General features: G+C 68.2%; 84 protein-coding genes and 1 pseudogene. 65 read left to right on the top strand and 20 right to left on the bottom strand.

Annotated features, from left to right (window positions below; genetic code table 11):
* The 9 genes and pseudogenes from AC1DHX_RS07550 to AC1DHX_RS07510 form a co-directional block, all read left to right on the top strand.
* Window positions 1-610 (top strand): annotated as a pseudogene (locus AC1DHX_RS07550) (HNH endonuclease); the annotation flags it as partial.
* Between the two features lie 134 nt (window positions 611-744).
* On the top strand, window positions 745-1,128 hold the full coding sequence (locus tag AC1DHX_RS07545; RefSeq protein WP_476849435.1) for a hypothetical protein: 384 nt from the start codon (window positions 745-747) through the stop codon (window positions 1,126-1,128).
* Window positions 1,129-1,318: 190 nt separating this feature from the next.
* A complete protein-coding gene (locus tag AC1DHX_RS07540; RefSeq protein WP_476856440.1) occupies window positions 1,319-2,302 on the top strand; it encodes a bifunctional riboflavin kinase/FAD synthetase in 984 nt (327 codons plus the stop codon).
* Window positions 2,303-2,398: 96 nt separating this feature from the next.
* The gene (gene kynA, locus AC1DHX_RS07535; RefSeq protein ID WP_223914012.1) at window positions 2,399-3,253 is read left to right on the top strand and encodes a tryptophan 2,3-dioxygenase; all 855 of its coding nucleotides are present in this window, start codon (window positions 2,399-2,401) and stop codon (window positions 3,251-3,253) included.
* On the top strand, window positions 3,250-4,599 hold the full coding sequence (kynU, locus tag AC1DHX_RS07530; protein WP_476859047.1) for a kynureninase: 1,350 nt from the start codon (window positions 3,250-3,252) through the stop codon (window positions 4,597-4,599). The genes kynA and kynU overlap by 4 nt, the downstream gene beginning before the upstream one ends.
* Window positions 4,600-4,737: 138 nt before the next feature.
* Window positions 4,738-5,007, top strand: a complete 270-nt coding sequence (gene rpsO / locus AC1DHX_RS07525) for a 30S ribosomal protein S15 (RefSeq protein WP_018774485.1) — start codon at window positions 4,738-4,740, stop codon at window positions 5,005-5,007.
* Between the two features lie 247 nt (window positions 5,008-5,254).
* Window positions 5,255-7,522 carry a polyribonucleotide nucleotidyltransferase gene (locus AC1DHX_RS07520; RefSeq protein WP_476859046.1) on the top strand — a complete coding sequence of 756 codons (2,268 nt, stop codon included), beginning with the start codon at window positions 5,255-5,257 and terminating at the stop codon, window positions 7,520-7,522.
* Window positions 7,523-7,627: 105 nt separating this feature from the next.
* Window positions 7,628-8,977: a M16 family metallopeptidase gene (locus tag AC1DHX_RS07515; protein WP_243181750.1), complete on the top strand. Its 1,350-nt coding sequence runs from the start codon at window positions 7,628-7,630 to the stop codon at window positions 8,975-8,977.
* A gap of 57 nt (window positions 8,978-9,034) precedes the next feature.
* A complete protein-coding gene (locus AC1DHX_RS07510) occupies window positions 9,035-9,532 on the top strand; it encodes a DUF1579 domain-containing protein (protein WP_476849438.1) in 498 nt (165 codons plus the stop codon).
* Window positions 9,533-9,536: 4 nt separating this feature from the next.
* On the opposite strand, the gene AC1DHX_RS07505 is transcribed toward AC1DHX_RS07510, so the two are convergent.
* The 3 genes from AC1DHX_RS07505 to moaA all read right to left on the bottom strand — a co-directional run bounded on the left by AC1DHX_RS07505 (window position 9,537) and on the right by moaA (window position 11,363).
* Window positions 9,537-9,818: a hypothetical protein gene (locus AC1DHX_RS07505; protein WP_476849439.1), complete on the bottom strand. Its 282-nt coding sequence runs from the start codon at window positions 9,816-9,818 to the stop codon at window positions 9,537-9,539.
* A gap of 131 nt (window positions 9,819-9,949) precedes the next feature.
* On the bottom strand, window positions 9,950-10,216 hold the full coding sequence (locus AC1DHX_RS07500; protein WP_229992995.1) for a MoaD/ThiS family protein: 267 nt from the start codon (window positions 10,214-10,216) through the stop codon (window positions 9,950-9,952).
* Between the two features lie 7 nt (window positions 10,217-10,223).
* Window positions 10,224-11,363, bottom strand: a complete 1,140-nt coding sequence (gene moaA, locus AC1DHX_RS07495; protein WP_223914007.1) for a GTP 3',8-cyclase MoaA — start codon at window positions 11,361-11,363, stop codon at window positions 10,224-10,226.
* A gap of 132 nt (window positions 11,364-11,495) precedes the next feature.
* Here moaA and AC1DHX_RS07490 point away from each other — a divergent pair, with 132 nt between their 5' ends.
* From AC1DHX_RS07490 to AC1DHX_RS07460, 7 genes are read left to right on the top strand one after another with little or no spacing between them, the layout of a single operon-like run.
* On the top strand, window positions 11,496-12,239 hold the full coding sequence (locus tag AC1DHX_RS07490; RefSeq protein WP_079551342.1) for a response regulator transcription factor: 744 nt from the start codon (window positions 11,496-11,498) through the stop codon (window positions 12,237-12,239).
* Window positions 12,226-13,608 (top strand): sensor histidine kinase, encoded by a 1,383-nt coding sequence (locus tag AC1DHX_RS07485; protein ID WP_476859045.1) that lies wholly within the window; start codon window positions 12,226-12,228, stop codon window positions 13,606-13,608. The genes AC1DHX_RS07490 and AC1DHX_RS07485 overlap by 14 nt, the downstream gene beginning before the upstream one ends.
* On the top strand, window positions 13,596-15,326 hold the full coding sequence (locus AC1DHX_RS07480; RefSeq protein ID WP_476859044.1) for a molybdopterin-dependent oxidoreductase: 1,731 nt from the start codon (window positions 13,596-13,598) through the stop codon (window positions 15,324-15,326). Before AC1DHX_RS07485 ends, AC1DHX_RS07480 begins: the two co-directional genes overlap by 13 nt.
* A 26-nt stretch (window positions 15,327-15,352) precedes the next feature.
* Window positions 15,353-16,576 carry a molybdopterin molybdotransferase MoeA gene (locus AC1DHX_RS07475; RefSeq protein WP_476859043.1) on the top strand — a complete coding sequence of 408 codons (1,224 nt, stop codon included), beginning with the start codon at window positions 15,353-15,355 and terminating at the stop codon, window positions 16,574-16,576.
* On the top strand, window positions 16,573-17,130 hold the full coding sequence (gene moaC / locus AC1DHX_RS07470) for a cyclic pyranopterin monophosphate synthase MoaC (RefSeq protein ID WP_476849443.1): 558 nt from the start codon (window positions 16,573-16,575) through the stop codon (window positions 17,128-17,130). Before AC1DHX_RS07475 ends, moaC begins: the two co-directional genes overlap by 4 nt.
* Window positions 17,127-17,639, top strand: a complete 513-nt coding sequence (locus tag AC1DHX_RS07465; RefSeq protein ID WP_476849444.1) for a MogA/MoaB family molybdenum cofactor biosynthesis protein — start codon at window positions 17,127-17,129, stop codon at window positions 17,637-17,639. The genes moaC and AC1DHX_RS07465 overlap by 4 nt, the downstream gene beginning before the upstream one ends.
* A complete protein-coding gene (locus AC1DHX_RS07460) occupies window positions 17,629-18,150 on the top strand; it encodes a molybdenum cofactor biosynthesis protein MoaE (RefSeq protein ID WP_476859042.1) in 522 nt (173 codons plus the stop codon). Before AC1DHX_RS07465 ends, AC1DHX_RS07460 begins: the two co-directional genes overlap by 11 nt.
* A 34-nt stretch (window positions 18,151-18,184) precedes the next feature.
* On the opposite strand, the gene AC1DHX_RS07455 is transcribed toward AC1DHX_RS07460, so the two are convergent.
* Both AC1DHX_RS07455 and AC1DHX_RS07450 read right to left on the bottom strand, forming a co-directional pair.
* Window positions 18,185-18,643, bottom strand: a complete 459-nt coding sequence (locus AC1DHX_RS07455) for a Clp protease N-terminal domain-containing protein (protein WP_476859041.1) — start codon at window positions 18,641-18,643, stop codon at window positions 18,185-18,187.
* A gap of 9 nt (window positions 18,644-18,652) precedes the next feature.
* Complete coding sequence (locus tag AC1DHX_RS07450; RefSeq protein WP_223914000.1) at window positions 18,653-18,856, bottom strand: helix-turn-helix domain-containing protein; 204 nt, start codon at window positions 18,854-18,856, stop codon at window positions 18,653-18,655.
* Between the two features lie 206 nt (window positions 18,857-19,062).
* On the opposite strand from AC1DHX_RS07450, the gene dapB reads away from it, so the two are divergent.
* Window positions 19,063-19,821, top strand: a complete 759-nt coding sequence (gene dapB, locus AC1DHX_RS07445) for a 4-hydroxy-tetrahydrodipicolinate reductase (RefSeq protein ID WP_476849447.1) — start codon at window positions 19,063-19,065, stop codon at window positions 19,819-19,821.
* Window positions 19,822-19,826: 5 nt separating this feature from the next.
* Window positions 19,827-20,309: a hypothetical protein gene (locus AC1DHX_RS07440; protein WP_223913998.1), complete on the top strand. Its 483-nt coding sequence runs from the start codon at window positions 19,827-19,829 to the stop codon at window positions 20,307-20,309.
* 68 nt (window positions 20,310-20,377) lie between these two features.
* Here the strand turns inward: AC1DHX_RS07440 and AC1DHX_RS07435 are convergent, their stop codons facing one another.
* Complete coding sequence (locus AC1DHX_RS07435; protein ID WP_476859040.1) at window positions 20,378-21,631, bottom strand: heparan-alpha-glucosaminide N-acetyltransferase domain-containing protein; 1,254 nt, start codon at window positions 21,629-21,631, stop codon at window positions 20,378-20,380.
* Between the two features lie 115 nt (window positions 21,632-21,746).
* Between AC1DHX_RS07435 and AC1DHX_RS07430 the strand changes: the two genes are divergently transcribed.
* From AC1DHX_RS07430 to AC1DHX_RS07395, 8 genes are all read left to right on the top strand, one after another.
* Complete coding sequence (locus tag AC1DHX_RS07430) at window positions 21,747-22,202, top strand: hypothetical protein (RefSeq protein WP_476859039.1); 456 nt, start codon at window positions 21,747-21,749, stop codon at window positions 22,200-22,202.
* 9 nt (window positions 22,203-22,211) lie between these two features.
* Window positions 22,212-22,976 carry a carbon-nitrogen hydrolase family protein gene (locus AC1DHX_RS07425; protein WP_476859038.1) on the top strand — a complete coding sequence of 255 codons (765 nt, stop codon included), beginning with the start codon at window positions 22,212-22,214 and terminating at the stop codon, window positions 22,974-22,976.
* Between the two features lie 103 nt (window positions 22,977-23,079).
* A complete protein-coding gene (dapA, locus tag AC1DHX_RS07420; protein WP_223913994.1) occupies window positions 23,080-23,988 on the top strand; it encodes a 4-hydroxy-tetrahydrodipicolinate synthase in 909 nt (302 codons plus the stop codon).
* 60 nt (window positions 23,989-24,048) lie between these two features.
* Entirely contained in the window at window positions 24,049-25,740 is a 1,692-nt protein-coding gene (locus AC1DHX_RS07415) for a ribonuclease J (protein ID WP_079551325.1), read from the top strand.
* A gap of 270 nt (window positions 25,741-26,010) precedes the next feature.
* On the top strand, window positions 26,011-28,998 hold the full coding sequence (locus AC1DHX_RS07410) for an FtsK/SpoIIIE family DNA translocase (RefSeq protein WP_476859037.1): 2,988 nt from the start codon (window positions 26,011-26,013) through the stop codon (window positions 28,996-28,998).
* A gap of 21 nt (window positions 28,999-29,019) precedes the next feature.
* The gene (pgsA, locus tag AC1DHX_RS07405; RefSeq protein ID WP_079551323.1) at window positions 29,020-29,658 is read left to right on the top strand and encodes a CDP-diacylglycerol--glycerol-3-phosphate 3-phosphatidyltransferase; all 639 of its coding nucleotides are present in this window, start codon (window positions 29,020-29,022) and stop codon (window positions 29,656-29,658) included.
* A complete protein-coding gene (locus tag AC1DHX_RS07400) occupies window positions 29,655-30,197 on the top strand; it encodes a CinA family protein (RefSeq protein WP_476856427.1) in 543 nt (180 codons plus the stop codon). Before pgsA ends, AC1DHX_RS07400 begins: the two co-directional genes overlap by 4 nt.
* 139 nt (window positions 30,198-30,336) lie before the next feature.
* A complete protein-coding gene (locus AC1DHX_RS07395) occupies window positions 30,337-30,789 on the top strand; it encodes a helix-turn-helix domain-containing protein (protein ID WP_018774460.1) in 453 nt (150 codons plus the stop codon).
* Window positions 30,790-30,887: 98 nt separating this feature from the next.
* Here AC1DHX_RS07395 and AC1DHX_RS07390 read toward each other — a convergent pair whose 3' ends face one another.
* Complete coding sequence (locus tag AC1DHX_RS07390; RefSeq protein WP_223913991.1) at window positions 30,888-31,397, bottom strand: MarR family winged helix-turn-helix transcriptional regulator; 510 nt, start codon at window positions 31,395-31,397, stop codon at window positions 30,888-30,890.
* Window positions 31,398-31,438: 41 nt separating this feature from the next.
* Here AC1DHX_RS07390 and AC1DHX_RS07385 point away from each other — a divergent pair, with 41 nt between their 5' ends.
* The 6 genes from AC1DHX_RS07385 to dapF all read left to right on the top strand — a co-directional run bounded on the left by AC1DHX_RS07385 (window position 31,439) and on the right by dapF (window position 37,337).
* The gene (locus tag AC1DHX_RS07385; RefSeq protein ID WP_476856426.1) at window positions 31,439-31,675 is read left to right on the top strand and encodes a DUF3046 domain-containing protein; all 237 of its coding nucleotides are present in this window, start codon (window positions 31,439-31,441) and stop codon (window positions 31,673-31,675) included.
* Window positions 31,676-31,877: 202 nt separating this feature from the next.
* The gene (gene recA / locus AC1DHX_RS07380) at window positions 31,878-32,930 is read left to right on the top strand and encodes a recombinase RecA (RefSeq protein ID WP_018774457.1); all 1,053 of its coding nucleotides are present in this window, start codon (window positions 31,878-31,880) and stop codon (window positions 32,928-32,930) included.
* Window positions 32,917-33,552: a regulatory protein RecX gene (locus AC1DHX_RS07375; RefSeq protein WP_476856425.1), complete on the top strand. Its 636-nt coding sequence runs from the start codon at window positions 32,917-32,919 to the stop codon at window positions 33,550-33,552. The genes recA and AC1DHX_RS07375 overlap by 14 nt, the downstream gene beginning before the upstream one ends.
* 214 nt (window positions 33,553-33,766) lie before the next feature.
* The gene (gene miaB, locus AC1DHX_RS07370) at window positions 33,767-35,242 is read left to right on the top strand and encodes a tRNA (N6-isopentenyl adenosine(37)-C2)-methylthiotransferase MiaB (protein ID WP_476859209.1); all 1,476 of its coding nucleotides are present in this window, start codon (window positions 33,767-33,769) and stop codon (window positions 35,240-35,242) included.
* A 184-nt stretch (window positions 35,243-35,426) separates the two neighbouring features.
* The gene (miaA, locus tag AC1DHX_RS07365) at window positions 35,427-36,332 is read left to right on the top strand and encodes a tRNA (adenosine(37)-N6)-dimethylallyltransferase MiaA (protein WP_476859208.1); all 906 of its coding nucleotides are present in this window, start codon (window positions 35,427-35,429) and stop codon (window positions 36,330-36,332) included.
* Between the two features lie 51 nt (window positions 36,333-36,383).
* Window positions 36,384-37,337, top strand: coding sequence for a diaminopimelate epimerase (dapF, locus tag AC1DHX_RS07360; RefSeq protein WP_028277231.1), 954 nt, complete (start codon window positions 36,384-36,386; stop codon window positions 37,335-37,337).
* On the opposite strand, the gene AC1DHX_RS07355 is transcribed toward dapF, so the two are convergent.
* Complete coding sequence (locus AC1DHX_RS07355) at window positions 37,318-37,932, bottom strand: class I SAM-dependent methyltransferase (protein ID WP_230008613.1); 615 nt, start codon at window positions 37,930-37,932, stop codon at window positions 37,318-37,320. The two genes, dapF and AC1DHX_RS07355, sit on opposite strands and share 20 nt — an antisense overlap.
* Before the next feature lie 573 nt (window positions 37,933-38,505).
* On the opposite strand from AC1DHX_RS07355, the gene hflX reads away from it, so the two are divergent.
* Window positions 38,506-40,104, top strand: a complete 1,599-nt coding sequence (hflX, locus tag AC1DHX_RS07350; RefSeq protein ID WP_223913986.1) for a GTPase HflX — start codon at window positions 38,506-38,508, stop codon at window positions 40,102-40,104.
* Window positions 40,097-42,247 carry an ATP-dependent DNA helicase gene (locus AC1DHX_RS07345; RefSeq protein WP_476859036.1) on the top strand — a complete coding sequence of 717 codons (2,151 nt, stop codon included), beginning with the start codon at window positions 40,097-40,099 and terminating at the stop codon, window positions 42,245-42,247. Before hflX ends, AC1DHX_RS07345 begins: the two co-directional genes overlap by 8 nt.
* Before the next feature lie 111 nt (window positions 42,248-42,358).
* Here the strand turns inward: AC1DHX_RS07345 and lexA are convergent, their stop codons facing one another.
* Window positions 42,359-43,108: a transcriptional repressor LexA gene (gene lexA, locus AC1DHX_RS07340; RefSeq protein ID WP_230008558.1), complete on the bottom strand. Its 750-nt coding sequence runs from the start codon at window positions 43,106-43,108 to the stop codon at window positions 42,359-42,361.
* Window positions 43,109-43,640: 532 nt separating this feature from the next.
* On the opposite strand from lexA, the gene AC1DHX_RS07335 reads away from it, so the two are divergent.
* From AC1DHX_RS07335 to AC1DHX_RS07300, 8 genes are all read left to right on the top strand, one after another.
* A complete protein-coding gene (locus AC1DHX_RS07335; RefSeq protein WP_476859207.1) occupies window positions 43,641-44,075 on the top strand; it encodes a LysM peptidoglycan-binding domain-containing protein in 435 nt (144 codons plus the stop codon).
* A 68-nt stretch (window positions 44,076-44,143) separates the two neighbouring features.
* Window positions 44,144-45,262, top strand: coding sequence for a histidinol-phosphate transaminase (locus tag AC1DHX_RS07330; RefSeq protein WP_476859035.1), 1,119 nt, complete (start codon window positions 44,144-44,146; stop codon window positions 45,260-45,262).
* 71 nt (window positions 45,263-45,333) lie between these two features.
* Entirely contained in the window at window positions 45,334-45,960 is a 627-nt protein-coding gene (gene hisB / locus AC1DHX_RS07325) for an imidazoleglycerol-phosphate dehydratase HisB (RefSeq protein ID WP_476849457.1), read from the top strand.
* Window positions 45,957-46,706 carry an imidazole glycerol phosphate synthase subunit HisH gene (gene hisH, locus AC1DHX_RS07320; protein WP_476859034.1) on the top strand — a complete coding sequence of 250 codons (750 nt, stop codon included), beginning with the start codon at window positions 45,957-45,959 and terminating at the stop codon, window positions 46,704-46,706. The genes hisB and hisH overlap by 4 nt, the downstream gene beginning before the upstream one ends.
* Window positions 46,707-46,865 (top strand): hypothetical protein, encoded by a 159-nt coding sequence (locus AC1DHX_RS07315; RefSeq protein ID WP_164468561.1) that lies wholly within the window; start codon window positions 46,707-46,709, stop codon window positions 46,863-46,865.
* Window positions 46,866-46,906: 41 nt separating this feature from the next.
* Window positions 46,907-47,653 carry a bifunctional 1-(5-phosphoribosyl)-5-((5-phosphoribosylamino)methylideneamino)imidazole-4-carboxamide isomerase/phosphoribosylanthranilate isomerase PriA gene (priA, locus tag AC1DHX_RS07310; protein ID WP_079551296.1) on the top strand — a complete coding sequence of 249 codons (747 nt, stop codon included), beginning with the start codon at window positions 46,907-46,909 and terminating at the stop codon, window positions 47,651-47,653.
* A gap of 14 nt (window positions 47,654-47,667) precedes the next feature.
* Window positions 47,668-48,609 carry an SseB family protein gene (locus AC1DHX_RS07305; protein ID WP_476859033.1) on the top strand — a complete coding sequence of 314 codons (942 nt, stop codon included), beginning with the start codon at window positions 47,668-47,670 and terminating at the stop codon, window positions 48,607-48,609.
* 62 nt (window positions 48,610-48,671) lie between these two features.
* Window positions 48,672-49,985, top strand: coding sequence for an MFS transporter (locus AC1DHX_RS07300; RefSeq protein ID WP_028277241.1), 1,314 nt, complete (start codon window positions 48,672-48,674; stop codon window positions 49,983-49,985).
* 187 nt (window positions 49,986-50,172) lie between these two features.
* Here the strand turns inward: AC1DHX_RS07300 and AC1DHX_RS07295 are convergent, their stop codons facing one another.
* A complete protein-coding gene (locus AC1DHX_RS07295) occupies window positions 50,173-50,559 on the bottom strand; it encodes a DUF1844 domain-containing protein (protein WP_230010214.1) in 387 nt (128 codons plus the stop codon).
* Window positions 50,560-50,996: 437 nt separating this feature from the next.
* Here AC1DHX_RS07295 and infC point away from each other — a divergent pair, with 437 nt between their 5' ends.
* From infC to AC1DHX_RS07275, 4 genes are all read left to right on the top strand, one after another.
* On the top strand, window positions 50,997-52,112 hold the full coding sequence (gene infC, locus AC1DHX_RS07290; RefSeq protein WP_476859032.1) for a translation initiation factor IF-3: 1,116 nt from the start codon (window positions 50,997-50,999) through the stop codon (window positions 52,110-52,112).
* A gap of 115 nt (window positions 52,113-52,227) precedes the next feature.
* A complete protein-coding gene (gene rpmI / locus AC1DHX_RS07285) occupies window positions 52,228-52,422 on the top strand; it encodes a 50S ribosomal protein L35 (RefSeq protein ID WP_003798720.1) in 195 nt (64 codons plus the stop codon).
* 122 nt (window positions 52,423-52,544) lie between these two features.
* A complete protein-coding gene (rplT, locus tag AC1DHX_RS07280; protein WP_028277244.1) occupies window positions 52,545-53,015 on the top strand; it encodes a 50S ribosomal protein L20 in 471 nt (156 codons plus the stop codon).
* 65 nt (window positions 53,016-53,080) lie between these two features.
* On the top strand, window positions 53,081-53,977 hold the full coding sequence (locus tag AC1DHX_RS07275; RefSeq protein WP_223917207.1) for a TrmH family RNA methyltransferase: 897 nt from the start codon (window positions 53,081-53,083) through the stop codon (window positions 53,975-53,977).
* A gap of 149 nt (window positions 53,978-54,126) precedes the next feature.
* On the opposite strand, the gene AC1DHX_RS07270 is transcribed toward AC1DHX_RS07275, so the two are convergent.
* Window positions 54,127-54,396, bottom strand: a complete 270-nt coding sequence (locus AC1DHX_RS07270) for a GlsB/YeaQ/YmgE family stress response membrane protein (RefSeq protein WP_230010760.1) — start codon at window positions 54,394-54,396, stop codon at window positions 54,127-54,129.
* Window positions 54,397-54,626: 230 nt separating this feature from the next.
* Between AC1DHX_RS07270 and AC1DHX_RS07265 the strand changes: the two genes are divergently transcribed.
* The gene (locus AC1DHX_RS07265; protein ID WP_079551287.1) at window positions 54,627-55,547 is read left to right on the top strand and encodes a cation diffusion facilitator family transporter; all 921 of its coding nucleotides are present in this window, start codon (window positions 54,627-54,629) and stop codon (window positions 55,545-55,547) included.
* Between the two features lie 235 nt (window positions 55,548-55,782).
* On the opposite strand, the gene AC1DHX_RS07260 is transcribed toward AC1DHX_RS07265, so the two are convergent.
* The gene (locus tag AC1DHX_RS07260; protein WP_223917209.1) at window positions 55,783-56,991 is read right to left on the bottom strand and encodes an MFS transporter; all 1,209 of its coding nucleotides are present in this window, start codon (window positions 56,989-56,991) and stop codon (window positions 55,783-55,785) included.
* A 188-nt stretch (window positions 56,992-57,179) separates the two neighbouring features.
* Here AC1DHX_RS07260 and AC1DHX_RS07255 point away from each other — a divergent pair, with 188 nt between their 5' ends.
* The 4 genes from AC1DHX_RS07255 to AC1DHX_RS07240 all read left to right on the top strand — a co-directional run bounded on the left by AC1DHX_RS07255 (window position 57,180) and on the right by AC1DHX_RS07240 (window position 60,628).
* Window positions 57,180-57,644: a (deoxy)nucleoside triphosphate pyrophosphohydrolase gene (locus AC1DHX_RS07255; RefSeq protein WP_290370340.1), complete on the top strand. Its 465-nt coding sequence runs from the start codon at window positions 57,180-57,182 to the stop codon at window positions 57,642-57,644.
* Window positions 57,645-57,732: 88 nt separating this feature from the next.
* Complete coding sequence (locus AC1DHX_RS07250) at window positions 57,733-58,875, top strand: Re/Si-specific NAD(P)(+) transhydrogenase subunit alpha (protein WP_476859031.1); 1,143 nt, start codon at window positions 57,733-57,735, stop codon at window positions 58,873-58,875.
* Window positions 58,875-59,258 (top strand): NAD(P) transhydrogenase subunit alpha part 2, encoded by a 384-nt coding sequence (locus AC1DHX_RS07245; RefSeq protein WP_230008096.1) that lies wholly within the window; start codon window positions 58,875-58,877, stop codon window positions 59,256-59,258. Before AC1DHX_RS07250 ends, AC1DHX_RS07245 begins: the two co-directional genes overlap by 1 nt.
* Window positions 59,255-60,628 (top strand): NAD(P)(+) transhydrogenase (Re/Si-specific) subunit beta, encoded by a 1,374-nt coding sequence (locus AC1DHX_RS07240; RefSeq protein WP_223917215.1) that lies wholly within the window; start codon window positions 59,255-59,257, stop codon window positions 60,626-60,628. The genes AC1DHX_RS07245 and AC1DHX_RS07240 overlap by 4 nt, the downstream gene beginning before the upstream one ends.
* Before the next feature lie 91 nt (window positions 60,629-60,719).
* On the opposite strand, the gene AC1DHX_RS07235 is transcribed toward AC1DHX_RS07240, so the two are convergent.
* Both AC1DHX_RS07235 and AC1DHX_RS07230 read right to left on the bottom strand, forming a co-directional pair.
* The gene (locus AC1DHX_RS07235) at window positions 60,720-61,892 is read right to left on the bottom strand and encodes an Rv2578c family radical SAM protein (RefSeq protein WP_476859030.1); all 1,173 of its coding nucleotides are present in this window, start codon (window positions 61,890-61,892) and stop codon (window positions 60,720-60,722) included.
* A 104-nt stretch (window positions 61,893-61,996) separates the two neighbouring features.
* Window positions 61,997-62,299 (bottom strand): helix-turn-helix domain-containing protein, encoded by a 303-nt coding sequence (locus AC1DHX_RS07230; protein ID WP_476859029.1) that lies wholly within the window; start codon window positions 62,297-62,299, stop codon window positions 61,997-61,999.
* Window positions 62,300-62,362: 63 nt separating this feature from the next.
* Between AC1DHX_RS07230 and map the strand changes: the two genes are divergently transcribed.
* Both map and pcp read left to right on the top strand, forming a co-directional pair.
* The gene (map, locus tag AC1DHX_RS07225; protein ID WP_476859028.1) at window positions 62,363-63,145 is read left to right on the top strand and encodes a type I methionyl aminopeptidase; all 783 of its coding nucleotides are present in this window, start codon (window positions 62,363-62,365) and stop codon (window positions 63,143-63,145) included.
* A 109-nt stretch (window positions 63,146-63,254) separates the two neighbouring features.
* The gene (gene pcp, locus AC1DHX_RS07220) at window positions 63,255-63,896 is read left to right on the top strand and encodes a pyroglutamyl-peptidase I (RefSeq protein WP_476859027.1); all 642 of its coding nucleotides are present in this window, start codon (window positions 63,255-63,257) and stop codon (window positions 63,894-63,896) included.
* A gap of 82 nt (window positions 63,897-63,978) precedes the next feature.
* Here pcp and AC1DHX_RS07215 read toward each other — a convergent pair whose 3' ends face one another.
* Both AC1DHX_RS07215 and AC1DHX_RS07210 read right to left on the bottom strand, forming a co-directional pair.
* Window positions 63,979-64,617 (bottom strand): SIMPL domain-containing protein, encoded by a 639-nt coding sequence (locus AC1DHX_RS07215; RefSeq protein WP_476859026.1) that lies wholly within the window; start codon window positions 64,615-64,617, stop codon window positions 63,979-63,981.
* A gap of 1 nt (window position 64,618) precedes the next feature.
* Window positions 64,619-65,086 (bottom strand): hypothetical protein, encoded by a 468-nt coding sequence (locus AC1DHX_RS07210; protein ID WP_476859025.1) that lies wholly within the window; start codon window positions 65,084-65,086, stop codon window positions 64,619-64,621.
* 253 nt (window positions 65,087-65,339) lie between these two features.
* On the opposite strand from AC1DHX_RS07210, the gene pheS reads away from it, so the two are divergent.
* The 3 genes from pheS to AC1DHX_RS07195 are packed head-to-tail and all read left to right on the top strand — an operon-like array spanning window position 65,340 to window position 69,739.
* Window positions 65,340-66,401 (top strand): phenylalanine--tRNA ligase subunit alpha, encoded by a 1,062-nt coding sequence (gene pheS, locus AC1DHX_RS07205; protein WP_476859024.1) that lies wholly within the window; start codon window positions 65,340-65,342, stop codon window positions 66,399-66,401.
* A gap of 2 nt (window positions 66,402-66,403) precedes the next feature.
* Entirely contained in the window at window positions 66,404-68,947 is a 2,544-nt protein-coding gene (gene pheT / locus AC1DHX_RS07200) for a phenylalanine--tRNA ligase subunit beta (protein ID WP_476859023.1), read from the top strand.
* A 45-nt stretch (window positions 68,948-68,992) separates the two neighbouring features.
* Window positions 68,993-69,739 (top strand): 4'-phosphopantetheinyl transferase family protein, encoded by a 747-nt coding sequence (locus AC1DHX_RS07195; RefSeq protein ID WP_476859022.1) that lies wholly within the window; start codon window positions 68,993-68,995, stop codon window positions 69,737-69,739.
* A gap of 19 nt (window positions 69,740-69,758) precedes the next feature.
* Here AC1DHX_RS07195 and AC1DHX_RS07190 read toward each other — a convergent pair whose 3' ends face one another.
* The 4 genes from AC1DHX_RS07190 to AC1DHX_RS07175 all read right to left on the bottom strand — a co-directional run bounded on the left by AC1DHX_RS07190 (window position 69,759) and on the right by AC1DHX_RS07175 (window position 77,512).
* Entirely contained in the window at window positions 69,759-71,183 is a 1,425-nt protein-coding gene (locus AC1DHX_RS07190; protein WP_476859021.1) for a M1 family metallopeptidase, read from the bottom strand.
* Window positions 71,184-71,232: 49 nt separating this feature from the next.
* Window positions 71,233-75,165 (bottom strand): Pls/PosA family non-ribosomal peptide synthetase, encoded by a 3,933-nt coding sequence (locus AC1DHX_RS07185; protein WP_476859206.1) that lies wholly within the window; start codon window positions 75,163-75,165, stop codon window positions 71,233-71,235.
* A 113-nt stretch (window positions 75,166-75,278) separates the two neighbouring features.
* Window positions 75,279-76,244 (bottom strand): quinone oxidoreductase family protein, encoded by a 966-nt coding sequence (locus AC1DHX_RS07180; RefSeq protein WP_476859020.1) that lies wholly within the window; start codon window positions 76,242-76,244, stop codon window positions 75,279-75,281.
* Between the two features lie 164 nt (window positions 76,245-76,408).
* The gene (locus AC1DHX_RS07175; RefSeq protein WP_028277262.1) at window positions 76,409-77,512 is read right to left on the bottom strand and encodes a fatty acid desaturase family protein; all 1,104 of its coding nucleotides are present in this window, start codon (window positions 77,510-77,512) and stop codon (window positions 76,409-76,411) included.
* 187 nt (window positions 77,513-77,699) lie between these two features.
* Here AC1DHX_RS07175 and argC point away from each other — a divergent pair, with 187 nt between their 5' ends.
* The 9 genes from argC to AC1DHX_RS07130 all read left to right on the top strand — a co-directional run.
* Entirely contained in the window at window positions 77,700-78,743 is a 1,044-nt protein-coding gene (argC, locus tag AC1DHX_RS07170) for an N-acetyl-gamma-glutamyl-phosphate reductase (RefSeq protein ID WP_476856409.1), read from the top strand.
* Entirely contained in the window at window positions 78,740-79,906 is a 1,167-nt protein-coding gene (gene argJ / locus AC1DHX_RS07165) for a bifunctional glutamate N-acetyltransferase/amino-acid acetyltransferase ArgJ (protein WP_476859019.1), read from the top strand. The genes argC and argJ overlap by 4 nt, the downstream gene beginning before the upstream one ends.
* Before the next feature lie 57 nt (window positions 79,907-79,963).
* Complete coding sequence (gene argB / locus AC1DHX_RS07160; protein ID WP_223917243.1) at window positions 79,964-80,896, top strand: acetylglutamate kinase; 933 nt, start codon at window positions 79,964-79,966, stop codon at window positions 80,894-80,896.
* Window positions 80,897-81,018: 122 nt separating this feature from the next.
* Entirely contained in the window at window positions 81,019-82,341 is a 1,323-nt protein-coding gene (locus AC1DHX_RS07155) for an acetylornithine transaminase (protein ID WP_476859018.1), read from the top strand.
* Window positions 82,338-83,381, top strand: a complete 1,044-nt coding sequence (gene argF, locus AC1DHX_RS07150) for an ornithine carbamoyltransferase (RefSeq protein WP_476859017.1) — start codon at window positions 82,338-82,340, stop codon at window positions 83,379-83,381. Before AC1DHX_RS07155 ends, argF begins: the two co-directional genes overlap by 4 nt.
* Window positions 83,381-83,911, top strand: coding sequence for an arginine repressor (locus tag AC1DHX_RS07145; RefSeq protein WP_476859016.1), 531 nt, complete (start codon window positions 83,381-83,383; stop codon window positions 83,909-83,911). Before argF ends, AC1DHX_RS07145 begins: the two co-directional genes overlap by 1 nt.
* A gap of 107 nt (window positions 83,912-84,018) precedes the next feature.
* The gene (locus tag AC1DHX_RS07140) at window positions 84,019-85,224 is read left to right on the top strand and encodes an argininosuccinate synthase (RefSeq protein ID WP_028277269.1); all 1,206 of its coding nucleotides are present in this window, start codon (window positions 84,019-84,021) and stop codon (window positions 85,222-85,224) included.
* A gap of 5 nt (window positions 85,225-85,229) precedes the next feature.
* On the top strand, window positions 85,230-86,657 hold the full coding sequence (gene argH, locus AC1DHX_RS07135) for an argininosuccinate lyase (RefSeq protein ID WP_476849479.1): 1,428 nt from the start codon (window positions 85,230-85,232) through the stop codon (window positions 86,655-86,657).
* Window positions 86,658-86,850: 193 nt separating this feature from the next.
* A partial coding sequence (locus AC1DHX_RS07130; RefSeq protein WP_476899937.1) for a pyridoxine/pyridoxamine 5'-phosphate oxidase occupies window positions 86,851-87,308 on the top strand: 458 nt, incomplete at its 3' end.

Raw genomic sequence — 87,308 nt, 5'->3', positions numbered from 1 at the left:
GCTCGACGGGCTGGTCGGCGCGTGCAAGGCGGCCCTCGCCACCGGAGGGCTGCCCGCCGCGGGCGGGCTCCGGCCCCAGGTCATGGCCACCATCGACTACCGGGACCTGCTCACCCGGCTCGGGGCGACTCCCGCCGAAGCAGGCGCCCCTGCCAACACCGCACAGCACGGCACCGGAACCAGGCACGGCACCGGGACGCTGCTGTTCACCGGCCCCGTCACCGCAGGCACCATCCGCAAAATCGCCTGCGACGCCGACATCATCCCCGTCGTCCTCGGTGGCGAGGGCCAGGTCCTGGACATCGGCCGGGCCTCCCGCATCTTCCCGCCCCACATCCGCAAGGCCATCACGGCCCGGGACCAGGGCTGCGCCTTCCCGCAATGCACCATCCCCGCCCCCTGGTGCGAAGCCCACCACATCACCTACTGATCCCGCGGCGGAACCACCGGAGCCGGCAACGGCACCCTGCTCTGCTCCCATCACCACCATCTGATCCACAAGGAACACTGGAGCATCCAGATGCGCACCGGCATGCCCTGGTTCATCCCGCCACCCCACCTCGACCCCGCCCGGACACCCCGCCGGAACACCTACTTCCGCCTGGAGTGACCCCGTGCCTGGACGGACGCTCGCCTCGACTGACTCGGTGGGAACCCCGAAATCGGCGCCCCTCCGTCGCCGGGCTCCCTGCACCGGGCCGAAAGTCCCAAGCCTCCGCGCCACGGCGGGCCTAGGGTGGAGGCATGGACCAGCGCAGTCTGATGCTGCGGGCAGTGAAGACGCTCCACACCCTTGCCTGGCTCGTGATCGAGGCCTGCATGGCCTACGTCCTGTACGCCGGCATCACGGGCCGCAATGACCGGAAGACGAGGGCTGCCGCCGTCGTGGTCGCCAGCGAATCGCTGATTTTTGCGGGCACCGGCTTCCAATGCCCGTTGACCGTCGTCGCGAAAAGTCTTGGCGACGGCTCGGGCTCCGTCACGGACATCTACCTGCCGCGGTGGTTAGCGAATATCCTGCCCGGGCTCCACGTCCCCCTCATCCTCGTCGCAGTGCTGCTGCATTGGCGGAATTGGCGGAAACAGACGGTGCGCGACAGCGAGCGGCGGCTTTTGCTGGGGCGATAGTGCGCGCCCGCCTCACACCTTCGCCCTGCCGCCGATTAACCGTGGTCCCTCCGGCGGGGCCTTTACGCGGATGCCCCGGAGCCCGGCGGACCGTCCGGGAGTTGCCCGGATTGCGGGTAATCTAAGAGAGTTCCGGAGCCGGCACGGTCGCTCCGGAGCAGTTCATGGCAGGCAGCAAAAGGCGAGGTTGATGGTCCACATCTGGAACGATCTGTCCGAGGTCCCGGCGGACTTTGGTCCTTCGGTTGTCACGTTCGGCAATTTCGACGGCGTGCACCGCGGCCACCAGCAGGTGCTGTCGCAGCTCATCCGTACCGCCCGGTTGAAGCACGCACGCGCCGTCGCCATCACCTTCGACCCGCACCCCGCGCAGGTACACCGTCCGGAATCGGCTCCCGAACTGATCATGGGGCTGGAGGACAAGCTCGTGGCCCTCGGAGAGCTCGGCCTCGACGCCGTGCTGGTGATGAAGTACTCGATGGAGCTCGCCAGCCTCACCCCCGAGGAATTCGTCGCGACAGTGCTGGTCGACAGCCTCAAGGCCAGCCACGTGGTGATCGGCCACGACGCCCGGTTTGGCCGCGGCAATTCCGGCGACCTCGCCACCATGCAGGAGCTGGGCAAGAAGCTCGGGTTCGAGGTGCAGGTCATCAGCGAATTCGGCTCAGAGGGCTTTCCCATCCACGACGACGACGGCACGGACCGCCGCTGTTCGTCCACGTGGGTGCGCGAGGCCCTGCGCGCGGGCGACGTCGCCACCGCCGCTGCCGTCCTCGGCAGGCCGCACCGGATGCGCGGCGAGGTGGTGCACGGGGCCGCACGCGGCCGCGACCTCGGGTTCCCCACCGCGAACCTCTCCTCGACGGCCACCGGGTACATCCCCGCGGACGGCATCTACGCCGGCTGGCTCGTGGACCAGGCAGGCACGCGCTGGCCCGCCGCCATCTCCGTAGGCTCGAACCCGACGTTCGACGGCGTGAGCCGTCAGGTCGAGGCCCACGTGATCGACCGCCCGGAAGAGTCTCCCGACGACTTCGATCTGTACGACCAGACAGTTGTGGTGGAATTTGTCGCCAGGCTCCGCGGCATGGTGGCGTACCGTGGGGCTGAAGCTTTGGTGGAGCAGATGCGCCTGGACGTCGTCCAGGCCCACGACCTCCTGTTCGCCCGCTAAGAACCGGGCCGGATCGGCGTCGGCCCCGCGCTGACAATGTTCTGGTTCACTGGAGCCGCGCTGATTCACAGCCACTTGGCAAGGAAGGCAAGACACGTGACCATCGAGAAAAACACGAGGGAACTGGACCAGGACATTGTCCGGGATTTCAGTGCGCGGATGAGCTACGCGTCCTACCTGCAGTTGCCCACCCTGCTCAGCGCCCAGCAGCCGGTCAGCACCCCGGAACACCACGACGAGATGCTGTTCATCATCCAGCACCAGACCACGGAGCTGTGGCTGAAGCTGGTATTGCACGAGCTTCGCAGCGCCGCCGCGTGGCTGCGGTCGGACGACCTCGGGTCCGCCCTGAAGGCGATCGCCCGCGTCAAGCACATTCAGAAGACGCTCACCGAGCAATGGTCCGTGCTGGCCACCCTGACGCCCACCGAGTACTCCCAGTTCCGCGGCTTCCTCGGCAACTCTTCCGGATTCCAGTCCAGCCAGTACCGTGCGGTGGAGTTCCTCCTCGGCAACAAGAACGCCAAGATGCTTCCGGTGTTCGAATCGGACCCCGAGGCCCACGAGATGCTGCGCGAACTGCTCGAAGCCCCCAGCATCTACGACGATTTCCTCGCCTATCTCAAGCGCCAGGGCTTCGACGTCCCTGCCTCCCTGCTGGAGCGCGACGTCACCAAGGCCCACGAGTTCTGCCCCGAACTGGTCCCGGTGTTCAAGTACATCTACGAGAACGCCGCCGACAACTGGGGCGCATACGAGGCCTGCGAGGAACTTGTGGACCTTGAGGACAACTTCCAGCTGTGGCGTTTCCGCCACCTGCGCACCGTCCAGCGGACCATCGGCATGAAGGCCGGCACCGGCGGATCCAGCGGCGCCGCGTTCCTGCAGAAGGCCCTCGAACTGACCTTCTTCCCCGAACTCTTCGCTGTGCGGACGGAGATCGGCCAGTGAGCATCTCCGCCAACACCGACGCGACGGACAGCCTGTGGCAGCGCGCCCTCGACCTCGACGCCGCGGACCCGCTGGCCGGCTACCGCGACCACTTCGTCGGCACGGACACGGCCCTGTCCTACCTTGACGGCAACTCCCTGGGCCGTCCGCTCAAGCGGACCGTCACCGACATCAGCAGCTTCATCCAGGACAGCTGGGGCGGCCGCCTGATCCGGGGCTGGGACGAGGAATGGCTCGAACTGCCCCAGAAGATCGGCGACCAACTCGGCCGCGCCGTGCTCGGCGCGGCGCCGGGGCAGACGATCATTGCCGATTCCACCACCGTGGTGCTGTACAAGCTCATCCGCGCCGCGCTGGCAGCCGTCACCGATCCGGCCCGGACCGAGATCGTCCTGGACACGGATAATTTCCCCACCGACCGTTACCTGGTGGAGGGAATCGCCCGTGAAGAAGGCCTGACCCTGCGCTGGATCGACGCCGATCCGGCCTCCGGCGTCACCGTCGAGCAGGTGCGCGACGCCACCGGCCCGGCCACCGCCATCGTGGTCCTGAGCCAGATCGCCTACCGCTCCGGCTTCCTCGCGGACCTGCCGGGCATCACCGCGGCAATCCACGACGCCGGCGCCCTGGTGGTGTGGGACCTGTGCCACTCCGCCGGGTCTGTGGAGATCGCTTTGGACGACGCCGACGTCGACTTCGCGGCAGGCTGCACCTACAAATATCTGAACGGGGGACCAGGCTCGCCCGCGTTCGCCTACATCAACGCACGGCACCTGGCCGGGCTGCAGCAGCCCATCTGGGGCTGGATGGGGCGCAAGGACGCGTTCGAAATGGGTCCCGGCTACGAGGCCGCCCCCGGCATCCGCGGCTTCCTTAGCGGCACTCCGGCGATATTCGGGATGCTCGCCATGCGCGGCACCCTGGACCTGATCGAGGAAGCGGGGATGGCGTCACTGCGGGAGAAGTCACGGGTGCTGACCGCTTATGCCCTCGAACTTTACGACGCCTGGCTGGCGCCGGCCGGCGTGCAGCTGTCCACCCCGCGGGCGGCGGAACTGCGCGGCAGCCACGTGACGATCGACCACCCGGCCTTCCGGGAAATGACGGCCACATTGTGGGACCAGGACGTGATTCCCGATTTCCGCGCCCCGCAGGGCATCAGGATCGGACTGTCGCCGCTCAGCACATCCTTCGCGGAGCTTTACCGGGGCGTCGCCGCTATTCGCGAACTGCTCGCAGCCCAGGAAAGTGGAAAACCGCAACCGCCGCAGGCAGCTGGCGCGCCGGCAGAGTCGGCGGCCGCGCCCGGCGGTTTCGACAAGACCGCGGACGTGCCACTAAACTGAACGTTGGATCCGGCTGCAGTCCGTGGCGGCTGGCTCCTGTTGTGTACGGAATGCCCGGCTTCGGCGGGGGATTCCGGGACGGCACCCCCGGCAGTGAATTACTGATTCGGGCCTCACGGCACATCTCTAGGAGTTATTGTGGCACTTGAAGCCGCTGTAAAGCAGTCCATCATCAAGGATTTCGCAACGTCCGAGGGCGACACCGGTTCGCCGGAGGTCCAGGTTGCAGTCCTGACTCAGCGGATCAAGGATCTCACTGAGCACATGAAGGAGCACAAGCACGATTACCACACCCAGCGCGGTCTGCTGGCCATGGTTGGTCGTCGCAAGCGCATGCTCACCTACCTCAAGAACACTGACATCACCCGCTACCGTAAGCTCATCGAGCGCCTCGGCCTGCGTCGCTAGTCAGTTTTAAGGGGCGGCCCCTTCCGGACCGGAAAGGGCCGCCTTCTTCAGGAAAAAACTAAACAGGAGGATCAACCGCATCACGCATTCGCGGTCCTCGGTAGTGATCCCCGGGAACGGCCTCAAGGAATGAGGCCCGGCCCGTGGGTCTCGATCGATGACCGGGTGCAGTGCAGGCCAGTAGACAGATGCTGGGCTGGGTTGATGCGGCTGGGCTCCGTGAACCAAGAAACGGAGGTGACTCTCTATGGAGGGTCCCGAAATCCAGTTCTCAGAAGCAATCATTGACAATGGCCGCTTCGGCAAGCGTGTAATCCGCTTTGAAACCGGCCGCCTTGCCAAGCAGGCAGCCGGCGCAGCGATGGTCTACATCGATGAAGAGACCGCGCTGCTGTCCGCAACCACCGCCGGCAAGCACCCGCGTGAAGGTTTCGACTTCTTCCCGCTGACCGTCGACGTCGAAGAGCGTATGTACGCCGCCGGCCGCATCCCGGGCTCGTTCTTCCGCCGCGAAGGCCGTCCCTCCACGGAAGCCATCCTGGCCTGCCGCCTCATGGACCGCCCGCTGCGCCCCGCGTTCGTCAAGGGCCTGCGCAACGAGGTCCAGATCGTCGTCACCGTGCTGTCCATCAACCCGGACGAGCTCTACGACGTCGTCGCGATCAACGCGTCCTCGATGTCCACCCAGCTTTCCGGCCTGCCCTTCTCCGGCCCGATCGGCGGCGTCCGCGTTGCCCTCGTTGCCGACGAGAACGGCTCGCAGTGGGTTGCGTTCCCGAAGCACTCCCAGCTCGAGAACGCCGTCTTCAACATGGTCGTCGCCGGCCGCATCGCCGGTGACGACGTCGCCATCATGATGGTTGAAGCCGAAGCCACCGACAACTCCTGGAACCTCATCAAGGAACAGGGCGCCACCGCCCCGACCGAAGAGGTTGTCTCCGAAGGCCTCGAGGCTGCCAAGCCGTTCATCAAGGCCCTTTGTGAAGCACAGTCCGACCTGGCAGCCCGCGCCGCCAAGCCGACCGTCGAGTTCCCGGTCTTCCTGGACTACCAGGACGACGTCTACGCCGCTGTGGAGTCCGCTGCCGCCGAGAAGCTGGCCGCTGTCTTCCAGATCGCCGACAAGCAGGAACGCGACACCGCGTCCGACGAGCTCAAGGACGAGGTCACCTCTTCCCTGGCCGGCCAGTTCGAAGGCCGCGAGAAGGAACTGTCCGCAGCCTTCCGCTCCGTCACCAAGCAGGTTGTGCGCCAGCGTATCCTCAAGGACCAGATCCGCATCGACGGCCGCGGCCTGACGGACATCCGCCAGCTCACCGCCGAGGTTGAGGTTCTGCCCCGCGTCCACGGCTCGGCCATCTTCGAACGCGGCGAGACCCAGATCATGGGTGTCACCACGCTGAACATGCTCAAGATGGAACAGCAGATCGACTCGCTGTCTCCCGTGACGCGCAAGCGCTACATGCACAACTACAACTTCCCGCCGTACTCCACCGGCGAGACCGGCCGCGTCGGCTCCCCGAAGCGCCGCGAAATCGGCCACGGTGCCCTCGCAGAGCGCGCCATCATGCCGGTGCTGCCGTCCCGCGAGGAATTCCCCTACGCCATCCGCCAGGTGTCTGAGGCTCTCAGCTCCAACGGTTCGACGTCGATGGGTTCCGTCTGCGCCTCCACGCTGTCCCTGCTGAACGCAGGCGTGCCGCTGAAGGCTGCTGTTGCCGGTATCGCCATGGGCCTGGTTTCCGACCAGGTCGACGGCCAGACCCGTTACGCCGCCCTGACCGATATCCTCGGCGCCGAAGATGCCTTCGGTGACATGGACTTCAAGGTTGCCGGTACCTCCGAGTTCGTCACGGCCATCCAGCTGGACACGAAGCTCGACGGCATCCCGGCCTCGGTCCTGGCCGCCGCCCTGAAGCAGGCCCGCGAAGCCCGTCTGCACATCCTGGACGTCCTGAACTCCGCGATCGACACCCCGGACGAGCTCTCCGAGTTCGCGCCGCGCGTCATCGCGGTCAAGATCCCGGTTGACAAGATCGGCGAGGTCATCGGCCCGAAGGGCAAGATGATCAACCAGATCCAGGAAGACACCGGAGCCGACATCTCGATCGAGGACGACGGAACTGTCTACATTGGCGCCACCAACGGCCCGTCTGCCGACGCAGCACGGTCCGCGATCAACGCCATCGCCAACCCGCAGATCCCGGAAATCGGTGAGCGCTACCTGGGCACGGTCGTCAAGACCACCACCTTCGGCGCCTTCGTTTCCCTGACCCCGGGCAAGGACGGCCTCCTGCACATCTCCGAGCTGCGCAAGATCGCCGGCGGCAAGCGCGTGGACAACGTCGACGACGTCGTCTCCGTGGGCCAGAAGATCCAGGTGGAAATCACCAAGATCGACGATCGCGGAAAGCTGTCCCTCTCGCCCGTAGTGGCTGAGGAGGCTGGCTCCGAAAATGCAGGAAACACGGAAAACGCTGACAACGCCGAGGTCTCCGCGGACGCCGCGGAGTAGTCTCTCCTGAGTCAAAAAGCGGGGCCGGTGGAACAACCACCGGCCCCGCTGCTGTTAAAGGTAGGATGGCAGGCAGATTTGGCATGTGTTCAATGAAAGGCCTTGATGACTGTCGTCCCCCTGCCGCTAGAGCAGAACCAGCACGCTGACACCCTGATCCACGGCGCCGACGGCGGCTCCGAGGTGCGACGCTCGGTCCTGCCCGGCGGCGTCCGCGTCCTCACCGAAGCGATGCCCGGCCAACGCTCTGCCACGATCGGTTTCTGGGTCGGCGTCGGCTCCCGCGACGAGGCTCCCGGCCAGCACGGTTCCACGCACTTCCTGGAGCACCTGCTCTTCAAGGGCACCAAGCGCCGCACCGCGCTGGAGATCGCCTCGGCCTTCGACGAGGTCGGCGGGGAATCCAATGCGGCCACCGCGAAGGAAAGCACCTGCTACTTCGCCCGCGTGCTGGACACGGACCTTCCCATGGCGATCGACGTCATCGCGGACATGATCACCGGCGCGGTCCTGGACCCGCAGGAGATGGAGCAGGAGCGGGACGTCATCCTCGAGGAAATCGCCATGGACAGCGACGATCCCACCGACGTCGCGCACGAGAACTTCGTGGCCGCCGTGCTGGGAACGCACCCGCTGGGCCGCCCCATCGGCGGCACGCCGGCAGCCATCCGGGCCGTGGCACGCGACTCGGTGTGGGACCACTACCGCCGCTACTACCGTCCCGACGAGCTCGTGGTCACCGCGGCCGGCGGCCTGGACCACGACGTCGTCTGCGGGCTCGTGGTGGATGCCCTGCACTCCGCCGGCTGGAACCTTGAGGCCGCGGCCGCCCCCGTGCAGCGCCGCTCCACCGAACGTGCATCGATCACCGGCACGGCCGGCCTGCATGTGGTCAAGAGGCAGGTGGAGCAGGCCAACATCATTATGGGTTGCCCGTCGCTGGTCGCCACCGACGGCCGCCGCTTTGTGATGAGTGTGCTCAACGCCGTCCTCGGCGGCGGAATGTCCTCCCGCCTCTTCCAAGAGGTCCGGGAAAAGCGCGGACTCGTCTACTCGACCTACTCTTTCGCCTCCTCCTACGCCGATGCCGGCTATTTCGGCATGTACGCCGGATGCACCCCGTCGAAGGTCCGCCAGGTCATTGATCTGCTGGGCGCCGAACTGGACAAGCTGGCTGCCGACGGCATCTCAGACGAGGAGCTGCGCAAGGCGGAGGGGCAGCTGTGCGGCGGAATCGTGCTGGCGCTGGAGGACACCGGTTCCCGGATGTCCCGGCTGGGCCGCGCGGAACTGGTGTCCGGCGAGTACCAGGACATCGATGAGACCCTCCGCCAGATCAAGGCCGTCACAGCCGCGGAGGTCCAGGAGCTCGCCCGTGAGCTCGCGGCAGCCCCGCGGACCGTCACGGTGGTCGGGCCGTTCGAGGAAAGCGAGACGTTCGGACTCCTGGCCTAGACATTCCAACTGGCGCGGCGTCATGATGGTGGCGGGGTCACTCGGGAGGAACTCCATATGGGAGAAACTGTGGACCGGCCGCTGCCAGGCAGTGCATGCGAGGCGCTTGAGGCTTTCCTGGGCCATTGGACGGGGACCACGCACTGGGAGGCAACCGCGTGGGGTCCGGCGCGCACCGCGGACACCGAGATTATCTTTTCCCGGGCAGCCGCCGGGCTTGCCGTCGCCCAGAGCTACCGGCACACGGATGCGGACGGGACCCGGTCCGAAGGCCACGGTGTCTTCACGACGGACCCGGACCATCCCGAGACCTTCTGGTACCACGTCAACAGCTTGGGGTTGCCGCCCGAGGGACCCGCGCGCGCCAGCATGGAAGGCGGCACCTTGACCGTGGAACGGCGAAGTGACCGCGGGACCGCACGGCACACCTTCCGGGTGGACGACGGCGAACTCACTCATGCCGCCGGACTCCGCCTGGGCAGGGCGAGCGATTTCACGCCCTTCATGACTACCGTGTGCCGCCGCGTCGCTGAGGGCGCTGCCGTACCGGCGTGAGGTCTTAGGAGGCGGCCTGCAGAATCCGGGTCTTCGGAGTTCCCTCTAGGCCGGGCGCCGCCTCGGCGGAGTTCCAGACCTTCGCCTGAAGATTGGCCAACAAGGCCTCTGCCTGCCCGCGCTGCTCGAAGTCCAGTTCAACGACCACAGAGTGCGGGTCGTCCACGGGTTGGTTGATGCGGTACGCGGTGACGCCCGACGCCGCGCGGTTCACCGGATCACGGTCGAACGCCGCTTTCCACATGGAGAAATCCTTGATCCTATGCTCGATCTGCAAGGTGAACATGCTGCCCTCCTCGTTGGTGTTTGTTGCCCGCCGCGGCGGATATTCCACACTCTAGAACCGGCCAGCTAAACGCGATACCCCGGATTTTGTGAACCCGACATACCGGCTTTATGGAGCCGGGCGTGCCCGGGTTACCCGCCGGCGAACGGCGGCAGCACGTCGACGACGTCGGCCGGCTTGAGCGCCGCGGCATGGTCCCGCACGGCAACTTCGTTGAGCAGGAAGCTGGAGCGGGACAGGATGCGGGCCAGCGGCGGCGTACCGGCCGGCGGTTCGGGGCGCTCGACGGCGAGGATCGCCTCGAGCAGCGAGGCGAGGGTGTCGCCGTCGGCGAGGTCGTAGCGTTCTTCATCCACGCCGGCGGCAGCGCGTGCGGCAGCGAAGTAGCGTACATTCACGAAAAAGTCAGCCTCCGATGGCGCTCATGCTGCGGTCCGGCTGGACGAAGTCGGGCGCGTCGAGGCCCACATGGTCCATGCCGTGGGCCTTGGGCTTGATCCACATGGCATCCTGCCAGCGTTCGGCGAGCTGTTCGTCGCTGGCGCCCTCGCGCAGCAGCCCCAGCAGATCCACTTCCTCGCGCGAGAACAGGCAGCTCATGATCTTGCCCTCGGCGGTGATGCGCGTCCGGCGGCAGTCCGAGCAGAACGGCTCCGTGACGGAGGCGATGATGCCCACAGTGCCGAGCAGAGGGCCGGCGGCGCGGTCGGTGCCGGGAACCCGGGCCCGGACTTCGAACCGTTCCGCCGGGGCGCCGTCGCGGTCCCGCGGGTCGGAACTGAGCACGTAATCGACCGAGAGCAGTTCCCGGATCTCCGCGGCGGTGATCATGTTCCGCCGGGTCCAGCCGTGGTCCGCGTCGAGCGGCATCTGTTCGATGAAGCGCAGTTCATAGCCGCGGTCCAATGCCCAGGCCAGGAGGGCCGGGGACTCGGCGTCGTTGATGCCGCGCATGAGTACAGCGTTGAGCTTGACCGGGCCCAGGCCTGCGGCCCAGGCGGCGTCGACGCCGGCGAGGACCCTGTCCAGGAAGGGCCGGCGGGTCAGCTTGGTAAAGGTTTCTTCATGCAGGGAGTCCAGCGAGACGTTGATTCTGGTCAGTCCCGCGGCTTTGAGTCCGGCGGCCTTCTTGTCCAGGCCGACGGCGTTGGTGGTCATCGAGATTGGCAGGCCGGGGTGGGCCTGGCGGAGCGCGGCGATGATCTGCAGCAGGTCCGCCCGCACCAGGGGCTCGCCTCCGGTCAGCCGCAGTTCACGCACGCCGAGCATGTCGACGCCGATCCGCACGATCCGGACGATTTCCTCCGCGGACATCACCGCCTGCTTGGACAGCCATTCCAGGCCCTCGGCCGGCATGCAATAGGTGCAACGCAGATTGCACTTGTCCGTCAGTGAGAGGCGCATGTCCGTGGCACGGCGGCCGTAGCGATCCACGAGCCCTGCAACCAGGCCCTCCGGACGCCCGGACAGTGCGGCTGCAGCAGGCACTCCCGCTCCGGGACTGCCTGCCGCGCGGGGCTGGGGCATACCCAGTTGAACTGTCATAGAGTCAGGCTACGCCACCTCGCGGCCCACGTCACAGCCGCATGACGGCACGGATATTACGGATTCGGGAACGATGTCCGGCGGGGGTCCGGAGCCCTGCCCGGACCGTGGCCGCGAACCTATGCTGGAAGCGTGAACAAGACCCAGCCGGCCCCGGACGCAACGGAGTACCGGCGCATCCTCCTCGTCGAGGACGAACCGACCATCGCCGGAGTGGTCCGGGACTACCTCGTCCAGGCGGGATACCAGGTGGTCCTCGCCGCCGACGGGTTCACGGCCCTGCGCCTTGCGGCCGAACGCCGCCCGGACCTCGTCCTGTTGGACCGGATGCTGCCGGGCCTGGACGGTGTGGAAGTCTGCCGCCGGCTCCGTGCCGCACACAGCGTCCCGGTCATCATGCTCACTGCCCTCGGAACGGAAGACGACCGGATCCTCGGCCTGGAAGCCGGCGCTGACGACTACGTCACCAAGCCATTCTCGCCCCGCGAACTGGTACTGCGGGTCCGTTCGGTCCTGCGCAGGAGCATTCCCGAATTCAGCCCGGAGCCCTCCGTTGAAGTGGGCGGTTTCGACCTCAACCCGGCCGCACGCACCGTCTCCCGCCATGGCAGGCCCCTGGCGCTGACGGCCAGGGAGTTCGACCTTCTGGCCTTCATGCTCCGCCGTCCCCGGCAAGTCTTCAGCCGCGAGGAACTCATGAAAGCCGTCTGGGGCTGGGACTACGGGGACCTGTCCACTGTCACGGTGCACGTGCGGAGGCTGCGGGAGAAGATCGAGGACGACCCCACCCGACCCTCCGTCCTGAAAACGGTCTGGGGCGTGGGTTACCGGCTGGACCCCAGCGATGAGGAGGAATCCGCCGATGCAGACCTCTGAACTCCTGACCATCATCGGCTGGGCCCTGGCCTGGGGAGCCGTGATCGGGGCCGCGTCGCTGCTCATCCTGAAATCCCTGCGCCGGGCCTCGTTCGCGGTCCAGATCTGCGTGGTGGTGCTCGCCGCCGTGGCGGTCCTGACGGCCGGAATGGTCAGCGCCTTCAACGCGATGTTCATCTCGGCCCGGGACCTCGAAGTGATGTGGTACGTCCTGGCCGTGGCTTCCGCCGTGGCTGTTTCGATCGCGCTCGTGCTCGGAGCGAGGGTCTCGCGGAACGCCAAGGCGCTGGTCGAGGCTGCCCGGAGCATCGGCCGCGGCGAGAGCCCCGGGATCCAGTCCCCGGTGATGAGCCACGAACTTGCCGCCCTGGCCGCCGAGCTCGAATCCAGCAGCCGGATGCTGGAGGCCTCCCGGCAGCGGGAGGCCGCCGTCGAAAACGCCCGCCGCGAACTGGTCAGCTGGATCTCCCACGACCTGCGGACGCCGCTGGCGAGCATGCGCGCCATGACCGAGGCCCTGGAAGACGGGATGGCCGCGGACGTCCCCGCCTACTACCGCAAGCTCATCGCGCAGACCGACCTCATGGCCGGCATGGTCAACGACCTCCTGGAACTGTCGAAGATCCATGCCGGAACTATGCGGCTCAAGGCCGAGCCGTTGGACCTGTACGACCTCGCCAGCGACGCCATTGCCGACCTCGCCGCGCTGGCGGAGCAGCACGGCATTACGCTCGACGGCGGCGGCCAACGGGAAAGCCTGGCCCTCGCCGACGGCCCCTCGATGGGGCGTGCCATCCGGAACGTCGTGCTCAACGCGATCGTCCACAGCAGACCCGGCTCCCGGGTCACCGTGGAAGTCGGCCGGGACGGTGACCGGGCCGTCGTCGCGGTCACCGACGGCTGCGGCGGGATCCCCGAAGCGGACCTCCCGCATGTGTTCGAAACCGGCTGGCAGAAGGACCCGGCGCGGCGGCAGGCCGGCCGTTGGGCCGCCCCGGACGACGGACTGGACGGAATGGCCCCTGATGGCGCGGCCCCGGGCGACGGCTTCCGGGCGCCCGGGCCGGATGAGCCGGCAGGCGTCATGCGCTACAGCGGCGCCGGCCTTGGCCTGAGCATTGTCGCCGGAATCGTCAGCGCCCATCAAGGCACCGTCACCGTGGAGAACGTCGACGGCGGATGCCGGTTCTCGCTGCTGCTCCCCGGCCAGGGAGCCGCCGGCCAGAAGCCGGGTGGCAGCCACGGCACTTCTGCCGGGGAGCCTGCTGCCGGGGGAGCAGCAGCCCCGGCAGCAACAGCCGAGGGAGCACACAACAGGATTCCGCGCGACGCGGTAGAGGAAAAACTCCGGACGGGATGGGCACAGTGAGCAGCGGCGTCAGCTTTGACGGGCAGGGGAAGGAAACCGGCGGCACACTCGCCGGCAGGGAACAGCAGCATACGGAACCGGGAGTCCGGCAGCGGCAGTCCCGGGACCTGTGGGCCGCCGGGGCCGGACTGGTGGCCGTGGGGACGGCGGTGGTCCTCGGTGAACTCACGGCCAGCCTGGTGAGCCCCACGGTGTCTCCGGTGACGGCCGTCGGCGGGGCCGTGATCGACACCGTCCCGCCGGGCGTCAAGGAGTGGGCCATTTCCTTGTTCGGCACGGCGGACAAGGCGGCACTGCTGGGCGGCATGGCACTGGTCATCGCCGCGCTCGCGGCGCTCTCCGGAGTCCTCGAAGTGCGGCGCCGTTTCGCCGGGGTGATTCTCATCGCGGTGTTCGGCGCGGTAGGGCTCGTGGCCGTGCTGAGCCGGGCCGACCTGACCGCCAACGCCGTCCCCGTCCCGGTGCTGGTGGCACTGGTGGGGATCGCGCTGTTGCGGTGGCTCATCCGGAAACTGTTGGAGTGGCAACCCGATGCCGGCCGGCGACTGGCGGTGGCGTCCGGCCCGCCGGAAACACCACCGGTTGAGCCGGCCCCGCAGGACGCCCCTGCCGTGGCGCCTGCAGATGCCACAGCCAACGAAGCCGGGCCCGCCCGGCGCCGGTTCCTGCTGGCGCTGGGCGGGACAGCCACGGTTGCTGCCGTCGCCGGTGTGCTCGCCTCCACCCTCAGGGGAGCGGCCGCCGTCGTCAGCGACGTGCGCAGCAAGCTGGTCCTCCCGGTGCCCGCCGCTCCCGCGCCGCCCATCCCGGCCGGCGCTGAGATCCGGCTGGGCGGACTGGGCCCGCTCGTGACGCCGAACAGGGATTTCTACCGGATCGACACCGCCCTGCGCGTCCCGCTGGTGGATCCGGCGGAATGGACGCTGAAAGTCACGGGCCTGGTGGAACGGGAGATCGAGCTCGACTTCGCCACCCTCCTGGCCAAACCCCTGACGGAACGGCACGTGACCATCGCCTGCGTCTCCAACGAGGTCGGCGGGGACCTGATCGGCAATGCCCGCTGGCTCGGCTGGCCGGTGCGCGAACTGCTCGCCATGGCCGGCCCCAAGCCCGGGGCGGACATGGTGCTCTCCCGGAGCACGGACGGCTGGACGGCAGGGACCCCGCTGGAGGCCCTCACGGACAACCGCGACGCGCTGCTGGCCGTCGCCATGAACGGGGAACCGCTTCCGCTCGAACATGGATTCCCCGTCCGGATGATCGTGCCCGGGCTGTACGGCTACGTCTCCGCCACGAAGTGGGTCACCGAACTGAAAGTGACACGGTACGCGGACGACGTCGCCTACTGGACGCCCCGCGGCTGGAGCGAGCGCGGGCCCATCAAGACATCGTCCCGCATTGACGTGCCGCGCGACGGGGCCAACGTGAAGGGCGGGACGGTTGTCTTCGGCGGCGTCGCGTGGGCCCAGCACACGGGCATCGGCAAGGTGGAGCTGCGGGTCAACCGCGGCGACTGGCATCAGGCCGAGCTGGCCCCCGGCATCTCCAAGGACACCTGGTACCAGTGGAAGCTGGCCTTGCCGCTGGAGCCGGGACAATATGAGGTCCAGGTCCGGGCCACAGCCCTCGACGGCGTGCCGCAGGCCGAGGAATCCGCACCGGTCGCGCCGAACGGAGCCACGGGTTATCACACGGTTAGAGTTGACGTGAAGTCCTAGCGAGCCGAGCAGAGGTCAGGAAACGCATGCACCGCACCGAGACAAGGCATGTCAGCGTTCAAGCACACCGGGACAAGGTGCGGGCCCTGCTGGCCCCCCTGCGCACCGAGGGGCGGGTGGAACGGCTCCCGCTGCTCGAAGCCCTGGGCCGGGGGCTCGCCGCCGACATCCTGGCGCCGCTGGACCTTCCCCCCTTCGCCAACTCGCAGATGGACGGCTTCGCGATCCGCAGCGCCGACGTGCCCGACGGCGGCAGGGAACTGCGTGTCGTCGCGCCCGTCCCGGCCGGAGCCACACCGGCGGAACTGGCCGCCGGCACGGCCGCCCCGATCATGACCGGCGCGATGATGCCGGCCGGGGCCGACGCCGTCGTTCCCATCGAGCAGGCCGTGCCCGATTCCTTCCCGGTGCCGGGGGAGCCCGCCACGGTCCACTTGCCGGCCGCCGCCGCCGGAACGTTCGTGCGCGACGCCGGCAGCGACATCCGCTCCGGCGAGCTCGCCCTCAGCGCGGGGACCTTCCTCGGCCCTGGCCAGCTGGGACTGCTGGCGGCGATGGGCTACACGGAGGTGCCCGTTCGTCCCTTCCTCCGGGTCCTCCTGGTCACCACCGGCGACGAGGTGGTGGAACCGGGCAGCCCGCTCGGACCGGGCAAGATCTTTGACTCCAACGGCACACTGCTCGAGTCCTCCATGCGCCAGGCCGGGCTCCAGGTCACACGGACCGGCGTCTCCACGGACCAGCCGGATGAGCTCGCCGCGTTGCTGCGCCGGCACGCCCCCGCCGCGGACCTGATCGTCACCACCGGCGGCGTCAGCAAAGGTGCCTACGAGGTGGTCCGGCAGGCAATGGCCGGACACGACGTCGAATTCGGCGCCGTGGCGATGCAGCCGGGCGGCCCGCAGGGGATCGGCAGCTTCGACGGCGTCCCTGTGCTGGGGTTCCCGGGCAATCCGGTGAGCTGCCTGGTGTCCTTTGAAATGTTCCTGCGCCCGGTCCTCACGGAACTGTTCGGCGCCCCGGCGCCCCGGCCCGCCGTCCGCGCGCGCCTCGCCGAACCGCTGACCTCCCCGGCGGGCAAGCACCAGGTGCGGCGCGGCACGCTGGCTCCGGACGGCACGGTCAGGCTGGAGGGCGGCGCGGGCTCCCACTTGGTCCATGCCTTGGCCCGTTCCAACGCCCTCGTCCACGTGCCAGAGGGAACAGCGGCGCTCGCAGCGGGCGACGAAGTGGAAGTATGGATCCTGTGAATGATGTAGAAAACCCTGAAGCGGATGCCGCACCGGCGGACAATGGCGAAGCGGGCAACGGCGAAGCGGACAAAAGAGCCGTGGGCAACACCCGCCTGACCCACCTCCGCCACGACGGCACGGCCCAGATGGTGGATGTGTCCAACAAGGCGCAGTCCACCCGGGAAGCCACGGCCACCGCGACCGTCCGCAGCACGGCCGAGGTCCTGTCCCTCCTCGGCGGCGGTGAGCTCCCGAAGGGCGACGCCCTGGCCGTGGCCCGCATCGCCGGGATCATGGCGGCCAAGAAGACGCCGGACCTGATCCCGCTCTGCCACCCGCTCCCGATCGCCAAGGTCACCATCGACTTTGAGCTCGACACCGACGCCGTGACAATTTTCGCCACGGTCAAGACACGCGGCGTCACCGGGGTCGAGATGGAAGCCCTGACTGCGGCGACGGTCGCGGCACTGAGCGTGTACGACATGATCAAGGCCGTGGACAAGCACGCGGTCCTGACCGATATCAAGGTGCTCGCCAAAAGCGGCGGCAAGAGCGGGGACTGGACCCTATGAACATGCCCGAACCCCACCGCCACGGCGAAGCCACGGGCCGCAAGGCCGGTGTCGTGATCGCCTCCACCCGGGCGGCCTCCGGCGTCTATGAGGACCTCACGGGCCCTGTCATCATCGATTGGCTCACCGAACACGGCTTCGAGCCGTTCCCCGCCATGGTGGTGCCGGACGGGGCGCCGGTCGGGGCCGCGCTGAGGGCCCTGCTGAGCCAGCAGCCGGCCGTCATCATCACCAGCGGCGGCACCGGGCTGAGCCCCACCGACGCAACGCCGGAGCAGACGCTGCCCCTGCTGGACCGGGAAATCCCCGGCATCATGGAGGGCATCCGGAACGCCGGAACGGCCAAGACTCCGATGGCCATGCTCAGCCGGGGCCACGCGGGCGCAGCCGGACAGACGTTCATCGTGAACCTGCCCGGATCCCCGAAAGGCGTGATGGACGGTCTGGCCGTGCTGGATCCCATCGTTGGACACCTTTGCGACCAACTGGAAGGCAGCCATGGGCACTAATACCGGATTTGAAATCGTGCACGCCGTGCTGAGCGCCGAACCCATCTCGGTGGAGCAGGCCATAGCGGCGGTGGAGTCGGACACGGCAGGAGCGGTGGTCAGCTTCAGCGGCGTTGTCCGCAACCACGACGGCGGCAAGCAGGTCTCCCGGCTCAGCTACAGCGCCCACCCGACGGCGCACCAGGTGATGGCCGACGTCGTCGCCGGGCTTGTGGCGGAGCACTCGGTCCCGGCCGGGAATGCCGTGCCCGGCGGATCTCCGGAGGACGCCGCCGGCGGCGCCGGCGCCACCCGGGACGAGCGGCAGCCGGTGCGGATCTGGGCGGCCCACAGGATCGGCATGCTGGAGATCGGCGATCCGGCCCTGGTGTGCGCCGTCTCGGCGGCCCACCGCGGCCAGGCCTTCGCCGTATGTGCAGAACTCGTCGACCGGATCAAGGCCCAAGTGCCGATCTGGAAGGAACAGTTTTTCGCCGACGGCACCGTGGAGTGGGTCGGCGCCGGCGAGTAGACGCCGTGGTGACCGGCAGGAAGCCGGCTCCGGATCAGGAGGAAAGAACCCTGCGCCGGACCCCCGCCCGGTCGACCCCCAGTTCCTTGAGCAGCACGGCTGCAGGATCGTGTTCCTGGCAGTCCAGCAGCGACAGCAGCAGATTCGCGGTGGTGATATGTCGTGACTTCTGGTCCATGGCGTACCGAAGCATGCCTTCCATTACCGACCGGGCGCCCGAGCTGAAGGGCGGCTTCTTCCCCCGGCTGGGCATGGGGACGCGCTCAAAGCCGTGGGCATCTATGCCGATTGATGCGAGTGCCGTGCGGTCAAGCCTCGCCGCCGCGGCCCGTGCCTGATCGAGCATGACACCCAGAAGGGCGGCGGGAGCAGGATCGTGGAGCGCCCCCAGCAGCAGATGATCCGTGCCCAGCCGCTTGTCGCCGCTGCAGCGGGCCTCGTCCATGGCGAAGCCAACGATTTTTCGGGTGTCGTCGGCAAATCGTTCAAACATGGCTTGATCTCACTCTCGGTATTTTGCGTGGACGGACTGCCGCGAGACGCCCAGGGCGTCGCCGATCTGCTCCCAGGTCCATCCCCGCTGTCGGGCAGCTCTGACCTGCGCTGCCTCGACCTGTTCTGCCAGGCGATGGAGGGCGCCGACCGCCCGCAGACCGACGGCGGGATCGAGTGAATGAATATGCGCGGACAGGTCATCGGTCTCCATGCCTGTCAGTTTAGATTGACAGGCATAAGGGCGTCAATCCAGCCTGACAGGCCTGGGTCGGCGTGTGACCCATCGAGCCGGCGGGCCGGGCCTTGCGGAACGTTGCTCACGCCGCGTGGCTGTCAGGCTGTCGCCCGCGGCGGCGGCCCTGTAACCAAGCGCCGCCGGTTCCGGAACCCAGCGGCCCCGGCGGTAGGGTTGATGGCATGACCGAACAACTCTCCGTCGCCGTGCTGGGCGCCAGCGGTCGCATGGGCGCAGAGGCCGTGAAGGCCATCGACGCCGCCGCGGACCTGACGCTCGTCGCGGCCCTTGGCCGCAACGACCCACTCGACTCCCTTGTCAGCTCCGGCGCGCAGGTCGTGGTGGACCTGACCGTCCCCGAAAGCACCGAGGCGAACGTTCGCTTCGCCGTCGAGCACGGCATGCACGCCGTGGTCGGCACCACCGGCTGGGATGCCGGCCGGCTCGCGGGGCTGGAAGAACTCCTCGCCAACCGGCCTGGCGTCGGCGTCCTGATCGCCCCGAACTTCGCCCTCGGCTCCGTCCTGGCCTCCGCCTTCGCCGCCAAGGCGTCCAAGTACTTCGAATCCGTTGAAATTATTGAGCTGCACCACCCGGACAAGGTCGACGCGCCCTCCGGCACGGCCGTGCGCACGGCACAGCTGATCTCGGCCGAGCGCTCCGAGGCTGGCGTGCCGTCCAGCCCGGACGCCACCACCTCGGAACTCGCCGGTGCCCGCGGCACCGACGTCGACGGCATCCGGGTCCACAGTGTCCGGCTGGCCGGTCTTGTCGCGCATCAGGAGGTCCTGCTGGGCGGGCCGGGGGAGCAGCTGACCATCCGCCACGACTCCTTTGACCGTGCGTCCTTCATGCCCGGGGTGCTGTTGGGGATCCGCAGCGTCGCCGCTCACCCCGGTCTCACCGTGGGACTCGACGGTTACCTGGACCTGGGACTCTGAGTCAGATGTCCGCTGCCTTGACAGCCCTGAAAGCGAACCGCACCAAGATCTGGGTGGGGGCCGTCACCCTGCTGCTCGTGTTTTACCTGGTGGTGTCCCTTCAGCGTTCCGTGCTCCTGATGTCCGACCCCAGCCTCGTGGCGAAGGCGATCGGCGTCGCCTACCTGGTGCTGCCGGTCATTGGGGCCTGGGCCCTGATCCGGGAACTGCTGTTTGGTGCCCGCACTGAGCGGTTGGCAAAGATCCTCGAAGCCGAGGGGGGCCTGCCGGAGGACACTCTGCCGCGCACACCCGCCGGCCGGATCATCCGCGAAGCCGCCGACGCCGAATTTGAGAAGTACCGCGCCGAGGCCGAAGCTGCCCCCGAGGACTGGCGTTCCTGGTTCCGGCTCAGCTGTGCGTACGATGCTGCCGGAGACCGCAAGCGCGCCCGCGCCTCAATGCGCGACGCCGTGCGGATGTTCCGCGCCGGGGAGCAGAAGAACTAGCCGAACACCGTTTGCCGGGCCGCGCCGGGCCCGGCGGCGGAACGCAGCGTCAGATCCGGCGGCGGAACTTAGCGCACGCGTCGAGGCCGGCGGACTTGGGCCGGCTGGTGCCGGCCCGCCTGGCTGGCCGCATGGGTCGCCCACTCCAGCGGCCCGCGCCACGCCATGGCCGCGAAGACTCCGCCGGCCACCAGCATCCCGACAGCCTGCGCGAAATACACACCCTCCACGGTCCAGCCCGGCATCAAGGGCTGGTCGTGCAGGGCAGCCATGATGCACAGGTGAGCCGTGTAGAGGCTCAACGTCATGGCCCCGGCTCCGCGCAGCGGCAGCAGCAGATCCAGTTCCAGCCAGTCGCCCAGCCGGCCCAGCAGCAGGCACAGGCCGATCACGGCGGCAGCGGCCCCCGAGGTGTGCAACAGATCCAGCGTGGTGCCGGAGTGCGGTGCACTCGTGGCCAGCCACCACACTGAGCCTGACTGGTCGATGCCGGCCAGGTTGACCTGCAGCAGGCTCTCCAGCGGGTAGGCGGGATCGCCGATGTGCGCCTGAAGTGCCTGCCTGCCGCCCCAGTCCTCCAGCATGAGCGTCCCCAGCCACTTGGACATGACGGCCACCACAGTGCCGGCAGCAACGAGCAGGAATGGCACGGCCGCTTTCCACAGCGCCATCCGGCCGATCGCCAGCCCTACGAGGAGATAAGCGATCCACTGCAGGACAGGGTAGTAGCCCGTGAGAAAGAGGTCGCCCAGCAGCCTGGCCGGGGCGGCCAGATCCTCCCAGCTTGGGTTGTGCCCCAGCCGCAGGGGCGGATCGGCGGACAGCAGCCACGGCCGCAGGAGGTAGGCCAAGGCGGGGGCAGCCAGTATCCAGAGGACCGCGAGTGCCGCCAGGCGTTTCAGCCCAAGCCCGACAAAGGGCAGCACGCACAGGAACAGCAGGGCGTAGTGGACCAGAATTATCGCGATGTTGACTTCCAGCCCGCCCAGGGAGAGCCCGACGGCACCGATCACGAGCGCCCGCAAGGCGATGCCTCTGCGGGCACCCCGCAGTTCGGCGCCCTCAAGCGGCTGCTGTTTCCCCGTGGACAAGGCGAGCCCGACTCCGGCCAGCACGGCGAACAGCGCGGCTGCCCGTCCGGAAAACGCCAGGCCGATCCAGGTGGGCGTGAGCTGCGGGTCCGGCTCAAAGGTTGCCAGCACATGGGTGGCCATCATGGCCAGCAGGGCCAAGCCGCGCGCGGCGTCGATACCGGCCAGCCGGACGCCGGGGGGAGTGCCCCGAACGGTCCGGGAAGCCGTAGTCATTCCGCGCGCCGTCATCATCTGATCGTCTCACGATCGGCCCGGTGACCGTCTCATCTTCGGCCTGCCCGCAGCCCCGATCCTTCTCCGGGCATCCCTTGTATTCGAATATATGTTCGAATACGATGGGCGCATGAACGACGCCCCAGAGCCAGCCTTCCTGAAGCCCGAATTCACCGGCCGGGAATCCACAAGCCGACAATTTCCGGGCCCGGATCCGTCGGGCCCGCAATGGACCAGCGCGACGCCTGGCGGACGGACGAACGGTGGCGAGCCGGCGGCCGGCGTCCTCAAAGCCATGAGCCCGGGCGTCGTGGACTTCCTCTTCCGGCGCTTGGTCGCCGGGGAGCCGGCCGAGGACGTTCAGTGGGGGAAGGAAGGTGCGGCGCTGGCCGCGGTGCCCCCGGGAGCTGAGCTGGCCCGGCGGCTGGCTGAGACGGACCTCGACGCCCTCACTCCAACCGAATTGTTCGACTACGTGCGGGCGGCCCAGCGTCTAGCCGTCTGGGCAGAGGCCCTTCGCGAAACCGCCGTCGGGCGTTACTGCTCGGCGCCATCGGCTCCCTCCGGCGAAAGACGGGGTGCATAGGATGGCAGGGTGACCACTGGCTCAATCACCGCGCTGACGCTGTCCGCCGTCCAATACCAGGCCCTGGATGGTGGCGTTGCCGCCAACGTGCCCGAGCACATCCGGCTGATCGAAGACGCCGAGTCGCATGGAGCCCGGCTTGTCATCTTTCCCGAACTCTCGCTGACGGGATACCGGCTGGACCTGCTGGACGGACCCGGGGAGTGGCTGAGCGCGGCTGACGGGCGGCTGGACGGCATCCGGGAAATCTGCCGGCGCACCGGAATAACCGCCGTGGTCGGTGCCGCGTTCAAAGACGCGGACGGTACTCCGCGGCTGGCCGCCCTCGCGGTCCATCCAACAGGCTCCATCGAGACCAGCTTCAAAACGCACCTGCACGGACCGGAGCAGGATCTCTTCGTGGCCGGCAGGAATCCAGCGGTCCTGGAGATCGACGGCTGGAAGGTCGCCCTGGCGATCTGCTTCGACGCAGCCCGCCCCGGCCATGCGGAATGGGCCGCGGACGCCGGGGCGGACATCTATGCCGTCTCGGCCCTCTACACGGCCGGCGAAGACCACCGGCTGGCACTGCATCTCGGCGCCCGGGCCATGGACAACCGGATGTTCTCCGTCCTGGCGAACCTGGCGGGCGCCACGCCGCTCGGCCCTTCGTGTGGCCTGAGCGGGTTCTGGGGTCCTGACGGGCTCCCGCTCCGGCAGGCGGCCGGCACCGGCACCGAGGTGCTGACCGCGAGCCTCCAACACAGTGTGCTGGCGCGGTTTCGGCGGCTCTGAGTCCGGCCGGGCCGCCGAAACGTGACGCACGGCCGCCGAGTTTGACGTTCGTCACACCGCCGCCATTGTCCTAACATGCCGCAGACAAGGTAACGTTTTTCATATGGCTGACTCTGATATTCGCTCTTACACGTTCGGGACCCTCGTGACTGCCATGGTCACGCCTTTCACATCGGACGGTGAGGTCGACTACCGGCAGTCGGCGGAACTGGCGAGCAAGCTCGTCGACGACGGCAATGACGCCCTCGTGATCTCCGGCACCACGGGTGAGACCTCTACGCTCGAGGACGACGAAAAAGAGAAGCTCTTCCGCGTCATCGTCGAGGCCGTGGGCGACCGCGCCAAGGTCATCGCCGGAACCGGGACCAACCACACCTCGCACTCGATCGAGATGGCCAAGCGCGCCGCCAAGGCCGGAGCCCACGGCCAGCTGATCGTCACGCCGTATTACAACAAGCCCAGCCAGGCCGGTATCCAGGCGCACGTCGAGGCCGTGGCCGACGCCGCCGACCTCCCCGTCATGGTCTACGACATCCCCGGCCGCGCCGGCGTGCCCATCCTGCCCGAGACCATGATCCGGCTCGCCGACCACCCCAGGATCGTCGCCCTCAAGGATGCCAAGGCCGACTTCAACGCCCTCACGCGCGTCCTGGCGAACACCGATCTTGATGTCTACTCCGGCGACGACGGCCTCACGCTGCCGTGGATGGCCGCCGGTGCCGTCGGGCTGGTCAGCGTCTCCGCGCACGTCGCGACGCGGCAATTCCGTGCGCTGATCGATGCCGCACTTGCAGGCGATTTTGCTACCGCCCGCACCCTACATTTCGAACTGGACCCCGTGGTCCGCGCAGTGATGACCCACATTCAGGGTGCTGTCGCTGCCAAGCAGGTTCTTAAGTGGCAGGGAGTCCTGCCCAACTCGGTTGTCCGTTTGCCCCTCGTGGAGCCGGGCGAGGCCGAGATCGCAACCATCCGCGAGGATTTGGCGGAAGCGGGGATGGTCTTTTCCTGATCGGGAGCCAATCCTGATGGTTAAGAACCAGCCCGGCTTCAGCCTGGAAAGTAGTGCACTATGACCCAAACCGCCCTTCCCGGCCTTGTCACGCCGCCGCGCCTCCCGAAGAACACCCTGCGGATCGTGCCGCTCGGCGGACTCGGGGAAATCGGTCGAAACATGACCGTTTTCGAGATCGATGGCAAGCTCCTCATCGTTGACTGCGGCGTGCTCTTCCCCGAGGAGACCCAGCCCGGCGTCGACCTCATCCTGCCGGACTTCTCCTACATCGAGAACCGTCTCCAGGACATCGTCGCTGTGGTCCTGACCCACGGTCATGAAGACCACATCGGCGCCGTCCCCTACCTCCTGCGCCTGCGCGCCGACATCCCCATCGTCGGGTCACAGCTGACACTGGCCCTCATCGAGGCCAAGCTGCAGGAACACCGGATCAAGCCGAACACGAAGATCGTCGTCGAGGGCCAGGTCGAGAAGTACGGGCCCTTCGAATGCGAGTTCGTCGCCGTCAACCACTCCATCCCGGACGCCCTGGCCGTGTTCCTCCGCACCGCGGGCGGCACCGTCCTGCACACCGGTGACTTCAAGATGGACCAGCTCCCGCTGGATGGCCGCATCACCGACCTCCGGCACTTCGCCAAGCTGGGCGAAGAAGGCGTGGACCTGTTCATGTCGGATTCGACCAATGCCGACGTCCCGGGGTTCACCACCGCCGAGAAGGAAATCGGACCCACCCTGGACCGGCTGTTCGGGCAGGCCTCCAAGCGCATCATCGTCGCGTCCTTCTCCTCGCACGTGCACCGCGTCCAGCAGGTTCTCGATGCCGCCGCCAACCACAACCGCAAGGTTGCCTTCGTGGGCCGCTCCATGGTCCGGAACATGGCCATCGCCGCGAAACTGGGCTACCTGGAGGTCCCGGCCGGGATCCTGGTCGACATCAAGAACATCGACAACCTGCCGGACAACCGGGTTGTGCTGATGTCCACCGGCTCCCAGGGCGAGCCCATGGCCGCCCTGTCCCGCATGGCCAACGGCGACCACCGCGTCGTCGTCGGCGAGGGCGATACCGTCATCCTTGCGTCCAGCCTGATCCCGGGCAACGAAAACGCCGTCTTCCGCATCATCAACGGACTGCTGAAGCTCGGCGCCGACGTCATCCACAAGGGCAACGCCAAGGTTCACGTCTCCGGCCACGCTGCCGCCGGCGAGCTGCTGTACTGCTACAACATCCTTGAGCCGCTCAACGCCATGCCGGTGCACGGCGAAACCCGCCACCTCATCGCCAACGGCAAGATCGCCCTCGAATCCGGAGTGCCGGAGGAAAGCATCCTGCTCGCGGACAACGGCACAGTGATCGATCTTCGCGACCACCAGGCCGACATCGTGGGCCAGGTCGAGGTTGGCTTCGTCTACGTCGACGGCTCCAGCGTCGGCGAGGTCACCGAAGCAGACCTCAAGGACCGCCAGACCCTCGGCGATGAGGGCTTCATCTCCATCATCACGGTCATCCACCGTGCCACCGGCAAGGTGGTGTCCGGGCCGGAAATCCACGCCCGCGGCGTGGCCGAGGACGATTCCGTCTTCGACGAGATCATCCCCAAGATCAATGAGGCCCTCGAAGAAGCCGTGCTGAACCGCACGGACCACACGACGCACCAGCTGCAGCAGGTCGTCCGCCGGGTCGTCGGCACGTGGGTCAACCGCAAGCTCCGCCGCAAGCCCATGATCATCCCGGTGGTCCTTGAGGCGTAAGCCTCAGGTGGTTCACTGGGCGTAAGCCTCAGGTGGTTCACCGGGCGTAAGCCTCAGGTGGTTCGCCGGGCGTAAGCCTCAGGTGGTTCACCGGGCGTAAGTCCTTCACTCGCACCTGGCGCATGCCTGGTCAACGGCCTTCCCCGCCATCCCGCAGCCTGAGCGCCGCGGGAAGCGGGGGAGGCCGTTCCCGTTGGTGGTGGCGGCAACATGATCCCGGACGCCCGGAAATTCGGGGTTTTCGGTCCGGCATCCGGTACCGTGGCGGGTATGGCGACTCGTACTTCTTCCGCGCCTAGAGGAAACTCAAGCGGCAAATCAGGCAGTTCTCCCGGCCGGGGGTCCCGTCCCGCCGCATCCAAATCCGCCCGGCCGCGGGGAGCCGCAGGTGGCACCGCAGGTGGGACCGCAGGTAGAAACACAGCCACCGCGCGGACCCGGCAGTCGGCCGTTGTTGAGCCGCACCAGCCCTGGGTGGTGAGGGTGCTGGCCGGTGCCTGGCTGGGCATCGCCCACGTGATCGGCGCCGGCATCCGGCGGGTCGGCCACGACGTCAGCGACCTCGCCCCCGAGGAGCGCCGCGACGGCGCCGCCCTGTTCAACCTGGCCCTGGGAGTCTTCGTTGCCACCTTCGCGTGGTGGGGGTTCCAGGGCTGGCTCCCTGACCTCGTGTTTGCGATCGTCAACGGCACGTTCGGCTGGATGGCCCTGCTGCTGCCGCTCATGCTGTTCGTGTGCGCCTTCCGCCTGTTCCGCCAGCCCGACGACGGCCGCGGCAACAACCGGGTCGGCATCGGTTTCCTCATCATGACGTTCGCCGGTTCCGGGCTGGCCCACATTATTGGCGGCCAGCCGACCGTCGCCGACGGCTTCGACGGCCTGCGCCGGGCCGGCGGCATGCTTGGCTACCTCGCCGCCGCCCCGCTCGCCGCCGTGCACACCGCCGTCCCCGTCGCGGTCTACGGCCTGCTGGCCTTCACCTCGCTGCTGATCGTCACCGCCACGCCCTTCGGCGCGATCCCGGGCCGCCTGCGCGACGCCTACGAGCACCTGATGGGCATCGACCTGCAGGACGACGACGGCGGCGACCGCCACGACCGCAGCTACCTTTACGAGAACGACGCGCCGGCCCCGCCCAGGAAGAAGCGCAAGCGCCTCTTCGGCAAGGACCACGACGACGAGTCCGGTCTGGAAGGCTACGTCGGCGACGAGGCCTTCGAACGCGCCCTCATCGCAGATGATGAAGCAGCGGACGCACCTCCGGCCAAGGGCGCGAGGGGCAAGGGGCGCTCTGGCGTCGCAGCCGACGCCGCGCCCGATGTCGCGCCCGGCGTCCGCCGTCCCACCCAGGCCGAGATCGCCGTCGAAAAGATCAAAGCCGCCCAGGGGCTCGGCACGGCAGGATCCGCCGGCGCTGCGGCGGAGTCCAGCGGCGACGCCACCGAGGCCATCCCGCTGGTCACTCCGGGGATGGTGGCCGCGGGATCGCTCAATGCAGCCGCTGCGGCCGCCAAGGTCCCCTCCAACCCGGTCGCGCCCGCACCGCTGCCCACCCCCATTCCGCAGCGCACCGAGCAGCTTTCCCTGGCCGGCGACGTCACCTACACCCTGCCGGCGTCGGACGTGCTGACGCCCGGTTCCATCCCCAAGGAACGCACCGAGGCCAACGACGCGATTGTCGCCTCGCTCACCGAGACCCTCAACCAGTTCAACGTGGAGGCGCAGGTCACCGGCTTCAGCCGCGGCCCCACCGTGACCCGCTACGAAATCGAACTGTCCCCGGGCACCAAGGTGGAACGGGTCACCGCCCTGTCCAAGAACATCTCCTATGCCGTGGCCAGCTCGGATGTGCGCATCCTGAGCCCCATCCCGGGCAAGTCGGCCATCGGCATCGAAATCCCCAACACGGACCGCGAAACCGTGTCCCTGGGCGACGTGCTCCGCAGCCAGAACGCCCGCCGCACCGACCACCCCATGGTCATGGGGGTCGGCAAGGACGTCGAGGGCGGGTACGTCGTGGCCAACCTGGCCAAGATGCCGCACCTGCTCGTGGCCGGCGCCACCGGTGCCGGTAAGTCCTCGTTCGTGAACTCGATGATCACCTCCATCCTGATGCGGGCCACCCCGGACGAGGTCCGGATGGTCATGGTGGACCCCAAGCGCGTGGAACTCACCGCCTACGAGGGGGTCCCGCACCTCATCACCCCGATCATCACCAACCCGAAGAAGGCGGCCGAGGCCCTGCAGTGGGTGGTCCGGGAAATGGATGCCCGCTATGACGACCTCGCGAATTACGGCTTCAAGCACATCGATGACTTCAACAAGGCTGTCCGGGCCGGCAAGGTCCACCCGCCGGTGGATTCCAAGCGCGTCATCAAGCCGTACCCATACCTGCTGGTCATCGTGGACGAACTCGCCGACCTCATGATGGTGGCCCCGCGCGACGTCGAAGACTCGATTGTCCGCATCACGCAGCTGGCCCGTGCGGCCGGCATCCACCTGGTCCTGGCCACCCAGCGCCCGTCGGTCGACGTCGTGACCGGCCTGATCAAGGCGAACGTGCCCTCCCGCATGGCCTTCGCCACCTCCTCTGTCACCGACTCCCGGGTGGTCCTGGACCAGCCGGGCGCCGAGAAACTCATCGGCCAGGGCGATGCCTTGTTCCTGCCGATGGGGGCCTCGAAGGCCATGCGTGTCCAGGGTGCCTGGGTCACCGAGTCCGAGATCCACAAGGTCGTCGAGCACGTCAAGGGCCAGCTCAAGGCCGTCTACCGCGACGACGTCGCGCCCGAGGCGCAGAAGAAGCAGATCGATGACGACATCGGGGACGATCTCGAGGTCCTGCTCCAGGCAACCGAGCTCGTGGTCACCACCCAGTTCGGCTCCACCTCGATGCTCCAGCGCAAGCTCCGCGTCGGCTTCGCGAAGGCCGGCCGTCTCATGGACCTGCTCGAGTCCAGGGGAGTGGTGGGGCCCTCCGAAGGTTCCAAGGCGCGCGACGTGCTGGTCAAGCCCGATGACCTCGCCGCAGTGCTGGCCGCGATGAAGGGACAGGACGGCCCGGTGTCCGCCGACTCGCAGACCGCGGCGCTGAGCGATAACGCCAACGCGAACATCGCCCAGGGCGGTTACGCCGAGGACCTCGTGGCGGCGGACCTGGAGAACCGCACCCAGGCGATCGACTACCACGACGGCGCCGACGGCGGTTCCGGCGACGAGGACGGCTCAGAGGACGCCTGGTCGCTCACCGGCCGGTAGCGCAGACGGTAGCCTAGGAAGGTGAATAGCGCCGAAGCCAACGCCGGATCCGCCTCGCGGATCTGGAACCTGCCGAATGTCCTCACGATGCTGCGGATAGTGCTGGTGCCGTTCTTCGTCTGGTTCCTCCTCCTCGACGCGCCGGGGCTGCAGGCCCAGAACGGCGTCTGGCGCTGGGCGGCCGCCTTCGTTTTCGCGGTGGCCATCTACACGGACAAGCTCGACGGCGACATCGCCCGGTCCCGCGGCCTCGTCACCGACTTTGGCAAGATTGCCGACCCGATCGCCGACAAGCTCCTGATCGGTTCCGCGCTGGTCATGCTCTCCTTGCTCCAGGAACTGCCCTGGTGGGTCACCATCCTGATCCTGGTCCGGGAGTGGGGCATCACCGCCCTGCGTTTCTTCGTCATCCGCTACGGCGTTATCCCGGCCTCGCGCGGCGGCAAGCTCAAGACGGTGGTGCAGACGGCGGCCATCTTCCTCTACGTCCTTCCGTTGGCATCCCTCGCCCCGTGGCTGGGCGTTGTGGCGTTCATCGTGATGATGGCCGCCTTGGCCATCACCCTGTGGACCGGCGGCGAATACGTCATTGAGGCGCTCAAACTGCGGGCGGCCGGCATCAAGGCAGAGAAACAACGTTCAAGGGAGAACAAGCCATGAACCAGCCGGACCCCGTTCCTCACCCCAACCTGCACCCCAATCTGCATCCCAATCTGCACCGCCTGGCGGAGCAGGCCGTCACCGGCGCCCTCGGCCGCGGCCTGACCGCCGCCACCGCCGAATCCCTCACCGCCGGGATGGTCACCGCCGTGCTGGCCGACACGCCCGGCGCCTCCGGGATGCTGCAGGGCGGCGTGGTGTCCTATGCCAACAGGGTCAAGTCCGACGTCCTCGGCGTCCCCGCTGAGCTGCTCGACGCCGTCGGCTCCGTGGACGGCCAGGTAGCCGCAGCCATGGCCGACGGGGCGCGCCGCATCTGCGGCGCCGATATCGGCGTGTCCACTACCGGCGTGGCCGGTCCCGAACCGCACGACGGCAAAGCGGTGGGCACGGTCTTTGTCGGCATCGCCACGGCGGAAGGATCGACGTCGTACCCCTATTCCTTTGACGGCAGCCGCGCCGAGATCCGCGCACTTGCGTGCGGCGCCGCGCTGGAACGTCTGCTGGAGGCCCTATCTTCCGAAGGCTACCGGGCGTAAAGTTGCCGGGAACAAAAGTTGATTCCGAATAGTTGTTACATTGTGTCGCTTCCAAATGAGGGAGGCGCCTAGGATGAAAACATCAGCAGAGTCCGCCCCCACCGGCGGACTCGACAGTACGAGGAGCAAGGCGATACAGATGGTAAAGCAGCCCGTATCCGTAAACGGCGTTGTCCGCTGGAAGGATGTGGGCCTCGCCGATCAGGCCAAGAGCGAACAGAAGGAGCGCAAGATGGTTGTACTACGTCACGAAATCGGTGATGTCCTGCGCGATGTCCGCCAGCGCCAGGGCCGTACGCTCCGCGAAGTCTCGCACAGTGCCCGCGTTTCCCTGGGCTACCTGAGCGAAGTGGAACGCGGCCAGAAGGAAGCCTCCTCGGAGTTGCTCTCCTCGATCTGCTCGGCCCTCGATGTTCCGCTTTCGAGCATGCTCCGCGAAGTCAGCGACCGCGTCGCGGTCGCCGAGGGCGTCGCGGTTCCGGACACCGTTCCCCAGGAGTTCGCGCAGCGCTATGGCCGCGACCTCGACCGGGAACTGAACTCCGATCTCTCCGACGAGCTGGCCAAGGGCCTCCTTTCCGGGGCGCGCTAGCAGCCAGCTCACCTAAGACCTAAGACACAAAAGAGGACCTCCGGCCCAGGCCGGAGGTCCTTTGTCGTGTTTCGGTGACCAGGGTTCCCGGTGGGGGGTCAGGCGGGCTCGTCCCGGGGGAAACCGTCGCGCTCGTAGGTGGCATTGAGCTTGGCCATGTACATGGCCAAAGCCTGCAGATCCTCGGCCGGCCATTCCGCCAGGCGTTCCCGGAACACCTCACGCCGTGCGTCCTGGACCTGGTGCATCCTTTCCTCGCCTTCGGACGTCAGCCGGATGGCCTGCGCCCGGCCGTCCAGCGGGTCAGCCTCCTTCGACACCAGCCCGAGGCCCTCGAGGAAGGCGATCTGCCGGCTCACCGATGGCTTGCCGACGCCGATGCAGGAGGCTAGGTCGGTCAGCCGGATGGGGCCCTGCTGGCGGATCACGCTGAGCAGGCCGTAGGCGGCGGGTTCCATGTCCGGGTGGACCTGGCGCGAGAGCTGGTGGGAAATCGACCGGCCCCGGCGCCAGAGCAGGCTCAGCTGGTTCTCGACGGCGTCCAGGGCGGCGTCCGCGCCGGCGGTATCGGGAGCGGGATCTCCCGCGGACTCAGTTGGGTTGCTCATGGCAACCATTCTAGAGTCCCCGGCCGTGAGAGACTTTACTCGTGCGAATCAGTGACTTTTGGCGGCTTATGGACGACGAGTTCGGCGCGGGATACTCCCGCGTCCTGAGCAGTTCGCTGGTCCTGGCCGGGGTCGGAGGCCGCACCGCGGACCAGGCGCTCGGCGCCGGAGTTCCGCCGCGCCAGGTGTGGCTTGCCATGTGCGACGTCCAGGACGTTCCGCCGGAACGCCGCCTGGGCCGCGACGTCAAACCCCGTGACACCACCGGGCCCCGCTGACGCCTGCGTCGTCGCGCTGACGCCTGACACGCCGTCCGCTTGTTCGAATATCTGTTCGGATAGCGATATGCTTTTTTTCAGACCGTTTTCCACATAAGTGGTTCTCCCGACAACTTTGTCGGAGGGTGCCAGTAGCGTCAGTGATGACAGACAAAGGCCTCCACGGCCACTCCACAGCGAGAAAGTATTAGAGGTGTGAATCATGGCCGCAGCCCCGGATCGCCAGAAGGCGCTCGACGCAGCGCTTGCCCAGATTGACAAGCAGTTCGGCAAAGGCTCGGTCATGCGCCTCGGCGATGAAGTCCGTGCGCCCATCGAAGTCATCCCGACCGGGTCCATCGCACTCGACGTCGCCCTGGGAATTGGCGGCCTGCCCCGCGGCCGCGTCGTGGAAATCTACGGTCCGGAATCATCCGGTAAGACCACGGTCGCGCTGCACGCGGTTGCCAATGCCCAGCGCCAGGGCGGCATTGCCGCCTTCATCGACGCCGAGCACGCCCTCGATCCGGAATACGCCGCCAAGCTGGGCGTCGACACCGACGCGCTCCTGGTCTCCCAGCCGGACACCGGCGAGCAGGCGCTGGAAATCATGGACATGCTTATCGGATCCGGCTCCCTTGACGTCATAGTCATCGACTCCGTGGCCGCCCTCGTTCCCCGCGCGGAAATCGAAGGCGACATGGGCGACAGCCACGTGGGCCTGCAGGCCCGCCTGATGAGCCAGGCCCTGCGTAAGATCACCGGCCGCCTGAGCCAGACGAAGACCACGGCCATCTTCATCAACCAGCTGCGTGAAAAGATCGGTGTCTTCTTCGGCTCCCCGGAAACCACCACCGGTGGTAAGGCGCTGAAGTTCTATGCCTCCATCCGCATCGACGTCCGCCGCATCCAGACCCTGAAAGAGGGCGCCGATTCCGTCGGCAACCGCACCAAGGCCAAAATCGTCAAGAACAAGATGGCCCCGCCCTTCAAGATCGCCGAGTTCGACATCATCTACGGCCAGGGCATTTCCCGTGAGGGCGGCATCATCGACATGGGTGTCGAGCACGGCCTGATCAAGAAGTCGGGCTCCTGGTTCACCTACGATGGCGACCAGCTGGGCCAAGGCATGGAGAACTCCCGCCGCTTCCTGCGCGACAACCCGGAGCTGGCGGCCGAACTCGAGCGCCTGATCAAGGAAAAGCTCGGCGTTGGCGTCAAGGCCCCGGCTGAGACCGAAGAATCTCCGAAGCTGAAGGCCGTTGACGGCTTCTAACAGCCGGCGGCGCAAAGGGGCAGGATTTCCATCACGGAATCCTGCCCCCGGCTTTGCCGGCCCGGATCAGCCGGCGGACCGCACCGATGGCGCGGATTCGCCGGCCGGGCAGGACCGGGACGCGGACCCCGCGGCGGTGGCGCGTGCCATCGTGCTGCGGCAGCTGACGAATTCGCCCAAGAGCCGGCTGCAGCTCTCGCGCAAGCTGGCCGAGCGCAACGTCCCTGAGGACGTCGCGGAGGCCGTGCTGGACCGCTTCGAGGAAGTGCGGCTGGTTGACGACGCCGAGTTCGCCGACATGTGGGTCCGCAGCAGGTCCCAGACGCGCAAGCTCGCCAAAGGGGCCTTGCGGCGCGAACTTGCGGACAAGGGCATCGACCCGGAGATCGCTGCCGGTGCACTGGACCAGCTCAGCGACGCCGACGAGGAAACGGCCGCCCGGGAGCTCGTGGAGCGCAAGCTGCGGGGATTCACCGGCGGCGAAGACCGGGCCGAACGCGACAAAGTTACGCGCCGCCTCGCGTCAATGCTGGCCCGCAAGGGATACCAGCCGTCGCTCGCCTTCCGGGTGGTGGGTGAGGTGCTCGATGCCGCCGCCGGCCAAGCGGGGGACGGGGATTAGGACCGCCGGGCCGGGGTCTGCGCTGGCCCAGCCGCTGCCCACTACCCTTACCCGTTACCCTTAACAGGTGAGTTTTACCATTCCCTCCCCAACGGCCGGCACGACTTCTCCGACAGCGCCACCGGCGGTGCAGCCGGCAGGGCCCCAGACATTCGGTGCGGACCCCGTTTCCGCACCGGAAAGTCCCGCCCCGGCCCAGCCCCGCACCTACCAGGTGCGCACTTTCGGCTGCCAGATGAACGTGCACGATTCCGAGCGGATGGCCGGCATGCTGGAAGCCGCAGGCTACGTCCCCTCCTCCGGCGAGCTGGCCGACGTCGTGGTCTTCAACACCTGCGCGGTCCGGGAAAACGCCGACAACAAGCTGTACGGCAACCTCGGCATCCTCGCCCCGGTCAAGGCAGCCAACCCGGGCATGCAGATCGCCGTCGGCGGCTGTCTCGCGCAAAAAGACCGCGAGACCATCCTCAAGAAGGCCCCGTGGGTGGATGCCGTGTTCGGCACCCACAATGTCGGTGCCCTGCCGGCGCTGCTGGACCGGGCCCGCCACAACAATGAGGCCCAGCTGGAGATCCTCGAATCGCTGGACGTCTTTCCGTCCACCCTCCCCACCAAGCGGGACTCCGTCTACTCGGGCTGGGTATCGATCTCGGTGGGCTGCAACAACACCTGCACCTTCTGCATCGTCCCGGCCCTGCGGGGCAAGGAAAAGGACCGCCGCCCCGGCGAGATCCTGGCCGAAATCCAGGCGCTCGTGGACGACGGTGCCATCGAGGTAACCCTGCTGGGCCAGAACGTGAACTCCTACGGCGTCGAATTCGGCGACCGGCAGGCCTTCTCCAAGCTCCTGCGCGCGTGCGGCGACATCCCGGGCCTGGAGCGGGTCCGGTTCACCAGCCCGCACCCGGCCGCCTTTACCGACGACGTCATCGACGCCATGGCCGAGACGCCCAACGTCATGCCGCAACTGCACATGCCCCTGCAGTCCGGCTCGGACAAGGTCCTCAAGGACATGAAGCGGTCCTACCGCTCGACCAAGTTCCTCGGCATCCTGGACAAGGTCCGCGAGAAGATCCCGCACGCCGCCATCTCCACCGACATCATCGTCGGGTTCCCCGGCGAGACCGAGGAGGACTTCCAGGCCACCCTCGACGTCGTGGCGAAGTCCCGGTTCGCCACCGCCTTCACCTTCCAGTACTCCAAGCGGCCGGGCACGCCCGCCGCGGACCTGCCGGACCAGCTGCCCAAGGCCGTGGTCCAGGAACGCTTCGAACGCCTCACGGCACTGCAGGACCGGATTGCCGCCGAGGAAAACGCCCGGCAGCTTGGCCGCCGCGTCGAGGTCATGGTGACGGCGCAGTCGGGCCGTAAGGCTGGGGAAACCCACCGCCTCTCCGGCCGGTCCCGGGACCAGCGGCTGGTGCACTTCTCCGTGCCCGCCGGAGCCGAAGTGCCCCGGCCCGGCGATCTGGTGACTGTCACCATCACAGAGGCGGCGGCGTTCCACCTCGTCTCCGACCCCGCCTCGGCCGAGGACTACAGCCTGCGCCGGTCCCGTGCCGGCGATGCCTGGGACCGGTCGCAGGCAGATTCCTGCGGCGCCCCGGCCAGCCCGGCGGGCAAGACCAGCGCGTCGGGCACCTCCGGCGTGTCGCTGGGCATGCCCAGCCTCCCGGTCCGCGGCCGTTAGCGCCGTGCCCGGCCCGCAGGGCGCTCCCCGGAACGAAGCAGTCCAGAACCCAGCAGCCCGGGCCACAGCGGCCGAGGACACAGCCCGGGCCTTGGCGGTCGAGGGCACTGCCCAGCAGGACACGGCCCAGCAGGACGCTGCCCAAAATGCGGCGGCGCAGGGGGCACGGCCGGCCGCGCCGCCGGTGATCGCCGTCGTCGGGCCGACCGGATCCGGCAAATCAGACCTGGCCGTTTCCCTCGCCCTTGAGCTCGACGGTGAAGTCATCAACGCCGACTCGATGCAGTTCTACCGCGGCATGGATATCGGAACCGCCAAGATCACCGAGGTGGAGCGCCGCGGTGTGCCGCATCACCTGCTGGACATTCTGGACGTGACCGAGGAAGCGAGCGTCTCGGACTTCCAGCAGCAGGCCCGGGCGTTGATCGCCGACATCCACGGCCGGGGTAAGCGCGCCATCCTGGCCGGCGGCTCCGGACTCTACGTCCGCGCCGCCCTCGACGTCCTGGAATTCCCCGGCACGGATCCGGACATCCGCGGCCGGCTCGAGGCGGAACTGGCTACCGCGGGCCCCGCGCCCCTGCGGCAACGGCTCGAGGCAGTGGACCCCGTCTCCGCGGGCAGGCTCGGCGATGAGCGCAGGATCATCCGCGCCCTGGAAGTCTTCGAGCTCACCGGGCGGCCATTCAGCTCCTTCATGCCGGCCCGCCAATACTTCCAGCCTGCCGTCCAGATCGGACTCGAGGTGGACCGGGAACTGCTCCGGCAGCGCCTGGCCGACCGGGTCCACGCGATGGTGGACCGGGGGCTCCTGGACGAAGTCCGCCGGCTGGACGCAGCAGGGCTCCGCAGCGGCCGGACCGCGCCGCGGGCCCTCGGCTACGCCCAGTTCCTCCGGGTGCTCGACGGTGCCTTCAGCGTGGAGCAGGCCGCGGACGAAACCATCATCGCCACCCGGCAGTTCGCGCGCCGCCAGCTGACCTGGTTCCGTGCGGATCCCCGGGTCACCTGGCTGGGCTGGCACGATCCTGACCTCGTGGCCGAGGCCGCCGGCCTCTGCCGGGCGACGCCGGTTCTGCCTCCGGCGTAGCGCTTGGGTCACGGTGCCGGAGCGGTCGGGGCGGAACGGTAACCTTGGAGCATGGACGAATCCCAAGCCGTAGCCGCTGACCGTACTGCCGGCGATACCGCCCCGCTGAGCGGCCTGAAGTTTTCCAAAGGCCACGGAACGGGCAACGACTTTGTCCTGATCGCAGACCCCAACGGCGCGCTCGAGTTGAGCCCGGAGCACGTCGCGGCGCTCTGTGACCGGCACCGTGGCATCGGCGGCGACGGCCTGATCCGGGCCGTGCCTTCCCGGCTCCTGCCCGAGGGGCAGCAATTGCTGACCGCGCACCCCGATGCCGAGTGGTTCATGGACTACCGCAACGGCGACGGCTCGCTCTCTGAGATGTGCGGAAACGGAGTCCGCGTCTTTGTGCACTTCCTCATCGCCGAAGGCCTCGTGGACCTGCCGGCCGGCGAATCGCTCGTCATTGGAACCCGGGGCGGTGCCAAGACGATCGTCCGGACGGCTGCGGGCTACGCCGTGGACATGGGCCCCTGGGAATTCATTTTCCCGGGCGAGGCGACCGCGCGGGCCATGGACTCGCTGGTCAGCGCCGACGGGCTCGAAGTCGCACGGCCCGCCCTCTCCGTCAGCATGGGCAACCCGCACACTGTCGTGGCCCTGGCCGAAACAGCCGAACTGGAGGCCACGCAGCTGTTCACGGCCCCCCGGGTGGACCCGACGCCGCCGCACGGCACCAACGTCGAATTCGTTGTGCCCTCCGAACCACTGGTCCACGACGGCACCGGCACCATCACCATGCGGGTCCACGAGCGCGGAGTGGGGGAGACCCAGTCATGCGGCACGGGCGCCTGCGCCGCCGCCGTCGCGATTCGCCACTGGGCCGGCCAGGGCGCACCGGACGCGTGGAACGTCCACGTCCCCGGCGGCGTCGTCGGCGTGAAATTCTTCCTGGGCCCGGAGGGGCACGAACACGTCGAACTCAGCGGCCCGGCCGTGATCGTCGCTAGCGGGACGCTTTCCTGATTCGAAGGATCCGGAACGACTTCGACGTGCTCTCCCGGGTCACGCTGAAGCTGGCGTCGAGCTCCGCCGAGAGCCAGCGCTGCAGCGAGTCCGAGCCGAGGTTCTTCTGGACCACGAGCCAGGCCGATCCGCCCGGCGCCAGCCTGGGAATCCACAGGCGCAGGAGGGCATGAAGCTCATCCTTGCCGATCCTGATCGGCGGGTTGGACCAGATGGTGTCAAAGCGCAGGTCGGGGTCCACGGCGTCCGGCGTGCTGGCGGATACGTTGTGCAGCCCCAACAGCCCGGCGTTTTCATTGGTCAGGGTCACGCAGCGTTCGTTCACGTCCACCGCGTAGACCTGGGCGTGCGGTGCCCGCAGGGCCATGGTCAGGGCGATCGGTCCCCAGCCGCAGCCGATATCCAGCAGGTTGCCCTGCGGCGACGGCGCCGGGACGTCGGCCAGCAGCACGGCCGTCCCCTTGTCGATCCCGTCCGGGCTGAAGATCCCCGAGGACGTCTGCAGCCGGCGCGTCTCGCCGGCAAGATCCACAGTGAGCGGCTTACGGGTAAAGGGCCCGGCCGGCTGGGCGCTGAAATAGTGTGCAGACTCCATAATGGGCCAGATTAGTTCGCGGCCAGCCCGTATGGGAAACCGGGTGGGAGCGCCAGCGTCTGCTACGCTACAAAACATGATCTTGATCTCCAAGTAGCCGGCACGGGTCCCGTCCCGTCCTTGTCAGGGACGCCGAGGGACTCCGTAGCGATGCAGGTAAACGCCTTCCGCTGAGTGCGCCATTGCAGGGGTGAGTTTTCTCACCCGCGGGCGCCCGCACCACTTGGAATCCAGCCATTTCCCAGGCACCGTGTCTTGCTGGCACAGTTTTTCGAGCACCGTGCTCCCTGGCCCGCTCCCGGGCCCGGCGTGGCGGAGGCACCTACCTCAACGTGTTTGCACCGGCACCGGCACCGGCACCGCCCACACAGCCAGTGTCCCCGCAGCCAGGCGCCGTAGCCGCCTCTACCGTCCCCAGCCACCGCTCCGCACAGAGCCAGCCCCGCCCCGGCGCCGTTGCCGCAGGCATTCCAGGAGGCCCGCATGACCCCCCGCCGTCAGCCCAGCGCGAATACCGCCCCACAGAGCAACAATCGGCACTATTCTGAAAGTGCCGAACCTTTAAAGGAGACCATGACCAGCCACCCCAACACCGGACCCGATTCAGCAGCCCAGGACATGAGCCCTGAAGAGATTCAAGCTGTAATCGACCGGATCCTTTCCAAGGACACCCCCGCCCCAGGCCGCGGCGGCGGCACCGGCCATGGCACCGCCGCCGGTGCTGGCACCAGCAGCCCGACGTCGGTGCTCGGCAAGGCGCAGGCCATCTCCCGCCTGGACGAGGTGTACACCAACTTCGACGGCGACCAGCAGGACCTTGAGGAACGGCACGCACTGCGCCGCAAGGCCGGCCTGTCCACCGAACTCGAAGACGTCACCGAGGTCGAATACCGGCAGTTGCGCCTTGAGCGCGTCGTCCTGGCCGGGCTCTGGACCGAGGGCACCCTCGCGGACGCCGAGAACTCCCTGCGCGAACTTGCTGCCCTCGCTGAGACGGCCGGCTCCGAGGTCCTCGACGGGCTCGTCCAGCGGCGCGCCAAGCCCGATCCCGGGACTTTCCTCGGCTCCGGCAAGGCACAGGAACTGAAAGCCATCGTGATGTCCACCGGTGCCGACACCGTCGTCGTCGACGCCGAATTGGCCCCGTCCCAGCGGCGCGGGCTGGAGGACATCGTCAAGGTCAAGGTCATTGACCGTACAGCGCTGATCCTGGACATTTTCGCCCAGCACGCCAAGAGCCGTGAAGGCAAGGCGCAGGTGGAGCTCGCCCAGCTCGAATACCTGCTCCCGCGCCTGCGCGGCTGGGGTGAATCGATGTCCCGCCAGGCCGGTGGCCAGGTGGGCGGCGCCGGTGCCGGCATGGGCTCGCGTGGTCCCGGTGAGACCAAGATCGAACTGGACCGCCGTCGGATCCGCACCCGGATGGCCAAGCTGCGGCGCGAAATCGCCGCTATGAAGCCTGCCCGGGAAACGAAGCGCGCCAACCGCCGTCGTAATGCCGTGCCCTCTGTCGCCATCGCCGGGTACACCAACGCCGGGAAGTCCTCGCTGCTGAACCGGCTGACCGACGCAGGGGTGCTGGTGGAAAACGCCCTGTTCGCCACCCTGGACCCCACCGTCCGCAAGGCCGAAACCGCTGACGGGCTGGGCTACACCCTGGCCGACACCGTGGGCTTTGTCCGTTCCCTGCCCACCCAGCTCGTGGAGGCATTCCGCTCCACGCTGGAAGAGGTCGCCGACTCTGACCTGATCCTGCATGTCGTGGACGTCTCGCACCCAGATCCGGAAGGCCAGATCGCGGCTGTCCGGACGGTCTTCAGCGAAGTCGACGCGCGCAAGGTTCCGGAAATCATTGTCCTGAACAAGGCCGACGCCGCTGACCCGTTCGTAGTCGAACGGCTCAAGCAGCGCGAGCCGCGCCACGTGGTGGTCTCGGCCCGCACCGGCGAAGGCATTCCGGAACTGCTCAAGGCCATCAGCGACGGCATTCCGCGGCCCAGCGTGAAGCTTGAACTGCTCATCCCGTACAACCGCGGGGATCTGATCAGCAAGCTCCACGAGAGCGACGCCGAGATCCTCAGCCTCGACCACGAGGAAACCGGGACCCGTGCCGTGGTGATGGTGCGTGAAGGACTCGCCGCCGAACTGGATCCCTTCATCAGCAATGACTGAGGCTGCGGTGACCAGGACCGACGCCGAACCAGCCGACGCCGGGCCGGCCGACGCCGAACCAGCTGACGCTGGGCCGGCCGACGCCGATACCGGCGCCGGTTCGGTTGCCGGCGCGGCCGGCGAGGAGTTTGTTGTTAAGCTGCTCGACCGTGCCGTGTCCGGCATGGGCGGGCAGAGCCGCGATGGCCAGCACGAAATGGCCCGGCAGGTGGCGCGCGCGATAGACAGCGGCGATCACCTGCTGGTCCAGGCCGGCACCGGCACCGGCAAGTCGCTGGCCTACCTGATTCCGCTGATCGCGCATTCGCTGACCAGCAACAAACCCACCCTGGTCTCCACCGCCACCCTGGCACTGCAAACGCAGATTGTGGGCCGGGACCTGCCCAGGCTGCTCAAGACCATCACCCCTGCCCTGGAGCGGCCCGTCAAGGTCGCCCTGGTCAAGGGCCGGTCCAACTACGTCTGCCGGCACAAACTCGAGGGCGGCTTCCCGTCCGAAGAACCTTCCGAGGGACAGCTGTTTTCCCTCGGCGAGGACACGTCCGTGCCGCACTTCGCCGCCGCACTTGGCGGGCCGTCCTCCCAGCTGGGCAAGGAAGTTGTCCGGCTGCGCGAATGGGCCGAGGAGACCGCCACGGGGGACCGCGACGAGCTCATGCCGGGCGTCACGGACCGGGCCTGGCGCCAGGTCTCGGTCACCTCCATGGAGTGCCTCGGCGCGCAGAAATGCCCGCTCGCGGCCGAATGCTTCAGCGAACTGGCACGGCAGAACGCCGCCGATGCCGACGTCGTGGTCACCAACCACGCCATGCTCGCCGTCAGTGCCTTCGAAGGCCTGGCGGTCCTGCCGGAGTACGACGTCGTCGTGGTGGATGAAGCACACGAACTTCAGGACCGCGTCACGGGCGCGGTCTCAGGCCAGCTCTCCGTGGCGATGGTGCACGCCGCCGCGTCCGGGGCCCGGAAGCACACGGGCATCACCGTGGATGCGCTGAACAATGCCGCCGCCCACCTGGAGCTCGCCATCGACGGCGTCCCCAGCGGGCTGATGCCCAACGGCCTGAACAGCGAGCAGCTGGACTGCATCGACCAGCTGCGCGACGCGTGCCGCGCCGCCCTGTCAGATTCCAAGGGGGACAGCTCCGTGTCGGCGGACGGCGGACGGCAGCTGGCCCGCTCGCGCCTAATGGTCATCCTGGAGCTCTGTGAACGCCTCCTGGCGGCGCGCGAAAACCGCGAAGTCGTGTGGTTCTCCCGCAACAGCAGCTTCGACCCGGCGCAGGGCTACTCCCAGCCGGACGAGAGCGCGCCGGCGTGGATCAACGTTGCCCCGCTGAGCGTCGCAGGGCGGTTGCGCGAGGGCCTGTTCGCGGACCACACCGTCATCCTGACCTCGGCCACACTGGCCATCGGCGCTGCCTTCGAACCCGCCGCCGGCGGCCTGGGCCTGGTTGGCAACGGCGCCCCGAGCTGGACCGGCGTCGACGTCGGCTCCCCGTTCGACTACCCGAAGCAGGGCATCCTCTACGTAGCCCGGCACCTGCCCAAACCCGGCCGCGGAACGTCCCCCGAGGCCCTGGACGAACTCGAGAAGCTGATCCGCGCCTCCGGCGGAGGCGCCCTGTGCCTGTTCTCCTCGCGGCGCGCCGCAGAGGAAGCAGCCGAGGCCATGCGGCCCCGGCTGGGCCTCAGCATCCTGTGCCAGGGGGAGTCGACCATGACGGCGCTCGTGCGGCAGTTTGCCGACGAACCTGACACGTGTTTGTTCGGCACCATGTCCCTCTGGCAGGGCGTCGACGTCCCTGGCGTGTCCTGCCGGCTGGTGGTCATCGACCGGATTCCCTTCCCGCGGCCGGACGACCCGCTGATGACGGCACGTTCGCGGGCCGTGGCCCAGGCCGGCGGCAATGGCTTCATGGCCGTCTCGGCCACGCACGCCGCCATCCGCCTCGCGCAGGGCGCCGGACGGCTGATCCGCTCGACCTCGGATAAGGGCGTGGTGGCAGTGCTGGATTCGCGGCTCTCCACGGAGCGTTACGGCGGCTTCCTGCGCGCCGCGCTGCCGCCGTTCTGGCCCACCACCGATTCATCGATAGCCATGGCAGCCCTGAAGCGCCTGGCGAAAGACTCCGCGAAAGCCTAAGTCCCAACCGGGGCCGCCACCCTGCGCCGGAAATCCGCCGCGGGGTGGCCGCTCCGAACTGGCAGCATGCCCCGGATGGCTAAGGGGAGCGCAGTTTAGAGCAAGCGCAGTTTAGAGGGAGCGCAGTACCGATACGACCTTGCCCATGATGACGGCGTGGTCGCCCAGGATGGGCTCGTACTGGGTGTTTTGCGGCAACAGCCACGTGTGGCCGTCCCGCTGGCGGAAGGTCTTGACAGTGGCTTCGTCGTCCAGCAGGGCGGCAACGATATCGCCGTTCACGGCATCACCCTGGCGGCGGACAACCACCCAGTCGCCGTCGCAGATGGCGGCGTCGATCATCGAGTCGCCGGCCACCTTGAGCATGAAGAGTTCGCCATGGCCCACGAGTTGGCGGGGCAGCGGCATGACGTCCTCCACCACCTGGTCCGCGAGGATCGGCCCGCCGGCGGCGATGCGTCCGACGAACGGCACCATTGCCGTGTCAGTGGCGCTGGCGAGCTCGGTTACCGACAGGCCGCCGACGGCCCGCAAGGGGCTGGACTTCTCGATACCAGATATCGGTGTGGCCCCCTCGTCCAGGGTCAGCGGCATGAGCACTTCCATGGCCCGGGGCCGCTTCGGATCGCGCCGCAGGTAGCCGAGCTTTTCCAGTTGGGAGAGCTGGTGGGTCACGCTCGACAGGCTGGCGAGACCGACGGTGTCGCCGATTTCGCGCATGGACGGCGGGTAGCCCTTGTCCGTGACGGACCGCTGGATGGTCTCCAGGATTTTCTTTTGCCGGACGGTGAGGCTCTTGGGGGCCCGGGCGGGCTGCGGGCTCCGTGGGGTGGCCCTGCCGCCGGTGGCTTGTGCTGCCATGTTCGCCAACGCCTTTCCGTTCCGCCCGGCTGCCGTGGCTGCTGTCACCGGGAACTTCCGGCCTGAAATGTCAGACCCTGCTGATCAACTACGAATGAATTCCCACTGGTAGTTCGAAAGTGGGAGTTCGAAAGTGGTTGTCCTGTCCCTCAAAAATAGGCCAGCCGCAGACCTTTTTCAAACATTTGTTCTAGCGAGTCTCGACATCGTTCGTTAGTAAGTGCTAAAACAGAACAAGTAAGATTCGAATATGTGTTCGATTCCGACGATCTGGGTTCGCAGGCAATGTTCGGTTCTATGTTCGAAGGTTCGGCCGGTTGGCGGCGAGTACGTGAGTACGCCGGGCGGCAACTTATGGTCCAGGAGGGCTCAGTTCATGTCAGTTTCAAGCGCGTTTGACGGCACTAACATTCAGGGCGTCACGACCCGCCACCGTGGTGTTGGTCCGGGTGGCGCAGCGGATCGCCGCAGCATCGGACACGGCAACATCGGACCCGGCAGCATCGGACACGGCGGCCTCGACCAAAGCGGCATGGGCCAGGGCGTTTCCAGTCACGGCAACGTGTACCCGCTCAACGCCAGGCGCCGCGGCTCCGCGCCGTCGCGGGCGCAGCAAGGAGCCGCCGCCGCGGTTTCCGGCGGCCGGACCAAGCAGCCGCCGCTTCGGCTCACCCGGCGCGGACGCTTCGTCTTTTTCGGCGTCCCCCTGATTCTGCTGGCGGCGTTCATCCTGTCCTTCAGCGGATTCCTCAACGCTCCCGCGAAAGCGGCAGATTCCGCAGACCAGCTCTCGGTGACGCCGACCGTATCCGTCACAGTCCAACCGGGGGAGTCCCTCTGGGCCATTGCCGGGTCGGTGGCCCCGGAGCGCGATCCCCGCGATGTTGTGGCCGATATCGTGCAGTTGAACAATCTGGACGCCGCGCGTGTGATGCCGGGCCAGCAACTGTTTGTTCCGTCCAAGTAGCCACCCCCGGGTGCCGTCGCGGGCGTCACAGTTTCAGCGCCCGTCCCGCTACCACTTAAACTGGTCACGTGACTGACCAGCTTGAGCGCCTCAACCGACTGCCCCTCCGAACCAATCTGCGTGGCCTGCGTCCGTATGGCGCGCCGCAGCTGGACGTCCCCATCCTGCTCAACGTCAACGAGAACACCCATGGGGTCCCGGCCGATGTCCGCGCCGCGATTACCGAAGCCGTGAGCGCCGCCGCTGCCGGGCTGAACCGCTATCCGGACCGCGAATTCACCGAATTGCGCGAAGCCCTCGCCGAATACCTTGGCCATGGGCTGGACGCGGAGAACATCTGGGCCGCGAATGGTTCCAACGAAGTCCTTCAGCAAATCCTCCAGGCCTTCGGGGGCCCTGGCCGGACGGCCCTCGGGTTCCCTCCCACGTATTCGATGTACCCGCTGCTGGCCTCCGGCACGGATACGGAGTACGTCGTCGGGGCCCGCGCGTCCGACTATGGGCTCAGTGCGGAATCAGCGGCACAGCAAGTCCGCGAGCTTCAGCCCAACATTGTCTTCCTCTGTTCCCCGAACAACCCGACCGGCACGGGGCTGGGCCTTGATGTGGTCGAGGCAGTCTATGACGCCGGCGAGGCCAGCCAGACCATCGTGATCGTCGACGAGGCCTATCACGAGTTCGCCCACGACGGCACGCCCAGTGCTCTCACCCTGCTGCCTGGCCGGGAGCGGCTCATCGTCTCGCGCACCATGAGCAAGGCCTTCGCCCTCGCGGGTGCGCGGCTCGGCTACATGGCCGCGGCCCCGGAGGTCGCGGATGCCCTGCGCCTGGTGCGTCTCCCGTACCACCTCTCCGCCATCACCCAGGCTGCGGCCCTGGCTGCCCTGCACCACCGGGAGGCGCTCATGGCGGACGTCGAGGACATCAAGCGCCAGCGCGACCGGATCGTGTCGGAACTGACGCGGTTGGGCTTGACCCCGGCCGCGTCTGATTCCAACTACGTGTTCTTCGGCGGCCTCGAGAACCCCCATGAGGTTTGGCAGCGCATGCTGGACGCCGGTGTCCTCATCCGCGACGTCGGTATTCCGGGGCACCTGCGCGTCACCGCCGGCACTGAGACAGAAACCACAGCCTTCCTGGAGGCACTCGAACTCATCCTGGCCGGCTCCGCAAAGCCGCAGGCCTAGACTTGGTGGGGAGCCCAATCGTCCCCGCCAGATTGCCCAACACCCTGCCTTCTTCCAAAGGACACATCTACATGAGCACCACCGGATCCACCGCCGCCGAGGGCCGGACCGCACGCATGGAACGGACCACCAGCGAGTCCTCGGTCCTGGTCGAGATCAACCTGGACGGCACCGGCGTTTCAGACATCAGCACGTCGGTCCCGTTCTACGACCACATGCTGACGGCCCTCAGCAAGCACTCCTTGATTGACATGACCGTCAAGGCCACCGGCGACACCCACATCGATGTCCACCACACTGTCGAGGACGTGGCCATCACTTTCGGCGAGGTTCTGCGGACCGCCCTGGGCAACAAAGCCGGGATCCGCCGCTTTGGCGAGGCGACCGTTCCCCTCGATGAGGCCCTCGCGCAAGCTGTCGTGGACGTCTCCGGCCGTCCCTACCTGGTCCACGCCGGCGAGCCGGCAGGCCAGGAATACCACCTGATCGGCGGCCACTTTACGGGCTCCCTGACCCGCCACGTCTTCGAGGCGATCACCCTTCACGCCGGGATCTGCCTGCACATGAACGTCACTGCCGGGCGTGACCCCCACCACATCGTCGAGGCCCAGTTCAAGGCCTTTGCCCGTGCCCTGCGCGCAGCCGTCGAGCCGGATCCCCGCGTCGAGGGCATCCCGTCGACAAAGGGTGCTTTGTGACCGGCCCGGTGCTCCGCGACGGGGCCATCATCGACCCCGCCGCCGCGACCAAGCCGGTCTCCCCGCAGGGAAAGCCCACAGTTACGGTGCTGGACTACGGCTCCGGGAATGTCCGGTCCGCCGTCCGCGCGCTGGAGCGGGCCGGCGCCGAAGTCACCCTCAGCTCCAAGCCTGAGGATGTCCTCAATGCCGACGGCCTCGTCGTCCCCGGTGTCGGCGCCTTCGAAACCGTCATGCGCGAACTCAAGGCCGTTGACGCCATCCGCATGATCGGCCGCCGTGTCGCCGGAGGCCGCCCCGTGCTGGCCATCTGCGTCGGGCTCCAAGTGCTGTTCGAGGCCGGCGTCGAACACGGCACCGAAGCCGAGGGCATGGGGGAATGGCCCGGCAAGGTGGAACTGTTGCCTGCCGACGTCGTGCCCCACATGGGCTGGAACACCGTCGCCGTCCCCGAAGGGTCCAGGCTCTTCGCCGGGGTTGAGGACGAGCGCTTCTACTTCGTGCACTCCTACGGTGTCCAGAAGTGGGACTTCGACGTCATCCAGCCGCGGATGGCTGCGCCGCTGGTGACCTGGTCCGACCACGGTGCCCCGTTCATCGCGGCCGTGGAAAACGGCCCGCTGTGTGCCACCCAGTTCCACCCGGAGAAGTCCGGCGACGCCGGCGCCCGGCTGCTGCGCAACTGGGTCCAAAGCCTGCGCCCCGCAGCCCCGGACCGTACCGCAGCCCCGGAAGGGACCGCCTAGATGTGGTCCCTGGTGCTCATGGGCGTGGCCGGCCTGCTGGTTGGCGGCGGGATCTCCTTCCGCCAGCAGAAAAGTCCGCTCTGGGTGCAGATCGTTTTCTACATCCTCGCCGGCATGTCACTGCTGGCCGCCTACCTCCTGACCCTGCCGGCGTCCTGACCGCCCCTCCCCACCCCCATCCCCAAGCTGAGGACTCCACGATGACCACCGAAACCCCGCTGCCCGTACTCGAGCTCCTGCCCGCCGTCGACGTCGTCAACGGACAGGCCGTCCGGCTCGTACAGGGCGAAGCCGGCAGCGAGACGAGCTACGGCACCCCGCTGGAGGCCGCCCTCAACTGGCAGCAGCAGGGGGCTGAGTGGGTGCATCTGGTCGACCTGGACGCCGCGTTCGGGCGCGGCTCCAACGCCGAGCTCCTGCGCGAGGTCGTCGGCCGGCTCGATATCAAGGTGGAGCTCTCCGGCGGCCTTCGCGACGACGAATCCCTTGAGAAGGCCCTCGACCTCGGCGTCGCACGCGTCAACCTGGGCACGGCGGCACTGGAAAACCCGGAATGGACGGCCCGGGTGATCGAGCGCTTCGGCGACAAGATTGCCGTCGGCCTGGATGTCCGCGGCACCACCCTCGCCGGCCGGGGCTGGACCAAGGAAGGCGGGGACCTCTGGGACGTGCTCGGCCGCCTCGAGGACGCCGGCTGCGCCCGGTACGTCGTGACCGATGTGACCAAGGACGGCACGCTCCAGGGCCCCAACGTCGAACTCCTGCGCCAGATGGTCGAGAAAACGGGCAAGCCGGTGGTCGCCTCCGGCGGCATTTCCAGCCTCGAGGATCTCAAGGTCCTGCGCTCCCTGGTGCCGCTCGGCGTCGAAGGCGCCATCGTCGGCAAGGCCCTCTACAACGGCAACTTCACCCTGCCCGAGGCCCTCGACGTCGCCGGCCGCCGCTAGCGGCGAAGGCGCCCATGACGCACTCCCACGACACCCACGACCCCAATAACCCCCACGAGACAGTGCAGGCAGGGACCGGGGCCGGTCCCATCCGGCATCTGCCCGGGCATATCGCGGCGGCCCTTGCCGGCGCCGGCGGGGCCACGGACTCCGCCGGCCAACCCTGGGCTGGGCGCAGCCTGTCCGGCAATGACGCCAAGATCCATAATTTCGACGACGACGACGGCACCGCCGACGCCGGCTATCTGGCGGCCTTGTCCGACCTCGCCGCGGGCACTGGCGACGAGGCGGCCGTGGTGGCCGCGCTGGCCACCGCCCGGGTGTTCGTGCCAATCCTCGCCCAGCTCGCCGAAGAGGGCGAGGCCGCGGCCGGGCCCAACGGGGATCCGCTGCACTCGGACAAGCAGGCCGACATGGCCCTGGTGACGCTCAAGGCGCCGGACGGACGGACGGCCATGCCGGTGTTCACCTCGGCAGCGTCACTGACGGCGTGGCACCCGGAGGCCAGGCCGGTCGCCGTGTACGCGGCCCGGGCCGCCTTGTCAGCGGTCGCGGAAGGGGCGGAGCTGCTCGTGCTCGATCCCGGCTCGGAAGTGACGTTCGTGGTCCGCCGGCCGGCAGTCTGGGCCCTCGCCCAGCAGCAGCCATGGACGCCGTCATACGCCGACCCCGATCTCGCGGGTGCACTCGGGGAAGGCGCGGTTGGCTTTCCGGCGGTCCGCCGTGTTGAAATTCATCCGGGGGGTGGAGTTGCCTCGGCCACGGCCGATGGCAGGCGGCTCCCCGGTGGGGGAGCCGGCCCGGAACTCCGTGTGGTCCTCTACCTTGAAGACGGTCTCGACGCCGCCGGCGTGCAGTCGATCGTCGCCGGCCTCAATAACGCCTGGGCCCGGAATGAAATCTTTGCCGAGCGGGTTGATTCGATCGAGGTCAAGCTGCAGCGTGCAGCACCATAGCTGACGGCCCAACGGGGGGACCTCCCGGTGCTGCCGTGGGCAGTACCAGAAGGATATAGTCCGTGAATTTCGCGCTTTACCGTCAGCTGCTGGCCATCCGGCCCATCAGGCGCCTCCTGCTGGTCGGCATGATCGCCCGCATACCGCACTCGGCGGCCGGCGTCCTGCTGACCCTGCACATCGTCCTGACCCTCGGCCAGGGCTACGCCGCCGCCGGAGCGGCCGCCGCCGTGATGACGATCGGTATCGCCGTCGGCGCGCCCTGGCGCGGACGCCGGGTCGACACCGTGGGGCTGCGAAAGGCGCTGATTCCGTCTGTGGTCTCCGAGGCCGTGATCTGGTCGATCGTGCCGCACGTGTCCTACGAGGCCCTGTTGCCCCTGGTCTTCATCGGGGGCCTGCTGACTCTGCCCATCTTCAGCGTGGTGCGGCAGTCGCTGGGCGTTCTGGCCCCCGGGGAACAGCGCCGGACTGCCTTTGCGCTCGACGCCATCGCCACCGAGCTGGTCTTCATGATCGGCCCGGCCGTCGGAGCCGTCGTCGCCACCAGCGGCCAGTCCGTCCTGGGCCTGACAGTCGTGGGAGTGGCCACATCCGTCTCCGGGCTCTTCCTCATGTGGTTCAACCCGCCCACCCGGAGTGCTTCCCCGGACGCCGGGCTTGAGGCGCAGGAGCTGGAGTGCGCGGAAGCCGCAGTGGTCGCCGCCGCGCCGGCCCACCTGCAGGAGGCAGCAGCCGAACTGGCACCCCTGGCGGCCGCCGCCGAGGAGCGCCGCCGGCGGGGATCCGGCCTGCGCCACAGGGTCATCCACAACTTCAGCTGGTTCACCGCCGCCGTAGCCGCCGTGTTTGCCGTCGGCGCCGGTGCCGGCATGGTCCTCAGCGGCACCGACGTCGGCATCGTCGCGGCGCTCCAGACCGGCGGCCACCAGGCCGAAATCGGCATCGTGTTCCTCTTCTGGTGCGCGGCCTCGGTGGTGGGCGGCGTCCTCTACGGTGCCATGCACCGGGCCGTTTCCCCGATCCTCCTGTTGCTGGGGATGTCAGCGCTGACGGTCCCGATGGCCTTCGCGACCGACGTCTGGACGCTCAGCCTGCTCGCGTTGCTGCCGGGTCTGCTGTGCGCGCCGGTGTTGTCCGCGGCCTCGGAAAAGGTGGCCGAACTGGTGGATGAAAGCCGGCGTGGCGAGGCGATGGGCTGGTACGGGTCATCGCTCACCGGCGGAGTGGCCCTGGGAGCGCCGCTTGCCGGGCTGTTCATTGACCTCATCGGCCCGTCGGCCGGCTTCGTCTCAGTGGGGTTGGCGGGCGTGGCCCTCTGCCTGGTGGGACTGGCCCTGCAACAGGTCCGGCGCAGCCGCCTGGCCCGCGTCTGAACGCGGGCCTGCCGCCATTGCGCCACTCCGGGCACGCGCCCGGGCTTTGTGAACGGCAAATCCTGCGGACGGAAAATCCTGTGAACGGCAAATCCTGCGGACGGAAAATGGTGCGGACGGAAAATAACGACGCCGGCGGGCGGACCTGGGTGGTCCGCACGCCGGCGTTGTCCTGGCTGACGGTTGCTTAGTTGACGGGGCCGGTGTACTTCTCGCCCGGGCCCTTGCCCGGCGCGTCCGGGATGATCGATTCTTCGCGGAAGGCCAGCTGGAGCGAACGGAGTCCGTCGCGCAACGGTCCAGCGTGCTGTGAGCCGATTTCGGGCGCCGCCGCGGTCACCAGACCGGCGAGGGCGGTGATCAGCTTGCGGGCCTCGTCCAGGTCCTTGAGGTCCTGGGCATTTTCCTCGGCGGCGAGGCCGAGCTTTACCGCGGCGGCGCTCATCAGGTGCACGGCGGCCGTAGTGATGACCTCGATCGAGGGGACTTCCGAGATGTCGCGGATCTGCTGCGAGACGTCCGCCTGGGCTGCCGCGGGCTCGAAGACGTGGGAATTACTATCTGAAGTGCTCATGCTGGTAAGCTTGTCACAGACCGACTAAATGTCGTTATTCTCAAGCTTTTATAGAATGCAGTGTTCTGACTGGCAGTGCTTGTCACTGAAGTTGGCGCCCGGCGACGCATACGTGCGTTGAACGGGTGTCTTTCTGTAGAGTTGGCTTTAGTTTGCAAGCGGAGTTCTCTCCCACCCGCGTCAGCCGCGAAACTTCCTTCGGGAAGCCCCTCCTGTCCAGGAGTCAAGGTTGCCGGGTACCTGGTCGGGCACTACCTCGGACTCCGGTCCGCAGGAAGTGCATGTTGCCCCATTGAGGGCGGCAGTTCCGATCTCGAGGCCTTCGATTGCTCCGGCAATTGGGGGCCTTCTCTTTTTGCCGGTGGAATACCCCTCACGAACACAGGAGCTTTAACATTAGCGAGCCAAGAATCAATGAGCGTATCCGCGTCCCCGAGGTGCGGCTGGTCGGCCCTGCAGGCGAACAAGTAGGAATTGTCCGTATTGAGGATGCCCTGCGTTTGGCTGCCGAGTCCGATCTTGATCTCGTTGAAGTTGCACCGCAGGCGAAGCCTCCGGTGTGCAAGCTGATGGACTTCGGCAAGTACAAGTACGAAGCCGCTGTCAAGGCACGCGAGGCCCGGAAGAACCAGACCAACACGGTCCTGAAGGAAATCCGTTTCCGCCTGAAGATCGACACCCACGACTACGAAACGAAGCGCGGACACGCGCTCCGCTTCCTCGGTGCCGGCGACAAGGTCAAGGCCATGATCCAGTTCCGCGGCCGCGAGCAGCAGCGCCCCGAGATGGGCATCCGCCTGCTCCAGCGCTTCGCCGACGACGTCTCCGAAGTTGGTGTGGTGGAGTCCAGCCCGCGCATCGATGGCCGCAACATGGTCATGGTGGTTGGCCCGCTGAAGAACAAGGCCGAAGCCAAGGCGGAGGCCCGCCGCGCAACGCAGCGCGCAGAAGCCAAGGCTGAGAACGAAGCCAAGGCTTCGGGACGCGTCGATGTCTCCGGTGGCAACGCCCCGCTGACCCAGACGCTGTCGGACCTCCTGCCGGAAGGCTACGTCGTATCGCCGGAGGCACCCGCAGCGGAGGCACCCGTCGAAGAAGCCAAGGTTGAAGAGACCAAGGTCGAAGAAGCCAAGGTCGAAGAGACCAAGGTTGAAGAAGTCAAGGTTGAAGCGGCTCCGGTCGAAGAGACCAAGGCCGACGAGGCCCCCGCCCAGGACGTGCCGGCGGAAGCCGCACCGAAGGCAGCCGAGGAGCCGGCAGCAGCGAAGGCTCCGGCGGCTCCGAAGGCGGCCGAGAAGCCGGCAGCAGCGAAGGCTCCGGCGGCTCCGAAGGCCGCCGAGAAGCCGGCAGCAGCCAAGGCTCCCGCGGCTCCGAAGGCCGCTCCGGCCCCGGCGGTAGCGAAGGCTCCCGAGGAAAAGGCAGCCGCTCCGGCAGCAGCACCGAAGCCGGTTGCTGCCCCGAAGCCGGTACCCAGGCCCGCAGCGCCGAAGCCCGCCGCACGGCCGGCCGCCCCCCGGGCAGCCGCCAAGCCTGGCACCAAGAAGACCAACTAGTTCACGGCTGCCGGACAGCAATGTCCGGCAGCAGGCAACCAGCACGCCGCCCGCAGGGGTGGCTGCACGAAAGAGCTGCAGACTTTTCTGCGGATACGTAAGGAGATCGGTTCCCATGCCGAAGATGAAGACCCACAGCGGTGCTAAGAAGCGCTTCAAGCTGACCGGTACCGGCAAGCTGCGCCGCCAGCAGGCCAACCGCCGCCACTACCTCGAGCACAAGTCCTCCCGGCTGACCCGTCGCCTTGCCGGCGACAAGATCGTCTTCAAGGGCGACGCCAAGGTCATCCGGAAGATGCTCGGCATCTAAGTTCCAAGTTCTCTGACTGTTCGCCACCTGGCAGCAGTCAACTACCAAAAAGGCTTCTCAGGCCAGCCGGACCGTTCCGGCAGTAGACGCTTGGGATCAGAAATTTTCTAAGGAGTACGCACGTGGCACGTGTGAAGAGGGCGGTTAACGCCCACAAGAAGCGCCGGGTTATCCTCGAACGCGCAAAGGGTTACCGCGGACAGCGTTCACGCCTGTACCGCAAGGCAAAAGAGCAGCTGCTGCACTCGTTTGTGTACAGCTATGGTGACCGTAAGAAGAAGAAGGGCGACTTCCGCCGTCTTTGGATCCAGCGCATCAACGCTGCATCCCGCGCCAACGGCCTGACCTACAACCGCCTGATCCAGGGCCTGAAGGCCGCTGAGGTTGAGGTTGACCGCCGTATGCTGGCCGAGCTGGCCGTTTCCGACGCCAACGCCTTCGCCGCGCTGGTCAAGGTCGCCAAGGACTCGCTGCCTGCCGACACGTCCGCTCCGGCCGTCCAGGCTGAGGCTGCTCCGGCTCCCAAGGCTGCCAAGAAGGCTCCCGCGAAGAAGCCTGCTGCCAAGAAGGCCGCCGACGAGGCTGCAAAGTAGTTCCTCCCGCAGTTGAAAGACTGTCTCGTTCAAGAGCCGGCTGGAATAGCCACTAAGGTTCTTATATGAACGAAACCGGGCGCCCGCAAGACTTTCCACTCTCCAACCCCCGAGCTGATCGGATGAGGAAGGTGGCACAGCTTGCCGGGCGCCCGGCCCGTTTAAAGCGTCGCGAGTTCCTGGCCGAAGGCCCGCAGGCGGTCCGTGAGGCTTTGGTCCTGCACCGGAAGAGGATCGCCGCGGGGGAGCCCGGCATCGTCTATGAGGTGTACGCCACCGAGGCCTGCCTGGACCGCCACCCGGAGCTGGAGCAGCTGGCCGAGGGAACCCACGCGCACCTCGCAACCGACGAAGTGATCGCTGCGATGGCGGACACCGTCACCCCACAGGGCATCATTGCCGTCTGCGGCTTCCTGGACGTCAGCCTTGAGCACGTGCTCGACACCGGCCCGCGGCTGATTGCCGTCCTGTGCCAGGTCCGGGACCCCGGCAACGCCGGCACCGTGTTGCGGGCGGCCGACGCCGCCGGCGCCGACGCCGTCATCCTGACCGGCTCGAGCGTGGACATCTACAACCCCAAGGCCGTGCGGTCGACGGCGGGTTCCCTGTTCCATCTGCCCGTTGTCCTGGGCGCGGAGGTCGAGGAAGTCGTGGCCCGCTGCCGGGAGCGTGGCGTCGGCGTGCTGGCCGCGGACGGCAAGGGACAACTGGACCTGGACCGTCTCCAGGACGAGAACGCGGCCCGCCGCCTGGGGGCATCCGCCGCCGAATCGGTGTACGCGTTGGAACAGCCGACCGCCTGGCTCTTCGGCAACGAGGCCCAAGGCCTGTCCGAGGACGAGATCGCGCTGGCCGACCACCGGGTGGCCGTGCCGGTGTACGGGGAAGCGGAAAGCCTGAACCTCGGCACCGCAGCCACTGTCTGTCTGTACGCCAGCGCCCGCTCCCAGCAAACCCCCTAGCCGCTCAGCAGGAAACCAGCGGGTCCGGCAGGAATTCCTGTCCGAAAAACCCAGGCCAAACGAAAGGCGGGGCCCACCGAATGGTGAGCCCCGCCGTCGTAGTGTCACTGCCGCCCCCACACAAAGTGTGCGGCCAGTGCCTTGAAGAATTAGGTGGTGGTCTTGTTGCGCCCTGTGATGGCGCCGTAGATGAACGCGGCCGCGAGGCCACCGACGATGGCCAGGAGCCAGGAACCGAGATTCCAGAATTCCATCTTGCCGCCGCCGAACAGCAGGTCCCCGATCCAGCCGCCAACAATCGCGCCGACGACGCCGAGCACGAGGCTGGTAACCCAGCCGCCACCGACCCTGCCGGGCAAGAGTGCCTTGACGATTGCACCCACTATGAGTCCGAGAATGATCCAGCCAAGAAAGCCCATGTCTCCTCCTACATATTTTTCGGCATCCAAATTGTGAATACCGAATATGGCTTCAAGCTAACATAGGGCGGATTGCTTGTCAGCAGGGGACTACCCAATCGTTACGTGGCAGCGTTGGTCCCCGCCGCGGTTCGGCGCCGGCCCGGAAACCGGTACGGTATTCCTTGTGGGCGCTGGGTTCTTCCGGTGTTCGCATACACCCCGGAAGAACCCCATAAGGAGAAGCTCACGTGGCTGCAAATGGCGGTACCAAGGCGATTCTCGCGGCGCTGGCCGCAAACCTGACCATCGCCGTTTTGAAGTTCGTCGCCTACTTTCTGACGCTGTCCTCGTCCATGCTGGCCGAGGCGATTCACTCCCTCGCAGACTCCGGCAACCAGCTGCTGCTCCTGCTCGGCGGCAAACGCGCAAAGCGGGAAGCCAGCCCCGAGCACCCCTTCGGCTACGGCCGCGAGCGTTACATCTACGCCTTCATCGTTTCGATTGTGCTTTTCAGCGTCGGCGGCCTGTTCGCACTGTACGAGGCCTGGGGAAAAATCCAGCACCCGCACGCCATCGAAGGTGACTTCTGGTGGGTGCCGCTGGCCGTCCTGATCGGCGCGATCATTGCCGAGTCCTTCTCGTTCCGGACAGCGATCATCGAATCCAACCCGCTGCGTGGGAAGCAGAGCTGGGTTAAGTTCATCCGCAACGCCAAGCAGCCGGAACTCCCGGTCATCCTCCTCGAGGACTTCGGCGCCCTCGTGGGCCTGGTGTTCGCGCTCTTCGGCGTGGGCCTGACGCTCCTGACCGGGAACGGCATCTGGGACGCCCTCGGCACCGCGATGATCGGTCTGCTGCTCGTGGCGATCGCCGTGGTGCTGGCCATGGAAACCAAGTCCCTGCTGCTGGGCGAGTCGGCCACCCGCGATGACGTCGCCAAGATCCGCAGCGCGATCGAGGCCGGCGGCACCAGCATCATTCACCTCAAGACCATGCACCTTGGCCCCGAGGAGCTGCTGGTGGCGGCCAAGATCAGCATCGGCCGCTCGGACTCGGGCCAGGACATTGCGAAGGCGATTGATGACGCGGAGGTCCGGGTCCGGGAAGCCGTCCCGATTGCCCGGGTCATCTATCTGGAACCGGATGTGCAGCGCGTCAGCGCCCCCTGAGCCGCCCAGCCCACAGGGAGAACGGAAGCCCATAGGGAGAACGGCAGCCGCCAGATGGAACGGCAGCCCCTCAACAGAACAGCAGTCCTGCCCAGTGCATCACTGGACAGGACTGCTGTTCTTTTTGGAGCATCTGCACCCTGCTGCCTCGGCCTCTTCCTCTGCCGTTGGCGGGGTACCGCGGCCGAGGCTGTTCGGCCGCGGCTGTTCTGGCGGGTGGCGGGTGGCGGGGTGGCTAGGAGGCCAGCGGCCGCCGGCGTTCCACTGCGCCGCTGAAGGCGGCGACCCCGAGACCCAGCACGGCCAGGACGGCGCCCACGAGCGCGGGGGCGACGTAGCCCCAGCCCCAGGCGATCACCAGGCCGCCCAGGAAGGCACCGAGCGCGTTGGCGACGTTGAGCGCAGCATGGTTCAGCGAGGAGGCCAGCGACGGTGCATCAGGGGACGCATCGAGCAGCCTGGTCTGCAGGGCGGGAACGAGCATGGACCCGGCGGCGCCAACGACGAACACCATGACCAGCGCGGACCAGGCCCAGTGGACGCCCACGGCATAAACCACGAGTGCCACCGCCGTGCCGGGCAGGACCCAGTAAATCGTGCCCATGACGGATTTGTCGGCGATCCGGCCGCCAACGATGTTGCCCACCACCATGCCCACGCCGTACAGGGCCACGACCAGCGGCAGCCAGGCCGCCGGGAGGCCGGCGACGGAGGTCATGGTGTGCGAAATGTAGGTGTAGGTCGCGAAGAACCCGCCGAAGCCGACGATGCCGACCAGGATGGCAAGCCACACCTGCAGCCGCTTGAGCGCGCCGAGCTCCCTGCGGAAGCTGGCATCGGCGTGCGGTTTCTGGAACGGGACGAACTTCCACAGCATGAACAGCGTAATGATGCCGATCAGGCCCACCAGCAGGAACAGAAGCCGCCACCCGTAGCTCTGGCCCAGCCAGGTGGCGAAGGGGACGCCAATGACGTTGGACACCGTCAGCCCGGCCATGACCATCGAAATGGCCCAACCCCGCTTGGTCGGCGCCACCAGGGAGGCGGCAATCACGGCCGCAACCCCGAAGAAGGCGCCGTGGGGGAGTCCCGCGGCGAACCGGGACACCAACATGGAGCCGTAGTCCGGGGCGAGGAAGGAACTGAGGTTGGCGATGCTGAAGAAGAGCATGAGCCCGAGGGCCAGATACTTCCGCGGGAGTTTGGCCCCGACCGCGGCCAGCACCGGCGCGCCGATCACGACGCCGAGGGCGTAGGCCGAAATCAGGTGACCTGCCTCGGGCGTGCTGATGTTCAGGCCCTGTTCGATCTCCTTGAGCAGGCCCATCATGGTGAATTCCGTGGTGCCGATGCCAAAGCCGCCCATCGCGAGGGCAATGATTGCCAGGGCAACGTGACGGGTGCCGGACTTGGTCGGCGCCGGGGCGTGTGTGGTGGTTGTCATTCGTCTTTTCGGAGAGATTTTCCGGGAGGGACCGGATGGATCGGACAGATAAATATGCTTTTAAGAACCGGGAGGGGGCGCCGAGTATTCCGGAAGGTGTCGTGGCGGCCGCCTCCACCATTGTCCCCTACCGGGGCCGGCCCCGGCCCCCGGGCGCCGGACCCTGCGCCCGCCTTAGACTTGAGGGCGTGACTGGACTCATTGGCGTCGTTGGCGGCGCAGTAGTGGACTCCCTGGCGGACCCGGGCATGCTCCTTGTGGCCCGGCGCACGGCGCCGCCGCAGTTTGCCGGAATGTGGGAGTTCCCGGGCGGAAAAGTCGAACCAGGCGAGGCCGCCGAGGACGCCCTGCACCGCGAGCTCCGGGAAGAACTGGGCGTGCTGGTGCGGCTCGGGGCGGAGCTGCCCGCGGAAACCGCCGCGGGCTGGCCGCTCAACGCGAAGGCGGCGATGAGGGTCTGGTTCGCGGAGCTCGCGCAGGGAGAACCCCGGCCGCTGGAGGATCATGACGAATTGCGCTGGCTCGACCTCCGCAATCCGGCAGGGGTCCTGGACCTGCCGTGGATCCCGGCGGACCTCCCCATCGTCGAGGCCCTCCTGGCGGCTGTGCAGGCCACCGGGCCGCGCGGAGTGGAAGCGGGCCTGGGCCGCTGACCGGACTCGCCGCCGCGCTTCGGGAGGCCGCCTCTCGCCAAACGGTCAGGCATGTGCCTACTCTGATCCCAACCGAGAGGAGTGGCCCGTGCAGGTCGGTGTCGGACGAGAGCAGCGAGCCGGAGAACGCCGCGTCGCGGCCACACCGGAGACGGCCCGGCAGCTGACGGCGCTCGGGCTCCATCTCCTGGTCGAGAGCGGTGCCGGCACCGAAGCAGGCTTCGCCGACGCCGCCTTCAAGGAGGCCGGCGCGACGGTCATTTCCGAGCTCCCGTTGGAGGCCCTGGACGTCCTGCTGCATGTCCGCGCGCTCACCCCGGAGGCCGCGGCCCGGCTGCGGCCCGGCACCGTCACCATCGGGCTGGCATCGCCGTCCTCGGAGCTGCCGACCGTCCGGACACTCGCCGCTGCCGGGATCACCTCGTTCGCCCTGGAGCTGCTTCCGCGGATCTCCCGGGCGCAGTCCATGGATGCGCTCAGCTCCCAGTCCCTGGTCACGGGCTACCGCGCCGTGCTGGAAGCCGCCGTCCGCTACCCGCGGTTCTTCCCGCTCTACATGACCGCCGCCGGTACCATCCCGCCGGCGAGGGTGCTCGTCCTTGGGGCCGGCGTCGCCGGGCTGCAGGCGATCGGCACGGCAAAGCGGCTCGGCGCCCGGGTCTCGGCCAACGACATCCGGGCCGCCTCCGCCGAGGAAGTCGCCTCGATGGGCGGCACGTTCATCAACCTGGACATCGATGCGGCGGCAGACGGAACCGGAGGCTACGCCCGTGCCCTCGGTGAGGACCGGGCGCAACGCCAGCGCAGCCTCCTGGCCCCGCATGTCGCGGCGGCGGACGTCCTGATCACGACGGCGGCCATCCCCGGCCGGGCCGCTCCCTTGCTGGTGACCACCGCCATGGTGGCCGGCATGCGGGCAGGGTCTGTCGTCGTCGACCTCGCCGCGGAGTCCGGAGGCAACGTCGAAGGCGTGATCGCCGGCCAGGACGTGCAGGTGCCGGTCGACGGCGGATCGGTCACGCTCGTGGGTTTGCAGGACGCGGCATCCGCCATGCCCTCGGACGCGTCCCGGCTTTTCGCCCGGAACGTCAGCAACTTCCTCGCGCTCATGACCGACTGCGGCTCGGTGGCCCCGGACTTCGACGACGACGTGGTCGCCGGAACGTGCCTGACCCACGGCGGCACGGTGCGGCACGCCCCCACCGCGGAAGCATTGGAAAGGGAGGCGTGATGGGCCCCGTCGTGTTGCTGACCGTGGTGGTGCTCGCGGTGTTCGTTGGCTTCGAAGTCGTCTCCAAGGTCACCAGCAAACTGCACACACCGCTCATGTCCGGCGCCAACGCCATCCACGGCATCATCCTGGTCGGCGCCATCATCGTCGCCGGACAGGCCAGTGACCCGTGGGTCCTCGGCGTCGCGCTCCTGGCCGTCGTCCTGGCCACCGTCAACCTGGTGGGCGGCTTTGTGGTCACGGACCGGATGCTGGAGATGTTCAGCGCCCACAAACGGACACGCATCCCCGCCCCAAGCGGCGCCGCCAAGGCTGGCGGAACCGCGGGCGAAGGACACCCCGGTGAGGGGAGCTCCGCCGACGCGGCGGGGGAGTCCAAATGAGCCTCCTGAGCCCCGAATGGACAGCCCTGCTCTACCTTGTGGCCGCCGTCTGCTTCATCCTGGCGCTCAAGGGCCTCAGCTCGCCACGAACTGCCCGCCGCGGCAACGCCATCGGCGCGGCCGGGGCGCTGCTCGCCGTCGTCACCGTCTTCCTCTCCGCGCGGCTGGAAAATGTTCCACTCATCCTCGCGGCCATCGCCGTGGGCTCCGCGATTGCCTTCCCCGTGGCGCGCCGGGTGCAGATGACCCAGATGCCCCAACTCGTGGCGCTCTTCAACGGCGTCGGAGGCGGGGCCGCGGCGCTCGTCGCCGTACTGGAACTTGGCCACCAGGAAGATCCCTGGGTCCGCCTGGCCGTCGTCTTCACCATGCTGGTGGGCGCCGTATCCTTCGCCGGCTCCGCGGTGACCGTGGGCAAGCTGCAGGAGCTCATCAGCACCCGTCCGCTGCTGTTTCCCGGGATGCCCTGGGTGATGGGGGCCGTCCTGCTGGGGGCGGTCATCTCAGGAGCTCTGGTGGTCCTGACCGGGTCGCTGGGCTGGTCGCTCGCATTGCTGGGCCTGGGCCTCGCCGCAGGGCTGCTCCTGGTGCTGCCCGTGGGCGGGGCGGACGTGCCGATCGTGATCTCCCTGCTGAATGCCTTCACGGGGCTGGCGGTGGCAGCGTCGGGCGTGGTCCTGGGCAATGTCCTGCTGCTGGTCGCCGGGACGCTCGTGGGCGCGAGCGGCACCATCCTGACCAAGGTCATGGCCTCGGCCATGGGGCGCGGAGTCGGCGGAATCATGTTCGGGGCGTTCAAGGGCGGCTCGACGGCGGGTTCCACCGCCCTGAGCGACCGGCCAGTGCGTTCCTCGTCCCCGGAGGACATTGCCGTCCAGCTCGGCTACGCCCAGCGGGTGGTGATCGTTCCCGGTTATGGGCTCGCCGTGGCCCAGGGCCAGCACACAGTGGCGGAGCTTGCCACGGCCCTGGGCGCGCGCGGCGTGGACGTCGTGTTCGCCATCCATCCCGTGGCGGGACGCATGCCGGGCCACATGAACGTGCTGCTGGCCGAGGCCAACGTGCCGTACGAGTCACTGCGGGAGCTCGCGGAAGTCAATCCCGAATTCGCGACCACGGACATCGTCCTGGTAGTCGGGGCCAATGACGTCGTCAACCCGGCGGCCAAGTCCTCGCCGGGTTCGCCGATTTACGGGATGCCGATCCTGGAAGTGGTGCAGGCCCAGCAGGTCGTGTTCCTGAAGCGGTCCATGCGCCCGGGGTTTGCCGGCATCGAGAATGAGCTCCTGCACGATCCCAAGACCACGCTCCTGTTCGGGGACGCCAAGGATTCGCTGGCCAGGGTGCTCGGCGCGGTCAAGGCGCTCTAGGCATCCTGCGCCCGGCGGCTCAGGGCGCTTTCCGCTCCGGCTGACTGCGCAGGGGAGCACATGGCTCTGTGTGCTTGAGGTGGAGCCGGCTTCAAAACAGTGTGGGCTGGGCCGCGTCGGAACGGATGGCGCCGGAAGAATTGGCGTCGGAAGAATTGGCGCCGGAACGGGCAGCGCCGGAATGGCGTGGGCTTGCGTGCCCCGCGGTGTCCGGGATGCTCCCGGCCGGGTACTGGGCTTCTTCCTCCCGGGCGTTGTCATGTTCGCTGCCCCCGTCAAGGTCCCGGTGGCTGAAGCCCTGAGATCCGGAGAAGCCGTGCAGGTCCTTGAAATACCGGACCCGTCCTGCCAGCCACGCGCGGTATTCCTTGGATGCGTACGACCCGCTGCCGTACAGCCGGCGGTACTTGCCGGCCAGTTGGGGATGTTCGCGGGCGATCCACTGCATGAACCATTCACGGGTGCCCGGCTTCAGGTACAGCGCACCGGCCGTGACCCCTGTGGCGCCGGCCGCCGCGAGGGCCCCGAAGAGGGAGTCGAGGGCGTCGTCGCTGTCGGAGAGCCACGGCAGGATGGGCATGGCCATGACGCCGCAGGGCAGGCCCGCTTCCCGCAGACGGGAGATGAGCTTCAGCCGGGCCCGTGGCCCAGGCGTGCCCGGTTCCACGGCTTCGGACAGCTGCTCGTTGGTCATGGCCAGCGAGATGCCCACGCCCACCGGCACCTGGGCCGCGGCATGCTTCAGCAGCGGGATGTCCCGGGCAAGGAGCGTGCCCTTGGTGAGGATGGACAGGGGAGTGCCGGAATCGGCGAGGGCACCGATGATGCCGGGCATGAGCTGGTAGCGGCCCTCGGCGCGCTGGTACGGGTCCGTGTTGGTGCCGAGGGCCACGTGCTCGTGCCGCCAGGAGGGCTTGGCCAGCTCCTTGCGCAGGATCTCGGCGGCGTTGATCTTGACCACCACCTGGCTGTCGAAGTCCAGTCCGGCGTCGAAGTCCAGATAGGTGTGGCTCTTGCGCGCGAAGCAGTAGACGCAGGCGTGGCTGCAGCCGCGGTAGGGGTTGACGGTCCAGTCGAACGGCATCCGCGAACCGGCGACCACCTTGTTGAGCACCGATTTGGCGGTGACCTCATGGAAGGTGATCCCGGCAAACTCCGGGGTGGAAACCGTCCGCACGAGTCCGGCCAGGGGCAGCAGGGCAGCCGTGGGCGAAGCGGCGGCCGGGGAATCGCCGCGCTCGAGTGCTTGTGCGTCCCATCTCATGCCTATATTCGAATGTATGTTCGACTGAATGTCAAGGATGCTGACGGAACCACGCGGCCGCCAGTTGCGGCATCGGGCGGCCTGCGCAGCTGCGGGGATGGGGCTTACGAAGCCAGCCGCTCACGGGCGTTGTGATCAGGGCCGGTCGGTTCATTGCCGCGTTTGGTCTGGTTGACCTCGGCCCACACAGCATCGAGGGAGAGTCCGAGGACGCCGGCGATAGCGGCGATGGTCGGGAAGGCGGGGGTCGCTACGCGGCCCGTCTCGATCTTCCGGAGGGTCTCCGGTGAGACGCGTGCATCGAGCGCGATGTCGAGCATCGAGCGTTCCCCCCTGGCGCGGCGCAACAGGGCGCCGAGGCGCTGTCCGCGCTCGATCTCTGCGAATGTGAGGGGCAACCTGACCATGGCTTCGATTATACCGGGATAATATGACCGGTATAGTTATTGGACGCGTGAGAAAGGCGCCGCATGATCGAGATCCTGAATCCCACCGAACTTGCCCGGGCAAAAGACACAGGCGCCCTTGTAGCTGACATCCTGCAGACGCTGAAGAACCGCAGCCCGGTCGGCGCGAACCTCCTGGACCTCGACCGATGGGCGCAGGCCATGATCGCCGAGGCTGGTGCGCAGTCCTGTTACGTCGACTACGAGCCGTCCTTCGGCCGCGGGCCGTTCGGACACTACATCTGCACGGCCGTCAACGACGCCGTCCTCCACGGACTCCCACGCGACTACACGCTGGCCGACGGCGACCTGCTGACACTCGACCTCGCAGTCTCCAAGCGAGGAGTCGCAGCAGACTCCGCCATCAGCTTCATCGTGGGCGGCTCAAAGCCCCCGGAAAGCGTCGCGATGATTAACGCGACCGAGCGCGCGTTGAGCGCAGGGATAGCCGCTGCCCGGCCCGGAGCCAGGATCGGCGACATCTCCCATGCCATCGGCTCAGTCCTTGGCGAGGCGGGGTACCCGATCAACACCGAGTTCGGGGGCCATGGCATCGGATCGACCATGCACCAGGACCCGCACATTCCCAACACCGGACGGCCAGGCCGTGGCTACAAGCTGCGCCCCGGGCTGCTGCTCGCCCTGGAGCCATGGGTCATGGCCGACACCGCTGAACTCATCACCGACGCCGACGGGTGGACGCTCCGAAGTGCGACCGGCTGCCGGACAGCACACAGTGAGCACACGATCGCCATCACCAACGACGGGGCCGAAATCCTCACCCTGCCGACGCGGAACCACGCGTGAGGCCGGAGCGACACCTGCCCCGGCGGCCAAGTGTGGACGGGGCCGGGTTAAGGGTGCCGCGGGGGTGCCGCCTTGCCGGGCAGTGGAAGGGCGTTGCTAGGCTGGGGCGATGATTCTCCTGACCGGGTTCGAGCCATTTGGCGGCGATACGGCCAATCCGTCGTGGGCAGCGGCCCGTTCGGCGGCACGGCTGCTCCAATCCGAAGGGCTGGATGTCCAGGCGGTGGAATTGCCATGCGTCTTCGGCGAGTCGGCCAAGGTGCTGGCGGAGGCCCTCGAGCGTTTCACGCCGGAGCTTGTGCTGTGCGCCGGCCAGGCCGGCGGGAGGGCGCGCATCTCGCTGGAACGGGTGGCCATCAATTGTGACGACGCCCGGATTCCGGACAATGCCGGCAATCAGCCCGTGGACGAACCCGTAGTCCCGGGCGGACCGGCAGCCTATTTCACGTCGCTGCCCGTCAAGGCGGCGCTCGCGGCGTTGACCGCAGAGCAGATCCCGGCCGAAGTGTCCCAAAGTGCCGGGACCTATGTCTGCAACCACGTCTTCTACACGCTTATGCACGCCCTGCGGCTACGCCCGGGCACCAGGGGAGGCTTTGTCCACGTCCCCTACCAGGACACGCAGCTTCCGGCCGGAAGCAGTGCCCCCTCGCTGCCGGCCGCCCAGATGGCGGCGGCGCTCGCCGTCGTCGTGCGCACTGCGCTGGCGACGACGGCGGATCTCAAGCTCGCTGCCGGCGCAACCCACTAGCCCAAGCCGGTCATCCGCCGCCCGAAGCGGTGGCGGCCGCCGTCGGCGACGCGAGACAACTGCTCCAATAATTACTGGACAATCAGTCCAGCAGTTCCCAGACGACGCCGATCGTGGCGGTGACGCCCGACTCGCCGGCCTCGACGGCGAGTGAGGCCACCGCCGCTTCCCGCTGCATCTTCGCCACGGGGATCGGCGCCTGGAAGCCGGTGTGCTGGGTGAGGGACAGGACCCTGCCCAGCCCGGTTCCCGCGAGGGCGGCGTAATGCTCGGCGGTGGTGCGGGCGTCCTGCCAGGCGGCCTCCCGGGCCCGGGCCTCCACGGCCGAGGGGTCGGCGAAGCCGAGGGTCAGCCCGTTCAGCCGGACGGCGTCGCCGCCGGCAGCAACCGCCGCGGCAAGGATCTGCGAGGACGCGGACAACTCGCGGATCCTGACGGTGAGCGTGCTGGAGGCCAGATAGCCGGTCACGGTCTGGCCCCGGCCATCCTGCCAGTTCAGCTCGGCCCGGACGTTCAGCCCGGAGGTGGACAAATCCGCGCTGTCCACGCCGTGCTGCCGGAGCTCCGACGTGATGGCGGCGGATCGTGTTCCGGCCTCGCTGTAGGCCTCTGCCACGGTCTCGCGGCGGCATTCAACGCCGATCGACACAGTCAGCAGGTCCGGCACCGCCTCGGCGCTGCCGGTTCCTGCAACGGAGATGCTTCGGGGGCTGTCTGTCATGTCAGGCCTCGTAACGTTCGGGGGCGGTGCCCATTCTGCGGTGCGTGCGTGGGATGGGTCCGGGCAGGCCGGGCCGGGGGTAGCCGCCCGCTTCCAGGCCGGCATGGCGCTCGAAGATGTTGGCGCTGCCCGGGTTGCCCGTGCGCCAGAGGGACCAGCCGGCGGCCATGAAGTACAGCGGAAGGAAGGGCAGCCCGAGGCACCAGGCGTATTGGGTGCTGTGGCGCTCTTCGTGGCCCAGTAGCACTGGATTGGCGCGGGCGGATTCCGGTCCGGCGCGGAAGAGGATCACGTTGCCCACGGTGAAGGCCGCAGCAAACGGCAACCGCCAGCGGTAGCGGCCCGCGATCAGCAATCCGCGCGGACCGGAGCTGACGGTTGTCCGCGCCAAGGTTGCCAGCAGCAGGCCCAGCAGGGTGGAGCCGTTGAGCAGGTTGGCGATCTGGCGAAGCCGTTGTCCGGGCGTCATGAGGCCATGGTAGCCGGGGGTGTGCCCGGCAGTCAGGGGTCCGCCGGGATGTCCCATGCCGGTGGAATCCCGGCGTTGGCGTGCCCAGGCGCAGCCGGCACCGCTGCGTCACGTGCGGGGCGGCCGTGCCATGCCGCCGACGGCCGTCTACTAGACTGGGGACAGTGACCACAAGCCTTGCCGAGAACCTGCGCCGCGCCCTGTGCCCGGCGCACGCTGTTGGCATGATCCGACTCGTAGCTAAGAACAGTAGATGACTGAAACTTTGCCGGACGCAGCCGTCCCGAATCCTCTGGATGAAACCGCCATTACCGCCGCCGTAGACCAGGCCGTTGCCGCCATCGCCGCCGCCGCGACCCTCGATGAACTCAAGGCCGTGCGCCTCGCCCACACGGGCGAGAAGTCCGCCCTGAGCCTCGCCAACCGTGAGATCGGCGCGCTGCCCAAGGACCAGAAGGCCGCCGCCGGCAAGCTCATGGGCGCCTCGAGGGGACGGGTCAACAAGGCGCTCGCGGACCGCACGGTCGCGCTCGAGGCCGAGAACGACGCGCGGATCCTCGTCGAAGAGACCGTGGATGTCACGGCAGCGCCGCGCCGGCGCACAGCCGGTGCACGCCACCCGCTGTCCACGCTGCAGGACCGCGTGGCGGACATCTTTGTCGGCATGGGTTGGGAAATCGCCGAAGGTCCCGAGGTCGAGTCCGAATGGTTTAACTTCGATGCCCTGAACTTCAAGCCGGACCACCCCGCCCGCGACATGCAGGACACGTTCTTCGTCGAGCCGCCCGAGGCCCACCTGCTCATGCGCACGCACACCTCGCCGGTGCAGGTCCGCTCCATGCTGGAACGGGAGCTGCCCATCTATGTGCTGTGCCCGGGCAAGGTGTTCCGCACGGACGAGCTCGACGCGACGCACACCCCCGTGTTCCACCAGTTCGAGGGCCTGGCCATCGACAAGAACCTGAGCATGGCAGACCTCCGCGGCACCCTGGAGCACTTCGCACGCCAGATGTTCGGCGCGGAAGCCCAGATCCGGCTGCGGCCCAACTACTTCCCGTTCACCGAGCCCTCTGCGGAGCTGGACATCTGGCACCCAGGCGCCAAGGGCGGCCCCAGCTGGATCGAGTGGGGCGGCTGCGGCATGGTCAACGCCAACGTCCTGCGCGCGGCCGGGATCGACCCGGACATCTATTCAGGCTTTGCCTTCGGCATGGGCATCGAACGCACCCTCATGTTCCGCAACGAGGTTGGCGACATGCGCGACATGATTGAAGGCGACGTACGTTTCAGCGAGCACTTCGGGATGGAGATCTAACAGTGCGTATCCCACTTTCATGGCTGCGCGAATTCGCGCAGGTACCGGCCGAAGCGACGGCCGAAGACGTCATGGCCGAGCTCGTCAAGGTCGGGCTCGAAGAAGAAGCAGTCCACCGGCCCACGGACGCCGTCCAGGGTCCGATCGTGGTGGGCCAGGTGCTCAGCATCGTCAAGGAACCCCAGTCCAACGGCAAGACCATCAACTGGTGCCAGGTCCGGGTTGTCCCCGAGGGCAGTGAGCAGACCCTGACCGGCGCCGGCATCGATCCCTCCGGCGTGCAGGGCATCATCTGCGGCGCCCACAACTTCGTGGAAGGCGACAAGGTGGTGGTCACCCTCCCCGGCGCCGTGCTGCCGGGCGACTTCCGGATCTCCGCGCGCAAGACCTACGGGCACCTCTCTGCCGGCATGATCGCCTCCGTCCGCGAACTCGGCATCGGGGAGGACCACGACGGCATCCTGGTGCTGTCCCGGATCGGCCTAGACCCGGAACTGGGCACCGACGCGATGGAACTGCTCGGCCTCTACGACCAGGCCGCCGAAATCAACGTCACCCCTGACCGCAGCTACTGCTTCTCCATCCGCGGTGCGGCCCGTGAATACGCGCACGCCACCGGCACCGTGTTCACGGACCCGGTCTCCAAGGTCCAGGTTCCGCAGTCGCTCTCCGGCGGCTACGGCGTCAAGCTCAACGACGACGCCCCCATCTACGGCAAGCCCGGCTGCGACCGTTTCGTGGCCCGCACCGTGCGCGGTGTCGATGCCACCCGGCCTACCCCGCCGTGGATGACCTCCCGTCTCCGGCTCGCCGGCATCCGGTCCATCTCCCTGCCGGTGGACATCTCCAACTACGTCATGCTCGAGCTCGGGCAGCCGAACCACTGCTATGACCTGGACAAGCTGGCCGGCGACATAGTGGTCCGGCGGGCCACGGCGGGGGAGAAGATCACCACCCTGGACGACAAGGAGCGCACGCTCGACGTCGAGGATCTGCTGATCACGGACGAATCCGGGCCCATCGGAATCGCCGGTGTCATGGGCGGTGCCCACACCGAAGTCTCGGACACCACCACGAACGTCCTGGTCGAGGCCGCGCACTTCGACGAGGTCTCGATCGCCCGTGCCCGCCGCCGGCACAAGCTGCCCTCCGAGGCGTCCAAGCGCTTCGAACGCGGCGTGGACTGGCAAGTGGCCGACGTGGCCGCCCAGCGTGTGGTGGACCTGCTGGTCGAACTCGCCGGCGGAACGGCCGACGAGGCCGGGACCGACGTCGGGACCGCGCCGGACGCCGTCACCATCGAACTGCCGGCAGAGTACGCGGCAGCCCGGATCGGGATCGACTTCACCGAGGAACAGATCCTGACCTCGCTCGAGGACCTCGGCGCCGTCGTTGCCAAGACCGGCAACGGCTACACGGTGACCGCCCCGAGCTGGCGCCAGGACCTCGAGACCAAGGACGACCTCACCGAGGAAATCGCCCGGCTGGTCGGCTACGACAAGATCCCGGCGACCCTGCCTGTGGCGCCCCCGGGCCGTGGCCTGACCCGCGTCCAGCAGCAGCGCCGCCGCCTGATCCAGGCCCTCGCCGACGCCGGACTCACCGAGGTGCTGGCGTATCCGTTCGTCTCGAAGGCCGCCAATGACACCTTTGGCGTCCCCGCCGAAGGTGCGGAGCGCAAGGCCCTCAAGCTGGCCAACCCGATCAGCGAGGAGCACGGCTTCCTGCGGACCTCCGTCCTGCCGGGCCTGATCGAGGTTGCCAAGCGCAACCACTCCCGCGGCTTCCGCGACCTCGCCCTTTTCGAGGCCGGGCTCGTGTTCCTGCCGGGCGAGAAGCTTGGCACCTCCGCGATTCCGCCGCTCGGCGTCAAGCCCGGCGACGACGTGCTCGATGCCCTGTACGACGGCGTCCCGGACCAGCCGCTGCACCTCGCCGCCGTGCTCACGGGGCATGACTCTCCCGCTGCCCCGGGCCACGCCCCGCGGGCCTGGGACTGGGCGGACGCGGTGGACATCGCCCGGATCGCCGGCGACGTGCTCGGCGTCGAGCTCCTGGTCACGCAGGGCCGGCATCAGGCCTTCCACCCGGGCCGGGCGGCGCAGCTTGAACTGCGCACCGGCGAAGTGGTGGGCTACGCCGGCGAGCTGCACCCGAAGCTGCTGGCGGCGCACGACATGCCGGCCCGGTCCGTGGCACTGGAACTGAACGCCGACGCCCTCTTCGAGGCAGCCGCCGACGTGATCGTGGCCCGGCACATCTCGACGTACCCGGTGGCCACGCAGGACGTGGCCTTGGTGGTGGCGCAGGACGTCCCGGCCGGGGAGGTGCTGGCTGCGCTGCGTGAAGGCGCCGGCGAACTGCTCGAGGACGTCGCGTTGTTCGACGTCTACGCGGGCAAGGGCATCGAGGAAGGCAAGAAGTCGCTGGCGTTCAGCCTGCGCTTCCGCGCCGACGACCGCACCCTGACGGCGGACGAGGCCTCGGAGGCCCGTGAAGGTGCCGTGGCCGCCGCCCACGAACGATTCGGAGCGGTGCAGCGCTGAGGACTGCGCTGGTCACAGCGCAGACGTTTCTGAAAGGGGCGGGTCATGGCATCACACCTTGTTGTGCGTGCCTGCCCGCCCTTTCGCGTACCCGGCGACCCCGGGGTTCCCAGGGACCTGGGGGCGACCGTGGACGCGGCACCAGCCCTTTACCCGGAACCGGAGCTGGAACGCGACTCCCGCTCCCTGCTGGACGGGGCCGAACTCGTCCGGGCCAGGGCCATGACCCCGCGGACCCGGGAGGACTTCCTGCACGGGCGGCTCGCGCAGCGCCGGTTCGCCGCCGGCCTGCTCGGCGTTCCGGCGTCGGACCTCACCGCCTGGTACAGCTGCCCTCGGTGCGGCACCGGCGCGGACATCTCACACGGCCGGCCCGGCTACCTGCTCCGGGGCCAGGCGGCGCCGCTGCTGCTGAGCCTGTCCCGTGCGGCCGGCTGGACGCTTCTGGCCGGGGTCGTGGACCCGGACCCGGGCGAGCACCTGGGCATCGACGTCGAGGATCCGGCCCGGGCGGACTTCGACGGGTTCGACGACGTCGTGTTGACGCCGGCGGAACAACGGCACCTCGCCGGGCTGGCCGGCATCGCGCTGCTGCAGGGCAGGGCGCGCCTGTGGGCGCGCAAGGAGGCCTGGCTCAAAATGCTGGGCACCGGGCTGCAGACGGCCCCGGACACCCTGGACGTGCTGGCGCCGACAGTGAACGGCCGCGCAGGGCTCCGGGACCTGCCGCCGGCAGAGACGGGCCTGCCCGCTGACCTCGTGGCAGCCGTCGCCCTGGCGGTCCTTCCCTAGTCAGGGCTCCGGCCCCTGATCAGATCTTGGGCGGCGTTGCCTGCGGGAGCGGCGGCAGGGCGTCGGCGAACAGCCAGGGGTGCAACAGGGCCTCTGCGTCCAGGCCCGTCGTGTGAGCGGCCGCGACGATGAAGTCGGCGGTGGTCACGGTGCCGTGCCGGAAGCGGTCCGTCCAGTCGTGCAGCAGGGCGAAGAACGCCAGGTCGCCGCAGCGTACCCGCAGGGCGTGCAGGGCCAGGGCGCCGCGTTTGTAGACCCGGTCGTCAAACATCAGTTCGGGGCCGGGGTCGCCCACCATCAGGTCCTGCGGGGCAGCGGCGAGCTTGCGCCAGGCGGCGCGCGCGCGGGCCGCCGCCGACATGATGCCGGCCTCTTCAGACCAGATCCATTCCGCGTAGCAGGCAAAGCCCTCGTGCAGCCAGATGTCCTTCCAGGTCGCAGTGGTCAGGGAGTTCCCGAACCACTGGTGGGCGAGTTCGTGGGCGATCATCCGCTGTGATTCCCAGTCCTGCCGCAGATGGTTGGGCCCCAGGATGGACAGCGTCTGCGCTTCCAGCGGGATTTCCAGGACGTCGTCGGTGACCACCACCGTGTACTCCGGGAACGGGTACGGCCCAAAGCAGTTAGTGAAGGTCCGCATCATGTCGGGCTGGCGGGCCAGGGCGGCCCGGGCGCCCGCCTGCAGCGACGCCGGCACGGCCACATACTGCGGAACGTGCCCTGAGGGCCGGTCGGCATTGAGCGTCAGGAGCTGGTAGCGGCCGATCTGGACCGTGGCCAGGTAGGTGGCCATGGGTTCGGCCTGCTCAAAGACCCAGGTCTCGCGGCTGGCCCTGCTGGTGCGGGAGAGCAGCACCCCGTTGCATACGGCCCGGTAGTTCGCGTCGGTGGTCACGGTGATGAGGTAGGTCGCTTTGTCCCGCGGGTGGTCATTGCACGGAAACCAGGAGGCTGCCCCGTTGGGCTGCCCGGCGACCAGCACCCCATCGGAGAGCTCCTCCCAGCCCACTTCGCCCCACACGCCGCGGCGCGGCGCGGGGTACCCCTCATAGCGGATGTCCAGCGTGAAGGCCTCGGTGGCGAGCAGCGGGTTGTCGGGGTAGACAACGAGCTGCTCGGCCCGCTGCGTGAACCGGCGTACCCTGCGCCCGTTGAGCTGGATCTTCGTGGCCCGCAAGCCGGCCAGGTCCAGGACGATCGCCGACGTCGGGAGCTGCGTGATGGCGTGCAGGACGGCGTGCCCGGCAAGGCGGTTGCTGCTGACCCGGTAGTCCAGATCGAGTTCATACCGGGTGACGCGGTAGGCATTGGTCCCGTGGCCGGGCATATAGGGGTCCGGGGCGCCGGCCTCCGGGCTCGTGGCCCGGCTGATTTCGCGGCTGATTTCCCCGCTGATGTCCCCGCGGGCGGCGGCGCCGCTGCTGCTTGGTGCGCTGGTGCTCAATGGACGGACCTTCGGTTGTGGTGCTGGTTGACGTGCGCAGGCGCCGGGCCTAACGGGGCCCTGCGGGCGGTGCCGGCCCGTCCCAGGGGCTGACCGGATTGCCCATCCAGTACGTCCCGGCAGGGACGGTTTCGCCCCGCATGACGAGGGACGCCGGCCCCACCGTGCCGCCGCTGCCGATCCTGGCCTGCGGCAGGATGACGCCGTGCGGGCCCATGGTGGCTCCGTCATCGAGCGTAACAGTGTCGATGCTCATGACACGGTCATGGAACAGATGGGTCTGGACCACGCACCCGCGGTTGACGGTCGAATTCCTGCCGAGGGTGACGAGGTCCGCCTCCGGCAGCCAGTAGCTTTCGCACCAGGTCCCGGCACCGATTTTCGCGCCGAGTGCCCGCAGCCACCACACGAGAGCCGGTGTCCCCGTGGCGGCGCGCGCGAACCACGGGGCGCTGACCATCTCAATGAACGTGTCCACTACCTCGTTCCGCCAAATGAAGGAGCTCCACAGCGGGTGCTCGCCGGGGCGGATGCGGCCCACCAGCAGCCACTTGGCCACGACGGCGCTGCCCGCGGCCGTGGCCCCGGCGAGCAGGATCACCACCCCGCTCAGGAGAGCGGCGACTCCGTAGTTGAACAGGGCCGCCATCGCGTCGAACGCGAGCATGACACCGACGGCGATGACGACCGTCAGCATGACCGGGACGAACCGGCACAGCTCCCACAGGGCGCGCGCGACCTTCAGCTTCCGGGGCGGCTGGTAGGTCCGTGTGTCGTCCGAGGCGATGGCGGTGCGCCGCAGCCGCACCGGCGGGCTGCCGAGCCACGAGGTGCCGGACTTCGCCTTGGCCGGCGTCGCGGACAAGACCGCCACGAGGGAGTTCTTGGGCACGCTGCGCCCGGCCGCCGTCATGCCCGAGTTGCCCAGGAAAGACCGCTTGCCGATCTTGGCCGGGGCTATGTGCATCCAGCCGCCGTCGAGTTCGTAGGACGCCACCATCGTGTCGTCGGCCAGGAACGCGCCCTCGCCCACGGTGGTCATGCGCGGGATCAGCAGCACTGTCGAGGCCTCCACGTTGCGGCCGACCTTCGCACCGAGAAGCCGCAGCCAGACCGGCGTAAAGAGGCTGGCGTAGATCGGGAACAGCAGATCCCGGGCCAGATCCAGTACCCGCTCGGTCGCCCAGACCTGCCACCCGATCCGGCTCCGGACCCGGTAGTAGCCTTCAGCGAGGCCGACGCTGAGGAGCCTCGTCGTGGCCAGGATCAGCAGCAGGTTGGTCAGGAACCATGCCAGCGCCGCCAGCGGGATCGAGAGCGCTATGCCGGGCAGGGCCGCGGGCAGTGAGGAGCTGCCCTGGATGAACGCGAAGATCACCAAGCCCGCGACGGCGGCGGAGACGTAGGGGATGAGCGCCAGCATGGCGGAGGCGGCGGCGAAACCGGCGAACCACAACCGGCCCATCAGCCGGTGCTCGTCCGGGGAGTCCGGCCACGAGTGCCGGGCCTTGCCACGGCGCTCGGCCGGGGACCCGGCCACGAGCTGTCCCGCCTTGACCTTGCCGATCACAGCGGAACCCGGCTCCACCTGCGCCCCGGCACCCACCGTGGCTCCCGGCATCAGCGTGCTGCGGGCCCCCACGCTTGCGCCGGGGCCAATCCGGATGGCGCCGATGTGGACACGGTCGCCGTCGATCCACCAGCCGGACAGATCGACTTCGGGCTCGATATTGGACCCTGTGCCGAGGGTCAGCATCCCGGTGACGGGCGGCAGCGAGTGCAGCTGGACGTTCTCGCCGATCTTCGCCCCGAGCGCTTTCGCGTAGTAGGGCACCCAGGGCGCGCTGGCGAGGCTGATGGCGCCGGCCAGGTCCTGGATCTGTTCCGCGAGCCAGAGCCGGAGGTGCACCCGCCCGGACCGGGGATAGGTGCCAGGCACCACGTTGCGCAGCAGGATGCGGGCGGCGGCGACGGAGAGCAGCATCCGCCCGGCGGGACTGACGAAGACCAGCCAGGAAGCTCCCACCCACCACCATGAGATCGTTGGCGCGGCGCTGAATCCGGCGACGGCGGCCAGCAGGTTGTTGGCTGCCATCAGGTAGGTCAGCCAGCGCATGCCGACCAGGATGTGCAAGGGAACGCCCAGGAGCGTCTGGAAGGCCTGCGACTTCCGCGCGGTGGGCCGGACGGTGCGCTCCTGGGCAGCGACGGCACCACCCTCAGGCAGCGACTGACGGGCCTCGTCCACCAGGGCGCCCACCCGGGGCGTCGCGTAGATATCGGCCACCGTGATGGTGGGATAGCGGACGCGGAGGGCGGACACGAGCTGCGCGGCGGCCAGCGAGCCGCCGCCGTAGGCGAAGAAGTCGGCATCGAGGCTGGTGACCGGGCTTCCCAGCACGGCGCTCCACTGCTCCACGATCCACTGCGCGTCCTCCGGCAGGTTCAGCGGGGCACCTTCGGCCTCTGCCGCTCCGGTTCCGCTGAGCGGCCAGGGCAGGGCGTGGCGGTCCACTTTGCCGCTGGTCTTGGTCGGCAGCGAATCGACGAGCGTCAGCAACGGAATGAGGGGCGCGGGCAGGCGTTCGCCCAGCAGTTCGCGGGCGGCCGCGAGGTCGATGTCCCGGCCCGCGACGGCGGCAAGGTAGCCGACCAGGATCTGGTTGCCGGCCGCGGTGGTCTGCACGGCGGCCGCGGCGCCGGCGATATCCGGCAGGGACTGCAGGGCGGCGTCGATTTCGCCGAGTTCGATCCTGCGGCCGCCGAGCTTGACCTGCTCATCGGCGCGGCCCTGGAAAATGAGGCCTTCTGCTTCGTACCTGACGAGGTCGCCGGAGCGGTAGGCGCGCGGCCAGCCCAGGGACGGCATGGGGGCATATTTTTCCGCGTCCTTGACCGGGTCAAGGTACCGGGCCAGCCCGACGCCGCCGATGATCAGTTCGCCCACCGCGCCTTCGGCGACGGGCAGCGAATCGGCGTCGACGACGGCGAGGTCCCAGCCGTCCAGCGGCAGGCCGATCCGGATGGGGCCGGGCGCGCCGAGCTGCGCGGCGCACGCGACCACGGTGGCCTCGGTGGGCCCGTAGGTGTTCCATACTTCGCGTCCTTCGACGGCGAGCCGTTCGGCAAGGTCGGGCGGGCACGCCTCCCCGCCGAAGATCAGCAGCCGGACACTTTCCAGCGACTCCACGGGCCAGAGCGCGGCCAGTGTGGGGACAGTGGAAACCACGGTGATGCCGTGGCTGATGAGCCAGGGGCCGAGGTCCATCCCGGTCCGCACCAGTGCCCGGGGTGCCGGAACCAGGCAGGCGCCGTGGCGCCACGCGAGCCACATTTCCTCGCAGGAGGCATCGAAGGCAACGGACAGGCCGGCCAGCACCCGGTCCTGCGGGCCCACCGGATCGGCCTGCAGGAAGATGCGGGCCTCGGCGTCCACGAACGCGGCGGCCGAGCGGTGCCGGACCGCGACGCCCTTGGGGGTGCCGGTGGAGCCGGAGGTGAAAATGACCCACGCGTCGTCGTCGGGGCCGGGCGGCCTCGCGTCGGGGAACGGGCGGGGGCGGTTGCTGTCCGTGACGATCTTCCCGCCGGCGCGGAGGATGCCGGCCACCCTCGCCTCCCCGAAGACCAGTTTGGCCCGTTCGTCGGGATCGTCGGCGTCTACGGGGACATAGGCCGCACCGACCAGCAGCACCGCCAGGATCGAGACGTAGAGTTCGTTGGTGCCCGACGGGATCCGGACGCCGATCTTGTCGCCGGCACCCAGCCCGGCGAGGTGCAGTTTCCGGGCGGTGGCCCGGACCTCGTCCATGAGCTGGGCGTAACTGAGCGAACGGTGGCCGTCGTCGAGCGCCGAAGCGTCCGGGTACCGGGCCGCAGTATCCCGGACGATGTCTATCAGCGTGCGCTCCGGCGGGGCGGAGAGGGCGCCCGGCAGCTGGGGCTCGTGGACGGTGGGACGGGGAGCGGGAAGACTCTGCACCGCACCGGCGTCGGGGGCTTCACTAGGGGTCAGTCGTTGCTCGGTCACTGGCGCATTGTCCCTGCAGGAGATGAACGGATGGTGTTGCCGTACGGCTTGGGGGACCGTGCAGCCTAGGGGACGAGGATGACTTTGCCGGTGGTGCGGCGCTGTTCAAGGTCCTCGTGGGCACGGGCTGCCTCGCCGAGAGGATAGCGTGCGCCGATCCTGACCTTGAGGCTGCCGTCGGCAGCGGCGGCAAAGACTTCGTCGGAGCGCCAGCGGCGTTCCCGGGCGTCGCGCAGGTAATGGCCCATGGTGGGCCGCGTGAGGTACAACGAGCCGCCGGCGTTGAGCCGCTGCGGGTCGAACGGCGGGACCGGGCCGGACGCTGCACCGAAGAGCACCAGCATGCCCCGGATGCGCAGGGACGCCAGGGAGGCGTCGAAAGTGTCTTTCCCGACGCCGTCGTACACCACATCCGCGCCCGTGCCGTTGGTCAGATCCCGGACCCGGTCGGCCAAACCGTCGTAGCGAAGCACGTTGTCGGCGCCGGCTTCGCGGGCCAGCTGCTCTTTCGCGTCAGTCGAAACGGTGGTGATGACGTTGGCGCCCCTGGCCTTGAGCAACTGGATCATCAGGAGCCCCACACCGCCGGCGCCGGCGTGGAGCAGCACGGTGTGGCCGGACTCGACCTTGAAGGTGGAGTTGATCAGGTAGTGGGCCGTCACGCCCTGCAACGGCAGCGCCGCGGCGGTGAAATCATCCAGGCCGTCGGGAACCGGGAGGGCCTTGTCCTCATCGACGAGTGCATAGCCGGCGTAGCAGTCAGCGCCCTCGGCCGTGGCCACCCGGTCACCGGGAGCAAACCCGGTGACGGCGTCGCCGACCTCCTCCACGGTGCCCGCGGCCTCGGAGCCGGGCGTGAAGGGGTAGCTGACCTTGTAGACGCCGCTGCGCTTGTAGGTGTCAATGAAGTTCACGCCCGCGGCCGCGACCTTGACCAGCAGCTGGCCGGGCCCGGGAACGGGCCGGGCTGTCTTGTCGAGTTCGAGGACCTCGGGGCCGCCGGCCTGGCGGGCGACGATTGCGTGCATCATGTGGCTCCTTTTCCGGGCGGGGAATTCTGTCCCGGTCCCTGGGTCCATCCTAGGGACACCGGGGGTGACCATGAAGGGGCCTTTCGTAACCAGCCGTCACGTGATGATTGGGCGGACGTTGCCAGGAGGCGGCAGGTCCTGGGCGGCCGCCCGCGGTCCGTCCTTTAGTAGCGGCGGGTTACCGTTGCCATCGGGCATTCGAAGTGGCGGCCGGCGGCGAGTCCGACGTCGTTGAGGTAGCGGACAATGATGGCGTACGACTGCATCAGCGTGGTTTCCGTGTACGGGACCTGGTGCTTGGCGCAGTACTCGCGGACGATCTTGGCGGCCTGGTGCAGCTGCGGGCGGGCCATGTCCGGGAAGAGGTGGTGTTCGGCCTGGCGGTTGAGGCCGCCGAGCAGGATGTCCATGAAGCGGCCGCCCGAGATGTTCCGGGACGTCAGGACCTGGCGGCTGAAGAAGTCCACCCGGCTGTCCGCCGGCAGCACCGGCATGCCCTTGTGGTTCGGCGCGAAGGACGCGCCCATGTAGAAGCCGAACACGGCCAGCTGGACGCCGATGAAGGCGAACGCCATGCCCAGCGGCAGGAAGGTGAACGCGAGGACCGGCAGGAGGCTGAGCCGGACCGCGAGGATCGGGATTTCGACCCAGCGGTGCGTGACCTTGGCCCGGCGGACGATGAATTTCACGGAATCGATCTGCAGTCCCAGGCCCACCAGGAAAAGGAGCGGGAAGAAGAACCAGCCCTGCTTGCGGGTCAGGAACGCAAGGCGTCCCTGGCGGTCGGCTACGGCTTCGGGGTGGAAGGCGATGGGGCCGGGCGCGATGTCCGGGTCCTTGGAGATGACGTTCGGGTGGTTGTGGTGCGCGCCGTGCTTCTGCTCCCACCAGGAGTAGCTGATCCCGGCCACGGAGGTGGCGAGCAGGCGTGCTGCCCAATCGTTGGCGCGGCGGGACGCGAAGATCTGCCGGTGCCCGGCCTCGTGGGCCAGGAAGCTCAACTGCGTGCAGATGATGCCCAGGGCGGCGGCGATCAGGAGCTGGAACCAGCTGTCACCGATCAGCGCGAACCCGAACCAGGTGGCGGCCATCAGGAGCACCAGGCTGGCGAACACCGTGATGTAGAACCCGACGCGCCGTTCGAGGAGGCCGGCCGTCTTCACGCTCTTGAGGAGTTCCGAATAGCTCAGGACGACGGCGTTGGGTTGCCGGACCCGCGATGGCGGCCGCGCCGGCGTTTCGGCGGGAAGGGTGGAAGTGGCGGTCATAGGGCGCTTGCCTCGTCACGGTTACGGGCAACGCTGCAGCTGACATTCGCAGCTGCACGGTCTGGATCACCCTTTACCAAGCATACGCCCCGGGTTTCCGCGGCGGGCCGTTCGGGAGCTTTGGACACACGCCCATCGATGCATAAATATCGGCATCTATGCATACTCTTGCTGTATAGTCGTGCTTATGACTATTTCTGTTGCCGTTTCCGGGGCTAGCGGCTATGCCGGCGGCGAGGTCCTGCGGCTCCTCGCCGGTCATCCCGACGTCACCATCGGCGCCATCACGGCCCACAGCAACGCCGGTTCCAGACTAGGGGAATTGCAGCCGCATCTCCATGGCCTCGCGGACCGGATTCTCGAAGACACCACCGTGGATAACCTGGCCGGGCACGACGTCGTTTTCCTGGCGCTTCCGCACGGGGCATCCGCGGAGATCGCGGCGCAGCTGCCCGCCGGGACCCTGGTCATCGACGCCGGCGCGGACCACCGCCTCGAGGACCCGGCGGCCTGGGAGAAGTTCTACGGGTCGGCCCACGCCGGAACCTGGCCCTACGGCCTCCCGGAACTGCCCGGCCAGCGCGATGCCCTCCGCGGCGCCACCCGGATCGCCGTCCCCGGCTGCTACCCGACCTCGGCCCTGCTGGCCCTCACTCCCGGCTTCAGCAACCAGCTGCTGGAGGGCGAGGACGTCGTGATCGTCTCCGCCTCCGGCACCTCAGGGGCCGGCAAAGCTGCCAAGGTCAACCTGATCGGCGCCGAAGTCATGGGCTCCATGAGCCCCTACGGGGTCGGCGGGGGACACCGGCACACCCCCGAGATCGAACAGGGACTCTCGAAAGCGCTGGGGGCCCCGGTCACCGTCTCCTTCACGCCCACGCTGGCGCCGATGAGCCGCGGCATCCTCACCACGGCGACCGCCAGGGTGCGGCAGCAGCCAGGCCGCAGAGTCACTGCCGCAGACCTGCGTGCCGCCTGGGCCGAAGCCTACGACGACGAACCGTTCGTGCACCTGCTCCCTGAGGGGCAGTGGCCCTCCACGAAATCGGTCCAGGGATCGAACCACACGGTCATGCAGCTCGCCTTCGATGAGCACACCGGCCGCGTGATCGTGTGCTGCGCCATCGACAACCTCACCAAGGGGACCGCCGGCGGGGCCGTGCAGTCCATGAACCTAGCCCTCGGCCTGGCGGAAACCGCCGGCCTCAACCTCCAGGGAGTCGCACCGTGAGCATCACCGCACCGCAGGGATTCCGCGCCGCCGGCGTGACGGCCGGGCTCAAGGCTTCCGGCAAGCCGGATGTGGCCCTCGTGGTCAACGACGGCCCGTTCAAAGCCGCCGCGGCGGTCTTCACGTCCAACCGCGTCGCCGCGGCCCCCGTGCACTGGTCCCGCGAAGTGGTCAAGGACGGCCGCGTGGATGCCGTGATCCTCAACTCCGGCGGGGCCAACGCCTGTACCGGGCCCCAGGGGTTCCAGAACACGCACACCACCGCGGAGAAGACCGCCGAAGCCCTCGGCGTCTCCGCCACCGACGTCGTGGTCTGCTCCACCGGACTGATCGGCGAGCAGCTCCCCATGGAGAAAATCCTGGCCGGGATCGGTTCCGCCACCGCAGCCCTGGCCGCGGACGGCGGCCCCGCGGCGGCCACCGCGATCATGACCACGGATTCGGTGTCCAAGCAGGCCGTCTTCACCGGCACGGCCGCGGACGGCACGCAGTTCACCATCGGCGGCATGGCCAAGGGCGCCGGCATGCTGGCCCCGGGCCTGGCCACCATGCTGGTGGTCCTCACCACGGACGCCGACGTCCCGCCGGACGTGCTCGACGCCGAACTCCGCAACGCCACGCGGCTCACCTTCGACCGGGCGGACTCGGACGGCTGCATGTCCACCAACGACACCGTGGTGCTGCTCGCCTCCGGCGCCTCCGGTGCCGCGCCGTCCGCCGCCGACTTCGGCGCCGGCCTGACCCAGGTCTGCGCCGAGCTGGCCCGGAAACTGATCGGCGACGCCGAGGGCGCCAGCCACGACATCGCGATCCGGACGTTCAACGCCGCGAGCGAGCGGGACGCCGAAATCGTCAGCCGCGCCGTCGCCCGCTCCAACCTGTTCAAGACCGCGATCTTCGGCAAGGACCCCAACTGGGGCCGCGTGCTGTCCGCCGTCGGCACCACCGACGCGGCCTTCGAACCGGACCAGCTGAACGTGTCCATGAACGGTGTGCAGATCTGCCGCAACGGCAGCATCGGCGATGACCGCAACCTCGTGGACCTCGAACCGCGCGAGGTCCTGGTCGAAATCGACCTGCAGGCCGGTACAGCCGAGGCCACGATCCTCACCAACGACCTCACCCACGACTACGTCCACGAAAACAGCGCCTACTCCAGCTAACCTCCCCGGAGGCTGAACAGACGGATGAACAGCAGGGACGAACAGAGGACGAACAGCATGAACACCCAGACCCGCGAGACCACCTCCCAGTCCGACGCCCGGGACAAAGCCGCCACGCTGATCGAGGCGCTGCCCTGGATCCAGCGCTTTGCCGGCAGCACCATGGTGATCAAGTACGGCGGCAATGCCATGGTCAACGACGAGCTCCGCCGCGCCTTCGCCGAGGACGTCGTGTTCCTGCACCACGTCGGCATCCACCCCGTGGTGGTGCATGGCGGCGGCCCGCAGATCAACGCCATGCTCAGCCGGCTCGGGATCGAATCCGAGTTCAAGGGCGGGCTGCGTGTCACTACGCCCGAGGCCATGGACGTGGTCCGGATGGTCCTCACCGGCCAGGTGGGACGCGAACTCGTGGGCCTGATCAACTCCCACGGCCCGTACGCCGTCGGCATGTCCGGCGAAGACGGCGGCCTGCTCCGCGCCGTCCGCACCGGCACCGTGGTGGACGGCGAAGAGGTGGACCTCGGCCTGGTGGGCGAGGTGGTCGGGGTGAACCCGGAAGGGATTGTGGACATCCTCGCGGCCGGCCGGATTCCCGTGATCTCCACCGTCGCCCCGGAGATCCACGACGACGGATCCACCACCGGTCAGGTACTTAATGTGAACGCGGACACGGCGGCGGCCGCGGTGGCGTCGGCCCTGGGTGCCTCCAAGCTGGTCATCCTGACCGATGTCGAAGGCCTCTACGCCAACTGGCCGGACAGGTCATCGCTCATTTCGTCGCTGACGGCGTCGGAGCTGCGCGAGATGCTGCCGCGCCTTGAGTCCGGCATGATCCCGAAGATGGCGGCGTGCCTGAAGGCCATTGACGACGGCGTCGAGCGCGCCCACATCGTGGACGGCCGCCTGCCGCACTCGATGCTCCTGGAAACCTTTACGACCGCCGGCATCGGCACCCAGGTCGTCCCCGACGAGGAAGTGAACGCATAGTGAGCAGCACTGAACTGAGCCATTCCGCTGAAGGCCGCAGCAGCGATGGGGGGCCGGGTGTGGTCGGGCACCGCGGTGGGCCCACGGCCTCCGGGGTCCCCGTCCGAGCTGGCGAGGAGGGGGTGAGGCCGGGGACGGGCGGGGCCCCCATCGCTGCGGAGGCCGCCGCGACCGCGCTCGTTGGTCAAACCAGTGGCGCGCAGTGGCTGTCCCGCTACTCGTCCTCGCTGCTGGGCGTCTTCGGCACCCCGCAGCGGGTCCTGGTCCGCGGCGCCGGCTGCCTCGTGTGGGACGCCGACGGCAAGGAATACCTGGACCTGCTCGGCGGCATCGCGGTGAACGCCCTCGGCCACGCCCACCCGTTCGTGACCTCGGTGATCTCCAGCCAGCTGGCCACCCTGGGCCATGTCTCGAACTTCTTCACGAGCCCCACCCAGATCGCCCTGGCCGAGAAGCTGCTGGAACTGTCCAAGGCCCCGGCCGGCTCCAAGGTGTTCTTCTCCAACTCCGGCACCGAAGCCGTCGAGGCGGCCTTCAAGCTGGCGCGCCGTAACAGTGGCGCCAGCCAGTCCGCGGCCGCGGAGAATACTGTCGCGGAAAAAACACCGAAACCGCGCACCAAGATCATCGCGCTCGAAGGCGCCTTCCACGGGCGCACCATGGGCGCCCTCGCGCTCACCGCCAAAGAGGCGTACCGGGCGCCGTTCGCGCCGCTGCCCGGCGGCGTCGTGCATGTCCCGTTTGGTGACATCGAGGCCCTCCGCGCCGCCATTGATGAGACCACCGCTGCCGTCTTCCTCGAACCGATCCAGGGCGAGGCCGGCGTCCGGCCGCTGCCTGCCGGCTACCTCAAGGCGGCCCGCGAGGCCACGAGCGCGGCCGGCGCCCTGCTGATCCTCGACGAGGTCCAGACCGGCATCGGCCGCACCGGCAAGTGGCTGGCCAGCGAGGACGCCGGCATCGTGCCCGACGCCGTGACCCTCGCCAAGGGCCTGGGCGGCGGCTTCCCGGTCGGCGCGCTCGTCACGTTCGGCCCGGAAACGTCTGCTCTGCTGACCGCCGGCCAGCACGGGACGACCTTCGGCGGCAACCCGGTGGCCACCGCCGCCGCCCTCGCCACCCTGCACGTCCTGGAAAACCAGGACATCCTGGCCCACGTCCGGAACCTGGGGGAGCATCTGCGCGCCGGCCTCGCCGGAATCGCCGGCGTGACCGAGGTCCGCGGCGAGGGGCTGCTGATCGGCTTCGACCTCGACGCCGATGTCGCCCCGGGCGTCGTGGCCGCCGGCCTCGACGCCGGGTTCATCGTCAACAGCCCGGGCCCGCGCACCATCCGGCTGGCGCCCCCGCTGATCCTGACCACCGAGCAGGCAGACCTTTTCCTGGCCGCCCTGCCCGCATTGCTCGAGACCGCCAAGACCAACGCTGCAAAGGACGCCAAGTGACCGCCGCCGTGACCGCCTCAGTGCCCACCCGCCACTTCCTCAAGGACACGGACCTCAGCCCGGCCGAGCAGACCGAGGTCCTCGAGCTCGCCGTCCGGATGAAGGCCGCGCCCTACAGCGTGCAGCCCTTCGCCGCAGACGGCAACGGCCGCCGGACGGTGGCCGTCATCTTCGACAAGACCTCCACCCGGACCAGGGTCTCCTTCGCCACCGGCATCGCGGACATGGGCGGCAACGCGCTCATCATCAACCCCGGCGAGGCGCAGATCGGGCACAAAGAATCGGTCGAGGACACTGCCAAGGTGCTCGAACGCATGGTCTCCACCATTGTGTGGCGCACCGGCGCGCATGCCGGGCTCGTCGCCATGGCCGAGAACTCCCGCGTTCCGGTCATCAACGCCCTGTGCGATGACTACCACCCATGCCAGCTCCTGGCCGATCTGCTGACCGTCAAGGAGCACAAGGGCTCGCTCCAGGGCCTGACCATGGCCTACCTGGGCGACTCGGCCAACAACATGGCCAACTCCTACCTGCTGGCCGGCGTGACGGCGGGCATGAACGTCCGCATCGCCGGACCGGAGGGCTACCTGCCGTCGCCGGAGATCATCGCCGCCGCCGAGGACCGTGCCGCGGAGACCGGCGGCTCGGTGCTGGTGACGGTGGACCCCGCCGAAGCGCTCCTGGGCGCCGACGTCGTCGCGACCGACACGTGGGTGTCCATGGGCCAGGAGGCGGAGAAGGAAGCGCGGATGAAGCTGTTCCGCGCCTATTCCGTGGATGCCGACGCGATGAAGCTCGCGGCGCCGGACGCCGTCGTGCTGCACTGCCTCCCGGCCTACCGGGGCTACGAGATCGCCGCGGACGTCATTGACGGCCCGCAGTCGGTGGTCTGGGACGAGGCCGAAAACCGGCTGCACGCGCAGAAGGCACTCATGGCCTGGCTCATGCACCGCTCCGGTCTGGCAGTGGTTGACGGTCTGGCGCCAGTCGGTGCGCTCGCGCCACTCGATGGGCCGGCACCGGTGGGCGGACCGGCCTGATGTCCGTCCAGCCAGCCTCTCCTGGGGCCAGCCCGGCCACCAAGACAGCCCGGCAGGCGCGGATCACGGCGATTCTCACGGGCGAATCTGTCCGTTCCCAGGCCGAGCTCGCGGCGCTGCTCGCGGACGACGGCGTCCAGGTCACCCAGGCCACGCTGTCACGCGACCTCGTGGAACTCGGCGCCGTCCGGGTCCGCGGCAAGGACGGCGTGCTGGTCTACGCCGTCCCGGGGGAGGGCGGCGAACGGGCGGCCAAGAGCGGCGTCACGCAGGAAATACTCGACGCCCGGCTGACCCGGTTGTGCGGGGAACTGCTCGTCACCGCCGAGGCCTCCGCCAACCTCGTGGTGCTTCGGACCCCGCCGGGCGCCGCGAACTTCCTGGCCCTCGCCATCGACCACTCCGTATTGCCCTCGATCCTGGGCACCATCGCCGGGGACGACACCGTCCTGCTTGTCACCCGGGACCCCCTGGGCGGCGCGGACATCGCCGCACGCTTCCTGCAGTTCGCCGAGGAAGCCGGCCAATAGGCAACACCATGAGCCCTTCACAGGACCGGGCACCCGGGTGTGTGACAGGCTTGCAACAGAGCTTTTCCCAGACTTAATGCATCACCAAACAACTAAGGAGCATTTCCGTGACTGAGCGTATTGTTCTGGCCTACTCCGGTGGCCTGGATACTTCCGTAGCCATCGGCTGGATCGGTGAAGCCACCGGCGCCGAGGTCATCGCCGTGGCGGTCGACGTCGGACAGGGCGGCGAATCGCTGGAGACCATCCGCCAGCGCGCGCTGGGCTGCGGTGCCGTCGAGGCCTACGTCGCCGACGCCAGCGACGAGTTCGCTAACGAGTACTGCGTGCCCACGCTGAAGGCCAACGCCCTCTACCAGGGCCACTACCCGCTGGTCTCCGCCATCTCCCGTCCGGTGATCGTCAAGCACCTGGTCAAGGCCGCCCGCGAATTCGGCGCCACCACCGTCGCCCACGGCTGCACCGGCAAGGGCAACGACCAGGTCCGCTTCGAAGTCGGCATCCAGACCCTGGGCCCGGACCTGAAGTGCATCGCCCCGGTCCGTGATCTCGCCCTGACCCGCGACAAGGCCATCGCCTTCGCCGAGGAAAAGGGACTGCCGATCGAGACCACCAAGAAGAACCCGTACTCGATCGACCAGAACGTCTGGGGCCGCGCCGTCGAAACCGGCTACCTCGAGGACATCTGGAACGCCCCCACCAAGGACATCTACGACTACACCGCCACCCCGGAATTCCCGCCGGCACCGGATGAGGTCACCATCTCCTTCGAAGCCGGCGTGCCGGTCGCGATCGACGGCGTCAAGGTCACCCCGCTGCAGGCCATCAAGGAACTCAACCGCCGCGCCGGTGCCCAGGGCGTGGGCCGGATCGACGTCGTCGAGGACCGCCTCGTGGGCATCAAGTCCCGCGAGATCTACGAGGCACCGGGCGCCATGGCGCTCATCACCGCGCACAAGCACCTCGAAGACATCACGATCGAGCGCGAGCAGGCCCGCTTCAAGGCGACCGTCGGCCAGCGCTGGGCCGAGCTGGTCTACGACGGCCAGTGGTTCTCGCCGCTCAAGCGCTCCCTCGACGCCTTCATCGAGGACACCCAGAAATACGTCTCCGGCGACATCCGCATGGTGCTGCACGGCGGCCAGGCGATCGTCAACGGACGCCGCTCCGAGACCTCGCTCTACGACTTCGACCTTGCCACGTACGACACCGGCGACACGTTCGACCAGTCGATGGCGCGCGGCTTCATCGAGCTGTGGGGCATGTCCGCCAAGGTTGCCTCCGGCCGCGACATCCGCGTCGCAGGAGAGTAGCCCCTGTGGCTGAGCAAAAGTCTGAGGCTACAAATACGGGAGCTCTGTGGGGCGGCCGGTTCGCCGGTGGCCCAGCGGACGCCCTCGCCGCGCTGAGCAAGTCCACGCACTTCGACTGGCGGCTGGCCCGCTACGACATCGCCGGGTCCAAGGCGCACGCCCGCGTGCTGCACAAGGCCGGGCTGCTGGACGACGCCGAACTGGACGGCATGCTGGCCGCCCTGACACAGCTGGATGAGGACGTCGCCTCCGGCGCCTACCTGCCGGCCGAGTCCGATGAGGACGTGCACGGTTCGCTCGAGCGTGGCCTGATCGAGCGCGCCGGTACCCAGCTCGGCGGCAAGCTCCGCGCCGGCCGGTCCCGCAACGACCAGGTGGCCACCCTGGGACGGATGTTCCTGCGCGACCACGCCCGGATCATCGCCCGCGGCGTGCTCGCCACGATTGACGCGCTCGTGGACCAGGCCAAGGCGCACAAGGGCGTGGCCATGCCCGGCCGCACCCACCTGCAGCACGCCCAGCCGGTACTGCTCAGCCACCACCTGCTGGCCCACGCATGGGCGCTGCTGCGCGACGTGCAGCGGCTGGCCGACTGGGATAAGCGCGCCGGGGTTTCGCCCTACGGCTCCGGTGCCCTGGCGGGCTCCTCGCTCGGCCTGGACCCCGAGGCCGTCGCCGCGGACCTGGGCTTCTTCTCGGCGACGCACAACTCGATCGACGGCACCGCCTCCCGCGACGTCTTCGCCGAGTTCGCCTGGATCACGGCCATGATCGGCGTGGACCTGTCCCGGGTCTCGGAGGAAGTGATCCTGTGGGCCACGAAGGAATTCTCCTTCGTCACCCTGCACGATTCCTACTCCACAGGCTCCTCGATCATGCCGCAGAAGAAGAACCCGGACGTGGCCGAACTCGCTCGCGGCAAGGCCGGCCGGCTGATCGGCAACCTGACCGGGCTGCTGGCCACCCTGAAGGGCCTGCCGCTCGCGTACAACCGCGACCTGCAGGAGGACAAGGAACCGGTCTTCGACGCCGCCGACACCCTGGAGGTCCTGCTCCCGGCAGTCTCCGGGATGATCGCGACGCTGAAGTTCAACACCGAACGGATGGAAGCGCTGGCTCCCCAGGGTTTCGCGCTGGCGACGGACATCGCCGAATGGCTGGTCCGCCAGGGTGTGCCGTTCCGCGAGGCGCACGAGCTCTCCGGCGCCGCGGTCAAGCAGGCCGAAAGCCGCGGCGTCGAGCTCTGGGACCTCACGGACGAGGAATACGCCGCCATCTCGGAGCACCTGACGCCGGAGGTCCGCACGGTCCTGTCCACCGAGGGTTCGCTCAACAGCCGGAACTCGCAGGGCGGCACCGCACCGGCCGCCGTCGAACGCCAGCTGCTGGCCCTCGAGGGCGAGCTCGCCGGTGTGCGCGAGTACGCGGGCTAATTAGCACACGCGAGAGGGGCCACGCGGGCAGGGTTCCCTGGCCGAGCTTGCGAGGCTACGGTGCCGGTGGGGAGTTCCGGCAGCGTCTCGGCCGACGCTCCTGCATTGCCTGCAGGAGCGTCGGCGGATTTCTTGCCAAAAGTGAGGGAGCGTTGTGCGTTTGCCGCCGAAAACTCCCCGCTAGCATTGCGACATGAGCGAATCGTTCCGCCAACTGCTGCGTGCCCTGCCCGACTTCCCGGAAGTGCTCCCGGACTTCGACCCTGCGGCGGCGCCCGCGGACCCCGCGGAGCTGTTCCGGCTGTGGCTGGACGAGGCCCTGGCGGCCGGGGTGCCCCAGCCCAACGCGTGCAGCCTGGCCACCGCCGATGAGCACGGCCGGCCGTCGTCGCGGATGCTGATCCTGAAGGACATCGACGCCGACGGCTGGCACTTCGCAACCTCCAGGGAATCCCGCAAGGGCAAGGAACTCACGGCCAACCCGCATGCGGCGCTGAACTTCTTCTGGCAACAGCAGGGCCGCCAGGTCCGCGTGGCCGGGGACGTCGTGGAGCTGTCCGCGGAGGCCTCGGCCGCCGACTGGCGGGCCCGGCCCGGCGCCGACGGCAGCGAAAATGCAAACAATGAAAACACAGACTGGCAGCTCTACGC

The organism is Arthrobacter sp. 05N33_2 (genome assembly GCF_056397425.1).
The sequence above is the reverse complement of the archived record's forward strand: the minus strand, read 5'-3'. Positions and strand labels throughout refer to the sequence as shown.

What these genes read in the sequence shown, in the direction of transcription:
- AC1DHX_RS07240 (WP_223917215.1), top strand. Translation starts at nt 59,255, where the DNA reads ATGAGCCTCCTGAGCCCCGAATGGACAGCCCTGCTCTACCTTGTGGCC.
- AC1DHX_RS07235 (WP_476859030.1), bottom strand. Translation starts at nt 61,892, where the DNA reads ATGAGATGGGACGCACAAGCACTCGAGCGCGGCGATTCCCCGGCCGCC.
- AC1DHX_RS07345 (WP_476859036.1), top strand. Translation starts at nt 40,097, where the DNA reads ATGACTGAGGCTGCGGTGACCAGGACCGACGCCGAACCAGCCGACGCC.
- AC1DHX_RS07195 (WP_476859022.1), top strand. Translation starts at nt 68,993, where the DNA reads ATGGCATCACACCTTGTTGTGCGTGCCTGCCCGCCCTTTCGCGTACCC.
- priA (WP_079551296.1), top strand. Translation starts at nt 46,907, where the DNA reads ATGACCACCGAAACCCCGCTGCCCGTACTCGAGCTCCTGCCCGCCGTC.
- hflX (WP_223913986.1), top strand. Translation starts at nt 38,506, where the DNA reads ATGACCAGCCACCCCAACACCGGACCCGATTCAGCAGCCCAGGACATG.
- AC1DHX_RS07335 (WP_476859207.1), top strand. Translation starts at nt 43,641, where the DNA reads ATGGGCCAGGGCGTTTCCAGTCACGGCAACGTGTACCCGCTCAACGCC.
- AC1DHX_RS07315 (WP_164468561.1), top strand. Translation starts at nt 46,707, where the DNA reads ATGTGGTCCCTGGTGCTCATGGGCGTGGCCGGCCTGCTGGTTGGCGGC.
- AC1DHX_RS07210 (WP_476859025.1), bottom strand. Translation starts at nt 65,086, where the DNA reads ATGACGCCCGGACAACGGCTTCGCCAGATCGCCAACCTGCTCAACGGC.
- dapA (WP_223913994.1), top strand. Translation starts at nt 23,080, where the DNA reads ATGGCTGACTCTGATATTCGCTCTTACACGTTCGGGACCCTCGTGACT.
- AC1DHX_RS07475 (WP_476859043.1), top strand. Translation starts at nt 15,353, where the DNA reads ATGCACCGCACCGAGACAAGGCATGTCAGCGTTCAAGCACACCGGGAC.
- AC1DHX_RS07435 (WP_476859040.1), bottom strand. Translation starts at nt 21,631, where the DNA reads ATGACGGCGCGCGGAATGACTACGGCTTCCCGGACCGTTCGGGGCACT.
- AC1DHX_RS07400 (WP_476856427.1), top strand. Translation starts at nt 29,655, where the DNA reads ATGAACCAGCCGGACCCCGTTCCTCACCCCAACCTGCACCCCAATCTG.
- AC1DHX_RS07480 (WP_476859044.1), top strand. Translation starts at nt 13,596, where the DNA reads ATGGGCACAGTGAGCAGCGGCGTCAGCTTTGACGGGCAGGGGAAGGAA.
- AC1DHX_RS07415 (WP_079551325.1), top strand. Translation starts at nt 24,049, where the DNA reads ATGACCCAAACCGCCCTTCCCGGCCTTGTCACGCCGCCGCGCCTCCCG.
- dapF (WP_028277231.1), top strand. Translation starts at nt 36,384, where the DNA reads ATGGACGAATCCCAAGCCGTAGCCGCTGACCGTACTGCCGGCGATACC.
- AC1DHX_RS07215 (WP_476859026.1), bottom strand. Translation starts at nt 64,617, where the DNA reads ATGACAGACAGCCCCCGAAGCATCTCCGTTGCAGGAACCGGCAGCGCC.
- AC1DHX_RS07520 (WP_476859046.1), top strand. Translation starts at nt 5,255, where the DNA reads ATGGAGGGTCCCGAAATCCAGTTCTCAGAAGCAATCATTGACAATGGC.
- AC1DHX_RS07540 (WP_476856440.1), top strand. Translation starts at nt 1,319, where the DNA reads ATGGTCCACATCTGGAACGATCTGTCCGAGGTCCCGGCGGACTTTGGT.
- AC1DHX_RS07245 (WP_230008096.1), top strand. Translation starts at nt 58,875, where the DNA reads ATGGGCCCCGTCGTGTTGCTGACCGTGGTGGTGCTCGCGGTGTTCGTT.
- AC1DHX_RS07455 (WP_476859041.1), bottom strand. Translation starts at nt 18,643, where the DNA reads ATGTTTGAACGATTTGCCGACGACACCCGAAAAATCGTTGGCTTCGCC.
- recA (WP_018774457.1), top strand. Translation starts at nt 31,878, where the DNA reads ATGGCCGCAGCCCCGGATCGCCAGAAGGCGCTCGACGCAGCGCTTGCC.
- AC1DHX_RS07270 (WP_230010760.1), bottom strand. Translation starts at nt 54,396, where the DNA reads ATGGGCTTTCTTGGCTGGATCATTCTCGGACTCATAGTGGGTGCAATC.
- AC1DHX_RS07515 (WP_243181750.1), top strand. Translation starts at nt 7,628, where the DNA reads ATGACTGTCGTCCCCCTGCCGCTAGAGCAGAACCAGCACGCTGACACC.
- AC1DHX_RS07505 (WP_476849439.1), bottom strand. Translation starts at nt 9,818, where the DNA reads ATGTTCACCTTGCAGATCGAGCATAGGATCAAGGATTTCTCCATGTGG.
- rpmI (WP_003798720.1), top strand. Translation starts at nt 52,228, where the DNA reads ATGCCGAAGATGAAGACCCACAGCGGTGCTAAGAAGCGCTTCAAGCTG.
- AC1DHX_RS07355 (WP_230008613.1), bottom strand. Translation starts at nt 37,932, where the DNA reads ATGGAGTCTGCACACTATTTCAGCGCCCAGCCGGCCGGGCCCTTTACC.
- AC1DHX_RS07305 (WP_476859033.1), top strand. Translation starts at nt 47,668, where the DNA reads ATGACGCACTCCCACGACACCCACGACCCCAATAACCCCCACGAGACA.
- moaA (WP_223914007.1), bottom strand. Translation starts at nt 11,363, where the DNA reads ATGACAGTTCAACTGGGTATGCCCCAGCCCCGCGCGGCAGGCAGTCCC.
- AC1DHX_RS07510 (WP_476849438.1), top strand. Translation starts at nt 9,035, where the DNA reads ATGGGAGAAACTGTGGACCGGCCGCTGCCAGGCAGTGCATGCGAGGCG.
- AC1DHX_RS07260 (WP_223917209.1), bottom strand. Translation starts at nt 56,991, where the DNA reads ATGACAACCACCACACACGCCCCGGCGCCGACCAAGTCCGGCACCCGT.
- hisB (WP_476849457.1), top strand. Translation starts at nt 45,334, where the DNA reads ATGAGCACCACCGGATCCACCGCCGCCGAGGGCCGGACCGCACGCATG.
- pcp (WP_476859027.1), top strand. Translation starts at nt 63,255, where the DNA reads ATGATTCTCCTGACCGGGTTCGAGCCATTTGGCGGCGATACGGCCAAT.
- AC1DHX_RS07180 (WP_476859020.1), bottom strand. Translation starts at nt 76,244, where the DNA reads ATGATGCACGCAATCGTCGCCCGCCAGGCCGGCGGCCCCGAGGTCCTC.
- AC1DHX_RS07275 (WP_223917207.1), top strand. Translation starts at nt 53,081, where the DNA reads ATGAACGAAACCGGGCGCCCGCAAGACTTTCCACTCTCCAACCCCCGA.
- AC1DHX_RS07450 (WP_223914000.1), bottom strand. Translation starts at nt 18,856, where the DNA reads ATGGAGACCGATGACCTGTCCGCGCATATTCATTCACTCGATCCCGCC.
- AC1DHX_RS07545 (WP_476849435.1), top strand. Translation starts at nt 745, where the DNA reads ATGGACCAGCGCAGTCTGATGCTGCGGGCAGTGAAGACGCTCCACACC.
- pheS (WP_476859024.1), top strand. Translation starts at nt 65,340, where the DNA reads ATGACTGAAACTTTGCCGGACGCAGCCGTCCCGAATCCTCTGGATGAA.
- argB (WP_223917243.1), top strand. Translation starts at nt 79,964, where the DNA reads ATGAACACCCAGACCCGCGAGACCACCTCCCAGTCCGACGCCCGGGAC.
- argC (WP_476856409.1), top strand. Translation starts at nt 77,700, where the DNA reads ATGACTATTTCTGTTGCCGTTTCCGGGGCTAGCGGCTATGCCGGCGGC.
- AC1DHX_RS07230 (WP_476859029.1), bottom strand. Translation starts at nt 62,299, where the DNA reads ATGGTCAGGTTGCCCCTCACATTCGCAGAGATCGAGCGCGGACAGCGC.
- AC1DHX_RS07175 (WP_028277262.1), bottom strand. Translation starts at nt 77,512, where the DNA reads ATGACCGCCACTTCCACCCTTCCCGCCGAAACGCCGGCGCGGCCGCCA.
- AC1DHX_RS07145 (WP_476859016.1), top strand. Translation starts at nt 83,381, where the DNA reads ATGTCCGTCCAGCCAGCCTCTCCTGGGGCCAGCCCGGCCACCAAGACA.
- AC1DHX_RS07395 (WP_018774460.1), top strand. Translation starts at nt 30,337, where the DNA reads ATGGTAAAGCAGCCCGTATCCGTAAACGGCGTTGTCCGCTGGAAGGAT.
- AC1DHX_RS07410 (WP_476859037.1), top strand. Translation starts at nt 26,011, where the DNA reads ATGGCGACTCGTACTTCTTCCGCGCCTAGAGGAAACTCAAGCGGCAAA.
- AC1DHX_RS07465 (WP_476849444.1), top strand. Translation starts at nt 17,127, where the DNA reads ATGAACATGCCCGAACCCCACCGCCACGGCGAAGCCACGGGCCGCAAG.
- AC1DHX_RS07440 (WP_223913998.1), top strand. Translation starts at nt 19,827, where the DNA reads ATGTCCGCTGCCTTGACAGCCCTGAAAGCGAACCGCACCAAGATCTGG.
- AC1DHX_RS07460 (WP_476859042.1), top strand. Translation starts at nt 17,629, where the DNA reads ATGGGCACTAATACCGGATTTGAAATCGTGCACGCCGTGCTGAGCGCC.
- lexA (WP_230008558.1), bottom strand. Translation starts at nt 43,108, where the DNA reads ATGGCAGCACAAGCCACCGGCGGCAGGGCCACCCCACGGAGCCCGCAG.
- map (WP_476859028.1), top strand. Translation starts at nt 62,363, where the DNA reads ATGATCGAGATCCTGAATCCCACCGAACTTGCCCGGGCAAAAGACACA.
- AC1DHX_RS07390 (WP_223913991.1), bottom strand. Translation starts at nt 31,397, where the DNA reads ATGAGCAACCCAACTGAGTCCGCGGGAGATCCCGCTCCCGATACCGCC.
- AC1DHX_RS07485 (WP_476859045.1), top strand. Translation starts at nt 12,226, where the DNA reads ATGCAGACCTCTGAACTCCTGACCATCATCGGCTGGGCCCTGGCCTGG.
- dapB (WP_476849447.1), top strand. Translation starts at nt 19,063, where the DNA reads ATGACCGAACAACTCTCCGTCGCCGTGCTGGGCGCCAGCGGTCGCATG.
- AC1DHX_RS07295 (WP_230010214.1), bottom strand. Translation starts at nt 50,559, where the DNA reads ATGAGCACTTCAGATAGTAATTCCCACGTCTTCGAGCCCGCGGCAGCC.
- AC1DHX_RS07430 (WP_476859039.1), top strand. Translation starts at nt 21,747, where the DNA reads ATGAACGACGCCCCAGAGCCAGCCTTCCTGAAGCCCGAATTCACCGGC.